Source organism: Chryseobacterium sp. Tr-659 (genome assembly GCF_011752975.1).
Taxonomy (GTDB): domain Bacteria; phylum Bacteroidota; class Bacteroidia; order Flavobacteriales; family Weeksellaceae; genus Chryseobacterium.
Map to the genome: position 1 here is coordinate 57,672 of NZ_VWWP01000008.1, position 115,343 is coordinate 173,014.

The window sequence follows — 115,343 nt, forward strand, 5'->3', positions numbered from 1 at the left end:
AAATCTCCGCCATGCCAGATTTCATCAGCCTGTGCAGCATATTCTAAAATTCTGTCATCAATATAAGAATGAGAATCGGAAAGGAGAAGGATTTTTGTCATTATCTAAGCGTTCTTTCAGAAATTTATTTTTAGACTGCAAATATAAAGAAGCTTTAATTAATCGGAGATCGTTTTTTAATAAGAAATATCTTTCGTTTTGCGTATGGAATCCAGTTTCTTTTCTATATCTGCACTGAATACCTTTCTTAGTTTCAACTCATTTTCTGTAAGCTTTGAAATTACAAAGGTGCCGGTCATATTGGTATTATAAGGAAAAACTATCGTTAATGTAGAATCTGAAGCCTTTTTCCAGTTCCCGATGTACCGGTCAAGCTTTCCATTTTTAGCGTTAGATTCTTCAAGCGCATCATATCTTAATACGGATTTGCTGAGATTTCCTGTTATTTTTCCATTTTTCTGAAATCTGATTCCCTCTCTTCTGGCCTCAAAACCATCCTGCTTTTCATAAGTGTAAATATAAGTATCCAGTTTATTCAAATTCCAGGTCTGTAAAAGTAATGGGTTGGAAGTCCTGTCCTGAGCGTGGCTAAAACTGATGGTAAGAAAAGTAAAAATACTGATACAAATAGTCTTTTTCATGAATAAAACGGGTTTATCGGTAAAATAAATGAAGTTTTGATGACGCTGAAATTAGCATCATTTAATATTTAGTAAATTTGGGAAAATTAAAATAAACAATGAAACAGAAACTTTCTTTTTTCATTTTTCTTTTAACCGTAGGATTGGCCAATGCGCAGGTTGAAGAAAAAAAGCTGGATGAGCTGATCCAGAATACCCTTAAAACCTTTGATGTTCCGGGGATGTCTGTAGGAATTATAAAAGATGGCAAAGTAACCTATTCCAAAGGATTTGGAGTACGCTCTCTTACTACCAAACAGCCCATGGATGACAATACACTGGTGGGAATTGCTTCCAATTCAAAAGGTTTTACCTGTGTGGCATTAGCAATTTTAGCTGATGAAGGAAAGTTGAACTGGGATGATAAAGTTTCGAAATATATTCCTGAGTTTCAAATGTATGATCCATACGTATCTCAGAATGTTACAATCAAAGATCTTATTACACATAGAGCAGGATTAGGGCTTGGGCAGGGAGACTTAATGTTTTTTCCGGAAGGAGGAAGTTTAACCGTTAATGATATCGTTCGCAATGTAAGATATCTGAAACCGGAAAATCCTTTCAGAACAAAATTGGATTATAATAATATCATGTTTATTGTTGCCGGTGAAGTGATCCATAGAATTTCCGGATTAAGCTGGGCAGAATTTATTGAGCAAAGAATCATGAAACCTGTAGGAATGACATCAAGTTTCGGAAGCTACAACAGAGCCAAAGCTACAACAAATAAAATTGATGCTCACGCTCCGGTAGACGGAAAAGCAATTGCTGTTCCTCACGACTGGAATGAAACAGCCAACGCTGCCGGAGGAATAATGAGTAACATCAAAGATATGACTGCCTGGGCAGAATGTCTCTTGAATAATTTCACTACCAAAGATGGTAAAAAATTAGTGTCTGATAAAAATGCACAGCAGCTTTGGAGTTTACAGATTCCGGATCGTGTTGCAGCAAAAAATCCATATGATACAAGTTTTTACGGATACGGACTAGGATGGTTCTTAAGTGATGTAAAAGGACACAAGCAAGTGCAGCATACAGGAGGTTTGATAGGAACCGTTACTCAGTTTACATTAATTCCAGATCTGAAATTAGGAATTGTAGTACTGACAAACCAACAGTCGGGAGCAGCTTTCAATACAATTACCAATACCGTAAAAGATTCTTATCTTGGTGTAGCAGACAGAAACTGGCTGAAGACCTATGGGGAAAGAATGGCCAAAGTAAATGCGGAATATGATAAACAAAAGAAAGATGCATTTGCAAAATCAGAAACATTTAAAAAAGATAAACCACTTCAGCCAAAAGCAGAACAATTCATAGGTGCATACAATGATGTATGGTTCGGAGATGTTGACATTGCGCAGCAGGGAAATGCTTACAGAATTTCATGCAAAAACTCTCCAAGGCTAAAAGGCGAGCTGCTTCCGTATTCCAATAATTCTTTTATTATCAAATGGGATGACAGAAGCTATGATGCAGATGCTTATATTATTTTCAATTATGATGAAAACGGAAAGGCTGAATCTGCAAGATTGAAACCTATTTCAGACGTTACGGATTTCAGTTTTGATTTTGATGATCTGGATCTGAAGAGAAAGTAGGTCAATAATGAATTGAAAAACTTTAAAATATTGAATGAAGGAGACTGTCTTAAAATTTATTGCCTCTAGGGTTCTTATGTGATAAATTTGTTATTTAGGAGATTTTCAGATTCATATTTTACCTTTTAAAACAGCTTCTTTTATATTATTTATTTTTAATGAGCGTGAGCCAAGCCAAAAAAGAGCCCCAATATTTATTGGAGCTCTTCTCTTTATAGATAATATGATCTTATTGGGAAGTTGATGCTGAAAGAGAAAATTGTTGAAAATAATTATAAGAAGTCATAGGTTCAATGGTAACTTCAAACCTCCCTTTTCAAGCTCCCGGTCTTTTAATCTTTAATGAATTTTTTAATAACGTCCCCGATTTGAATAATATAAGCTCCCTTAACGAGGTTACTTACATCAATAGAATCACGTTCCATTTTTCCTGAAAGAACAAGATTTCCAACCATACCAAAGATTTTATAATCCTTTGAAGGAGCGTTTAATACGGTTAATTTTTCCTTAGTCGGATTGGGGTGAATAGATGTTTTATTATTGCGGATTTTCTCGTCAGAAACAGATAGGGTTGTCAGATCTGCCTTCAGCACAGTACCTGCAAAAAAATCGGTTACATAAATGATATTTTCTCTTACAGCCAATCCGGAAGGATAATCAAATCCATTGGAAACAAGCCCTGTAGATACAACTGGATTAGTTTGAGTAATGTTAAGTTTGGAAACTTTAGAAGCTCCTGCCTCACAAATAAATAAATCTTTTCCATGAGAAACAAGTCCCGATGGATAGCTTAATCCCTGTGCTATTACAGTCGGTGAACTTGAGCTGGTCAGATCGAATTTTGATAGTCTTCCTTGAAACCGTTCTGTAAAATAAAGGTCATTACCAATGATCTCGATTTCAAATGGAGACTCTGCAGATGTTACATCAATCAACTGAGGTACAGCCTGGCTTACATCTATTTTGGCAATTTTATTATCTCCTTCAAGGGCCATATAGAGTTCATTTCCTACAAATTCAAGACCAAGCGGACTGTTTATTCCGGTTAGTATAACTTGTGGAGTCGGATTAGGAGAATTTAGATCAACTTTTGAAAGTTTGTCTCCTCCAAATTCAGAAACGTATAAAATATTATCCTTTAAAGCAAGACCATAAGGACGGTTCACACCTGTCACGACATCTACAGGAGGAGTATTTGGGTTATTAATGTCTACTTTGATAACTTTATCAAGGGAATAGACACCGATATACATGGTATTGCCGTCTATAACCATAGGATTAGGAGTTTGTAGGTTGTCAATCAGTACATTGGCTGTAGCTTGTGAGTTTAATTTGTTTCCAGCCAAAATCAGAATTAAAACTAAGAAGTAAAATTGTTTTTTCATTTTATTTTTATTTAGAATAATTAAATTTAAACAAAAATACTTTATTAAGAATAAAAAATCCATACTTCTGACAAATATCATGAACAAAATAATATGGGACTGTTTGTAGAGTAATTTGGAAAGATGGATGAAACATAAGCCAATTATCATGTTGCAAAAAGCAGATGATTCTTGAATGTTTTTTTAACGATTATATAGAATGCTTACTTAGTTGAGTAACACGTTATGTGAAAAAGGGGAATCTGTTTATGACATAGTTGTTCCTCTTCTTTTTATGAAAGGAAAAAAGAAGAACAATGCTGTGCAAAATAAAAAAGGAGCGTGCTGAATTTATATTTTCCCGGGCTCATAAAAGAATAGAAGCTTCTTTTTAGCGCCATCGAATTCGGACCAGGATTCACAGTCTACCTCAAAACCGGCAACTCCGCAGGTCGGGAAATGGAAAATATCTTCAGAAATAGAATTCGCAAAATTGGAAATTCCGTTGTTATGAGAGAAAAAAGCAACCGAGTTCAGGTTGTCATCCAGATCATATATTACAGATTCAAAACTTCTTTCCGAAGGATTGTACAATTTTTCATCAGTAGAACAGTTCAGCTGATAAGTCTGATTAAAAATCTTACATGTATTCAGGGCACGCACTGCCGGGCTGGATACAAAGTGATCAATGGAAATATTATTGTTTTTAAGGAACCTGGACATGTTCATAGCATCCTGCAAACCTTTGTCTGCCAAAGGTCTGTCAAAGTCCTCTGTTTCTTCAGGCCAGTCGCTTTTTGCATGTCTTACGAGGATGAGTTTCTTCATATATCTGTTTTTTGGAAGATTAAAATTATAAAAAAAATAATGGAATAAAACATGATTTATATAAAAAAACTGCGTTATGAATAAAATCATTAAATTTTACTAAATTTGCAAACTTATGGGACAAATCCTTGCAATAGACTATGGAAAGGCGCGTTGTGGCATTGCTGTAACGGATGATATGCAGATTATAGCCAGTGGGCTGGAGACTGTGGAGAACCGTTCTTTAATGGATTTTCTGAAAAAATATTTCGGAGAAAACAAGGTAGATGAAGTAGTGATTGGGCTTCCCATAGATTTGAAAGGAAACGTTTCAGAAGTGGAAACCGATATTTTAAAGTTCATTGAAGAATTTAAAAAAGAATTTTCGGATATTGCGGTTCACCGTTTGGACGAAAGATTTACATCCAAAATGGCTTCATTTTTTATTTCTCAAAGTGGAAAAAATAAAAAAAAGAGGCAGGAAAAAGGATTAATAGATAAAGTAAGTGCAACCATCATATTGCAGAATTTTTTAGAACAAAGATTAAGATGATTTTACCGATAAGAGCTTTTGGGGATCCTGTTTTGAGAAAAGTGGGAAAAGATATAGACAAAGACTATCCCGAATTACAGGAATTGATAGATAACATGTTCGAAACGATGTACAGTGCAAACGGCATAGGCCTTGCGGCACCTCAGATCGGACTGGATATCCGCTTGTTTGTAATAGATGTGACGCCTCTTGCTGAAGATGAAGATTATGAGGATATCAAAGATGAGTTGGCAGAGTTCAAAAAAGTATTCATCAATGCCAGAATTCTTGAAGAATCCGGTGAAGAATGGAAGTTCAACGAAGGCTGTCTTTCTATTCCGGATGTAAGAGAAGATGTAAAAAGAAAAGGAACTATCGTTATTGAATATTATGACGAAAATTTTGTAAAACATACAGAAACTTTTTCCGATATTAGAGCCCGCGTAATTCAGCATGAATATGACCACATTGAAGGGATTCTGTTTACCGACCACCTGAGCGCTCTGAAGAAGAAACTGGTAAAAGGAAAACTGACAAAGATCTCCCAGGGTGACGTAAGCATCGGTTACAAAATGAGATTCCCAAAATAATTTAAACAAGGATTAAAAGAAATAATATATAGCAAAAAGCTTAGCGCTGATTGCAGAATTTACTAAAAATAAAATTATGCTGTTAGAAAAAATAATTTCAATTTCTGGAAAACCAGGACTTTACAAACTAGTTTCTCAATTAAGAAATGGATTCATCATTGAAGATGTTACCAACAAGAAAAAAGTAAGCATTGGAAACTCAAGCCAGGTAAGTTTATTAGATAATATTGCAATGTTTACATTTGAAAAAGAAGTTCCTTTGTTCGAAGTTTTTGAAAATATTGCTAAAAACAACGACTATAAAGAAACTATTTCTCACAAATCTTCTGATGCAGATTTGAAAGACTTTATGTTGACATCTCTTCCGAACTATGATACGGAAAGAGTATATTCTTCTGATATCAAGAAACTGGCTCAGTGGTATAACATCCTTCAAAAAGCAGGATACATCACTCCGGAAAGCTTCGTAAAAGCAGAACCTGAAACTTTAGAAGGAGAACCTGCGGAAGAAGTAAGCATCGAAAAAGAAGCTAAAAAAGCGGCTCCAAAAGCAGAAAAGCCGGCTGCACCAAAAGTAAAAGCAACTTCAGCTGCAAAATCAGCTCCGAAAAGCACACACAGAAAACAAGGATAATTCATTTTTGAATTAAAAATATCAAAGCCTTGTCAGGAAATACCCTGACAAGGTTTTTGTTTTTAGGTCGCAAATAATCAGAGGATTTTCTGATCACTTCAAACTTCGTCTTTATCTTTAAACCATAAACCATAAACCATAAACCATAAACCATAAACCTTGAATTTTGAACCCCATCTCGCTCTTCGAACCCTTAACCCTGAATTTTCATTCCCAGCGTTTGTCATAGAACCAAAATCCCTTACATTTGTATAAGATTGAATTTCCCATTACTTATGAATACGAAACAGGAGAAACTAGAGGCTTTCGGAAGATTACTTGATATTATGGATGATCTGCGAGAAAAATGCCCGTGGGATCAGAAACAGACTTTAGAATCGTTACGTCATCTTACACTTGAAGAGACTTATGAGCTTTCCGATGCTATTTTGCAGGAAGATTTACAGGAAATAAAAAAAGAGCTGGGAGATGTTTTGCTTCATCTGGTCTTTTATGCCAAGATCGGTTCCGAGAAAGAAAGTTTTGATATTGCAGATGTCATTAATTCCCTTAATGAAAAACTGATCTTCCGTCATCCGCATATCTATGGAGATACAAAAGTGAAAGATGAAGAAGAAGTTAAACAGAACTGGGAAAAGCTGAAATTAAAAGAAGGTAACAAGTCCATTTTGGGAGGAGTTCCGAAAAGCTTACCGAGTCTGGTAAAAGCTTATAGAATTCAGGATAAGGTAAAAGGAATCGGGTTTGAATTTCATGATGCAGAAGATGCCTGGAAGAAAGTAGATGAGGAAATTCAGGAATTCCATGAAGAAACTGATCCGCATAAAAAAGAGCAGGAGCTGGGTGATGTATTTTTCTCACTCATCAATTATGCAAGAATTTCCGGGATTAATCCTGATTCAGCGTTGGAAAGAACCAATCTTAAATTTATTTCAAGATTTCAAAAGATGGAAGGAATTGCTGAAGAAAAAGGACTAAAGCTTGCGGACATGTCTCTGGAAGAAATGGATGTACTTTGGGAAAAAGCAAAACAATTGTCATAAATCCTGTTGAAGGCAAGTAACACTTCTTATATTCAGTTTAAAAAATAAAAATACATTATGCTACGTTTTCTTATTTTGCCTGCTTTATTTTTACTAAGCTGCAATCCAAAAGCTCAGAATTCACCGGCTAAAGACGATGAATTGAAAGTCCAGTTTTCTTTACCTAAAAAGTTAAAGGAAGTTTCAGGGATTACGTTGTCACAGGATAAGAAGACCATCTGGGTAATAGAAGACAGAGGGAATAAAAATGCAGTGTATAGCCTTAATGATAAAGGTGAAATGATAGGGAAGGTGCCGGTAGAAAATGCTGAAAACACGGATTGGGAAGATATTATATCAGATCCGCAGGGAAATATTTATATCGGTGATTTTGGGAACAATGATAATGACAGACGAGATCTTGCGATTTTAAAAACAGATCTTAAAAACAGTACCCAAGCAAGCACAAAGGTTATTCAGACTACAAAGTTTCATTATCAGGGGCAGACCGAATTTCCTCCAAAAAAATCAAACTTTTTATATGATTGTGAAGCTTTTGTAGAGATGAATGGTAATTTTTATCTTTTCACGAAGAACAGAAGCAAAGGTTTTGACGGAACTTTCCTTGTATTTAAAGTACCTAACAAAGAAGGAGATTTTGAAGCTAAATTAATAGGAACTCTGAAGCTTCAGGGTGGATATAACGATGCTGCAATCACTTCGGCAACTATCAACAGTGCAAAAGATAAGATTGTATTGCTGACCCATAAGAATATCCATGTTCTGACCGGTTTTACAGCCGATAATTTCAGTACTGCTAAAATTCAGAAGATCCCTTTAAATCATAATTCCCAGAAGGAAGCGATTGTTTTTCTTGATAATAAAACACTAATGATTGCTGATGAAAAAGGAAAGAATGAAGGCGGAAATGTGTATACATTCTCCTTTTAACTAATAGACGATTATAAATCAAAATCCACAGAGAATATCTGTGGATTTCTTGAATAATATAGTTAAAGTGATTGAGTTGATGTCTGTTATGGAGTAAGGTAAGAGATATGTATATTACCGCTGGACAATCTGAAATCCTGGGTGTATCGGCATCGTACCCTGAACGTTTCTCCTGCATTAAAGAAGTTGATAGAAGAAAGATTATGATTCAATCCTGTGGTACGTTCACCATGTCCTGTGGATATTCCGGCAAGTGTAATCTGCGTTGGGGATACCCTTTGAATATAAGAATTGGCAGTACCAGCGGTTTGCCCGTTCGGATTTAAATTCAGATCATAAGTAATATACGGAACAATATTATAAAAACCAGGTTTTACCACGGTGAATAATCCCGAGGTAGAATTGTATGTTAAATAAGCCGTGTCAATTTTATTGCTCACATTATAAATATAGGTTTGTGAGTAGTTTTCATGAGTGCTCACCGGTGTACTATGTGTACCGGTAAAACTTCCGCTGCTTGGATTAATATCTGTTTTGTTTCCTACGAAAACAACTTTTAAAAAGTTTTCAGATTCTATGGTTTTCCATACCGGTGTATTTCCGGCTCCGTTTGACATTAAAAACTCTCCCTTGTTACCTGAGTTTCCTTTCGTTCTGTCATCGCCGCCTACATTCAGATCCTTTACTACCTGAAGGGTACCGTTAACGTGTAATGTACTTTGAGGAGTTGGTGTTCTAATCCCTACTTGTGCTTTTAGGCTTATAAACATCACAAATAATGCCATGTATAATAGTTTTTTTTTCATCCAGATGTTGGTTTTTTTGTTTGTGATGACAAATATAAAATGTTTTTTAAATGTCTGTTTTTTAAGGAATTGACAAACATATTTCGCTATTTGTATATTTGGTATACGGAGCTGAAAATATGACCTTTATTTAAAAGTCATATTTATTTTATTGATGAAAAATATATGCTGAAAAGTAGAATTATTAAATTTAAATTAAATTAAGTTTTTTTTGGTTACTTATGTTTTTTAATCTTAAAATATTGTTTAATAACGATTTATATTTTGTTTTTGAAATGTAATTCAGAACTGAAAAAATGAGTTAACCTATCTTTTGCAGATAAGATTAATTAAAAATTCATCCCGATTCCGGCAGAAATTCTTCCGCCATCAGAGCCATAGAAATAGTTCAGTCTTGCAGACATCATTTCCACAATGCTCAGCCATACACCGGCGCCTACAGACTGATGCCACTTTCTTGAATATTCATTATCATTCCATACACGGCCAATATCATAACCTACCAGAATTCCCATGTTGGCAGGAACAATATTGTTTCTTATTCTTCCGAAATCCCATCTTACCTCAGAATTGTTGGTAAAATAAGACCTTCCGGAGAACCTCTCATTTCTGAAAGCCCTCATTCCATTGTTGCCGCCGATGGCTGCCGCCTGGTAGAATTCAAAATTATTGTTGTTCATCCACATCACGTTGCTTGCGTTGGCAAATACAAAGATCCCTTTTTTGTCAATTCTGTGATCAATAGCTAGTCTTCCTTTCAGTGTAAGGAAGTTTTTATTAAAATCTGAGATCGTGGATTTCCAGTCGGCATTCAGCATAAACTCCAGCCCGAGAGTAGGAAAAGCCATATTATCAGCGTTTTTATATCCGAAAGTATAATTGGCACCCACAAATTGCTGGCTGTTGAATACATCCGGTCTCACATCCGGAGACTGGTTGATGAAACGGTCGTCTTTTCTTTGTACTTTATTATCTTCAAAAGTAAGCTGAAACTGATGGCTCAGGTTCATCCAGCTTTTCTTGTAAATGGATGGTGAAAAATTAAATTTTGAAATCCTTGCCCTGTTGTATTCTCTTTCCGTATTTTCCTTGTCATATTCACTATCGTTGGAAAGACCGAAGAAGTTTTGTGAGAATCTTGGTGTAGTATAAAATGCATCCAGGTTGATATCCCATCCTGCGATTGCTTTTTTGAAAACACCTTTATAAGTAAGACTGAAACCTGCCGTAGCCGTATAAAAATTGGCTTTTAAGCTATGTCTTTGAGTGAAAGGATCACGGATAAAATTATTAACTGTATAATTTGCAAGGAAACCTACGATAACACCATCATCCGGGTTATAATCCAGATTTGGGTATCCTGCAACAGAGTTGTATTTCGGGTGCTTGTAATTATAGCTGTTGATATCATAATCATCCGTAATATTCTTTGTTGCACTTCCGGCATTGTAAGTATTCTTTTGAGATTTAAAATCATAAATCTTTACCTTTCTGCCATCTGCTATATTATAAGTATCGTGATTGTATCCCCCAATCAGTCTGATGGTCATTTTGGGTTTTCCGGCTCCAACCACCTCATAAATATCATCATCTTCCAGCCCGTAGATCCAGAGCTCCTTTGTTTTTGAATCATTGTAAGTTTTCTCAAAAACCAGCTCATTTTTATCCTTATTTTTCCCCAGCTTATATTGTTGTACCGTTACAGAGTGCCCGTTTTTGGTGATAATAAATTTATCAGGATTTATAGTTCCTGCTAAAGAAACTTTTTTCTGTAGTACATCATAATATTGAGCTGCATAGCTTTGCAGTTTGGTTTTTCTTATCTTCAGCTTTCTCTGAATATCTGCGATGGTATCATCCTGAACCTCCTTTGGAAGGTTATGGAAAGCATCATCAATATCGGCATCCGTCAGATGTTCCTGAATATATTTTGCCTGTGTTTCCCATTCCTGTTCATCGGCACCTTTTAAGAAAACAAGATCCATAGGGTAAGGTTCCATATTCACCCATTTTACACTACTGATATCTTCTGTAAATGTTTTCATATGACGGATGGCAGGAACATTCATAATAATTTTAAATGCTGCTCCGTCATATTTACTGAAAGCCTGATCTCTGTCTCTGGGAATAGGTTTATAAGTGACTTTATCCCCGTCTTCATATTCTGCCCACTTCCATTGGTCAGAATGTCTGTCCCAGTCGCCGATGAGCATATCAAATAACCTGGCTCTGATGTAAGATTCTCTATCTACGGAGTATTTATTGCTTTTAGCAAGGTTTTTTAATACGTCATCTGTAGAAATAATATCTTTGGCATTGTCCAGAGAAGCCAGAGTTTTCGGATCGGAAGAGAAACGTTCTTCAATCATATACATTTCATCACCGTAGTTTTCATTATATCTCCCTAAAGCCTGCTGTTTTGGAATAAAATACAGCTTCGGATTACTGTGGAAGATATTCAGCTTATCGGCCATATTTCCTACACTAAAAGGTGTGAAAGGATGGTTGGTGGTATAAAAATCAAGTAAGAATTTTTCAGGAAAAGTATCTGCAAGCTCTTCTCCCAATGTACTTTTCTGGAAAGCCATATTATTCAGGAAGCGGACTGCACTTTTTTTCACGCCGCGCATTACGAATTCCTGTCCGTTTGCAGCTTTTAATCTTAAACTGTTGGACTGGTTTCCTCCGCCTTCTCTGAAAGGGATGTAGCCTCCGTTCAGTTCTGAAAGATTGGCAGTGGGCGCTTCAATAGGAATTCCGTAATATTTTCTGTAATGTTCACCCCAAAGCCATCGGTAGAACTTTCTTTTTTGGGTAAGCTGTACCGGATAAATGGTTGAAGAGAATGTTGCCGGGAAAGTATTAGGAAAATTATTCACAAATACATCCGGTTTTGAGATCACTGAAATGTGGGTAAGCTTTTCAAGTTGGGTATTTTTTGTGGAGAAATACTCAACATCAGTGCTCTGATCTTTTCTGATATTCAAAACAGCAAAACCGCTGCCTCCATAAGAAAAATCCGTTTTTTCTGCGATGGTGGAAGGATCTGTTTTTGAGCCGGCACCACTTATGATTTGTCTTAGATTTCCGTCTTCGTGATATTGTAAGTTGTGATCATGACCAGAGACGAAAATAATGTTTTCCTTATCCTGAACAATACTTTTGAGTCTGTTAGCCAGATCAGCATAATGCTGATTATTGATATCTGCAGGACTTGCTCCGGAAGAGCTTCTTAAAATATTAAGAAAGCTTGCAACAACCGGAACCGGAACTTTACTGTTGAATGGGAAAAGATGTGATTTTGCAGAAGTGAATCCGGCATGAGTTCCGCTGCTCATAATAGGATGGTGTAAAGCAACAATGATCCTTTTTCCCTGATTTTTAATGATGAGATCTTTAAATTCAGTAAAGAAATCTTCACGGGTTTTAATATTGCAGTTCTTGTTGATGCCCGGATAATTATCCCAGTTTGTAATCACCCATTCCGAATCAATGGCGATTAGTTTAATGTCCTTAGATATGTTGATATCATCAATAGGACAGCCATTTTTAGGAAGGAATGCTTTTTTATCGTCAAGATATTTTTTTACCAGAGATTCCTGGTTATTCAATCCTTCGAGCCCACTATACCAATCATGATTTCCCGGGATTACCAATGTTTTTCCCTTAAAGTTTTTGGTGATAGCAAGCTGATTCTCTAATTTTTGCTTAGCGATTGCATAATCTTTATCCGATTTCTCAGGCATTCCGTTAGGGTAGATATTATCACCCAGAAAAATCAGCATAGAGTTGCTGTTTGCTGAATCCAGTTTGTTTTTCAGTAAATCCAGTGTTTTTTGTGCCTGAGGTTCATCTGAATTTCCGGCATCTCCAATCAGGAAAAGTTTAAAATCATTTTCAGATTTAATGTCGGAATCTTTTACTTCGAATAAGTTTTTGCCCTTTTGTACGTTATATGTTGCACAGGAATAAAGGACTCCTGCAGACATTACTGTTCTAAGAGCAATAGAAGTATTTTTTAGATGAGTTTTAAAGGATAAATTCATAAATTTACATTAACAAAAATTCAGGAATGAGCATTCTAGACAAAGCTAAAAATTATGTTGAAATCTTATTCAAAGATAAGTTATCTCCGGTATATTTTTATCATAATTTTATTCATACTGCCTACACAGTCAATAAGGCTGAGGAAATCATGAAAAATACTCCTGTTTCTGAAGAGGATCAGGAGAAAGTACTTGTAGCATTATGGTTTCATGATACAGGATATATAGAATGTGCCATGAACCATGAGGAGAGAGGCGTAGAAATTATGAAGACGTTTCTTCATCAGGAAAATTATCCTGAAAACTATATTGCAGATGTTGAAAAACTCATCCTGGCTACAAAGATCCATTACGAACCGCAGAATTTACTGGAAAAAATTGTAAAAGATGCTGATTTCAGTCATTTTGCAGGCCATGATTACAGTGATATTTCCGATGCTTTAAGAAAAGAATGGGAGCTTACCAATGTAAGATGTTTTTCTAATGAAGAATGGAACGCCGGAAACCTGGATATGCTGAAGAATAAGCATACTTTTTATACAGATTATGCTAAGGATAACTGGGAGCCTCTGAAAAAGAAGAATATTAAGAAGATCGAAAAGAAGCTGGAAAAAGAGGACGATAAAAAAGAGAGCAAAAAAGAGAACTCAGAAGTTAAAAAGGAAAAAGAGAAATCAGACAGAAGTGTAGATACTTTATTCAGGGTTACCCTTAACAATCACACAAGGCTGAGTGATATTGCCGACAGTAAGGCCAATATTCTTTTATCTGTAAATGCAATAATTATTTCGGTTTGCCTTTCCGTATTGGTTCCGAAGCTCGATGCTCCTAAAAATTCACATTTGATTCTTCCGAGTTTCATATTGCTGCTGTCTAGTGTACTCACCATCATATTTGCAATCCTGTCTACAAAACCCAATGTAACAAAAACCACATTTACAGCCCAGGATATTACAAACAGAAAAGTAAATTTGTTGTTCTTCGGAAATTTTCAGCAGATGTTGTTTGATGATTATCACAATGCCATGAAAGATCTGATTAAAGACAGGGATTATATTTATGATTCTATGGTAAAAGATCTGTATTATCTGGGAAAAGTTCTGGACAGAAAGTACAAGCTTTTATCAATTACCTATAAGATATTTATGGCAGGAATCATTATTTCCGTGCTGTCTTTTGGGGTTGCATTTCTTAGTCTTTAATTAAAACAATACACAATGATTGTCAGACAGCGTACGAATTGGCTGAAAATGTTATTTATATGGAGAGGATCTGTATTGAAGAAAATCATCATTCAGCTTACCATCATCACGTTGTTTTCATTGGCCATCTATTATTTCAAAGGAAAGGTCTTTGATTATAAAGTACACCTTAATCCGACTATTTTTACACTGATTGGTCTGGCACTGGCCATTTTTATGGGATTCTGTAATTCGGCGAGCTATGATCGTTTTTGGGAAGGCAGAAAGCTTTGGGGGCTTCTTGTGATTGAAACCAGATCTTTAACGAGGCAGATCTTATCACTTGTGAATGATCCTTCTTCTGAAGCTAAAGAAGAAAAACAAAAGATCATTAAGCTGATCTCTGCCTTTTCATGGTCTCTGAATTTCCAGCTGAGAGATAAATCGGGGACAGAACATCTTGAAAGGCTGCTTTCTCCTGAACAGCAGGAACAGGTAAAAGGGAAGAAATTTATCCCAAGTATTATCCTTGGTTTTATAGCAGACTGGCTGAATGAGCAGAATAAAAAAGGAAATATAGATACGATTGTCATGACTTCCATGGATCATCAGCTGAGCCAGTTCTCTAATATTTCCGGGGGTTGTGAAAGGATTTATAATACACCGTTACCATTTGCTTACAGTGTTTTGCTGCATCGTACCGTATATCTTTATTGCTTCTGGCTTCCTTTCGGATTGGTTGATACGCTGGGATGGATGATGCCTTTGATCGTTTTGTTGATAAGCTATACTTTTATTGCTCTTGATGCAATCATTCAGGAGATTGGAGAGCCTTTCGGGGAAGAAGAAAATGATCTTGCCCTGAATAGTATCTGCCGTACAATTGAATTCTCAATTTTTGAACAGGCCGGAATTCCACAGGGAGAATTGAAAAAGCCGGATACTTATTTTGTGGATTAATTTTTAGGAATTTCTCAATTATAGCTTAAAATATTCTGTTGAGATATCATATCCATAACGTATAATCATGATGGATACTACGATAAGAAAAATTTTTCTTACAAAGCCATTTCCTTTTTTCAATGCCATACGGCTGCCGGCAATATTTCCAATGATATTAAAGAAGGCGAGCAGTAATCCAACGCCCAAAAGATAATACCCCTGCTTGATAAATATGATGAGGGCAGATATACCGGTACAGCAATTTATAACTTTAGCATAAGCGGAAGCTTTTAAGAATTCAAATCCCATAAAAAATACAAAGCTTAGTATGAAGAAACTACCAGTCCCTGGTCCAAATAAACCATCATAAAACCCAACTACAATACCTATTAATGATCCTGTTATCATTTGTTTTCTGAAAGACAATACTTTCGTTTGTGTTGTTCCCAGTTCTTTTTTCTGATATACATACACTGCCATTACAATAAGAATAACAAGAATGGCTGGTTTTAATACTTCTGTTCGGATTATACTTACTGTTTGAGCTCCCAGTAAAGAGGCAATAAAAGCAAACACACAGATAGTGAATAACAAAAGATAATCAAACCTGATCTTTTTTGTATATCTGTAAGTAGCAAATAATGTTCCTGATAAAGCCGCAATTTTATTAGTTCCGAAAATGGTAGGTACAGGAAGATTTGAGAATGCTATAAGTAAAGCAGGAACTTGTATTAAACCGCCGCCGCCAACAACTGCATCAATAAAACCGGCAGCAAAAGCAAGAAAACATAGGAAGACCAATAGGTATACAGGATACTCCAGGGTAAGAAATAATTCGTTCATAAGATTTGTGTTTTTGATAAAAAAGAAGAGTATTCAGCCCTATTTTTAGGTACAAAATAAATGATTTTTTCGATTAAAAACATTTCTGCATTGCACAAATTACGTTACTTTTCGTTAGAAATAAAGTTAATATGTATTATATTAATTCATTTTGTTGTAAAGAAACCCTTAGTGCTAATAATCCGGTAATTCCTTGTAAATCTTCCACTCTTAAAAATTCCACATCATGTTGTAAAATACCTTTCTTCTGCAGTTTGGAAATATAGTCCAGATATTCTTTCTGGTTTTCCATTCCGAAGTAGACAATGGTGATCTTTCCGGGAGCGGTGATGCGTTCTGAAGAATCTTTTACATGAGCTTTATCCAAACGTTTTTTGATGATTTCATAATAGGAATTGTAAGCTCCGTCTACATCAAAGCGCTTTTCATCCATTCTGAAGCGGATATCTATTTTTTCATTATAAACAAAGATTAATGAGGCAATATCCAGCTGTACAGGTAGGTCTTTTTTGAAAGACTGGAACTCAAGTTCCATTTTGCAGATGGTCTTTAGCTGCCAGTATCTCAGTTTATGGACTACTTTTGCAGTATAATGAAGTTCAGGAGCGATTGTTGGACCAATATACAGGTTATGCTCCACGCCGTCCGATTTGAATCTTTCATAATAATGCGGGAAAATTTCCTGTGCTTTTACCTGGCTTTCATCCAGCATATCTGCCAGCTTTCTGTTGACAAGGGTAATAGAATCATCCAGATTTTTTCTGTGATTGTAAAAAAGATTTGTAGGACCAAAGATTTGTGAAAAATAATTTTTAATCTTTGTTTTTATTTCTCCTGATGTTTTTACTTCCAATTTACCCTGCAGGAAAGGATGAATTTCTTCTCTTAATACTCTTTGAAAACGCTGCTCCGTATCTGCTTTGATCTCATTATTTAACTCATTCTCAAAAATATCAAGAGCCAGTAAGAATTTTTCCGAATCGGAATTGGTGAGTGTTAAAATTTCATTCAATGATTCAATCTGCTGGTTGAGGTCTTCAAGCATCAGGTTAAAACGTTTTTCTGAAGAAGAACGGATGTCTGAAACTCCGAACAGAGGGGTAAGATTTTTAAATGAAATCTGTTTTAAAGTATATATTTTTTTCCCTAGCGACGCTGTGAAATATTTCTCAGCTTCATTTCTGAACTTCCATACCACACTGTCGTGGATGGTGGTGTATTCACGCTGAATGATGGCTTCTATCTGGTAATTTTTCTCAAAATAAAATCTGCTCAGTGAGAAGAGAATCATATCGGTAAAAAACTCCATTTTTTTGAGCTTTAAACCGTTAAAACTGCCGGCTATCGGAGAAGTGAATTCCATAATAGCAAGAAGCTCCTTATCTTTCATGATCGGGATTACCATGAAGCTGTTGACGTTATTATCCTTTAAAATACTGAATGATGGGAGTTGTTTGACATTTTCATCCAGATTATTAACATTGGAAACCACAACCGGTTTTGAATTGTGATTTAAATTATCAAAAGTATTTTTACGGGTTTCTTCATCAAAAGTATTGATCCAGAAATCAAGGATATGATTGGTCAGAAAACTTTCATAAATCGGAAGTTTATCAAGCTTCTGTTCCTTTTTATTGAAGGTCATCAGCCCGAAGCTGAGTTCCGGAACATCAAAATAGGATTTGAAGATTTCGGTTAGGTTTTGATTAGGATTCATGTTTTCCGGATCTATTTCTATCATACTTGATTTCAGATCCGATAAAGCAACCTCAGAGGTGCAGTCTACCAGTGAAATGATGGTAAACCCTTTCAATATCCATGATTGTGAAGGGAAATATTTTTTCCACAATTTAAAATCATCCAGGTTTTCCAAAAGCATATCCAGCACATCATCAGATGGAATTTTGGCATCTTCTGTAGGAGTAACTTCTGTAAAATCTGAATTGACCGTTATCTTATAATGTTTCATGATTCCCTGTTTATTCGGGATATCATAATAAAACGGAATCGTACTTTTGATATCTTTATTGAAATAAGCCTGAAGAATCAAGCAGCAGCAGAAGACATAAAACTCATTATCCGTAATATTTCTAAGTTCTATTTCAAAATCTGTTCCCGCATCTTTAAGGATATCTTTAAATCTTTCTGTATAATTGAAAGTGATGTTGGAAAGAGGAATACTTGCCGCTTTTATTTCATTTTTGGTAAGACCGGTAGGGAAGAGGTCTGCAAGGAGCATTCTGATGAGGTCTTCATTTTTCTCCAGAAGTGCTGTATCCTGAAAACCATCTCGCAGTTCTTTGAAATTTCTTGTGCTCTCAATCAGCGATTCCGCATAATTGACCCGGTATTCCAGGCGGTCATTGTAACGGATATGCTCCAACACATCCAAATATTTTTTGAATGAAATATAAACCTGAAAAGGGGAGTCTTTTTTGTAAAGATTAGCCAAGAGCTGAAATTTAAAGTAAAGTTATGAAAAAAGCGGAATATTGATATTCTGTAAATTTTATTTTATTCTATATAATTTACGGATGTTTAGAGAAAAATTTCAGCATATTTTATAATTTATTAAGGTTTCTGAAGAATAAAGATGACTGTTTTACTGATTAATAAATTCTACCGCCTTTTGAATCAGCAGATCTTCGCCTTTACGTATTGACTGAAGTGTCGGTTTAGCCTGAATATCAATAGAAATACCGGTTCTCTGGGTATCTTTTCCATCAGGATAATAGATTCCTAAACCACTCATTGAAGTACTGATTCTGCCGGGAAGGTCTATATAAGAGACATTTCCATCTGTACCTGCGGTCTGGGAACCTATCACAGCTGATCTTGGTGCGGTACGTAAAGCCATAGCTATAAATTCAGAGGCACTTTGCGTATTTTGATCAACTAAAATAGCGATCTTACCTTTATAATAGTTCTTGTTTCTTTTACCGATTTTTGCAATCCCCTTCATTTCAAATTTTCCCGGATGCTGAAGCGATGTTATTTTGAACAAAGCAAATTCTTTCTCTTCAGGATACAGATATCCGGAAAGCAGCTCTGCTGTAAATTGTTTAGGATAACCTCGAAGATCGATAATGATACCTTTTTTATTCATGAACTTTTCCATAGCCGTATGAACTTCCTGCTCCTTTATAATGGTGGAATTGATATATCCTGTAGCAGGATCCAATTCCTTGTATGCAGATGTATTTGCTTTCGCCGCCATATCCTGAGCTGGAATTGTTTTTGAACTGATATCCAAAATTTCACCATTATCTTTTTTAATCTTTAATACAATATCATCTTCATTGGTCTTAAGTATGATTTTACTAATCTCTCTTAGTAGAGAAGCTTTGTTGGAAGCCGGGATATATTTTGCTTTTTCGTTCAGAAGGTCACTTACTTTTTGATGATCAATTTCTGTAATGATATCTCCAACACTAAATCCTGAAACCGAGTTGTGTTTACTGATATCTGTAATAACCAATTGCTCATCAACAAATCTTGTTTTCAAAGGAGCTTCTCTGATACCGTAAAATTCATCAATAATATTTCCGAAATCGTAAATGCCGGCATGAGTGTCATGGATTTCAGTAGTAAGTTCCAGTATGGTCAGTTTATAACTGAGTTCGTCATGGGTATGAATGATTTTTGGAATGTAATCTTTCAAAATTTGATCCCAGTTTTTTCCTATAATATCTTTGTATGGGAAAAAATAGTTAATACTGTTCCAGTATCGGAATAAAGCCAGAATTTTCATTCCGGTATCATCCCATTTTATTCTTTGATAGGGTTCTTCATTTTTAAATACCGGATTTTGATCCGGAGAAACAATATCAACATAATAATTTTCTTTGATCTCAGTTTTGATTCCGGCACCGAAAGTTCTGCTCCAGTTAAATAGTAAAGCATCAAAATTTTTAGAATTGATATGGGGTAGAAAACGGAACAGTTCATAATCCCAGTTCATATTTCCTTTCGAGACTTCCGGGCTGTGGTATTTAAGATATCCCCAGGTTTTGCCGAGTTGATAAAGGTTACTGATTTGGGTTTCGTTGAGGCTGTCAATTTTGAACTGGGAATCCAGTAAGAATTCATCAGCAGACTGGTAATGTCCTTCGGAAGCTATTGTTTCAATATTGGTTCCATCTACATAAACTTTGAAACTATCAAACCAGACTTTTCCTTTTCCTTTGAGGAAACCACCGATTTGAAGAGTGCCCTGATTTTCGGTAATTGGTAACGTAATGGTATATTTTTTCCAATCTGTGGTTCCATGAACATTTTCTGTTTTGATCTCGTTTGATCCGAGAGGCTGCTGATCTCCTCTAGCCAGAGAAATGAATAATCCTGCGGAGTTTTCTACTTTTTCTGTTTTAACATATCCTTCTAACCTAAGCTCTTTTCCCTGGAAAATATTGAAAAGTGTATAAGAGATACCTCCTTCGGAAGCTTGAGTGGGAGATTGGATGATAACAGATTTTTTTCCCGCTTGAAATAGTGCAGATTCATTCTTTGCAATGATGTTTCCCCAGTGATACCATCCTTCAGGTAATGAATTGTTCCTGGTTTTTGTTTCGAATCCGAAATTGTAATCTTTATTGTTTTGAGAGTTACAGCTGATTGACAATAAGGCAAGGAAGATAATGAGGAAAAGGTTTTTCATATTTAAAAAAGAGGATAGCACATCACTATAACAAAATCAGAAGTTAGAGTATGCGGAGTTTTTGGCTTTTGTTTTTTCAAATATAAGCTTTTGTTTTTATTCAGGTTTGACTATTGGCCATAAAAAAAGCACAACTAAAAGTTGTGCTTTTGATATTTTTGAATTCAGATTTTACAATCCGAACATTCTTGCAAAGATATCCGGGAAGATTCCCAGGATGATAATCAAAGCAATTACAATCACTGCAATGATGTTGTAAGTAAGCGTTACTTTTTCTGATGATTTGAATGTTGATTCTTTGAAGAAGAACATCGCAATAATCAGTCTTAAATAGTAAGCAATAGACAGGGCAGAACCTAAAACAGCTACCAATACTAAGAAAGCGGCACCATTCATAGCCTGGGAGAATAGGGCAAATTTCCCCATAAACCCTGCAGTTAAAGGAACTCCAGCCATTGAAAGCATAGAGATTGCTGCTGCTGTAGCTAATAAGGGTTCTGTTTTTGCCAATCCTTTGAAGGCTCCGAAAGAAGTTTCTCTCTTTAATTTCTCTACCCAGATCAGACACATGAAAACTCCTACTGTAGATAAAGAGTAAGCGAATAAATAGAACGCTAAGTTATATGTAGAAAGGCTTGTCATTCCGAAGAATACCAATCCAATGTATCCTGCGTGAGAAACTGAAGAGTATGCCAGCATTCTTTTTGCATTTGTCTGAGCAAGTCCCATCACGTTTGCTAAAAGTAAAGTAATGATTAAGAACACTCCTAAAACATTGATCCATTCGTGAGTAACCCCCGCAAAACCAAGAGTCATTAATCTGAACAGCGCAAAGAATCCGGAAATTTTTACTACACTCGCCATGAAAGCTGTGATCAATGAAGGGGAACCTGCATATACATCAGGACTCCACATGTGGAAAGGTGCTAATGCTACTTTGAACGCCAGTGCACAAAGGATTAATAATACTCCTAGGATGAACATTACATTACCAGAATTAGCTACTCCAAAATCATGGATTTTATATAAATCAAAACTTCCTGCGCTTCCGTAGATAAACGCAATACCGAACAGTAAGAAACCTGTTGCAAATGCACCCATAAGGAAATACTTGATTGAAGCTTCGTTGGATCTCAGATCAGTTTTGTTAGCTCCAGCCATTACATATAATGGAATGGAAAGAATTTCAACTCCTAAGAACATCGTTACCAGGTTCTGGTATCCGAAAAGGATGATTCCTCCACATAATGCAAATAGCATCAATGCATATAATTCCGACTGGTGGCTTCTGTGGTTGCTGAAAGCAAAACCTCCCAGGAAGAATAACAATAATGTTGTTACAATTGATATTTTAGTAAATAATGCAGTATTGCCACTGTACTCATACATATGCTTGTAATGATCGAAAAACGAACATTCCGGCATAAAACTTACGTACAATGCGATGATTAATCCCAAAATCCCAATGTATCTTGCGAATTTTCCTTGTTCAAAAACTCCCGAAAATAACGCAATAACTGCCGTTAGGAAAACAATAATTAAAACACTCATAATATAGATTTGAGATGTGAGATTTGAAGTTTAAAGTTTAAGGTTTAGAGTTAAAAGCTTCTGTCTTTTATCTCTTCATCTTTTATCTTTATTCTCTCTAATCTCTTATTTTTTTAATTTTTAAATCTTTTAATTTTTTAGTTAGCCATCGCTGTGTAGATAAACTTCACCGAACTACTCACCATTTCGATTACCGGTTGTGGGAAAATACCTAGTAAGATCACGAAAACCGCTAAACTTGCCAATACAGAAAATTCTACACCTGATAAATCTTTTGCTGTACTTAAAACTGCTTCATCTCCTTCTCCGAACATTGCTTTTCCGTAGAATCTCAATAAATATACAGCACAAAGAATTACCGTAAGACCAGCAATTACTGCTGCTGTTCCGTTAAAATCATATACAGATTTCAACAAAATAAATTCTCCGATGAATCCATTGGTTAATGGAACTCCCATTGAACCTAATATAATGATCAGGAACAATACAGCAAACTTAGGCGCTACTTTCGCTAAACCGCCCATTTGTCTGATATCTCTTGATTTAAATCTCTTGTATAAAATATCACAACAGTAGAATAATCCTACTACATTGATACCGTGAGCAAAAGTTTGTACCAATGCTCCTTCAGCTCCTTCCACATTGAAAGTTCCTCTTAAAGTAACTACTGCAGAAGCAAAGATCCCTGCTACCATCAATCCTACGTGAGAGAAAGATGAATACGCAATGATTCTCTTCATATCCGTCTGGATGATCGCAATTAATGCTCCGTGAACAATTCCTACAATGGCCAGAATGATTACAATTTGTCCTGAAATTCCGGCAATCGGAAGCGGAGTGATTGGAAGTAAATAACGCATTACCCCATAAACCGCCATTTTAAGCATAATACCAGATAACAACATCGATCCTTGAGTAGGAGAGTAGGTATAGGTATCAGGCTGCCAGGTATGGAAAGGGAATACCGGTAATTTCACTGCAAAAGCAAAGAAGATGAACCAGAATACCACAGTCTGTTGTGTTTCGTTCAGTTGGGCATTATATAAATCTGTTAAAGCGAATGATGCAGAGTGGTTGTACACATAGATCAATCCGGCTAACATAAATAATGATCCAACGAATGTATATACGAAGAATTTCGTAGTGAACTCGAACCTTTTATTTTCCTGTCCCCAAAGTCCGGCAATGAACCAAATTGGAATCAAAGTTACTTCCCAGAAAATGTAGAATAATAATCCGTCCAAAGAAGTGAATACTCCTACAAGACCGAATTGCATTAACAGAATCAATCCGTAGAATGTATTTCTGTAGTTTACATTTTCGTTGAAAGAAGATAAAATAATGATTGGAGCCAGAATATTGGTCAATAATAAAAGAAGCATGCTCATTCCGTCTACTCCGAAATGAAGAGTACTTTTAATAAATTGTGACCAAGGATAGGTGATTTCGTACTGAAGCTTACTATCTACTGTCGGTCCAAAGTTGAAATCCGAAAGCATATAGAATGTAAGAAGCATCTGTACCAGTGCAATTCCAAGCGCCAAATATTTGCTGGAACTATTCTTCCAGGCAAAAACTAATCCCGAACCTACTAGAGGTAATAGTAATAATGTTAATAATAAACAAGACATTATTATTGTAATAAAAAGTTAACAATTAATATAATTCCCACAGCTAAAGACATGATAAGGATATATGTCTCTACATTTCCGTTCTGTACACGCTTCATAGCTTTTCCGCTGTCTTCAGCACCATCACCTACAAAGTTTACAAAACGGTCTAAGATACCCTTATCAAACATTTTTCCTCCGCGTCCTAATCCTTCAACAGTTTTTACAATCAATGCGTTGTAAAGTTCGTCAACGTATAATTTCTTAGCAGAAAGCTTTTCCCATCCGGTATAGTTTTCTTCTGCAACAGCCATTTTTTTCTTTTTCACGTAAGTGTTTCTAACGATGAACCATACAGAGAAGAACATCAGGATTGTTGCTGCTAATAAGATCATTTCAGTATTGAAAGGTACTCCTGAAAGAGTAGCTTCCATCTGGCTGTAGCTTTGTTCGGTAAGAACAGGCTTTAACCATTCCATCAGTTTAGCATAGTGGCCATGACCAATAAAGTGTGGCAGATTAATGAAACCTCCGATTACAGAAAGAATAGCCAACACGATCAATGGTAATGTCATATTAGACGGGCTTTCATGTAAGTGGTGTTTTTGTTCTTCAGTACCTCTGAATTCTCCGTGGAATGTCAAATAATACAGTCTGAACATATACGTTGCAGTCATTGCGGCTAATACAAATAAGATAACCCAATAAACAGGGTTTTTAGCGAATGCTGCTACTAAAATTTCGTCTTTAGAGATCATCCCTGATAATAAAGGGAAACCTGAAATTGCTAATGTCCCGATAAGGAATGTAGCGTGGGTAAGAGGAATATATTTTTTAAGACCTCCCATGAAACGCATATCCTGTTCGTTGCTCATCGCATGGATTACAGAACCTGCTCCTAAGAATAACAATGCCTTAAAGAATGCATGTGTCATTACGTGGAACATAGCTGTTGTATAGGCTCCAAGACCTAAAGCGATGAACATAAATCCAAGCTGTGAAACAGTAGAGTATGCCAATACTTTTTTAATGTCATTCTGACGAAGTGCATAGAATCCTGCTAATGCTGCCGTTAAGAATCCGATGAATAAAATTCCTCCTTGTACCGTTGGTGCTAAAGTAAATAAGAAGTTGGATCTTACTACCAAATAGATACCTGCAGTTACCATCGTTGCCGCGTGAATTAACGCAGATACAGGAGTTGGCCCAGCCATCGCGTCTGGTAACCAAGTATATAATGGAACCTGAGCAGATTTACCGGTAGCACCGATGAATAAACTCGCTGTGATAAAGATGATCACTGTTCCGTCTAATTCAAATTTTGAAGCGTTTTCTGCTACAGAAAGATAATCTACAGCATTGGTTTGAGAAGCAATCATAAAGATCCCAATCAATAACGCAAGGTCACCAATTCTGTTCATGATGAAAGCTTTTCTTGCTGCTTTACCGTATTCTTCGTTGGTATACCAGAATCCGATCAACAGGTAAGAACAAAGACCTACACCTTCCCATCCGATGAACAGGATAAGGTAGTTGCTTCCCATTACTAAAAGTAACATGGAGAAAATGAAAAGGTTCAGATAAGTAAAGAACTTATAAAATCCTTTGTCATGACTCATATATCCGATAGAGTATAAGTGGATCAGTGAACCGATACCCGTGATGATCATTACCATCATTAAAGAAAGCTGATCAATCTGGAATCCAAAATTGATTTGAACTCCATTTACTCTAAACCATTCAAAAGCTTTTACGATTACAGGCTGGCTTTCAGAATTGAAATTCATGAAAAGACTTACAGCGATACAGAATGATCCGAAAACCATTGCTGTTGCCAAAGATCCAACCAATATTTTTGGAAGATTTTTTCCGAATAAACCGTTAATAAGAAACCCTAAAAGTGGTAAAAGTACTATTGCATATACTAGATTCTCCATTCTTATCCTCTTAATTTATTAAATATACTTACATCCACAGAACGGGTGTTTCTATATAGCATGGCAATAATTGCCAGACCTACCGCTACTTCAGCAGCAGCTACCACCATAATGAAGAAAACTAAAAGCTGTCCGTCGCCGTTGCCTTTATACGCTGAAAAAGCTGCCAATAAAAGGTTTACAGAATTCAGCATAAGCTCTACACAGCCCAGAATCACAATAGCATTTTTTCTAAGCAATACTCCCATTACTCCCAAACAGAATAGTACTGATGAAAGAATGATGAAGTAGTCCAAAGGGATGCTTTGTATAAATGTATTTACTTCTCCCATAATTTTATAAATCTTTTTTACCGATTAATACCGCGCCTACAATACCTGCCAGAATTAGGATGGAAGCAAGCTCAAACGGTAAAACATATTCATTAAACAAAAGTCTACCCAGATTTTTCGTAAGACCTACCCCTCTGTCTACATTATCAAGAACAATGTGGTTTTCTCTCACTCCTCTGAAAACGCCTAATACTCCTACTAAAAGAATACCTGCAGTAAAAACTCCAACAAATTTTAAAGTATTGCTCTTCTTACTTTCGTCTTCTTTATTAAGGTTAAGCATCATTAAGATGTAAAGGAAAAGTACCATAATGGCACCTGCGTACACTATAATCTGGATGATTGCCAGGAACTGTGCATTCAAAAGGATGTACATTCCTGCAATTGAAAACATCGTAACAATTAATGACAAAATAGCATATAGAGGATTCTTTGCAAATACAAAATAAACTGCACTTGCCACTGCTAAAAACGCCACCAAGAAAAATAAAAACTGATCCATTATTTTACCGCATTTTTTTGTTTCTCGGATTGTCTTGTCGTGATATCAATCCTTTCATTTATTTTTTCAACTAATTTATCTTTTCCATAGATGAAAGAACCTCTGTTGGTTTCTACGTCCACCAGTCTGTCGGTAAGGTAGATTGCAGATTTAGGACAAGCTTCTTCACACATTCCGCAGAAAATACATCTCAGCATATTGATTTCATATACTGAAGCATACTTTTCTTCTCTGTAAAGGCCTTTTTCCTCTTTAGTTCTTTCAGCAGCAGTCATCGTAATGGCTTCTGCAGGACAAGCTACCGCACAAAGTCCGCAAGCTGTGCATCTTTCTCTGCCTTCTTCGTCTCTTTTCAAAACGTGCTGGCCTCTCCAGATGGTAGTTCTTGGCTTCTGTACTTCCGGATACGAATATACTGCGGGAGCACCCTTTATCACGGTTCTTACAGCATGCTTAAATGTAATCCCCATCCCTGTAAAGATTGCAGGCAGGTAGATTTTTTCAGCAAGGGTCATTTCTTTATTGGAAACAACTTTTGATCTGTTAGTTAATTTCATTTAATTATAGATATTAGATGTTAGACACCAGATTTTAGACTAATCTTGTCTGCTATCTTAATTATTTAATATTGATGATTGAATATGATAGGCTAAAGATAAAACTTTGATTTCATTATCAAATTTTCAAATCAGCTCATTTTCAAATTTTCTTAGTTCGCAAACGCTAAAATTACAGCTCCTGTAATTAATAGGTTTACCAATGCCATCGGGATTAATGTTTTCCATCCTAAGTGCATTAACTGATCATATCTGAATCTTGGAAGTGTCCATCTGATCCACATAAAGATCAAAATTCCGATTACGGTTTTCGTTAAGAATGCTACGATACTTAAGATTCCTGCAGTGTTTTCTCCCCAGTTCTGAGTTACCCACTCAATTCCAGGATAGTTGTAACCTCCGAAGAAAAGAACTACCATGAAAGCGTTGGAAATAAACATGTTCACGTATTCACCGAACATATATAAACCTAACTTCATGGAAGAGTATTCTGTAGAGTATCCTGTTACCAATTCAGATTCACACTCAGGTAAATCGAACGGGTGTCTGTTGGTTTCTGCTAAAGCGGCTACAAAGAATACAAGGAAAGCAACCGGCTGATAGAAAATATTCCAGTTCATCCCGGAAACCCAAGGAATAACGCCCCATAATTTCCCAGTAGTTTGGCTTTCAGTGATTACTTTTAAGTCTAAACTTCCGGACATCATAATGATAGAAAGAAGTGCTAATCCCATTGCCAATTCATAAGAAATCATCTGAGAAGAAGCACGGATAGCACCTAGTAATGAATATTTGTTGTTCGAAGCCCAACCTCCGATCATGATTCCGTAAACCCCGATGGAAGCCATTCCGATGATGAAAAGTACACCAACGTCAATATTAGCAACCTGAAGATCAAAAGAAGTACCTGCAATATTTAAACTTTTACCCCAAGGAATAACGGCTCCTGTGATCAATGAAATAAACATTACTAAAGCCGGTCCCAATACGAAAAGGAATTTTTCAGCATTGGCAGGTGTAAAGTCTTCCTTGAAGAAGAATTTTCCACCGTCAGCAAGAGGTTGCAGTAATCCGAAAGGCCCGGCTCTGTTCGGACCAATTCTATCCTGCATGATAGAGGCAACTTTTCTTTCTGCCCAGGTAGAGTAGGCTGCAATCGTAAGTGATAGCAGGAAAAGTGCTAATACAAGTATAAGTTTAAATGTAAGTAAATCCATTTTTGTTTTAAAGATTTTTAGATGTGAGATGTCAGATACTAGATATGAGATTAAGTCTGATGTCCTGTGTCTGAAATCTAATTGTCTTTATTAAAATTATTTTTCGTCTTTTTCACTGATTTCCTTAGCGTCAGGATTATCAATCATGATCAATTCGTCTTTTGGCTTCTGGTAATGATTCAATGAAATTACAGAATGTCTGTCGATATGTCTAGGACCTTCGATATTCCAGTCTGATAAAGCTTTCCTTTCGAAACGACATGTATCGCAGATAAATTCTTCAACTTCTCCCCACTGATCTTTTCTTGCAGTAACTCTTACAATTTCGTCACCTTTCATCCAAACTACAGCTTTTCCTGAGCATTTATCACATTTACAAGAAGCATTCATCGGTTTTGTAAACCATACTCTGCTTGCAAAACGTGAAGTTCTGTCCGTTAATGCTCCTACAGGACAAACGTCGATCACGTTTCCGATGAAGTCATTATCTAAAGCTTTATTTAAATACGTTGAAATTTCAGCGTGATCTCCTCTGAAAAGGATACCGTGTTCTCTTGTTTCTGTAAGCTGGTTTGCTGTTAATACACATCTTGCACAAAGAATACAACGGTTCATGTTCAGTTTGATGTTCGGTCCAAGATCATCCGCTTCGTAAGTATTTCTTTCGAATTCTGTTCTTGTTTCAAGGTTTCCGTGCTCGTAGCCAAGATCCTGAAGATGACATTCACCAGCCTGGTCACAAACAGGACAGTCCAGCGGGTGGTTTACCAATAAGAATTCAGTAACCGCTTTTCTTCCTTCCTGAGCTTTCTCAGAAGTAAGGTTTTTTACTTCCATCCCGTCCATTACATTAGTTCTGCAGCTTGCTACTAATTTGGGCATAGGACGCGGATCTGCTTCAGATCCCTTAGAAACTTCCACAAGACATGTTCTACATCTTCCTCCACTGGTTTCTAATTTGCTGTAGTAACACATTGCAGGAGGTACAGATTTACCGCCGATTTGTCTTGCTGCTTCCAGAATAGAAGTACCAGGCAAAACTTCAGTAGTCTGTCCGTCTATAGTTATTTTGAATTTTTTAACTTCTTCGCTCATATCGTATGCTTTAAGCTTTATGCGTTAAGCAATAGGCTTTGTTATTTATATTTTTTCGTATTAAAAGTATACCCGATTCCTGCAAGGACTTGTCCGAAAACAAAATCCTGTTGTGCCTTGTCAGGTTTATTATTTAATGTGGTTTTAATATCCCACATGTTGATATAACCGGCTTTTCCTTCCAATCTTACCATCACGTGATCCCATAAAACAAGGTTAAGTGTGGCTCTTACGTCAGTACCAAGACCTGCTACATGAAAACGGTCACTTCTTTCATTACCAAAAAGCTTTACATTACTTTTCGGGAACATGAATCCGATTCCGGCTCCATAAGACCAAACCAAGTCAACATTTTTTTTGTTGATAATGCTTTGGTATCTTTCAAGACCTAAGTTTTCATAATTAAGTCCGTCTGTATGTTCAAAAGTAAGGAACTTCTCATCTGCCAGATTTACCTGTCCGTTCTGCACCATGGCGGCATATTCAGGATCTGAAATATGACCTTTGAAATCAACCGTCTGGTTTTGATTCATCACATATTTCATGTGGTCTATTCCCAAAACAAGCGCTAAATTATCTTTAATAAAGTAACCTGCTCTGAAGTTGTACTGAACCACTGTAAACCATGCCGGATTGATATAAACAATACCAAATTTCGTAGGTCTGTCCTGTGCAGATACATTATTCAGCTGAAAATCATAACCGTTTCCTGTGAAACGAATATCTGAATTACTGAACGCTGCTCTGTTCCATCCAAAGAAAACGAACATTTGGCCTTTTTTGCTTAAAGGTTCAGGTTTCTTTCTTGAAACCAATGCTCCTTTATCTGAACTTCTATCTATTAAAGTATCCTTTTCTTTATTTTGTCCGAAAACAAAACTCGACATCATTAAGCCGACAACCAACAATTTTTTCATTTCACCTATGCGTTCTTTTCAACAGCCGGGATAGGATCTGCATAATGTGCCAATCCATAATTTTGTGTCTGAGACAATTCTGGGTTTTTCACGTGCCACTCAAATTCATCTCTGAAGTGACGGATTGCTGCTGCAACCGGCCAAGCTGCTGCATCACCCAACGGACAAATCGTGTTTCCTTCGATTTTTCTCTGGATATCCCAAAGTAGATCGATATCTTCCATTTTTCCTTCTCCTTTCTCGATTTTTTTCAAAATCTTGTACATCCATCCCGTTCCTTCACGGCAAGGAGTACATTGTCCGCAACTTTCGTGATTGTAGAATCTTGCCAACGTCATCGTGTGGTCTACAATACACTGATCTTCATCCAAAACGATGAAACCTCCTGAACCCATCATTGTTCCGGTAGCAAAACCACCATCTGCCAATGATTCATAATTCATATATCTTGGCTCTCCGTTCACGGTTCTTAACAATAAATTTGCCGGAACAATCGGAACAGAACTTCCTCCAGGAATACAAGCCTTTAATTTTTTACCATCTTTAATACCTCCGCAATATTCATCAGAATAAATGAATTCTTCTACGGTGATTGTCATATCGATTTCGTATACACCTGGTTTATTGATATTTCCACAAGCAGAAATCAATTTTGTACCTGTAGATCTTCCAACTCCGATTTTAGCGTATTCAGCACCTGTAATATCAATGATCGGAACTATTGCAGCAATAGATTCAACGTTATTTACCACCGTTGGTCTCTCCCAAAGACCTTTTACAGCCGGGAATGGCGGTTTTAATCTTGGGTTACCTCTTTTTCCTTCAAGGGATTCAAGCAATGCTGTTTCTTCACCGCAGATATATGCTCCACCACCTCGTTGAACATAAATTTCACAATCGAAACCTGTTCCCAGGATATTTTTACCTAAAAATCCTGCTGCTTTGGCTTCTTCAATAGCTTCTTCCAGAATATCAGGAATCCATGAATATTCTCCACGGATGTAGATATAAGAAGTATTGGAACCTAAACAGTAAGATGAAATTAGCATTCCTTCAATCAATAAGTGAGGAAGGAACTCCATCAGATATCTGTCCTTGAATGTTCCAGGCTCAGATTCATCCGCATTCACAACAAGGTGTCTTGGCACTCCTTCAGGCTTTGCCAGAAAGCTCCATTTCATTCCTGTTGGGAATCCGGCTCCACCACGACCTCTTAATCCTGAAGCTTTTACTTCTTCAAGAATTTCGTCAGGAGTCATCTTCAAGGCTTTTTCAGCTGCTGTGTAACCTCCCTGTTTACGGTAGGTTTCAAAGTAGCGAATACCTTCTACATGTGCGTCTTTAAGTAAAAGTTTTTTACTCATTGTTTATTATGCTTTTCGCTATCGGCTTTTGGCTTTTAGCTTTTTATAATTATTAAAAAAATTAACCGAGTTTAAATCCGACAATCAAGATTACGGATTCAAAATCTTTATTAGTCTAAAGCCACTTGTCCCTGTCTGCAAAGCTCAAGGATTTCGTCCACTTTTTCTATTGTTAAATTTTCGTGAAAGAATTTTCCTAACTGCATCATAGGTGCGTATCCGCAAGCTCCAAGGCATTCAGCCGGCTTTAGAGTAAACATACCGTCTTCCGTAGTTTGTCCGTCTTTAATGTTCAGTTTGGTTCTGATATGATCAAGGATTTTCTCGCTGCCACAAACCATACAAGGCCCTGTTCTGCAAACTTCCAAAACATATTTACCCACCGGTTTCATATTGAACATGGTATAGAAAGTAGCCACTTCATATACTTCAATCGGTTGGATACTTAATAGTCCGGCAACGTAATCCATCACAGGAACATCTAACCATCCTCCGAATTCTTTCTGTGCCAGGTGAAGTACAGGAAGAAGGGCAGATTTCTGTCTTCCTTCAGGATATCTTGCGATAATTTTGTGTACCTGTGCTAAACTTTCCGGTTTAAAAGCTATTGTTTCGCTCATTTTTTATCTAAGATTTCAGATGCCATATTTCAGACATCAGATTTTAAATTTATATGTAAAGCTAAGTGTCTAACATCTGAAATCTGATGTCTGACATCTTATTTTTTATGCGTCTAATTCTCCCGCAATAATATTCATACTACACATCGTTACAATGGCATCTGAAATTACGGAACCTGTAATCATTTCAGGATATGCCTGATAGTAGATGAAACATGGTCTTCTGAAGTGAAGTCTGTAAGGACTTCTTCCTCCATCACTCACAAGATAGAAACCTAACTCTCCGTTTCCTCCTTCTACCGCGTGATAAACTTCTCCTTTTGGTACATCAGTTTCACCCATTACGATTTTGAAGTGGTAGATCAATGCTTCCATTTTCTGATAGACATCTGCCTTTTCAGGAAGATAGAAATCAGGAACATCCGCATGGAATGGTCCTTCCGGAAGATTTTCGTATGCTTGTTTGATAATTTTGATTGATTCCCAGATTTCCTGTTGACGAACCATGAAACGGTCGTAAGTATCTCCTGAAGTTCCTACAGGAATAATAAAGTCGAAATCCTGGTATGAAGAATAAGGCTGTGCAACTCTCACATCGTAATCTACACCTGCTGCACGTAAGTTTGGACCTGTGAAACCGTAGCTTAATGCTCTTTCTGCAGAAATAGCTCCTGTACCGATGGTTCTGTCCATGAAAATTCTGTTTCTTTCTAATAGCGTACAGAATTCTTTGAATCTTGGCGGGAATGTTTTTAAGAAGTCTTTTAATAACTCGTGAAACTTAGGGGTGAAATCTCTTTCAAATCCTCCGATTCTTCCCATATTGGTTGTCATTCTGGCTCCGCAGATCTGCTCATACATATCATAAATACGTTCTCTTTCAATGAACATGTAAGTAAGACCTGTAATCGCTCCTGAGTCCATCCCGGTTACCCCGTTACAGATCAGGTGGTCACCAATTCTGGCAAGTTCCATCAGAATAACACGCATATAGTCTACACGTTTTGGAACTTCAACGCCGATCAGTTTTTCTACTGTCATGTGCCAACCTAAGTTATTGATCGGGGCAGAACAGTAATTCATACGGTCAGTAAGGGTGGTGATCTGAGAGTAGTTTCTTCTTTCGGAGATTTTCTCAAATGCTCTGTGGATATATCCAACTGTTTGCTCAGCGTGAAGAATTCTTTCCCCGTCCATCGTTAAGATATTCTGGAAAATTCCGTGAGTAGCAGGGTGGGTAGGTCCTAGATTTAGGGTGTATAATTGTCCGTCAATCTGTTCCTTACTTTCGTACTGGTTTAGTATATTAGATAATGAGTTATCTTTCATAATTTAAATGCTTTAGGCTATAGGCTTTAGGCTTTAAGCTTATTGCTTGCTGCTTACTGCTTATTGCATTATTTTTTATCTTCCGAACATGCTATCGTTCTTGTCGGTTCTTGTGCCGTCTTCAAGTCGATATTCCTTCAACATTGGGTGGTATCCAAGATCTTCCATATTCAAAATAGGTCTAAGATCAGGGTGTCCTTTAAATTTAATCCCATAGAAATCATACGTTTCTCTTTCCATCCAGTTAGCACCTGCAAATAGTTCTACAAGGGAATCTACTTCGATGTTTTCTCTGGACATGAAAATTTTCAGACGTAATCTGAAATTGGCCATCATATTATGCAAATGGTATACAACACCAATTTCCTTTTCAGGGAATTCAGGATAATGAATACCACAGATATCCGTAAGGAAATTAAATTCCAGTGATGAATCTTTAAGATAGTGAATGATCTTCTTGATATCTTCTTTCTTTACTTCAACAGTCAGCATTCCGTAAGGTTCCGAGCTTGAAATAACAGATTCCGGAAATTCTCTTGTGATTGCTTCTAATACAAATTCGTTTGTCATTTCCGTTTAGTTGCTTATGTTGTAAGAATCTAATAATTTCTGATATTCAGGCATATCTCTTCTTCTGATGCTTTCGCTTTCAGCAAGAGCTTGTACCTGCATTACTCCCTCAATAATCTGTTCAGGTCTTGGAGGACATCCGGGAACGTAAACGTCTACCGGAATAATTTTATCAATTCCCTGAAGTACTGAATATGTATCAAAAATACCACCGCTGGAAGCACAAGCTCCAACTGCTACCACCCATTTTGGCTCAGCCATCTGAGTGTACACTTCTTTCAGGACAGGTCCCAATTTCTTTGATATAGTTCCACAAACCATCAGCATATCTGCTTGTCTTGGAGAGAAAGAGTTTCTTTCCATACCAAATCTTGAGGCATCATACGTTGGGTTCAGGGTAGCCATAAACTCGATACCACAACAAGAGGTAGCAAATGGTAACGGCCAAAGTGAAAACTTTCTAGCCATCCCGATTACACTGCTCAGTTTTGTTGCGAAAAACCCTTCTCCTTCATAGCCTTCGGGAGCAGGTGCATCTGTTCTTATTACTGGTTTTTTATCTGACATTTTTAGTAAATATTTAAAGATTAAAATATTTAAAGATTAAAAAAAACAAGACCTTGACAATCTTTAAATTACTTAAAATAAATTCAATCTTTTAATGTTAAAATTTATTTATCCCAATCTAATGCGCCGCGTTTCCAGACATAGAAAAACGCTACGAAGAAGATCGCAACGAATGTAAGTACAGCAAGGAAACCTTCCATGCCGAATTCTCTGAAATTTACCGCATATGGATAAAAGAATACGATTTCAATATCGAATAGTACGAACAATACCGCAGTCAGGAAGTACTTGATAGAAAACGGTGTTCTCGCATTTCCTTCTACAGGAACCCCACATTCCCAGCTTTGGTTTTTTACAGAATTTCCTTTTTTCTGTTGTGGACCTAAGAAATGTGCTCCAAGTAAAGAAACGGCGACAAATCCTACCGCTACACCTGCCTGGATAAGGATTGGAATATAACTTTCAGGTAAATTCATTTTTGCATTATTATCTCAATTTGCAAATTTAGCGAATAAACAAGAAAGCATGAAATTTATGAGCTTAAAAGTCGGATGAAAATAGGGAAAACCTACAATTTAGAATCAATAAAAATAAGAGCTTATTTCTTCATTTTTTTCAAGAGAGAATATGCCATAAATGAAATGTATCCAAAAAGAATACTGGCAAAAACAATATTGATCACAGTATTCGTTCGGTCATCCGGTGACTGAAAAAAGAAGTTGTAAGCTATAAATCCGGCAATTAAAATGGCAAATATGATAAGCTGTGGTTTCATAGACTAAAGATAGAGATTTTTGAGATTTGAATGATGGTAAATAGTGATTAGTAAATCTGTTTCTTTTGTTAATTTTTGGTGTTATTATTGACCATTGATTTTACAAAGTAAAAATTAACTATTGATATTTATTTCATTAAGATAGTTCGTTAATCTGCATAGAATAAGTTCTTCTTCTTTTATGATTTACAGGGTTATAATCCTGCCACAGAAGTTGAATGCTTTTGTTTTCTTCCAGCTCCGGGTTCGTTTCAAGGTATTTAACACCTTTCTTTCTGAATATATCCCAGATTTCTTTGAAAATAATGGAAGTAACTCCTCTTCTCTGATAATCGGGGTGGATTCCTATCAGATAAAAATTAGCTCTGTCATTTTTCTTTCCTGCCTTTAAAAAATGCCACCAGCCGAATGGAAGAAGCTTTCCTCCGGATTTTTGCAAAGCTTTGGAATATGAAGGCATTGTAATGGCAAATGAGATCAGGTTATTGTGCTCATCAACAATACAAACAATAAAGTCTTTATCAATAAGTTTGAAATATTTTTCTTTGTATGTTTTGCGTTGTTCGTCTGAGATAGGTGTATAAGTGGAAAGATGTTTGTAAGTTTCATCAAGAAGATCAAACATAGCGTCAACATATTGTAAAATCTCTTCTTTTGTTTTGAATCTTAAAACTTTGAGCTTATACTTTTCAGAAATAAGCTGATTGAATTTATGAATCTTATCCGGCAATGATTCCGGGAACATGATTTCAAATTCTACCCATTCTTTTTCCTTTGCCAGTCCTAATTTTTCAAGATGTTTCGGATAGTATTCGTTGTTGTAAATACCGATCATGGTGGCCAGCTGGTCAAACCCCTTTACAAGCATTCCTGCTTTGTCTAGGTTGGTGAATCCCATTGGGCCTTCAATTTTGTCAATATTTTTTTCTTTGGCATAATCAATGGCTTTTTGAATTAATGCCTGAGAAACCTCTTCATCATCAATAAAATCAATCCATCCGAAGCGAACCTTTTTAATGCCCAGCTCTTTTTCTTCTTTGTGATTAATTAAAACGGCAATTCGTCCTACAATCTTTTCGTTTTTATAGGCTAAATACTGTCTCGCTTCCGAATACTGAAGTGCGGGATTTTCATCAGCATTCCAAATGTTGATTTCGTCATTAATAAAGGATGGAACGTAGTATGGATTATTTTTATACAGATCCATGGGAAACCTTACGAATTGCTTGAGCTGGCCGGCTGTTTTAACTTCAATTATTGAAACTGTAGACATGTTTTTTAAAGGTAATTTGAGGACAAATATAAATAATAAAATCTTATACTTTGGCACAGTTTTTATATCATTATGGGTAAAAATTAAACACAAAATCTATATAAAATGATGGGTTATTATATCATTATTGGTATTTCGATGCTGGTGAGCTGGTGGGTTTCCTCCAGATTGAAATCTAAATTTGAATATTATTCCAATGTACATCTTAGAAATGGCCTTTCGGGGAAAGAAGTAGCGGAAAAAATGTTGAAAGATAACGGGATTAATGATGTTCAGGTAATATCTGTTCCCGGGCAGCTGACGGACCACTATAATCCGGTAGATAAAACAGTAAACCTTTCTGAAGGGGTTTATATGCAGAGAAATGCAGCAGCTGCAGCAGTAGCGGCTCATGAATGCGGACACGCTGTACAACACGCGGTAGGATATTCAATGCTGAATTTACGTTCAAAACTGGTTCCTATTGTTAATATAAGTTCCAATCTGATGCAGTTTGTTCTTATTGCAGGTATTGCAGTAATGGCAGCTTCAAGAACGATTGAGAATCCTAATGGTAATACGACAGTTCTGGCAATAGGTGTGGCCATGTTTGCGGTAACAACACTTTTTGCTTTTGTTACATTACCTGTAGAATATGACGCCAGCAACAGAGCAATGAAATGGCTTAAAGATACAGGAACGGTAACTGCGGAAGAATTTGTAGGTGTACAAGACAGTTTGAAATGGGCGGCAAGAACCTATGTTGTTGCAGCTTTAGGTTCACTGGCACAGCTTCTCTACTGGGGATCTTTACTTCTCGGCGGAAGAAGGGATTAATCATTAAATTCAAATGAAACATATTGCATCTCGGATAATTTTTCCGAGATGCTTTCTTTTTGTGCCAGTTTCAAAGAGGCGGTAAGAATACAGTTCTCATTGGCATCAAAATTCACAACTTTGGCATCGAATTTAGAAAGCAAAGTAAATATGGTATTCTGCTGATTGAAATTAAACTGAATCTCAACTTCCGTTTCCAGTTCTCTGGTAATGATATTCGATTCTTCTAAAGTGATTTTAGCAGATTCTTTATATGTTTTTACCAGCCCTGAGACACCAAGTTTAGTTCCTCCGTAGTAACGTACCACAATAACGAGAACGTTGGTGATTTCATTCGCTAATAATTGATTATAAATGGGTAAGCCTGCACTTCCTGAAGGCTCTCCATCATCATTGGCACGATAATTTTCTCCATTTAATCCCATTCTGAAAGCATAGCAATGGTGGGTGGCTTTTGGGTGTTCCTCCCGGATTTTTTCCAATGCAGCCTTTAATTCTTTTTCATTGTTTACAGGAAATGCAAATCCGATGAATTTGCTTCCTTTTTCTTTTAAAAGAATGTTTTCTATAGGTTTTTCTATGGTCTTGTATTCAAACGTCATGGGAATTCCTGCTTTGTCTATGCAAAAATATTAAATGCTTTAGTATTCTGCATCATGATCATAAAATAAGCCGCCAAAATTTGACGACTTTATATGTTTTATACCTTATGTAAGGTTCTTAAATACCGTCTCCGCAAAGGTCCATCGGGATCAGACACATGTAGCTTGTCGGTCCACAGAAATCAGTCGGGCAGAAGTCTCTGCATCTGGTAGGTTGTCCATTGGGTAATGTACATGTAACAAAACCGCCGCCTTGAATAGTTCTAAGCTCAGGTCTTGATATTTTTTTCAAATTTTTCATGATAATATTTTTTATGGGTTAATTTAATAATATTAGCATGGAAATGTTCCGTCTGCCCATGGTGGTGGGCAACTCATACTTGAAGGGGTTGCACAGCAATGCTGTAATGATGGTGGATAAAAAGAGCAGCATTCGGGAGCAATTCCACCTTTTACTTTTTTTAAACTCTGTCTAGAAACTTTCTTTAAATTTTTCATAATAATATTTTTGATATGACTAATGTAAAGAAATTATTTCATATTAGGGTGATTAAAATGGGTTATTTTAACTTGAAAAAAGAAATAATGTTATCTCTATATCGTTGATTTTTAGTTGTTTTTTGATTGAATTCCGGAGCTTTTGTTCCGTTTTTCAGTTGCAGGTTTTCATTTTTGATGACAATGGCTTCATCCCAAAGATTGGCATCTATAAACTGTTGGAGTGTAAAACTTCCTCCTTCAATAATTACAGATTGTATCTGTTCTTTGTATAGCGCTGTCATTAATTCCGTCAGGAAATTCTCCTTGCTGACCTTTATGAATTGAATATTCTCCTCAGAACCTTCTTTAAGGGTATTTAATACCAATGTTCGGGCTTCGTTATTATAGATCTTAAAATGCTGTGGAACTTTTAAGTCAAAATCAATCAGAATTCTGACAGGATTTATTCCTTCTGTGTTTCTTACAGTAAGGCTTGGGTTATCATGTAAAGCAGTCTGGGTTCCCACTAAGATGGCGTGCTCATCTGCTCTTAACTGATGTACAAACTGATTAACTAAAGAATTTGAAACAGCGGTGGGTTTAAAATCTTTATCTAAAAAACCATCTCCCGATTCTGCCCATTTTAAAATGATATAAGGTCTTTTCTTTTCGTGGTATGTGAAAAATCTTTTATTGAGCTCTATGCATTCATTTTCAAGGATTCCTGAAACAGCTTCAATTCCTGCATCCTGAATAATTTTTTTTCCTTTGCCATTGACTTTATCATGGGAGTCCATTGCACCAATCACTACTTTTTTAAACCCCAGTTCTTTAATTTTTAAAGCGCAGGGAGGTGTTTTCCCATAATGGGCACAAGGTTCCAGAGAAACATAGATGGTTGATTCCGGAATGAGGCTCTTATTTTCAACAGAATTAATAGCATTGATCTCAGCGTGAGGTTCTCCCGCTTTATGATGATAACCTTCGCCAATGATCTCTCCGTTGTGTACAATTACACTTCCTACAAGAGGGTTGGGATAAGTTCTGCCTAAAGCTTTTCCTGCCAGTTCAATGCATCTTTTGATATATAATTCGTCGTTATTCATATCCTGTAAAAAGAAAAAGCGAAGACAAATTACTTTGCTCCGCCTTTATTTATTTTGTTATGTATTATTCTCCGCTGATAATGCTGTGGAGATTTTGTTTTAATGTTTCCAGGTGAGCTTTCTTCTCATCAATGGTATTGTAAGTGTCTCTTAAAAGAGGGTTTTCTCTTGACGGTTTGTTGAAGAAAGAAAGATTGTTTTCCAGTTTCACAATTTCAGCTTCAAGGTCAGAAATTTGGTTTTTGATCTTTCTCGCTTTATCCGTAAGTTGGTTTTCAGACAGGCCTTCTTCTTTCAGTTCAAGCTCATTGATCTTGTTGATCTTCAGTTTTTCTCTTAAGGTTTTGTTGAATTCCGTATTGATTGAAATTTTATCTCTTGGAACTTTTCCAATATTATTCCATGAGGTTTTGATCTGCTCAATTCTTTCAATGCTTCCTTCTTCGTTGGAAACCATTTTCAGTTCGTCAAGAAGTACTTTTTTATTTTTATAGTTCTCTTTCCAGTTGTCAGTAGAAGTATTGCTTTTTTCTCTGTAATTGTTGAAGAAACCATTACATGCGTCACGAAACTCATCCCATATTTTATTGGTCATACTCTTTGGAACATGACCGATCTTTTTCCAGTCTTCCTGAAGCTTTTTGAATAACGGAACAGAAATATCCCATTCTTCATTGTTCATATTATCCTGAGCAGTCTGGATCAGCTTTAATTTTTCTTCCAGATTCGCCTGCTGAGAACCTTTTAAAGACTTATAATAATTGTTTTTTGTGGTGTTGAAACCTCTAAGTGTGGTTTTGAAATCATTCCAGTTCTGGTTGGATAGTTTTCTAGGTACACTTCCGGTTTTTAAAAACTCTGAACGAAGATCTTCCACTCTTTTAATGGCATTTTGCCAATAATTGTGGTTGGGTGTTTCAGCGGGTTCAGAAAGCTTCTTGATTTCAGCAATGATTTGCTCTTTTTTCTCAAGATTCACACTTTGCTCTTTTTCAATAGAGGCAGAAAGTTCAGATTTTCTTTCGTGAATTTTATTGGAGATTTCTTTAAATTCTTCCCATGTTTTTTCACGGAATTCTTCTGCAACAGGTTCTGCTTCTTCTTTCCAAAGCTTATGAAGATACTGAAGCTCATTTAAAGCTTTTTGAATCACAGGCTCATTCTCCAGCTCTTTGGCCCGGGCAATGATGTGTTCTCTTTTTTCCAGGTTGTGGCTGTATTCCTGCTCCAGAAATTCTTTGTTAAGATCCAGCATCTGATAGAATTGGTTCAAATGATGAAAATAATTGTTATTCAGTATTTTGAATTCCGATTTAGCCACCTGCCCTGCTTTTGCCCATTCTTCTTTTATCTCACGAATGGATTTGAAAAGATTGATTCCCGGTTCAGAATTGGTGTATAGATTTTTAAGTCTTTCAATAATACTTTGGCGGTGGTCAAGATTTTTCTTCTGTTCCTCTTCCTGTCCTTTCTGGAAGTGGTCATGTTTTTCCTTGAAGATATTTACCAAAGCAGAATATTTAGCCTGAGAAGGGTGTTCGTAACTGAAATTTTCAGGTGCGTTTCCAGCTTCTATATATTCATGTTTTTTATCCTCCACTTCATCATGGATGTAATGACTTGCTTTCTCCTTAAGCTGGTTGAATCTTTTGAAATTCTCACCGGCATTGGGGGTGTTGATGATTTTTTCCATTTCCTTTAAAGCATCAGCCAGAGAGATTTCTACCTCTTCATGTTCTTCCACGTGCTCTGCATCTTCTTCATGCGGGTTTACATCATGAGATACTGTGTTTTCTGATGCCTCCTGAGATACTTCGTTAGGATTTTTCTTTTCTTCGTTTTCAGAAAGATTGTTTTCTGTAATCATAGCAAATCTTTTATGTGAGTGGCGTTAATATCCTTTAAATATAGCTGTAAGGCCAATTAAAGCACTAATTTATGTTATTTTTTTTGAAAATTCCAAATTTCCCAAGCTTTTTCTGCTTGCTGTTCAAGCATATAATAACCGTTAACTGTTTTTGCTCCTTTTTCAGAAGCATTAATGATGAATTGGGTGTAATTTGGGTTGTAAATTAAATCGATAACCAGGTGTTCTTCGGAAAGTCCGTCGAAAGGAAAATTCAGACAGTCTTTTACATTAGGAAATGTTCCTACCGGTGTACACTGAATGATAATTTTATACTCCTGAACGGTTTCTTTATCCAGGTTTTCATAATTGATTTCCGTATTTCTGGAGATGGTTACTGAAGGAATATTATGCTTATCCAGCACATATTTTACTGCTTTGGCAGCTCCTCCGTTTCCAAGGATCAGCGCTTTGTCCTGTGAAGACTTTTTATGGAGAAGAAGGGTTTTCTCAAATCCGAAAGCATCCGTATTGTATCCTGTTTTTTTTCCATTCTGAATAAGAACGCAGTTGACTGCTCCTATTTTTTCCGCTTCATCACTTAATTCATCAAGATAATCCATGATCTTTTCCTTGTAGGGGATCGTTACATTGAATCCTAACAGTTCCGGAGAAGAAAAAAGATTTTCTACTTCATTGATTTCTTTCAGATCAAAAATATCATAGGAAAAGTCCTTCAGCATTAGCTTTTGGAACTTATTTTCGAAGAATTTTTTAGAAAAAGAGTAGGAAATATTTCTTCCTATCAATCCTAATTTTTTATTGGAATCCATATAATCAAAAGTAAAAAAAAGACCGGAGAAATCCGGCCTTTCATTTGAAATATTTTTTAATAATTAATCTACAATAAATTTAGTAGAGAAATTATCCGTTTTCAGGATATAAGTTCCTTTTACTAAACCTTTAAGATTTATCTTGTTTGAATGTTTGAAAGGATTAGCAATTGTTTCAATAAGTTTACCTGAAAAATCATAGATATCCGCTTTTGAAATTTTGCCTAAGTTTTCTCCTTTTACAAATAATTCATTGTTTCTTACCGGATTAGGGTAAATGGTGAAAGCTGATTTATCTTTTTGACTTTCAATAGTTCCTAATGTATTGAAACACGTCCAGGTTAAATCATCCATGGCAACTCTGTCACCACTGTTTGGATTTACGATTTTAATAACTACGTCTCCTCCTACGCCTACAGTAATTGGGGTTGTTGTTACCGTAGTACTGTATGGAATAGTTCCTACTAAAACATCATTTACATATACGTTTAAGTTACCATTATTTCCACTGTATTTTCTTTGAGTTGTTAGTGTTAAAGTCTGAACACCTCCGGAAATAAGAGAACTTGTTAAAGTACCTTTGTTAGTACAAACTGCTTTACCATTGATGGTTTCGTCTGTTCTTGCTAACGTTGCTGTCCATGTTATATTGTTGTTCGTCCATGTTCTTGTAGCATATGAAGATGGGCTGGATGAACCGTCTAGCATAGTGCTGAAGTCTTCAGTTCCACAGCTTCCGCTTCCTGCAGGTCCGTCAAGAGTAGTTTGTGTAGCAGTAGCACTTTGTGGAGAAGAGTTTCCGGCAGCATCCTTAGCAATTACATAGAATGTGTACTGAGTAAGTGGAGATAATCCTGTAACTGTTGTAGATGTTCCGGATACGGTGGTTTTAAGTACACCGTTTGCATAAACCTCATAAGCAACTACACCGATATTGTCCGTTGAAGCGGTCCAGCTTACTGCAACAGAACTTGATGTAGGATTGTTAGCTACCAGGTTGGTAGGAATTGTAGGTGCTTCTGTATCAATAACAGGATTCCCCCAGATCTGACTTGCAAATTCCGGGTGATCAATGAATGGGTTTCTGTTACCCTGTACAGTATAACTTGCATTATTTCTGGCAATCTCAGTAGGAGATACCGGATCTTGTAAATGCCAGGCAAGCAACTGATCTCTTTCCCATGTCTGAAGTCCCGGATATGCCGTGTTTCCTAGCATTCCGCCAGATGAAAACGTCGAAAGCTGAGATTCATATCTTGTTACAAAATAAAAAATCATTCTTGCAACATCTCCTTTGAACTCATCAATTGGTTCAAATACCGTAGAAGTATATCCGGGTGAAGCACTCGCTCCAAGTTTTGAGCCGTTTAATGATGTATAAGACGGTGTGCTTACCTTCCCGAAAGGATAGTTGGATCTCATCCCATTTACCTTACTGTCAGTAGGTCGGATAAAGTGAATATCAGAATACATTGGATTCTGAGAACCGAATAAACTTTGAGGAACGATATGTTCTCTGTTGTAGCAGGTTCCTTCAGGTCCGTTTTGCCCGCATTGGTTGGTTCCCATTGTAAAGTTGTATGGGTCTGGACCCGTTGGGTTTTCAGAGTAAATATCAAGTACTGTATTATCTCCTTCATAATAAAGATCTCTGTCTGTAGTGTAGTAAGCATTCCACAGACCACCGTACCCGATGTAATTTGTAATATAAATGATTTGGCTTAATTTGGTTTTAAGAGCAGCCCCTGTTAATCCGGCAGTGCCGTTGTAATAGTTGGCTGGAGCTTGTGCAAATGCTGTAAGAAATGCAAAACTCAGTGCTAAAAAAGATAGAATTCGTTTCATTTTTTTAAATTGGGGCGTAAAGGTACAAAAAAATGAAAATGAAGTATATTAATTTGATGTAATATATAAACTTAATACATTAGTTTTTAGTAATATATTCTTTGCTGATTTTGGAGAAGAACCACGAGATGGCAAATCCAAAGATGGAAGCGGTAAGTGCTACGATAAGATAATTTTTCCCTACGATCTTTACGGGAAATGGAAGTACCTCGTTAGCTCTGAAGAACTCCGTATAAAGCTGGAAGTAACAAAGTGCTGTTCCAAGAATTAATCCGGTGATAACTCCCGATACTACAATAAGAATTCCTGTGTAGAAATAAGTCATTCTTAAATGGCTTAAAGGAAAGCCTAAAGATATAAGAGATTTTGCCTGCTCCTTTTTATCAAGCTGAAGAATAATAATAGCACCGGCAAGATTAAAGGTTGTAATGAAGATCACCAGGGCAAAGATCAGATAAATAAAAAGTTTTTCTGTATTAATCATTTTCCAGAAAGCCGCATTTTCCTCTTCCTTGGTTTTGATCTCAATATTTTTTCCTAAAGAAGTAAGCAGACTTTGCTTTACTGCATCTGCATTTTCCGGGTTTTTTAGTTTAATAACAATCTGATATGCTGATTTTTTTGGAAGGCTTAGTAATTCTTCCGTAAGCTCAATAGGAGAAATAATGTAATTGTCCAGCTGGTCTTTTCCAGGGAAGACACCGGTTACCAAAATATCTCTTTTATTATAGATGTCTTCTTCTTTATTAATAATTCCGGTTCCCGGTTTAGGCATGAAAACCGTTGCATAATGATTGGAAGAATCCACCGGAATTGAAAGTCTGTTATCCAGACTGTTTTCCATTAATACCTCATTAGAATACTTGAAACCTGGATATGTCCCGTAAAATACTTCTTTATTAATCGGATTAACTTTGATATAAGCAGAATCAACACCTCTTAAGTAAGCAATGTCACCCTTTCCGTTGAAACTGATGTATACTTTTTCTTCAATAACGCGAGAAAAACTACTGATCTCCTTGTTGTTTCGTAAAACCGTATTAACTGTCTCCAGGTTTTTAATGGTTTTTCCGGAAGCACTTTTTAAAGTAAGATCAGCATGAAGGTTGGAAATAAGGTCTTTGTTCAGATCTTCAAGACCTGAAAAGACAGAAATAATGACGAACATTGCAGCCACAGCAACCGTCATGGCACCCACAGCCAGCCACGTGATAAACGTAACAGCAGTACTGCCTTTCTTAGCCAAAAGGTATCTGGATGCTATGTAAAATGCAATATTCTTCAAGATCTATAAAACAGGATTGTCGCCTTCTCCTCTTAATTCTCTTTCAAGTTTTTCAACATCATCAAGAGCAGTATCAAGGTAAAAATTAAGCTGTGGAATAATACGAACCTGTTTAGCCATTTTCTGACCAATGAAATTTCTGTACTGAGGCTTGTTTTCTTCAATCTCTTTCATGACAGCAGTACGGAATTCCTGTGGAAATATGCTTAAATAGATTTTGGCAATACCCAAATCTGCAGTTACCTTTACATCAGAAACTGAGACTAAAATACTTTGTTTACTGTCAGCAGCCTGTTTGCGGAAAAGCTCTGCGAAGTCTTCCTGAATAATCTGTGCTACTTTTCTTTGTCTGTTACTTTCCATAATTTCTGCAAATTTAGTACTTTTGTTTGAATTGATACTTTGAAATTAAGGTGCAGTATCAAATTTACGATTTAATTATAATTATTAGTATTCTATGAAACTAGAACATATCGGTATTGCCGTAAAATCTTTAGGCGTTTCTGATGAGCTTTTTACTAAACTATTAGGGAAGGAATCTTACAAGAAAGAAACTGTGGAAAGGGAAGGAGTGGTAACTTCTTTTTATGAAACCGGTGAAAGTAAGATTGAATTATTGGAGGCCAGTAATCCTGAAAGTCCGATATCAAAATTTATTGATAAAAAGGGTGAAGGTATCCATCATCTGGCATTTGGAGTGGAAAATATCCTTGAGGAAGTGAAAAGATTGAAAAAAGAAGGATTTCAATTTATCTCCGAAGAACCGAAAGAAGGTGCTGATAACAAATTAGTTGTATTCCTGCATCCCAAGTCTACAAATGGTGTGCTGGTAGAACTTTGCCAAGAAAAGCAATAAAAAATTTTGTAGTGAAAGAAATTTTACTATTTTTGCAAACACAAAATTTAACCAAGTTTTGAGGTCCTATAGCTCAGTTGGTTAGAGCACCTGACTCATAATCAGGTGGTCCCTGGTTCGAGCCCAGGTGGGACCACTACAAAAACTCGACAAGCCCCTATTTATGGGGCTTTTTTATTTCTAAAAATTACAACGCTGAAATATACGCTTAAACTTCCTCGGAAAAGCCTTGCTGGATTGACTTCGCAAGGATGTAGTTCTATTTTAAAATAAAAATTAAAATGATTTTGTGATTATAAAACTACAGAAGTTATTTTCCTATTTTATATCTGTATTGCCTTTACCTAAAGAGATTGAGAAAATTTCCATTTTCGTCAATCTTCCAAAATCTTTATATATCCTCGAATATTTTTATATTAGTTCCTTCTAAAAGTCTTGTTTATATGTCTAAACATCAGTTATCTCAAATATCTATTAAATCAGTTATCAAAATTTTTACATTTTTAGATTACTTTTTGGAGGAGGAAAGCCTAAATCCTCAATACTTTAAAGATAACATGGAGAAATTTACTTTTCAAGAGAGATATTTTTTATACTTGTATGCATCTGAGTATTTTTCGGATAATAATGATAGCTTCTTAAATCAATGGATTAATAACATTGCCTCTAACAATGGGATTGATGTTACCGTTGACTATTTAACACTGATAGATAACAATGCCAAATCTCTCAGAAAGATTACTAACGACCAGAAGTTAAAGATAGTTGAAAAAGAATTTTTAAATTTAAAACAAACAATAGATGATGAGAATAAGTATATTATTGAAAAAACAATTCCGATTTTCGAAGAAGATAACGGAGACTTTAGAACATATCAGAAAATACCGTTGTATGTAAGTCACGAACATCGAGAGAATTTTAAAAATTTTTTCTTTAAAACATTAAAAGATTCTTTAGATTCAGGCTCCATAGAAAAACTGTACTTTAATACTTTCGAATTTACTGGAAATATTACTGAATTAAAATTACTGTATCTAAGAGTAGATCAGAAATCTTTATTAGAACAAGCTTTCAAAATTATTACTAATCAATATAAAAAGGATATTCTAGAACGTATGAAGGCAAAGTATATTGATAAAATTAATTCCAAAATTGAAGAGAGATTAGCCAATGCAACAGCTGTACGAAAGAGATTTATTCCTAAAAAATTACGGTATACTAAAGTTACTCGAATACATTTTATGAAAGCATTATACAACGCTTTCCCTCATATTAGAAACGCTTATGGCAAATCTCTTATCACAAATCCTTCTTTATCACTAGACCATTTTCTTACAACACGAATTAAAAATCTCAAAAAAGCGTAAAATTTAAATCTATCCATATAAGAATTTACGCGTTCTTAAATTCCCTTATTGTTCCTTATAATTTTGCTTTGTCAAGTTGAGACAAAGCATGGATAACAACGCACTAACATACCATTTGATAAAAGTCTTTTCGGAACTGGAGATTCGGATAGCAGGGAGAGTACTATCTCTGCTGACGGAGCAAGGCATAGCTGCAGGAGTGCCAACAGGTTCAGAGAAATTTTTAACAGATAAACAGTTGTGCGAACATCTTCAGATCTCAATTTCACACTTCCACAACTTTAAGAAAGCTAATTCCAATTTCCCTTCTTATGCGATCGGTAAGAATGTTCGGTATAAGCTTTCTGAGGTGGAGGAATTTTTAAAGTCTAACCCCAAAAAGTAAAGAAATAAAATGGGAAACAAAGGAAAAATAGAAATTCCGTTTGAGGTTACTGATAAAGGTAAGGTGAGGTTTGATACTTACGGATATATAGGTTATGCCGAAGATTTGGGATTCAGAAGAACTAAAATCTTTGAAGTTGAGCATCTTGTCAGAATACAGAATAATATTGTAGGGATCGTCAGTAAATCGGACATCATACAGACAGCACTCGAATATCTTGACGAGAATTTTGATCAGGAATCAGAACTCGAGTACGGAGTAACCAAATATGAAATCAAAAATGCTTGGATCAATAAAGCACGGCCGATTTCAGAAGATGCAACATTATCGTTTTTGCGATATGAAGAGCTTAAACCACTAAGGGATACACAGGAAATAAGCTATTTCTGCTACCAAAATACAGTGGTAAAAGTACAGGCAAAAACTCTCGAAACTGTAGATTATGAGGATTTAGAACATCATGTTTTTTACGATCAGATCATTCAGAGGGGTTTTAGTTATAATGAGCCTTGTTTGGAAGAGTTTATTCCATTTAGAGCGTTTATACACAACGTTGCGGGAAATATAGAAGAGAGAATTCTTTCATTCGAGGTAATGATTGGCTATATGCTTCATACATTCCAAAATCCTGCACTGGCAAAGGCGGTGATACTGCTTGATAGTATTGTTAATGAGATCGGACTGATAGAGGGAGGAACAGGAAAATCCTTGTTGGTAAGAGGCTTAAGCTATATGAGGTTTCTGTGCAATATTTCAGGAAAAGATTTTTCCAGCAGTTCCGGTTTTGCATTCCAAAGGGTAACGCCTTTCACCAGTATTGTAGCCATTAATGATATTAAAAAAAATCAAAATTTTGAGGGATTCTTTGGCAGAATAACAGACGGGTTTACCATAAGCAGGAAGTACAAGCATGATATTTTTATCGCATTTGCGTATGGTCCGAAAATGATTATCACAAGCAACTACTATGTAAAATCTCCGTCAGGAAACAGTACAGAAAGGAGGAAACATGAAATTGAACTGTCAACTCACTACGGAAAAGATTTAACAGTTTACGATGACTTCGGACATCACTTCTTTGATGAGTGGAACGAGAATCAATGGTTAGGGTTTGACCACTATATGCTACACTGCGTTAAGCTGTACCTTGAAAAAGGTTTGATAAAAGCGCCTCCTATCAACTTAGAGTTAAGAAAACTTATTAGCGAGGTTGGACTGGAACTGATGGAATTTTTAGATCAGATATTACTGACCAAAACCAAGCTTCATAAAAAAGAATTATTTGCTGAATTCAGGAAAGAATCAATAGGATCACGGTATCAGCTGAGTTTGAGAGGATTTACCATAAGGCTTAAAAAATATCTGGAATATAAAGGTATAGGCTATGTAGAAACTCCGAGTAATACTAAGGTATTTGTTGAAATCATTACCGCAAAGCCTGATGAACAGTTGCTTTTAACGATCAATGATGTTAAGACTGACTACAAAACCGTTGATACTCCTAATAAAATGACACGATTAGTCAATCATTTACAGAAATTTTTCAGTACTGATAATAGCACCAAAAATTAACAATTAAAATTTAAACAATGGCAAAAGTAATAATAAAACAAAAGATCCTTGTCATAGACTTGGAGACTACAGGATTAGACCCATTTACACACCATATAGTGAGTGTTGCTATATCTGGTGAAAAAGGAAAGGGATTTAACATTGTTCTCCCTTTTTATAAAAATAAAGCCAAAGCTAAAGAATTCTTACAACCAATTTTACCGATACTCGAAGATGAAACGATTACAAAAGTCTTTCATAACGCGAAGTTTGATTTAAAATTTTTTCATCAGTACGGGATTGAAATTAAAGGTGAAATCAGGGATACGATGATTTTAGATTATTTCTTGGATCCCAATCGTAAAACCCACGGATTAAAGGAAATTTCAGAGTTCCGCCTCCATTATCATCAGATTTTCTTTGAAGAAATGAGGAAAGGCAGGGATATTACTGAGGTTCCGAAAGAAGAGCTGACGAAATATGCCTGTGAAGATGCAGACCTAACCCTGCAATTGTATCATTATTTAAATCAACAATTAAATCACAACTAAAATGGATATAGCAATCAATACATTAGAACATCAATTAATTAATGTTCTCGTTAAAATCGAACTCAATGGTGTAAAAATAGACATCAAAAAATTAAACGGTGTAGAACATCAGCTATTGAACCGACTACATACGACCACCGAAAAAATAATGGAGGTTGCAGGAACGGAAATCAACCTTAATAGCAATGAACAGCTGAGTACTCTCCTTTTTGAAACGTTGGAACTTCAACCGAAAGTTACTTCCAAAGGTAAATCAGGATTGATTTCTGTTGATAAATCGCACTTGGCAAAACTTAAAGACGACCACGAAATAATATCCCTCATCTTGGATTACAGGAAAATCAACACTTTGTTAAGTTTCTGTAATCAATTGAAAGAAGCTCACCCAAAAACAAAGAGGCTTCATTGTAACTTAAATCAGATAGGAACGGCAACAGGACGATTTAGCTGTAGTAATCCGAATTTACAGAATATTCCTAATGTAAAATTAAAGGACAAAGACAACGAAATTGATGAACTTAAAATTATCGCTTCCAAGTTCAGAGAGGTTTTTATTGCTGAAAAAGGATGTGTGCTGATTGGTGCGGATTACTCACAGATCGAGCTGAGGGTAATGGCAGAAATGAGTCAAGATGAATATTTATTGAAAGCCTATAATAATGATATAGATATTCACAGATTGACCGCTTCTAAAGTGTTCAATTGCAGTAAAATTTCAGAAGTAACGGAGGAACAAAGGAAAATTGCCAAAACAATCAACTTTGGACTAATCTACGGAATGTCAGCGGTAGGTTTAGCGGAATCTCTTACAGCAATTACAAAGAAACATCATTCTAAGGAAGATGCTGAAAAAATGATGTCAGATTATTTTGCTCAGTTTAAAGGGGTAAAATCCTGCTTGGAAGGATTAGTAGATTATGCAGATCATCATGGTTATTCCAGAACTCTATTCGGAAGAACCAGACCAATTCCTCAGCTCGCTTCTAACGATATGGCAATTCGTGAAAAAGGGAAACGCCTTGCAATGAACTCTTCTGTACAGGGAAGTGCAGCCGATATTATTAAAATGGCAATGGTGAACTGTGATAAAGCCATTGCAGAGAAAGGTTTGAAGTCTAAAATGATCCTTCAAATTCATGATGAGTTGCTGTTCGAAGTTCCCGAAAATGAAGTGGAAATCGTAGAAAAACTTATAAAATATGAGATGGAGAATGTCGTAAAACTTTCTATACCTCTTACAATAGAGCTTGGTAAAGGGGCTAATTGGGCAGTTGCCCATTAATAATATTAACAATTAAATAAAATATCATGAACCACAATAATTTATACAAAACGCAGGTAGACTTTATATCTATAAAGGTAGATGGACAAGAAGCATTAAATTTGAACTGGGATAATCTTATTGATCATCCTACTTTACGTAACCAGTATACATTAATTGAGAAAGTTAATCCAAATTACAAAAACTTCTCTCTTTATGTTAAGAGCTCTGGAGAGGTTCTGATTAACCTCAGCATTCCATATTTTTTATTCGGACATAATTACCATACAGTAGAAAATGAAGAATTGCAGGATTTTAATGTTATCATTAAAAAGATTCTCGGGATAGATATTAGAAAATCAGAAGTCATTGAACTTGAGTACGGAGGGTACTGTAACTCAGAAATAAGTACTGAAGAATTTCTGAAGAAAATTTTGAGGATGCATAATCATGATCTTATTTATTCAAAATCCTATATGAAGATGTTTGAAGATAAAAAACAAGGTATTTGCTTCAAAATATATGATGCTGTTGAAAATGCGAAGCAAAAAAGAACTTACACTGCTGAACGTTTTATTAACGAACATATTATCAAATATGAAATAAAAGTGAAAAAACCTGAGATAATTTTCAAAAGTAAATTGCTGTTCGAAACTCTACTTGTAGAACCAGCTCAAAATTCAGCTTTAGTTCAACTTAAGAGAATGCTTACTAAATTAAAAAATCAATTGGTTCTACCTTACGAGAAAAAAGTAGAACCCGTAAAGTATGATTTGATAAATATTATTTATACAGCATTGAAAAATATTGAGAATCATCATCCTGAAAATATATCAATATTTAAGCAACTAATGGATGTAATTGATGAGAGCCCTTTGTCTTCTTCCCAAAAAAGCAAGAGAAGAAAAGCAATTCAGAACTTGGAAGAGGAATATGACTTTTTACCATTCTAATAATAATTTTAGCCCTAACCGTTGTAGCATATTAAGATTTAGGGCTAAAGTTACTACAACAAAACTATGTCGCAAGATTCACAGTTCGCAATCTAAAAAATTAAAATAATGGCAACATTTAAATTTATCCTGAGTAAGCTTGATTATCAGAAGAAAAAGAAAAGTCCTGAATCCCTTCTGATGCTGAGGTATACTCATAAAAAGAAAACAACTCATTTTTCAACTCATAAGAATATTGATGAAAAATATTGGGATGAAAGAACACAAATGGTAAAGAGAAGTTATCCTGGTTCTGATAGGTTTAATATTTACATTAAGGGGATTCTTCAGAAAGTAGAAGATATTGTTAATGAAATGCTGATAAAAGGAGATGATCCGACCACAGATTACGTGAAATCTATCTACAATTCTAATAAGAATGGAACGGAGAAAAAGAAGCAGTATACTTTCTTTGAATATGCTGAAAAATACTTAGAAAATGGTAAAAATCGCCTTACGACAAGTACAATAAAAAGCTATCGTACTGCCTTGAACAAGCTTGAAGATTACCAAGAGTATAGTAGAAATAAGCTAGACTGGATGAGCTTTGATATTGATTTCTATTATGACTTCATGGATTTTTATACAGGAATTGAAGGCTTGACAAATAACGGCTTCGGGAAAATCATCAAAAACCTTAAAGCAATAATAAACTCGGCAACTGAGGACGGCTATAATACTTTTACAGGCTATCAACACAAAAATTTTAAGACCGTAAGAGAAGATGTTAACAATATTTACCTCAGTGAAGATGAGATTTCAAAACTTTTAAAATTAGATTTAAGTAATGATAAAACAATGGAAAGAACAAGAGACTTATTTGTATTTGGCTGTTATACAGGGTTGAGGTTTAGTGATTTCAGCCAAGTGAAGCAAGAGCATATTGTTGGTGATATTCTCAGGATCAAAACAATCAAGACGAGTGAATGGGTGAATATTCCGATTCTTCCAGCAGTGAGGGAGATCATGGATAAGTACAAAGATAATCCGAATAATCTTCCGAAGTCCGTATCTAATCAGACAATGAATAGGAATCTGAAAGATTTAGGGGAAATGGCAAAAATAAATGATAAGATTCTAAAAATTAGAAATAAAGGTAAAGAAAGGATCGAAGACAATCTCTTAAAATATCAGATGATTTGCACTCATACTGCTAGGAGATCATTTGCCACCAATATGTTTAAAAGGGGTGTTCCTACTCGGGTAATTATGAATATAACAGGACATAGGACTGAAAAAGCATTTAACAGCTATATAAAAATATCGCAGGATGAAAACGCTGAACTGCTGAAAGAATATTTTGATAAATCGGCATAGTTTAATTTACTAGATATGATTTGAAACCTGCTTTTTAGCAGGTTTTTAATTGTTAAATAGTTATTTTTGATAAATGTAAAATTTCATATAATTATGCAAGAGTATTACTATTATATTTTCGTTAATGGTGTTGATAGTGAATCTTTGAAAAAAAGCGAACTACCACAAATTCGTAAGCTGAGGAAAGATTTTGAAATGATTCCCCAATTTACAGACAGTGATGAAGGAGAAGGACCATTTGATTCAATAATAGATTTGAAGAAAAGATCTATTATTTTTTCCAAAATAAAATTACAAAAGCATAAAGAGCGTGTATTGGCAAATAAAAATATTAAGGAGATTGCAAACTTTGTTAAGATTCCTTTTGAAAAATCCTATGAATTGACTTTTATTAAGGCATTCCATCATATAAATGTTGGAAAGATATATAAGAAGGAAGTTAAAGGAGTACATTTTTTTAATCCTGATAGAATAAGAATATTAGAGGTTTTAGACAAGAATGAGGTAACCGGAGTTTATTGTGCTAGAATAAGTAAATATGATAGTAACATTGATGAATGGATTGAAAAGAGTGAGCCAACCCATTTTTTTCCTGATGATTGGACTCTAGAAAAGCTATTTTCGGAACTAAATTATGCTTATGAGAATAAGATTCATCAAGATGGAAATATATATTTATCAGAAACTAGAGATCATATTAAAGTTAAATTGATTATAAAAGAATCCGAGATCATAACTATTTATCCATTATTAGATTAATGAAAGTTGTTGAATATAGTTTCTTTCAGTGTCTTTTTATTACAGAGGAAGGCACTCAAAGAAACGTGGGTTTATTTGTTTATCATTAATTAATGTAAACATTACACTTAGAAAGAAATACGACATAACCTCTTGTTAAATATCGTTTGCAAACATTTTAGCATTTAACATGGCGAAGTCCCTCAATAATTTTTGATGATACAACAGGAATTAGCAGTAATCCTATGTGTTTAAAAATCGAAGCAATAAATCATGAAATTTTCTTTGTAGTAAATGTTTTCGGAGATGTTCTACTTGATTAATGACTTAAGTTGATATAGATTCCCAATTGAAAATTTCCAATTGGAGAACATTCCTTAAAATCGTTCATAATATTTTTATTTTTTAAATTTTTCATTGATTTATAATGAATCAAGAAGAATTACTATTTCAACTTCAAAGGATTATTAAATGATGATTGATGAGCGTTCTTTTGAAAAAGAAAGCGAAGCGGTTTACCGCTTCAGGTTATCTCTTTAATTAAAGTTCTTAATTAAAGTCTTTAATTATATACTTAAATATAAGTGCAAGATTGGTGATTTTGAAATGCATTTTTGGTAATAATGAAATGTAAATTTGATGATATTGAAATGCAAAAATGGTTAAATTAAAATGCAATATTAGGTGGATTGAAATGCAAAATTGGTGATAAAGCCGTACTGTTACTCCCTGAAAATATAGTCTTGGTAGTCATTTTATCTTGGAGGAGCTAATGATCCCCCGTGATTCCAACAGAGAAACCGAGTAGTACAAAATAAAAAGAGAACATAAAGTAGTTGACTACTTTTCGTAGCCCGTAGTAGGATGTAAAAGAGATGAAATACGAGGAGAAAAACTAAGGAGCAGTCCTAAAAATAGTAGTAGTAAAATTAGAGAGCAGTGCAATGAAAAAATATATCAGGAAAGATAATGAGTTAATAGATCCTTTTATTGAGGATAAGATGAATAAATTAACGGTAGAAGTTCCTTTTGAGATTCTATCGAATTCGGAGTTATCACTTAATGAAAAACTTTTGTTGGGATTAGATTTCTCTTTCAAAAGTAAACTTGGATTTAACCAATTAACAAATAAAAATGTAGCAGAACTGTTCAGCATACACCCCAATATTGTTGGAAATTGCAGAAAAAAGCTTGTTGAAATGAACTATTTAATAAGACAGGGAAGAAAATATTTCCTGACGGACCACTATAAAAGTGCTGAAAAATCAGAAGAAAATCACGGAAATATTGAGAATAGGTACCGAAGAAATATCAAAATTCCTTTTGAAATTTACTCTAACACAGCTTTAAAAACAGGAGAAAAGCTTCTGTGGGGAGAGTATAATTCAATTAGTAAAGGAGAAAAAGAGTATTTTGCTTCAAGAGAGTATACGGCAAACCGCCTCAGTGTAAGTGTTGAAAGTGTATCGAATTGGACGAAATCTCTATATGAAAAGGATTTATTTGAGGACTATGTGATTATAAGTGGATATTGTTCTCATCAAAGAAGAATCATTACCTATCGCTTTGATGATAAGTAAAATTGAAGTGCGAAACTGGTGCTTTGAAGTATATTTTATATAACACAATTTTTATCTAAATAGATCATCTTAAAATTACTTTTGGCATCAAATATCCAAACTGAAATAATAAGTGATTTTTGAATAGAGAATATAGCTAGATTATTTTTGTCCGGCTTTATTTTCAAAATATTGTTCAGGAAGAAAATCTTTTGGTGAACATTCAAATATTTCTGCAAGCCTGTTAATATGAGAAAGATTATACTTTGCTCTTGATTTATAGCTTTCCACATCTCCAATAAATCCTATGGATAAATCCAAAGAATAAGCAAGTTCTTTCTGAGAAATCTTTTTTTTTAATCTCATTTTTCTAACTACATCAATAACATATTGTTCAATAGGCTCTAAAAGCGAATTCTCTTCCATTCTATACATTTAGAGCAAAGAGAACAATTGCTGTAAAAATATTCACACGTATATATACGAGTGTTTGTGTTTTTTTATAGATATTTGTAGCAAATTAAATATTACAAACAATTATGAGAAAAACAACTACACAATCTTTTGTTCTGCTGATTGTATTAAATCTTCTTTCCTGTAATTCCAAAGGAAACAATTCACAGCCTATCCAAACCAGTCCGTTTAAAATTACCAAGACTATCAAAAGTAGTTTTGAAAGACACGGAGATTCTTACCAGTACAATTTCATAGGAGAAGCTCAAAATAATTCTACCAATATTTATGATGATGTTTACTCCACTTTAGAGGTTCAACTTGAGCTGGAAAATGGAAGTATTATTACTGAAAGAGATTACTATAGTGGCATGTTTACTGGTTTTGGAGATACTGAAAAAGTATGGAAACCTAACCAGATGAGGAAATTAGATGACCGCGGAGGCTTAGAATCTGACTTTATTCCCGCACATTATAAAGAATATAAAATCAAAAAAGTAGTAGCAATCTTTGATTTTAAAGCAGAGGACATTATTAATCACACCAAAGATACTTTTACTGATACCATTGATATTACAAAAAAATGGAACGCCCTACAATAATATTACTAACAACAAATAAATTATGAATCTTAAAATTTACACTATGAAAACAAAAACTATGAAAGCTATCATCTTGGGATTATGTGCACTTTAACCAGTTGTTCAAAAATTACTGATGAAGAAATCAATGAATCGCAAACGTCGATCACAGAAAAAATATTTGCATTCAAATATGTAGATAACGGAACAAAAAGTGTTGTTTAGCTTAATCCTAGTAATGGTAGTGAGATCAAAACAATAGCTAATCTAGGAAATCAATATTTAAGAATTGCGAAATATTACAGTATTACTGATGAAATATTGGGTGAAGTAAACGAAGATAACACTAAAAAGTTTTACAGAATAAAAGTTTCTGATGGAACAATTTCTAAGTATAACTACAATGGATATGATGATTTTATTATAGGAGGAAATAAGCTATATGCGTTTAAATACAATAATAACAATAATAGTATCGTAGAATTGGATCCAACCACTGGTACAGAAATCACTATCTTAAAATCTGTTGGAATCAATTATCTTAAGAACTTTGTTTTCTCACAAAACACAAATACCATTATCTGTGAAAACAATACAACAAAATCCCTTTATAAAATCAACATTACGAATGGGAATACGGAATCTTTTAACTATTATGGGTATGACAATTTAGCTATTTCAAAAAACGGACAATTATATGGATTTAAATACACTACCAATAATAACCAAATCGTAGAATTGCATACTTCGAATGGTAATGAAATAAAAATGATTAAATCAATTGGAAGTAAGTATTTAAAGAGTATGCTCTATTTAAATTCTACTAATGAGATTGTCGGAGATTTAATAACTGATTCATCTACATGTAATTACTTTAAATGCAAAGTTTCTGACGGTATTTCAAATGAAAACACTTTTGGAAAATATGATTACTTTATTTTTTAAAAATTTAAGTATCTTAAATCATTTAAAGAAATTAATTCTTTGTCTATATATGATAAGCCCTCTTTAAAAGGGCTTTTTTGATTAATATAGTAACAGTCATTGTGATTCCAATTTTGAAGATATGTTATTTGTGTAACATGATTGTTATATTTGATGATGGATAAATACTTATATTTATATGGATATAACAGAATTAAAATTGAAATTTGAAATACAGTTAGCAACAAATGTATCTGAAATGGAAAAGATTCGTTCATTCAGACAGTTGAGGCTTCTATTAGATAAATATGGTTATTTTGAGGGAGCGAAGAGATTAATAAATGGTAAGGAAACGTTAGGACTAAGGGATTTAATTTTGGCTGATAGAGTAGATTTGTCAATAGAATATTTGGCTTTATTAGAAGAATTTCATCCTTTATTTAGTGAAGATGAATTAAAAAAATGTAAAAGAAAATTAGACATTTGATTATATAATTAAGCATTTTTATAAAAATGTAAGATAATAAAATATAATGCGACAAGTTTTGTCGTTGAAGAATAATACCTTGCAGTATAGAAGCATTAATATTGAAGTTTTATAAACAAAATTGAGTTTTAAATATTTATTTGATTTTTAGATAATTGTAATCTATTTTCAAAACAAAAGCTTTTTTATTAAATTTGTTAAAAGATGGTTTCTTACTGTGGAGTATAAAAAGTAAATAATCAAAAACTAATCAAATGAGTGAGAAGAAATATAATATATTTATTAGTCATTATGTAAAAGATGATAAACACGTTCAAACCTTAAAATCTAAATTAAAAGATAAAGGATTTGGAGTTAGAAACTTTTCGGTTGACAGTACAAAACATCATACAGGAAGACGACCTTCAGATGCAAGAATAAGAAGACTTTTAAGTATAAGAATAAAAGCTGCTAGTACTTTTATATGTTTGATTGGCAATGATACTCATAAAAGAAAATGGGTGGATTTCGAAATTAAGAAAGCGCAATCAGAAGGGAAAAAAATTATAGGCATATACACACATGGGAATAAAGACAGTGTAAAAATACCTGAAGCATTGCAGAAATACGGTAATTCAATTTTGGGATGGAATTCAATTGATAAATTGGGAGAGGTTATTACAGGCAAAGAGACAATTTTTGAGAATTCAGATGGTTCATCTTATTCTAACGTATTCGAAATAAATAGGGTGAAATGTGGATAAATGTATTATGAAGATTTACTCATATGTAGTTGACCATGATTTAGGATTAGCGCCAAATCCTTTTGGTAATTATTGCACATTAGCTGTATGTAAACCGAATATTAGGAAAAGTAAAAAACTAAATATTGGAGATTGGATTGTGGGCACAGGTTCAAAAGCTTTAGAAAATATAGCAAAGCGACCTTATATCAGCTATTTGATATACGCAATGAAAATTACGGAGATTATTCCATTTGAAAGCTATTGGGAAGATCCTCGTTTTCAATATAAAAAGCCAACTGTTAATGGATCTTTGGTAACGATGTATGGAGATAATTTTTATCATAAAGTAGGAGATAAATGGATTCAGGAAAATTCAGCACATTCTAATTCAAATGGAAGTGTAAACGATAAACATTTGAAAACAGATATAGAGGGTAAAAATGTGTTGATTAGTGATAGTTTTTATTATTTTGGGAATAATGCTCTAAAAATTCCAAATGAATTTTTAGAAGCCTGTCATACAGGAATTGGGCAAAAGATAGTTCCGGAGAGTATAACAGATAAATTTATTGAATGGTTAATCAATCATAAAAAAGGTATTAATGGGGATCCAATTAACTGGAAACAACACAGTAACTTAAAAATATTAATTTAATATGGCATTTTTAGGATCAGAGAGTTTAAAAAACTTATTATCCGGATCATCAATAATTCTGGATGATAAAGGTGATAGTTGTTATGATGAAAGTAGAGTAGAGCAAGCATGTTATGCATTGTCACTAGGTGTTGAGGCATATAGAACTGATAATAAAGATCGAAAAATTGAGAATTTAACAGAAATAAATAGAACTGTTGAGATTAATCCGGGACAGTTTGCATTACTGATGACTAAAGAATTTGTAAATGTCCCTCAGGATATGTTAGCATTTATATCTATTAAAGCTAAAAATAAACTAAAAGGATTAGTTAATGTTTCAGGTTTTCATGTTGATCCAGGTTTCAGGGGAAGACTTCTTTTTTCAGTATATAATGCTGGTCCATCTACAATAACCTTACAAACAGGGGATCCTTACTTTTTAATTTGGTTTACCGAATTGGATAAGTCTACTGAAGTGAAAGATCAATATAATGAAAAAGAAAATCATCACCAAGGACAATCTACAATAAAATTAGAGTATATAGACGCTTTAAAAAGAGGTGAACTAGCGTCTCCTAATGCCCTATTGGAGAAGATAAATAAAAGTGAGGATTTGCTTAAACTGGCTTTAGAACAACATTCCTCTACAATAACTCAAAAAATTTCTAAAACTGAAGATTCATTACAAAGAATAATTTGGATTGGAAGTATAGTGATTGGCGCAGCTATTGCTATAGGGCTGAAAGTATTATGGGATAATGAGCAATATAAAAAGGGATATATGAAACGAGTGGAAGATGAAAAGGTAGCAAAAGAAATTACTAAAAAGGTTAGTGATTTTACGAAGGATACTATATATTTGCATAAGATAGATAGTTTGATTTCTAGTAGGTTACAAGAACAAAAACAGAAAGATGTCAATAAAAAATAAATTTCATTATACAGACGAAGGGATTCCATTCTTAGGTATTGAAACAATACCTAACGAATTTGTTGTTGATTTTGTGGAGATTAATGAAAAAGAATATCCTCAAGTGAAAGTATCAGTCTCTAATTTACAAGCAGGAGACATTATTAATGATAATTCTTATATAGACGACGGTTACAGATATCACGATGTTTTTCATTATACATTTGCTACATTATTGGGTTGGTCACCATGTACACGAGCGATGCTTAAAAGAAAAAGAAAAAGTGATAAATTAATTGATAGAGTTGAGGATGGTGCTAGAGCAATTATAACAGAAGAAGCAATATCTCTTATGTTATTTAATAGTGCAAAAAAAAATGATTTTTATTCTGGAATGAATAAAGTAGATCCTGCAATATTGGAGTTGATTAAATTAATGACCAATCCCTTTGAAGTAAAAAACAAAACTATTGATGAATGGGAAAATGCCATATTAAAAGGTTATTCATTATTTTGTAACTTAATTAAAAATAAAGGAGGTAGAATTAAGTTTAATACTTTAAATAAAACAATTGATTATCAAGTTATATAATATACTGATAATTACAATTTTAATATTGCTGGTGTAACCAGCATTTTTAATTTATGAATATTTATACTAAACGCAAACGACCAACAGCTTCGAAAATTTTTGATACTTACTGGAGGTTTGCATACGAGCGTCAAAATATATTTTTTAACAGAATTAATAAAATAGCTCCATTAACGAATGATGATATTTTAAATAAATATAAATTTACAAATGCTTATAGAGCATCGGACAGGGTAAGTCAATATCTTATAAATGAGGTGATATATAAAGAAAATAATTTTTCAGAAAAAGATTTATTGCTGAGAATATTGTTATTCAAAATTTTCAATAAAATTGAAACTTGGGAAATAATACAATCTCATTTAAGTAAAATAGATCTATCAAGTTTTTCTTTTAAAAATATAAGTCAATTGCTAGAAGAACAAATGTTCATGAAGAACTCAATTTATTCAGCAGCTTATATCATGGCATCGGGAAAAAGTTTTTACGGATTTGACAGAAAACATGACAACCACTTAAAACTATTAGAGAAAGAATTAATTAAAGGGAATTTATTCGAAAAAATTAAGGATTCTAAGTCTATTGAAGAAGTCTATTTAATTCTAAAAACATTGCCAACATTTGGAGAGTTTTTAGCTTTTCAGTTAACGATTGATATTAATTATAGCAATATCATCGATTTCAGCGAAATGGATTTTATTGTTGCTGGTCCTGGAGCAAAAGACGGAATCCATAAGTGTTTTTCAGATTTTGGAGATTATAATTATTCTGACATAATTAAGTACGTAGCTGAAATACAAGAAAAGGAATTCGAAAGATTGGGATTAGAATTTAAAAACTTAGGAAATAGAAAATTACAGCTGATAGATTGTCAAAATTTGTTTTGTGAGACAGATAAATATTCAAGAGTAAAGCACCCCGAATTTATAGGGAAATCAAAAAGAATTAGGATTAAGCAAACTTATAAACCAAAAGAAATTGCTATTAAATATAATTATCCCCCGAAATGGGGGATAATTATATAACTTAGCGGATAAACTATTTTTTTGCTAACCATTCTTTTAAAGGAGTAAGGGTATGTCTGCCATTGGATAAGGGTGTTTTAACATAATAACCCTTAGAAATATAACTTCCATTTACATATTTATTATCTCCATTTTCATAATCTATGTAAGGGTAAATTGATAGATATTCAGACCCTCTAAATGATTTGTTTGTTCTATTAATAGGGATTAAAGCTATATGTTGAATATATTTAGCAGCATCACCTAAGCCAAGTTCCCAATTACACCATTTGGAATTAATCGCATTTTCAGTTGCAACTAGAATAAATTTATCTGCAATTTTTATTTTTTGTTTTAACTTATGTGCGGTTTCTGCATTAGTATAAGCAGGCATATTAGGATCCATCCAATCAACATATACATTTATTCCTTCATTCTCAAGGAAGCCCACTACATCTTGCAAGATCGTATATTCGTCGTGTTTGTGAGATAAGAAAATCATTGGTTTAGTCTTATCTCTAGATTGGCTCTCGTTAAGATAAGTTATATTATCAGCAGAAAAAGTTTTTGTTCTCGATCGATACTGTGAAAGTTCAGATTCTGAAATAAAGCTCATTATTAGTCAAGGTTTATGTGGATGTTATACAATTCTTTATTATTTTTAATTTCTATAGCTTTATCTATATATGTATTATATTCGGATAAAAACATGAAATCATCCCATTTAACCACTTTAAAGAAAGAGGATTCATTGCTTACATTAATTTTTAAACCATTACATTCTCTATATTCAGGTTCTTTTATATTAAATGTATTATCCTTCAATATTTTAAATAGTCTGTTCGTATGGTGTGTTGTACAATTGCATTCAGGCTTAGAAGTGTAATACCAAGTGTAAGTTCCAAGCTCATCGGGGAGTACGATACCTAATATAGCATTCATCTGCTTAGTATGGCTTCCTGAAGGGATTGTTCTTAATGAGTATGAAACTTCCCAAGGTATCCATTGATCTTTTTCATTTTCACTGATTTTCATTCCTTTTGAAATTAAAACGATAGTAACAGATGATTGCCTAATTTTAGATTTTAAGGATGTTTCTATTGTTGAGTCTGAGAAGTCTGCTAGGCTTTCGCCATCTTTTTCTCCTAAATTTATATGCTCATTACCAATCTTATTTTGTAAAAGATCAACATAATCACGAACTCTCGTTTTTCGAGAAATATAGCTAAACGTATTAAGGTCTAGCTTTTTTTTATTTAAATCTTTTACTAACTCATCTGCATATTTATATGAAACAAATATTTTTCTGCCCATTATCTTGCGATTTTTTTTATGATAAGAATGATTTCGTTTACTGATACCTCTAGATTATTTTTGTCGATAGATAGTCTTGATATATCCCTATAGATTTCTTCGGTTAAATTGTACTTTGTCCAGTCTCCAGATATTTCATCGAAAATTTCTTTTGCCATAAAGCCTGTATAAGATAGAGGAATTGGTATCAAACCTTTTTCAACTGCAATATCAAACTCTCTTTTTACACCACCCGCATTTATGATATCATCACCATCATGTTTATTACCAAAAACAATCAATGATATACCAGCTCTTGATATCATATTTTGTCTATATTCTTCCCATAGTTCTCCTAAATTTTTACCACCTGAAGGAAATTGAGGAAATGGTTTCAATATTAATTGGCTTTCTGAGAATTTTTTAGGATTTGAATATATAGCGTCTAAAGCTCCATTTATTACGGCACTTCCTATACCTAAGCCAAAGCCATTCACAATATTTAAATTATTTTTAATAATTTCTTTCGATAATAAATGAATAAAACTTTGAGCTTCTTGTTGTGTGAAATCACCGTAATTGATAGCGCTACCGGAAATAAAAACTGAATGCGAGTTGTATCTCTTTTCGATTTCTTTTAATAATAGCGTTAAATCTGCATAGTTTTCAATTAGAATAGTTTGAACTCTATATCTGCTTAGCTCTTTAATAAATAGCTCTTGTTTTATTTTTTCGTATTCGAATTTTTCTGTGTTATTATCCCAGTCACTTAGCGCAGTCTTTTTCATAATGCAATAGTGATCTTTGCTTTTATCACTATACCTATGTGTAAGACGCCCAAATATATAGTTAATGTTAGGATCGGTAAAACTAAAGCCAACAAATAAAAAAGATTTTGTTATAAGCTCTGAATTTAAGATAGAGATAAATGGTTCATGTGTGTAATAGTATTTTTCGTAGTCTTCTTTTAATAGAATAGCTTTACTTGGCTTATCTTTATCACCATGCATTTTATAAAGAATACATGATCTATTACCTTTGTTTATGAATAAATCATCAACCTCGCTTTTTACATCTATTTTTTTATGTATTTTTTCATGGGCATCTTCAATTAAATCATCATAGTTTGTTGTCCAAATTGTTGAAAAAGGAAGCCTAGCTATAATGCGATGATTTTCAGTTTCAACATCAGAATCAGTAAACTCATCTACTATTTTTTCATCTATTTTGTTTCTATTATTATTTTTATTTTTATGAAATTGAGCAACAGAAATTAAATCTGCTTCTTCATCAATTCTTAAACCAAGATCTCCTGCAATATCTCGCAGAAGCCCTTTCCAATCAACGAACCCAGCAGCTTTTGACATGCCCGCTCCCAAAAAAATTGTTGCGGTACCTTGTCTTAATTTAGAAACATAATCATTAATAAATGCATTAATTTCGGGTTTATTAAAATCCATAATTTATAGTATTAGTTTTTATTTTCAATATAATAGTTGAACCTATTGTATATATAATAGTTCAAAAGTATAAAAAGTGTATTAAGATATAATACGGATTTCCGTAATTTCAAAAGATTAATTACATATCTCCATATGATTACCCATTAGATTATTATAAAGTATAATCTCATTACATAGGTACCATAAAATACATATGATAAAATAATATTTAAAACTATTTTACAAGATCTTGAATATTCTTAGGTGTAAGCTTAAAGTGAGGTATAAGTAAGTTAAACTGTTTTTTATCTCATTATAACAGTGTTACTCTTTGAAATTCACTTTTATTAAAATTATTCGAAGTAACTTATTGATTTCTACACTATGTTTAAAATAATTGACCTGTCAAGTATATTATATAGCTTTTTAAGGATAGAGTATTTATTCAACTAAAATTTTATTTCTGAATTCATTAATTACAAATTTCCAATTGCCTTGTCTCTCTATTTCTGTAATTTCTTTTACTTTTCCTTCAATATATAGATCATTGTCAATTGAAATGATTCTTCCTCTTAAGGAGGCATGAAATTCACTTACAATACTAGATTCCCAATCACATGGTTTGATTATTATAGGAATTATTTTTTTTCCTAATGTTTTTGCTTTTTTTACCTCAAACTCTCTTATATATTTTGTATTAAGAAATTTTCTACTTATCAAAGCTATCATATAATCACATTCTTCGAGCTTTTTTTGGATTACTTCTTCTGAATTATCTCCTAATTCAATTTGATTACAATTGAAATCATCAATTTTACCTTCATCTCGTAAGGTTATTAAATGATCAACCAATTCTTCTTTATAGTCTTCATCGAACTTTGAATAAGATATGAAAATTTTTTTCATAGCGTAATTTTTTTTATTGGTTAAAAATATCTTGAAATCTGATTTTCTATAAATCTGATTTTCATAAGTAATAAAATTTGTTTTATGATTATTTTCCGTTTTACTATTATGATTAATAATTTCAAATGGTATATAATTTCCGTTTGGTGTAATTACCATTTTATGAAAATCATAGCTTTGAATACAACTTTCAATAAATTTGCAGACATCTAAAATGAAATCATCAGTAACAGAGTTATTATACTTGCTTACTTTAATAGTAGGCTTATTTTCATCGATAGCAAAACAAATATATATAAGCTTTTCAGAATTTTCTTCCTCGTAAAAAATCAATTTATTTTTCCATAAAACGTATTTCCATACATTTTCGTTGCTTTCGAGACATAACTTGTCAAAATATTTATTGATTATTTCAGATAAAATCGAGGTATGAAAATATTCATGAAATATATATATAATCAATGGTTTTTGAAAAGAATTTAAAAATAGTTTTTCTGTTTGTGATGGCTCTTCTTTAAGATGGTTAGGAGCAAAGAACCATTCATGATTTGTCATCTTGAAAATTAATTTATGTTCAAGCATAAATGCTAGTAGATAATCTATTTTTGATTTTGAAAAATCATCATCAAGCCAATCTATTGCTTGTGCTCGTGAAAAATATCCTTCTGAATTTTTAAAAGTTAATTCCTTGTTTTCTTTATTCTGACTATTATATGTTTTTTCTTTCTGATTTAAAATCGTGTAAATCCATTCTGTAAATTTTTCAATATCAATAATTACTATATTTTTTATAGAATGATTTCCCAGTTTATTTTTTAAATCTTGGGTAACTTTAAAATAGTAACAAGCCAGAATGCTATGTAAACCATTAAGTAGTGAATTTAGCTTTTCGTCACTATATGATTTTATTTCATTTTGTAATAATTTGACTTCCTGAGTTTCTAAAATTACTCTTTTCTTTTCATTTTCAAAAATTTTAGCTAAATCATTGTCAATTTTTAAAATCTTAGTTTCTTTAACAAAATCATATGAGATACTATTTATAAAAGTACTTAGCTCGTTTTTATTTTTAAAGAAATTGTAGTTTTCAAATCCTTTAATAAATTTGTAATTTTGAACTAACATTAAATTGTTTAACCATTCTTTTTGATTTCCGTTCTTAATATTTTGAACTATATATGTTTGGAATGAAAAATCGTCAATAAGACTCCCAAATTTAGATTTATAGTTTTCCTCCTTAAGATTTTTTTTTAAGTATTTGAAATTGATACTGGACTTTTTAATAAAATTATCTACATATTCTTCAACTGAGTAATTAAGCCTTTCTACTAATAATTCAAATTTTTCCTTTAACTCTTTATCAGTTGCAAATTGTTCACTTTTAAAATTTATAAGATAAAAAAAATCTTTTATTCCTGATAAATCTATAGAATTTAACTTTGATAGGTTTTGTATTTGTGAAAAGATTTGAATAAGATTGTGTTTATAAGCGTATTTGTTTAGACTGCCAAGCCAGTAATTTAAAGGAAATAAAATTTCGTTATGATTATTAAAATTTAAAATGTCCTTTTGCCCATTCCCCCAAATTAAAATATATAATGATTTCTCATCAAAAAAAGAATGATGTGTATTATGATAATAATCTTGTCCACCGAAATCATAACCTTTAATTTCAATATCTTTAATCTTAAAATTAAAGAAATTAATACCATGTGTTGAATCACCGTTTGCTTTAGCTGTCCCTGATAAAATATCTGCTAGAGTTGTCTTTCCAACTTGTGTGTTACCTAAAAGTATTAACTTAATTCTTTTAACCGTAACCGTATCTCCTTTAAAATATCGATCGAAATAATTGGCAATTTCTCTTGATTTTTCTCCTTGATCTTTAATTCTTATTATATTAATTAGGATTTCATCTAAAGGATTATCATTTATATTTATTGTATTAATATCCCATTTGCTATCGTTGATCCCTATTTTTTTTATAATATTAATTATTGGACTTAAATCTTTTATTTTATTTGCATGTAAATCAATTGATTTTATTTTTTTTAAATCTTTTATAAAATCTACGCTTGTTAGTTTATTATTACTCAAATAAATTTCTTCGAGGTTTTCAATTTTTGATAAACTTTTTATATTAGTAATTTTATTGTTATTGGCATGAAGGGTTTTTAGTTTAGTAAGATTATCTAAATTTGTGATACTTTTAATTTCGTTATTGCTAATATTCAAAACTTCTAAATTATTTAGTTTATAAATATTAGAAATACTTTTAATTCTCCATCTATTCCAATGACTACCTTTTTTCCAATCTCCCCCAATTATTAAAATTTTCAAATTCTTTAGTTTTTTTATTAAAAAAGGGATGTTTGATATATTATTAGGATAACGACCACTATTTTCAATTTTATTCCATTGTCTTTCACTGTGATCATATTTTGCATATTGATTACTTAAAATCAGTTCTTCCACCATTTCATTCTCAAATAATTCAGGTAAAAGAGATAAATCGGTTAAACCATGATTTCCTAAATCCAATATTTTTTTATCACTTATCCTAATTGTTTCCTTTGCCAAATCTAGATTATACTGAAACCATCTATAGATAGAATTTTTGCCATTAATTGCTGCTGACATAGGAGGATATTGTAATGGATTTTCTAATATGTCTAAAACTCCTATCTTATCATTTTTTAGTGAAAAATATAGAGGTGTAAGGTCGAAGATCTTATTATCTCTTAGAAGTAAATCTGAGCTTACTGTGACTTTATTTAAGGCTGAAATGTCATCAATTTGATTACTTGAAATATTTAAATTTTCCCAACTTTTTATTTTTGATAAGCTTGAAATATCAGTAACTTTATTGAAGCTTAGATCTAAAGTTTTTAAATTTTTAAATTTTGATAAAATGGATATATCAATTATGTTATTTCCACTTAAATGTAAAAGTTCAAGATTCTCAAATAATTCTATGTTTGAGATATTTTCTAAATTGTTTGAATACAGCCAAAGCTGCTTTAGGTTGATTAGATTTAGTTTAGGAATCTCTGTTAGAGAGTTATTTTCTAGATATAAGCTCTCTAAATTTTCTAAATCATCGAGTGGTGTTATATCAAAAATTTTGTTATTACTAAGATCTAGGGACTTTAATTTTTTAAAATTTTTTAAAATTTTAAAATCTTGAATTTGTGTTGACTCTAAAATCAAATGTGTAATAGAGTTTGCAATTTTCTTTAATCCATTCAAGGTTATTAGAGAATTACCTTTTAAATTTAGCTTTGTAACTTCATTTTTTGAATTTACACAAAAGGTGTTTTCATTTTTATAAAATTCATAATAATTGTTGTGCTCGTCCTCACTAATTTCACTAATTTTAATTTTATAATATTTCTCTATTTCTCTAATAATTTGATTTTCCACGTTAGTTTTTACTTTATTGTAAAACTATTATTTTTTTATTAAATTAACTTAATTCTTGACTAGGATAATATTTAAAATCGGATTATTATTTCACATGAAGATTTTAACACGCTTAAACCCATCTACATCCACAGCACTCCACATAGCTCCAATATTTTTATAAATAGCTGATATAAAGTAAATATAACACTGTCTAATGCCACATAAATACACGGAGGACATTACAGGTGGGACCAAAGAAAATCAACCGCTTACATAATGTGAGCGGTTTTTTTATTATAATGTCTCGTCCTGAAAAAGGTTGATTAAAAAATCACTAAAACAGTTATATTTTTTTAATGAAAAAAATTATTGACTATGTAGAGAAAATGATATTTTTTTATATCAATTCTACAATTTCTTAGTGATTGTATCAGACATTCGGGGGATGAATTTCAGAAAGTTATTTTAGAAAAACAAAGGGTATTCGAATTTTTCGAATACCCTTTGTTGATTATTTTCCAAAGCTAATGGAGTTATTTACCGATCATATTCAAAGCTGAAAGATGCGCCTTTACCGGCCACTGCCATTCCTCCATGGGTTGGCCCGGGGTCGGTTACACTTGGTGTAAGAACAATATTTCCATTAGTATTAATTGTGACCCTCCACAACGTTTTTGAACCAAATTCCAGAACATTTTCGATGACTCTGGTGGAATTGGGTCTGCAGGTAGAAGGAATATTTGCCATACTATTGCTGTACCAGTTGAGATTATTAGGGGCAATCATACTTATATTCGCTTTAAAATGCCCGGAGCTTGGCTGGGTTACAAAAGCACTGGCCCCAAGTGTGATTCCATTTAAAGAGGCTATATCACAACCGTTAAATACACACGGATTGCTATTGGCCGCAATTTGACCATTGGCATTAATATCATCAATAGCCTTTTGATCAGCATCTGCCTGGCTGATATCTGAAGAATACTTTTTGGCTTCTACTACATACGTATAGGTATTTGATACAGCATCCGGAGGACAATTTTTGATAAAGGTCTTACTTTTTTCAGCGCTGTAAAAACACGGTATAGCATTCGCTTTAGTTTGCCCGTTAGTATTAATTTCATCCAAAGCTTTTTGATCGGCGTCTGCCTGGCTGATATCTGAAGAATATTTTTGGGCAGGTACTATATAGGTATAGCTTGCTAACCCTCCCGGAGGACAAGTTTTAGTAAAAGTCTGGCTTTTTTCTGTATTAAAATAAAGACAGACTGAGTTGGTATTAGCTGAATTTTGTCCATTCATATTAATATCATTGAGCGCCTTATTGTTGGCATCTGAAACAGAAATTTCTGATGTATATGTATTAGCAGGAACTACATACGTATACATTGTTGCTGTGGTTCCCGATGGACAATTATTTCGGATGAAACCTTGTTTTTGTTCTGTACTATAATAAAATAAATCGTAAATAAAAGTGAAATTGACAATTGAAGACGGGCTATTCGCAGCATTTTCATAGAGAAACTTCAGGAATATGTCTCCATTAGGTTCAACAGATACATTCCATACCCTATTTCTACTGGTAATCTGCCCGTATCGTTGCGTAGCAGGTACACAGCCTCCTGTTATTTTTCCAACCTTTACTCCTTGAGATAAGATGGTTTTTACGACAAGATCATCAGCGATAAATATCCCATCAAAAGTTAATTGTACTTTTGAAGAAGAAATTTTAGAAATCCCTACAGACCAATAAGGAATAGCATCTGAGGAACTGAAAGTACAAGTGGCAGGTATACAATTACCAGATAAGTTTGCCTGGGACTGACCATTATTTTTTAGATCAGCTAACGCTTGAAAATAGGCATCATCTTTACTAATAGTAGAACTGTATTTCTTTTCAGGGACAACATATAAATATCTGTCTCCCACCAGACCATTAGGACAGTTATTTTTGATAAAATAACCGGACACTTCATCATTATAGAACAGTCCACTTGCAGGTTGCTGAAATTTATACTGATATTCTCTTAAAAGCTCATTCTCTTTTGAAACAACTTTTTCAAGTTTATTAGTACTTGCATTATATTTATATACCTCTCTGATTCCGCTGGAAGGGGTTATGCTGCTAACACCTATCAGAGGATTGTGGGTATATGTTGTTGTCTGATAATTAGCCAGTGACGGGTTTTTTCTGAAATTATCAAGAGCAGTACTCAACGCCTGTTCTGTGATATCATCTATATCTGCAACAGATTTAGTCTGAAGGTCAGTAATAATGTTAGCCATACCGGGTAATGCCAATAAAGAGAGATAGTCTATACCTTCTATTTTGGCGATCGGCAGAGTTTGGTTGTAACCCCATACAACACTTACATTGATTCCGGATTTTGTATGATATTGCAACAGATTTCCCTTAATATCATATTGATCATAAACCATTTCATTTTCTGATGTTTCAGAAGAGCTGTTAATGGTGTTCAGTAAAATAGATTGAACCTGCTTTGGTAAAAGTGTAGTATGGCCGCTCCAGTTGCTGGAATAACTCATTTTTGTTTTAGAAACAGGAATATCGTTTTTATAAGTTGTGGTCTCTAAAGGAATACTTAGTAAATTTTTCTGAATAAGATCTGTTGAACCAGGAATGTCATTGGCATATTTATAAATAGTTTTTAATTTTGCCTGATCCGTAGAAGTTGATTCTTTAGATAGAAGATTATTCGTTAGGTTCGTATCATAAGAATAATCAGTTTTTGTTTTTATTATATTACCATTCAGAAAATCCGTTGTTGTTGTGGAAGTAAGACGTTGCTGATTAAGATTGATCTTATAATAACGATTGTACATAAGATGTTCGAATGAACCCCATGTTACAAACTGATCTTTATTCTGGAGTTTAATCGTATTGTATTGGCTTTCAACTGTTTTTACGGGAATTCCCTGTTCTCCCATATAGTTGATCTTAAGCAATTTCCCTCTATAATACCCATAGTCCACATAGGGCAGGGTTAAATTTCTATAAATCTCAAAATCCGGAATAGTGCTGGAAATATATTCTTTTTTTATGACCTTGTCCGGCAAAGCATCCGGAATACCCTCTATATCTGAAAAATAAGACTTTTTATAAAGCTTATTGTTCACCCATTCGTTTACCTGTGAATAATTGACAGGATTGCTGGTGTAGGTATTGGGATTTAAACTATTGATGTATTCAGTTGGCCTTACAATATTAAGGACAGGGTTAAGAATCATATCCAGCTGGGGATAATCCAGATAAACATACGAAAAAAATGAGTTGTTGATACCACTGCTTTTTCCTGAAATAGATCCGTCATCCGCATCTTTATCATAATTGAAATCACGGATGTTTTGATTTTTTCCGTCGAAGTCAATAATTTTCTTTATCCTCGCACCTCCGGTAGTTCCTGCCTGGTTTTTAAGATATTGTAAAAAATGAGAATTAATATCTCTCCAGATTGTTTTTGAATATGCATGAGGCTCATAATAAAAAGAAGAATATCCGCCGGTAGGATAATCTATTTTTCTTAAGAGAGCAACATCATATAATTCGGGATTAGGATTTCTTTGGTCTCCGACAATATCCGAGGTAAGTGATGAATTATTGAAGACATAACTTGGGGTAAGATAATTGTTTTCCGGCTTACCGTTCCAATATCCCCAAAAATCAATACCATGGGTGGTATGCTCCGGAAGATTGGAAGTTTTGTAATAATCAAAAGAATATTTTTGATCTCCATCCACTACAGAAGACAGAAAGAAATAATCTTTCACTCTGTTGTAGCTGAAGTTAACTGCTTTTACTTCTTTATTTTGATTATTATATACCGATACTTTATTTAATTTAAGAGATTTGTATCCGTATGCAAAAGGAGAACCATAATGATCAACATAAGATGTATAGGCTGGGAACTCCGTATAATTAAATAATATGGTGGCGACATTGTCAATAGTGATTTTTTCAGGAAATACCTTTTTTACTACATTCATACTTGTACCCCCTTTAAACTCATTCTCGGGGCCGGCGTAATAGTTAGTCATGGTTTTAGCAGGCTTTATTTCACGTTTGCCGGATACATAAAAATTTAAATCAAAAAAAGCTTGTTTTAATCCGTTAGGATTTTCACTAAGGTCTCTAGGAGGGAAATAATTGCCATGACAGAAGGTGGTCCAGTCAGAACCATATTTTTTATTCTCGATAACAATCTTTCGCCCATTCATATATTCAACCTTAGTTAGATACCATGACATGATCTTCACATTGTAAAAAGGCGTATACATCGGGGTTTCGCCTAAAAGTCCTAAATCATATGATATTTCCAGATTATCAGTGTCTCCTCCAAAATAATATTTATTACCTTTTCCATCAGTAATCACAATCTGGGAAGGGTCAGGCTTACAGATGCCGTTAGGATCAGCTTGGATGGAAAGTCCCGTTATATCTATTTTTAGATTAGGATCATTAGATACCGCCACAGGTTTTAGATCTATACCAATATAGAAATAACCAGATACCCCCATAAAATTGAAATTAAATTTATCCGGTTCTAGTTCATAAAACCTGGCGATTTTTTGTTCCGGACTTAAATATGGAAAATAAGTATAAGGAGGAGTAGTATGTAAAAGAGTTCGTGGATATTGTATATCAAAGATGTCCTGATTGGTCAATCCTAACCCTGCAACAGCCCTGGCTCCCGCAAGATATCCCCCTCCGGTATTATCCCCTTCCGTAAACTGGCTGTGTTTTACATCATCCGGAAAATTTCTGATCGTGCGGGTAATAGCTCCTCCATAGTTGAGGAACCAGTCCAGACCTACATAATTAGATTGTTTGGCAGGAATAAATCCTGAAGAATTATAAGCTAAATTGATGTTGAAGTTTTCGCCGGTTCCCGGTATTTCAGTAGAGTATACCGGAACACTTACGTCAACACTTCCGGAATAAAGATTAACCGGAGTATTTCCGAATCTTTCCATTTCATAACTCTGCGGAGATTTGATGTCAATAGTCTTGGTTTGGAAGTCCGAAGTTTGCCCATGTACATTATAAATCAGTAAAGAGGCACTTAAAAGTAGTATTCTTTTCCAGTTTTTATTTACGCTGCTATTGTTGATTTTTGCTCTAAATGGAGCGGTTGGTTGTATTTTAGGTTTCACTAAAATTTTGTTTATCATGGTATTAGCTTGTTTAAAACTTACTTAAACTTAATTGATTGCGGAAAAATGAACTTAATTTTCATCATTCCCTGTAAGCAATGCAAAAATAAAGCTTTTTACTTCAATTCCTTTATTTTAGTAAGTCTCTGATCTAAAAAATAATGTGCTGAAAAAAGTAAACATTTAGAGTAAACAAAAATGGGATTATTGGTCCAATGTGATGGCTTAAATTTCCTATGCATAACATTAAACATCTGTTTAAAAAACCATAAGATATATTTAAAACTCAGTTAACAGGCTTCTTGCTGAGATACTGTTGCTTTGCAGAAAAAGTAATGATGGAAAACAATAACCAATTTAACAGAAGAAGATTTCTTAAAAACTCATTGTTGGCAGCCGGAGGAATTTTTCTGGCTCCTTTAATTGAAAGCTGCAGCGACGATTTTACCGAAAACACGAATGCTCCCAATGATCTTAAAAACTCAGGTTTTGAATCCGGTGTGGCAAGTTTTGATCCCTCTGCAACCGGAATGATTATCTGGACAAGATATTCTGCCGGAGCCGATGCAGAAATCACATGGGAAATCAGTAAAAACAGCAGTTTTGATGGAATTGTCAGAAGAGGACAGGCGAATGCAACAGCAATAAATGACTTCACCATAGCCGTAGATATTCAGAATATTCAGGGGAACACAAAATATTATTATCGATTCTATAACCTTAAAACAAAAGAAGCAAGTGTTGTAGGTGAAACCCTTACATTGCCTTCAAAAACAGACTCTGTGAATGAAGTGAGAATGGCCGTGGTATCATGTTCCAATTTTCCTGCCGGACTTTTTAACGTATATGGAGCCATTGCCAACTCTGAAGCAGATGTAGTGGTACACCTTGGAGATTATATTTACGAATATGCTCCGGGACAATACGGAACCAATCCTTATACCAATCAATTAGGAAGAACCCACAAACCAGCCAAAGAAATTCTCAGCCTTAGTGATTACAGAGAACGATACAGGCAATACAGAAGTGATAAAAATCTTCAGCTGCTTCATCAGAAGAAGCCCTTCATATGTGTTTGGGATGATCATGAATTTGCTAATGATACCTATAAATCCGGAGCTGAAAATCATCAGCCCGATGAAGGCGATTTCCAGGCCAGAAAAATGGCAGCTTTCCAAGCGTACAGTGAATATATTCCTCTTAAAACAGGAAAAGATCTGAGAATTTACAGAAGTTTCAATTTCGGAAATCTGGTTTCCCTTTATATGATGGATACCAGAGTAATTGCAAGAGATAAGCAAATGGATTATTCAGATTATCTTGACAATGCAGGAAACTTTAATCAGGTACAGTTTAAAACAGATTTTTTAAGTACAAACAGAAAGCTGATTGGAACAGAGCAGATGTCATGGCTTGGTTCTCAGATCAATGCAGATCCCGCAAAATGGAAAGTATTGGGACAGCAGATTTTAATGACCAAAATGATGGTGCCTGCAGAACTTCTAATGCTATTAAATCAGATTCTTGCTGAAATAAAAAAATTCGGAAGCGCACAGCCGGCAACAATGCAGGCACTTCAGAATACCATTACCCAGCTGATTGTTCTTAAAACAAGATACAAACAACAAGATCCTACATTAACCCCTCAGGAAATTGCGAGAATTACAAACACATTGCCTTATAATCTAGATGCATGGGACGGCTATTTTATGGAAAGAGAGCAATTGTATTCTATTCTTGCCGGAAAAAATGTGGTAGTATTAGCGGGAGATACTCATAATGCATGGTTAGGGAAGCTAACCGATGCCCAAGGAAAATTTATCGGGACAGAGTTGGCTTGTAGTTCTGTTTCTTCTCCTGGGCTCGAAGGCTATCTTGGAATTACATCTGATCCTACAAAAGCAATAGAACTGGCCCAGGCATTTTCATTGCTGATTGATGATCTGGATTACGCCAATCTGTATAAAAGAGGATATCTTCATGTGAAATTTACTTTCGGAAATTCTCAGGCAGAATGGAGGTTTGTAGATAATGTGATCTCAGAAACCTATAACGTCACTACAGAAAGAACACATACCATTTCATAGTTTCAATCATCATATCTAGTTTCAATTTTGTGACAAAAGAGCTGCAGTAACTGTCTGTAGCTCTTTTTTATTCCCATATTTTTTTGTATCTTGAACATATGCAGGAAGATCAGAGAAAAGAATTTTTACCATTAATATCAAAACCATCGTGGTGGATGACGGGCTTGACCAGAGTTTCAGGGTTGCTTCTATTATTGGTGGCTTTGCTTGTTATATTGGGATTACCTCTTGTACTTTCCAAAAGTATTACCATACTTGTTGTAGTTTCGATATTGTATTATCCGCTTCTTGCATTGGGATTATATCGTTTTTTTCTTCATCAGAAAGCAATAAGAAAGAGGATGATAAGAAATATCATTGTTGATGATCAGGGAATTCATTATGAGAGAGCTGATGGAACTATACATGAAATTCTTTATCATAATTTGGAAACATGTTGTTTTTCAGATAAATATGATGTGAGCTATACTACGATCAACAAAACATATGTACTGAAAGTAAATGACAAAGGCTCCATAACAGAGGTTGATTTTGATGGGATGGATGCCGGCTATATTTACTACATTAGTAACCTGAGAGTTTTGCGGAGAAGATTTATCCAAGGAATAGTCCGCTTCAGGCCGGATCTGAATATCAATCCGTTTGTTTATACAGTGTTTTATATTAACCCTTTAGATTTTACATGGGACAGAAAAGAATTTTGGACGGACCTATTAAAGACGGGCGGAGTAATGATTCTCGTTGTTGGCATAGTAGCTTCTTTTATATTGTTAGCCCTCTAAACTGATCTTTAAAAAACAGTAAAATGTATCCGTTTTTCCTGAATTTGTATCCTGATACCGCCAGTTAAAATTTCTAATTTTACAAAATTATTGAACACCTGTATAATGACAACCAAAATATTAAGCATCCCGGAATTTAGCCGCTATCTGAACATAGGGGATGAACTGAAAAGTGATGATCTCCATATATTTGATTTTCATGGAAAAGAAGATATAAGGCTGAAGTCTGAGCCCGTTACGATTGATTTTTATCTCCTGGCAATCAAACCGCCGATGGATCATAAACTGGTTCCCTATCAGCTGCTGGAAGATCAATCTGATTCATCTTATATGTATGCGGATTGTCCCCAAAATACGCTGGAATGGGAAATTGCCCCGCCATTATCAGGGATCACGATTATGGTAAGCGCCCGCTATCTTGAAAAATACGCCAAAGATTACAGCTTTGTCCACTATAACAATCATGAAGCGCTGTTCCTCACTAAGGATGAAGAAACCATACTATGGGATCTTTTCAGAAAAGCTGATCACGAATTTCAGAAAGAAAATTATTCAAGAACGGTCATTATTTCCTATGTTAATTTAATTCTTACTTACGTTAAAGATTTTTATGACAGACAGTTTGATACCAGAAGCAATATCTATCATAAAGTAATTACTGCGTTTTATCAGAATGTGGAACGCTATTTCAGAGAAAATGAAAATATTGCAGGGCTCCCTTCAGTGGCTTATTTTGCACAAAAAAGTAATCTTTCTCCCAATTATTTTGGAGATCTTATCAAGCACTTTACAGGTAAATCTCCACTGGATCATATCCATGATCATGTCATCAGACTGGCGAAAGACAAACTTAAGAATACAGCATTATCTGTAAGCGAAATATCATACAGTTTAGGATTTGATTACCCCAATTATTTTGCAAGATTCTTCCGTAAAAAAACAGGATTATCGCCCAAAGTATTCAGGAACCAATAAATAAAAACACCATATATATTATTAAGAAGAGACGACTCGGTGAGTTGTCTTTTCTTTTTTAATATGTTGATAATGAATGATGTCCTTTGCGCAAAGAAACCGTAAAATGTATCTGTTTTCGAGTAATATGTATCCGTTTCCAGGCAGTCTTTCTCTATACCTTTGGTCTATCAAAACGAAGTAATAAAATGATTGGAAAAGATAATAGTAAGCTAATCTAAAAATGAAAAAATTAGCCATTGCAGGATTGTATTTCCAACACAAAAGAATAACACAAAACGTAAAGTCATGTCACAAGAAAAAATCAGTATTAAAAACGGAAATGGGCAGGGAATAATCTTATCAGCAGTAATCAACTTCCCGGAAGGGTTCAGCCAAAACAAAAAATACCCGGCAGTAGTAGTCTCTCATCCCGGTGGCGGAGTCAAGGAGCAGACAGCAGGACTATATGCCAAAAAATTATCTGAAAATGGGTTGGTCACTATCGCTTATGATGCCTCTTATCAGGGAGAAAGTACAGGAGAGCTTCGCCAGCTGGAAAATCCTTACATAAGAACAGAAGATATAAGTGCAGTCATTGATTACCTTACAACACTGCCTTATATAGATACGGATAAAATAGGTGCAATGGGGATCTGCGCAGGGGCAGGATATACAGCCAATGCAGCTATCAACGATCACAGGATTAAAGCGGTAGGAATGATAAGCGCTGTAAACATCGGCTCTATGTTCCGAAACGGATGGGAAAACACCATAAAAGATGAAGATGCATTACCTTACTTGTTGGAAGGAACCAACGCAAGAACAGCAGACGCTGGAAATACGGAAGTGCAGACTATTCCATTGGCACCCCTTAAAGAAGAAGATGCTCCTAATGAAGAATTGAGAGAGGCCTGGGAATATTATCATACAGACCGTTGCCAATATCCTACAGCACCCGGCTTTGTAACCACAAGAAGCCTTTCACAACTTATTTCTTACGATGCCTATAACAAAGCAGAAGCATTCTTTACACAGCCCTTATTAGCAATAGTAGGAAGCGTTGCAGGCAGTGCATGGATGAGTGACGACCTGCTTGAACGTGCTGCCTCTTCAGATAAGAAAAAATACCTTGTTGAAGGTGCCAATCACATGTCCTTATATGATAGGGAAAACTATGTAAATGAAGCAACAGGACAATTAGTATCATTCTTTCACGAAAAATTAAACTAATCAATAATAAAAAGAAAGCTGAGGCGGGAAAAAGGAATAATAAACGCTTGAAATAATTTCCTTCCAACTCTTCTCTTCCGGCTTTCATTCTAAAAACATGTATCAAAATGAATACACAGAAAATAACATTCAGAAATATCGCGTGGGACAACGCAGGAATTTTGCTCTTCCCGGAAAACTTTGATGAAAATAAAAAATATGAAACCATTATCTCTATGCACCCGATAGGAAGCTGTAAAGAACAGACTGCCGGAAATGTATACGGAAAAGCATTAGCAGAAGCAGGATTTATAGTGCTGGCTTTTGATGCTTCTTTTCAGGGAGAAAGTGGCGGAGCACCAAGATATATTGAAAACCCTCATTTGCGTACCGAAGATGTACGATATGCCATCGATTATCTGGAGACGCTTCCTTATGTAAATGCTGATAAAATAGGAATTCTTGGGATTTGTGGCGGTGGAGGCTACTCCTTAAATATTGCCATGACGGAAAGAAGAATCAAAGCAGTGGTTTCCATTACCGGTGTAAACTTCGGACGTTTGCTGAGAGACGGATTTGCAGGAGGTAACCCGATGGAAGTTCTTGATAATGTAACCAAACAGCGTTCAGCCGAGGCCGCAGGAGCTGATTTATTAACCATCAATATGCTGCCAGATTCCGTAGAAGCGGGAAAAGAAGCAGGAATTAAAGATATTGATGTGCTGGAAGCTACCGATTATTATAAAACATCAAGAGGTCATGCTGAAGGTGGAGCAACAAGTGCTGTATACTCTCATATGGCTGCAGGAATGGGCTGGGATGCTTTTTATCTGAGTGAAACTCTCCTTACACAGCCTATTTTGGTAATAATTGGAGATAAACCCGGTGGATTTGGAGCTTACAGAGATGGCTTTGAGATCGTAAGAAGAGCCGCTTCCCAAAAGAAAGAACTTCTCATCGTGGAAGGATACTCACATTATGATCTTTATGATCAGCCTGAGCCGGTAAAACAAGCGTTGGAAAAAGTGATTCCTTTCTTCAGAGAAAATCTTTAATCATAACATGCTGCTGTACAATCTTTGTATAGCAGCATTTTTTTTAAATCGAAATCATGATAAAATACATGATACCTGAAAACAATTAATGCATCATATTCTGATTGTTAAAAACAATACTATTTTCAAAAGGAATGCTTATATTTATTTTTCTATTAAAGTTTGTTGCCGGATAGTATACAGAAGAGTACAATTCGGTTTAAAAATTAATTGGAAAAAACAATGGTGGAAAATTTTATTTATTACTTAGGACTGGTCCTGGTAATCATTGGTGCCATTATGCTGGCCAATCGTTTAAAAGTAGCATATCCTATTATACTGGTTATTGCCGGGCTTCTCATAAGTTTTATTCCGGGTTTGCCCGTTTTGAAAATTGATCCCGAACTTATTTTTATCATTTTCCTGCCTCCGCTTTTATATGAAGCAGCCTTTGCCGTATCATGGAAAGAGATCTGGAAACTAAGGAGAATCATTACAAGCTTTGCTTTTATCGTCGTCTTTCTTACAGCAATATCCGTAGCATTTATCGCAAATTCATTTATTCCCGGTTTCTCCTTGGCGCTGGGTTTTGTGTTAGGAGGAATTGTCTCGCCGCCGGATGCTGTAAGTGCCGGAGCCATTTTAAAATTTGTAAAAGTTCCTAAAAATGTATCTACCGTTCTGGAAGGGGAAAGCTTATTCAACGATGCTTCCTCACTTATCATCTTTAGATTTGCAATGGTTGCTGTAGCTACCGGGCAGTTTATCTGGCAGGATGCCGCGTTAAGTTTTGGATGGATGGTGTTTGGAGGACTGGGAATAGGAGTAGTATTGGCGTTTATCTTTCTTAAAATTGAAAAAATATTTCCTACCGATGTCAATATGGATGCCATATTAAGCTTGGTTGCACCCTATGTGATGTATATTGCTGCCGAAGAGGTCCATTCATCAGGAGTTCTGGCCGTAGTAAGCGGAGGGTTGTTCCTTTCCGTAAGAAGGCACGAAATTTTCAGGACCTCAGAATCGAGATTGAGAGGCTCCAATGTATGGGAAAGCTTTGTATTCCTGATCAACGGAATTGTATTTTTACTGATCGGATTAGATCTTCCTGAAATTTTGGTAGGCTTGAATAAAGAAGGTATAAGCTTATCCGATGCCGTAGGTTACGGATTATTGATCACAGCTGTATTAATCATTGTTCGCTTTTTATCGTCTTTTGGAGCCGTGTTTATTACCCTCATCATGAGGAATTTTATCAATGTAGCAGATCGTGACCCAGGAATGAAAGCCCCGATATTGATGAGCTGGACCGGAATGCGCGGAGTAGTTTCCCTCGCTGCAGCCCTGTCCATTCCTGTAGTGATGGAAAACGGACAGCCTTTTCCGCACCGGGATCTTATTCTATTCATTACTTTTATTGTGATTTTGGCAACACTGATTATTCAGGGGCTCACTTTACCGGGATTGATCAAAAAACTCCATCTGTCAGATACCGGAGGCGGATATTTGTCTGAAGAAGAATCAGAACATTTTTTAAGAAGAGAAATACGCAGGGTTGCTTTCAAATATCTTGATGACAATTATAAGGAAAGAAGAAGCGAAAACGAGTATTTTAGCAAGCTGATGGACCGCTGGGAACAGGAAGACAAAGAAGATTCCATTCACAAAATGTCCGACGAAGCTAAAGAGATCTATTTTGAAACCCTGGAACAACAGAGAATCTGGCTTCGGGCAGAAAACAGACGAAATCCGAATATCGACGAAGAATATATAAGACATTATTTAACAAGACTGGATCTTGAAGAAGAAAGGCTCAGAATGTAAAAAAATTATGGGATGAAAAATTTAAAAAAGCAATTCGGGCAGTTTCCCGATGAAAAAAGAAAAGAATATTTCAGTACACTTCCTAATTATCTTAATGGAAGATTTCAGAATATATTGACAACACCCGCTTTACTAGAAGGAGAAAGTATGACCAAAGTACTGTTTCACACGTTATGTAAAGTGGAAAATACCTCACCAAAAACACCACTACCGTTTGTAATAACCGATTTAAAAAACCTTCAGCCGGAAGAAAATGTTTTGGTATGGTTCGGGCATAGTTCCTATTTCATACAGGTGGAGGGTAAGAAATTTTTGATAGATCCTGTTTTCAGTGGAAATGCTTCTCCAATGCCGGGCTCCATTAAAGCCTTTCAGGGAGCTGATTATTACAAACCGGAGCATATGCCGGATATAGATTTTCTGCTTATTTCCCATGACCATTGGGACCACCTGGATTACAAAACGGTTCAGGAATTAAAAGATAAAGTAGGAACTGTCATTTGCGGTTTGGGAACAGGCCAGCATTTTGAATACTGGGGCTGGGACTTTAACAAAGTCATCGAAAAGAATTGGTGGGAAAGTATTGATATCACAGATGGCTTTAGAATTACACTCACTCCCGCAAGACATTTTTCAGGGCGATTACTGAACCGGAATATCTCACTCTGGACTTCTTTTGTCTTAAAAACACCCACAAAAAAATTGTTTCTGGGAGGGGACAGCGGTTACGGAAATCATTTTACAGAAATTGGGGAAAAATACGGGCCGTTTGATCTAGCCATTATGGAAAATGGACAGTATAACGAAAAATGGCCTTATATTCATACCTTACCAGATCAGCTGATGGCAGAAATACAAGAATTGAAAGCCAAAAATTTCATTCCTGTACACAATTCCAAATTCAAGCTGGCACAACATGCATGGTATGAACCTCTGGACCTGGCTTCAAAACATGCAGAAGAAAGTAACATACCAATTACCCTTCCAATGATTGGTGAAAAAGTAAACCTGGATCAGTTAGGAACTATAAATTGGAAAAAGTGGTGGGAAGATTATATTTAAAAACAAGAACCTGTTCATTGTTGAACAGGTTCTTCCTTATTATCAAAAAAATAATCACTACTGAGGTTCATTATGAATCACCTTAGTATGGATGATATCGTAGAATACAGAAGGGTTGGCAGTATCAGGGGTAATTCTATAAGTGAATGTAGTTTCGTTCAGAACCAAAATGTCTACAACACGCGTGAAAGTAGGAGTTACAAGAGTTCTTTTCTTTCCGTCAGGAGAAATAGACCATGTTCCTTCAGATCTCAATACATCATTGAGTCCAAATATTCTGAAAGTTCCGTTAGCTTTAAAATAAGAATATCCTACATAGCCGGCTACACTATTGTCAGATAAAGCTACATTATTCCCGTTTTTATCTTTAGCTCCTGTAGTTTCCCATGGAGTTGAAGCCAATGTAAGCTGGCCATTGGTGGGCTCGGCGTGAGAAGTTCTGGTATGGATAATGTCATAATAAATGGAAGGATCACCTGCATTAGGACGAATTCTGTATGTGAATTCATTTCTGTTTAACACAAGAATTTCAACATCGCGGGTAAAAATAACAGAGTCATCCGGATTTAATACTGTAATTGTTCTGGTTTTCCCCTGTGGATCTACCACCCATTTTCCCCTTGATCTCAATACATCATTCAATCCGTAAATAGCAAACTTCCCGTCTGCTTTGAAGTACGCAAAGCCTACATATCCAGCCACGCTGGCATCAGTTAAAGCTACATTATTTCCGTTTTTGTCCTTTGCACCAGTCGTTTCCCATGGAGTAGAAGACAGCGTTTGTGAGGGAGTAAGCTGTTCTGTAACAATTTCGTTGTCATCGCTGGAACACGATAGGAAAGATGCTGATAAAAACATTACAGCAGACAGATAACATAATTTTTTCAGTGTATTCATAGGATATTTTTAAGTCTTTGCAAACTTATTTCTAATAAATATTAATATGTTGTATGAAATATCTCTTTTGTTGTAGAAAACATAACAAATGGAAAATCAGAGTAAATGATGTTGAATTTTAATATTTTTAAACAGAATACAGGTATTTGCCCGTAAGAATTCATTAAAAATTTTATTTTTGAGTATGAATAACAGAAACCGCGGAAAAAATACAGGAGATGATACCCTGTTCGGTTTAGAAAAACAGATCGGTAAACTGAAGCTGGCTGTAGAAGATATGCAGTATCTGCTGACAAGAGAATACCCGGAAAAAGCAGCTTCAGAACTGGTAGGAAACAGATATCGTTTAAAAACAAGACAAATACAGGCTTTACGGGGAGCTTCAGCTTCCCTTAACCAGCTCAGAAATAGAAAATCAAAACAGCTGGAAGTTTCAGACTTAAAGGGAAAAACAATTTATCTGGATGGTTTTAATGTGTTGATTCTGTTGGAAAGTCTGCTTTCAGGAGCGTATGTTTTTGAAGGTCTAGACGGTTGTATCCGCGATCTTTCCGGAGTTCATGGCACCTATAAAAGAGTAAATCAGACATTGAGAGCAGTGGAACTGGTGGCAGCTTTTTTCCAGAAAAACGAAATTCAGAAATTAATCTGGATTTTCGATCAGCCCGTTTCCAACAGTGGAAGAATTAAACAGATCATTCTTGATTTTGCCGCAGAACATCAACTCAATTGGGAAGCAGATTTACAATTCAATCCGGATAAATTTCTGGCAGAAAGTTCAGCAATCATCATTTCATCTGATGCCTGGATTTTGGATCATTGTAAAGAATGGTTTAATTTGATCGGATATTTGATTGAGACAGAGAAATTTTCAGTAAACCTGATCAAAGTATTGTAAAGTTATGTTTGAAAAATATATTCCTCTGATCTCAAATTCATGGAAAGATCAATATCAGGCTGTTCTGGAAGAAGAACATTTGAAAAGTCTGGCAGATAACATTCGAAAGTTTAAAGAAAATAGTCTGGAATGGGATTTCCCTTATTTTAATGAAGAAATAAAAATCAACAGACAGGAAAGCTTTGAAAAATTCATTGCAGTTTTTGAAAGTAACGATTCAGATAAGGTAAAAGCAGAACATCTTGAAGCAGTCCCTTTTGAGCATTGGCTGGATATTATGGGGCAGAGACTTACCTCTGCAAGCATTCGTGATGAGCAGGCAATTCCTCCTCCGAAATCTATGCTGATCAAAGCCTGTGAGCAGCCCTTTAACAGTGAAATTACCATTGCACAAAGAGCTTGGGAAAAGCATATTGGAAGGATGGATGATCATTTCTGGGGGACAATCAAAGGAAATAACCAGCAGAAACAGGAGAAAGTAATGGAAAAGATCCACAGTATTCTGGAAAATAAAACCTGGTGGAATGTATTTTTTCACTATAAACACGAGCTTGTTTTCGAGGTCAGAGAAAAAGGAGGACACGGAATCCGCTGGAGCCATGGCGGAACAAAACTGATCGGTTTTCTGGAAAAATTTATCAACGAATAAATCAATCATATCTGTATCACTTGCCTGATTTATGTGAAAATAAATTCTCGTAAGTTAGGCGGATTAAACAGATCCTTTCAAGCATACAGCTATATTTCTTTGGCTTTTCACTTTGTACTGCATTGTATGGATTAGCAATTTCATCCATTTGTCTTTTGTCTTTTTTTCATTCTTTTTTACTGCGTAAAAACATTGCGCATCATGTTTATAATTTTGCAGACATAAAACAGAAGTTATGAATCAGTCAGACCAGAAATTTTCAGCCAAAGAATGGGAAACATGTATCAAGGTTTTGAATGCTTTGAAAGAAGATCCTTTCATGAATCCTGATAATAGAACATTCTCAGGTCTGATCACGAAAATTCATAAGAATGCTAAAAGACAGAATCGTCATGAAAGTTATTCGGAAATGAAATCTCATGATCTTGCTGTGAATTCAGGTTCTGTATTGATGCAGAAAGCATTGGCCGGAGTTTCCGCTTTTTATGATGATGAAAAAAGAGACGTAAAGCTCACCAAACTTCAAATCCCTAAAAACTGCTACTGCTGTAACCAGAGTTATCAGTATGCTCATTCTTTTTATTCAAGATTATGTCCTGTGTGTGCCGGAGAAAACTATGAAAAGCGTTTTGAAACAACGGATCTTACAGGCCGTAATGTAATCCTTACGGGAGGAAGAGTGAAAGTAGGTTTTGCGGCAGCATTGAAACTATTGAGAAACGGGGCCAATTTGGTTTTGACAACCCGTTTTCCGGCATTAGCGATGGAATTGATGCAGCAGGAAGCAGATTATAAAAACTGGAAAGAAAGACTCTGGATCTATGGTTTGGATCTTAGAAATCTGAAGGCAATTCAGGATTTTATCAACTTTTATAAATTCAATTTTGATACGCTGGATATTCTGATCAATAACGCAGCCCAAACCATTAAATATCCCGATGCATATTATCTTCCTATTATAAAACGTGAAAAAGAAAAACTGGTAGATTTTAAAGAGAATCATCATTTGATTCCCAACCGGACGGAAATCTCAAATGAAACTGCAAAACTGGAATATGCACAAAACGAAGTAACTCAGGTAGAGCTTACCCGTTTCGGACAGCCGGTAGATAACCGTGAGAAAACGAGCTGGAATTCTACACTGGAGGAAGTTTCAATGTATGAACTGGTAGAAGTAAATCTCATCAATCATATAGCCCCTTATTTTCTGATCAAAGAACTGAAACCGTTAATGAAAAACTCAGGACATAAAGAAAAATTTATTGTCAACGTTACCTCATCAGAAGGGATGTTCAGTTATGAAAATAAAACAGTGTATCATCCACATACCAATATGACAAAAGCTGCTCTGAATATGATGACACTGACTTCAGCAAAAGAGTTTGAAAAAGATCAGATTTATATGAGTGCAGTAGATGTAGGATGGATTTCTACGGGAGCTAAAGAAAGCCTCAGAAAGAAACAGTTTGAGGAGGGGTATATTCCGCCGTTGGATTCTGTAGATGGAGCCGCAAGAATTCTGCACCCTTTAATAGAAGGAATTAAAGGGAATTATTTCAGCGGTGTTTTATTGAAAAATTATAAAATACATACCTGGTAAAAACCAGACGGAGATAATAGTAATAATGGAAAAACGCATTTTGCTAAGATGAGTTGCAGGTTCAATTCCTGCTTATCTCCCTATAAAACAACAGAAACGTTAGTTCAATGGAAGAATCCTGACCTTCCAAGTCAGAGGTTACGGGTTCGAATCCCGTACGTTTCTAAACGGAGATGGTAGTTTAATGGAAAAATAATTCCTGCACAGAATGGATGCGGGTTCAAATCCCGCCCATCTCCCAAAATCAAAAAGCGAGAGTTTAGTTTAATCAGGAAAAATATATTCCGGATGGAATAGGTTGCAGGTTCAATCCCGGCCTGTTTCCATTTTATATTGAAAATAATGTGTAATACAATTAAAAAAACAAAATGAATACTTATATAGATATTGGTATTAATCTCACCAATAGACAGTTCTATGATGAACATGATGAAATTATCAACCGTGCTTTGTACCATGGAGTAGAACATATGATTCTAACAGGAACAAGTGTACGAGGAAGTAAAGAATCATCAGAAATAGCAGAAAATTATCCTGAAATTTTATTTTCCACAGCGGGAATTCATCCTCACGATGCCAAATCATTTAATCAGGAAAGCATCAAGGAACTAAGGAAATTATTGGAACTCGATCATGTGATCTCAGTAGGTGAGTGCGGCCTGGATTTTGACCGTGATTTTTCTCCCAGACCTGTACAGGAAAAATGTTATCAGGAACAGCTGGAACTTGCAATAGAAGTGAATAAACCTCTGTTTCTTCACGAAAGAGCAGCCTTTAAAAGGTTTAATGATATCACAGATGAATATCTTTCCAGACTGCCGGAAGCCGTTGTTCATTGCTTTACCGGAACACTGGAAGAAGCTAAGATCTACCTGGACAAAGGATTTTACCTAGGTTTTACAGGAGCAATCAGCGATGAGAAAAGATTTAAACATCTGGAGGATGTGATAAAATATGTACCGCTTGACCGGATGATGATTGAAACAGATGCCCCTTTTATGCTGCCGAAAAATATGCCCAGAACCCAGAACAGAAGGAATGAACCCTCATTTTTACTTTATGTGGCACAAACAATTGCCAGGCTGAAGAGAATAAGCATCTCTGAAGTAGCGGATGAAACCACAGAGATCGCCCGGAATTTTTTCAGGCTATAAAAAAGAGCTCTACTGATAAAGTAAAGCTCTTTTTTTATTGCAAAATTGCAAAAGGCTAATATAGTATTTAAAGCAAATTCGCTTTTTCACTATTTTGCTTTTTCGCCCCTTACAAACTCTTAATCGCCGATTCCAAAGCAAGTTCCATCATTGGATTTAATGCTTTTTCTCTTTCATCAGCAGAAATTTTTTCATGTGTTGGGATAATGTCAGTTACCGTAAGAATGGTAGCTGCATTTTTTCCTAAATGCTGAGCATTCGCAAATAACCCGAAAGCTTCCATTTCTACTGCTGGACAGTTATATTTTGTTGCAATAGCAGGAGTTTCAGGATCTTTTCTATAGAAGATATCACTGCTGTGGATATTGATGGCCTTAGCGTTTAATGATAAATCTTTAGACGTTTCGTTAATAGTGTTAAAGATATTCCCTTGGTGAGAAAGAATTTCATCCTCAATTCCCCATGCATATTTTGCATACGTACTTTCGCTGGCTGCCTTTTCAATATTTAAAATATCAAAAAGCTTAAGATCAGTATTGTAAGCACCACAAGTCCCGATTCTGATGATAGTATCTACCTCATATTCCGTAAATAATTCAAAAGAATAAATACCGATGCTCGGAAAGCCCATTCCGCTTGCTCCTACAGTGATTTCTTTCCCTTTGTAAAGACCTGTGTAATAAAATATTCCTCTGGTTTTGCTTACCAGCTTTGCATTTTCTAAATAATTTTCAGCAATATACTGTGCACGAAGCGGATCCCCCGGCTGCAATACTACTTTAGCAATTTCTCCTTTTTTTGCACTGATGTGAATACTCATAATGTTATTTTGAATGGGGCAAAGATAATAACTTTTAGGTTCTTAGGAATGAAACATTCATGCAGTTTCAGGCTGGGTTTGTATGTAGTGTTTTGTTAATCAATGTTTTAAGTTATTTTTTTAATTGAGTTTTATTTTTTCAAAGCAAAAAATAGGATAATGTAAATACAGGACAAAAATAAAGTAACGGGGAGCGGATATTGCATGGTTGAGACTATTAGTTTTGCAGTATTCAACATGATTAAAATAAAAAAATGAAAATTGAACATATCGCCATCTGGGTGAAAGATCTCGAAAGATCCAAAACATTTTATCAGACTTATTTCGGAGCCGTTTCCAATGAAAAATACCATAATCCCGTTAAAAAATTTGAGTCTTACTTTTTAAGTTTTGATAATGGCTGCCGTCTTGAAATTATGACAAAGCCTGATCTTAAAGAAAGTAAACAATCCTATGAATTTCAGCAATTCGGAATAATCCATCTTGCATTTTCCGTAGAAAATAGAGATAAAGTGAATGAGCTTACAGAAATCTTAAGAAAAGACGGCTATACTATTGCCGGAGAACCGCGCATCACAGGGGATGGATATTATGAAAGTGTAATTCTTGATCCTGAAAATAATATCATTGAAATTGTAGCTTAAACCATCATTGTGAGGTAGCATAAACCATGAAACGATTTCATAAACACTCTCGCAGATTTCTTATAATATCTGCATAACCTGCAAAATCTGCATGAGAACATCTTTATTAGTTTCCAGTAAATATTCTCTGAAAACAAATATAATTTAACATCAATCCCTGTCTTAAAAATTTTATTCTCAACGAAATAATTTTATTTTTGTTAGATGATGGAAACAGGATCACCATTTTTAGATACAATCTTTCTGCTCCGAAAAGAAGAATGCATTACGCTTTTCTCAGATTTACAGGAAATATCCACCAAAGAAGAGATAGAAGCAGGAGACTATTTTGAAACAGAGTTTGAAAAAGAAAGACTTGAATTTTTATCCGATCAGCTGTCTTGTCATAAAGAAACAGCAGTTTGGGCAGGAAAAGTTCTGTATCATAGTGCACAATTGTACCTGATCAGGGAGAATACAGAAAAGAATATAGAAAAACTGATTCCAAAATTTAAAGGAACAAGAAATATTTCTTCTATTTTATCTGCTGATCTGTCCTTGAGGTTTTTACCCCAGGTGATTGCTGCATTGAATGCCGTTGATCCTGTAGATACTCTGATTCCGGTGCTTGAAGATATTCTGACAATATTTCATTATTCGGGAGTAGGATACGATCTTGATCTTAAAAATGTAGACTGGAAAGAAGAATTGAAAGACAATACTTACAGAAAACTCTATCTGGAAAGGATTGTTGAAAAAAAAGATTATAAACTGGCGGAAATTCCGTTAATTAATAAACTGCTTGTGGCAGAATTCGGAATGCATAAAGACGCATTCTGGAGAGAATTAAAAATAATAACTGAAGAAAACCAATGACTCAGAATATCAATAAACTAAATACAGTCCTTAACTACGTAAAAGACACTTTCGTTGGTAAAAATGATGTGGTAGATCTGCTTGGAATCTGCCTTCTGGCCAGGGAAAACGCTTTTTTGTACGGACCTCCGGGCACTGCAAAATCGGCCATTGTAAGAACACTTGCCAAAACAGTAAAAGATGGAAAGAATTTTGAATATTTGTTAACCCGTTTCACAGAACCGAATGAGATATTCGGTCCTTTTGATATCAGAAAATTAAAAGAGGGAGAACTTCTTACCAATACGGAAGGAATGATGCCTGAAGCATCAATGGTCTTTCTGGATGAGATCTTCAATGCAAATTCAGCCATTTTGAATTCACTCCTGATGGCATTGAATGAAAAAATATTTAAAAGAGGAAAAGAAACCAAGCATTTACCTGCATTGATGTTTGTGGGTGCCAGTAATGTTCTTCCTGAAGATGAAGCTTTGAATGCATTATTTGACCGTTTTCTGGTAAGAATCAATGTAGATTATGTAAATCCTGACCTTTTGCAACAGGTACTTTTAGCCGGAAGAAAACTGGAAAATGAAGTGGATACGGAAATTCCGGAAATCCATGCCGATGAGATCAGGCAGCTTCAGGACCTGTGTAAAACAGTGGATCTTAAACCGATCTATGAAGTGTATCTGAATACCATTATGAGTCTTCGAAACACGGGAATTGCTATTTCAGACCGTAGAGCGGTGAAGCTGCAGAACCTTATTGCTGCGAGTGCTTTAATCTGCGGAAGAAATGAAGCTGTTCTTTCAGACCTTTGGATATTGAAACATATCTGGGATACAGAAGAGCAGATTGAAATTCTGGAAGGAATTATCAACAGAACGATTGAAAAAGATAATCATCCCGATTCTCATCCACAGGCAATGCAAAACAAAACACCCAATCCGGAGGAAGTGATGAAAGATGTAAAAATCCTTGTGGATAAATGGAATGACGGAATGCTTAGCTTCGAAGAACAGAATGTGATTAAAGACAAGCTGAGATATCTGCAGACCCGTTGCGACTGGATCAGAAATCCGGAACAAAAACAGTATATCCAGCAAGAAATTGAAAGCTTATGGCAGAAGATCCTTCAAAGCATATAAAAGAATTCTGGGCAGAACTTCCCCGTGCCGATGAAGATTTTCTGGGCTCCATAAGAGATTGGAAAAACATTCAGATTGCAGTGGAGGAAGAGACAATTTGGCTGAAAGGTTTCACGGATGAGCAGTCTGTATCCTCAGAAATTCACCAGCTTCCGGATTTTATTCTGTACGAACTACGTGATGGTCTTTTATTCAGGAGAGAAGCTTTGGTTCCTAGCAAAAAGAAGAGAACAGCGTTACTTTGGACCTCCATAGATAAAGCGTTGCGCCTCAGTTTTCCGGCTTCGAACCAGAATTATTTCGGGGTTAGCGGGAATGTTCATATTCAATTAAAAGAAAGCAATGAAGAACAACCCGTAATTGCTTTGCTGAGTACCATATCTGAAATCAAAGAAAGTATTGCAGCACTGCCCAAATTTAAACTTGAAAAAATAAAATGGATCATTATAGGTGATAAAGCCCTGTTTCTGGGAACTCCATTATTGAGCCTTCCCGGGAAAACATACTGGTCTAAAGACGGCCATTTACTGCCTGCAGGTCTGGATTTTGAGTTTAAAAATGTAAGTAAACTGTTACAACAGAAGTATAATAGCGAGTCGGAAGGGTGGCTTTTATGGGATGAAAAAGGAAACTGCCTTTCAGTAAAAAGTGCAGATTTCCGTCCGTTATCCGTAAGCTCGTTCCGTCTTACAGAAAAATCAAAAGAATGGAATTAAAGGTCTATTTCCAATCCTATGAAAATTATTTCTGGGAGTGGAAAACCGATGAAGATGTTCCCGGCGATATCGGTTATCATGATTATAATCTCCTCTCGGTTCCGGGAGTGGGAGCAATTGCGTACAGACCTTATATAATGGAGATTCTGAGAGAACTTCAGCCCCAGGGATGGCCTCCGTTCGGGGCTTTGCTTATGGTTTTATATGCGATGCAGGACGGATATATTGATTTTGCAGGACCTTTGAAACGGACCGCAGATTTTTACAGCATGGGGAATTTTGAATTCAATGCAGAAAAACCAATTGAATTTCTCGAAAAAATAAAATCACTTCCCAAAATATATAAACAGAAGCAGAATAAGATGATATTGCTTCAGACATTGTTCAGGAACGGGCACAACAGTGTGTCTTCTCTTGTTGCCGATGCAAATTTAAGAACCTATTATAAAAGACCATATGAACTAGCTGCCAGCGCTGAAAAACAACATTCCGGACCTTCTGCCCTAAACCGGGATTTGAGTGCTTTGGATCTGAATGAAAAGTTTCCTACCGTTCAATCTATCATCGATGCAATGAAAGGATTTATCAATGAACCTGAGCTGGATGATGAAGTAATACAGGAAGAAGCCACGGCAGATACCGATAAAGATTTTATCAAAGAATTAATTGAAGAACCAAAGACATTCCAGGTAGGAAGCCTTATCAAAAGAATCTGGAGCGGCCTTAAAATTCCGATGCGCCATCTTTCTCCCGGAGAACAGCCTATTGGGGGAATTTCCGATATGACCAATAAAGGAGACTTTAACAGAATGCTTCTTTCCGAATTTGCGAATGAAGATGAGGTTTTCATGAATCGGGTAGCGAATAATGAAGCTCTCTATATTCAAAGAGAGATTCCGCCTGAAGAAAATATTTTTGAGAGAATCATCCTGATTGATACTTCCCTGAGAAACTGGGGAGCCCCGAAGGTACTGGCTTTTGCATCCGCAATTGCTGTTATCAAGCATCCGAAAGCCCACTCTGAATGTAAAGTATTTGCTTTGGGGCAGACAGCTGTTCCCATTTCTCTTAATAAAGTGGAAGAAGTTGTGGAAAATCTTAATCAGGTGAGTCCGGTTCTGGAAGTTTCAGAAGCGCTGGAAAAGTTTTTCAATGAACAGCATACAGAAAAAGATATTGAAGTTTTCTTTATTACTCATCAGGAAAATTTGAATGATGCAAAAGTTCTGAAAGTAGTTCATGAGAACAGAGATCAGCTAAAATTTCTTGTGACTACTGCTTCAGATGGAGAAATTAATTTTTATAAACATCATAAAGGAGCAAGAAAACATATTCAGAAAATAAAACTTCCGCTGCAGGAGTTGTGGGCAAATCCGCCACAGCAAAAGAAAACGGTTACTCAAATTAACGGAAAGAAAACAGATCTTCCGCAAAATTACCCGATTTTATTTCCGACACCGGTTAATAAGATTGCACAGTTTTTATACGAAGGAGAATTCTTCATCCTGAGTTCAAAAAAGCAGCTGTTGAAAACTTACCTTTCGGATAATTATTACGACAGACATTCTTACGATTATTATAAAACATATCATGGCTGTGAGGTTTTATTTGAGAATATCTCCATAAAACCCCGAGGTCAGTTTGCTCTGGCAAAGAATAGGCAGCAGCATTTTGTACTGTGCCAGTATCAGCCGGATAAAAAGCTGATTTCAAAAATAAACCTTAATACAAAAGAATATTCCGAACTGAATCTTACGGGGATGAGTATTCCATCTTTCTATGAATTGATCTACTTTGGAAAAAACTTTTATCTGCATCAACCTGAACATCCGACTCATTATAAAATCAATATTGATGGAAATATTTCGCTGGAACCTATTTCCGGCAAAGACAAAGAGATTGAAAAAAATAATACCAAGGCAGAAGCAGAAGTTGCCAAACTGAAAGGAAGCGGTCTGAGAGTCATCAATAATTTTAATAAGATCGGGATTAATCAGTATGGAAATCTTGTCATTTCCGGAAACGAATTGTACAGTTCATCAGAAAACCAGCTGGATTTTTCTAAAAATGAATATGATGTTAAAATCTTTTCCGAACAGAATAAAAATAAATTTACATTCCCGGACGGAAGCGAAATTATCACAGATTCTCGTGGAATGCTAACTTTCAGGAGCAGTAACAAAAGTATTGAAGAATTTTTTATCCCTTCCACATTAGGAGGATATCTTTCTCTGGCAACTTATACGGAATTCGGAGGATCAGAATATTATCTTCCGGAACATGCTCTTTTGAAAGTAAAAACGATGGATGATATGTATGACCGGTTTTTAAAAGCATTTATAGAACAGATCTTAGATTATGGAGCTTAGAATTAAACCTTTCCCCAAAAATAACTATCCTAAAAAAGGACTTTTGATCAAAAGTTCCTCACCTGTGGCATGGCTTCAGGAAATGGAAACACTGGGAATCGATCTGAGTGAGGTAAGAGCTTATGCCATTCCGGAAAATGCTCCTAATGTGCTGTACGGATGTCTTCTTGTTTTTAAAGATCATGCTCCACAGGATATAGGTAAGAATGCATACTTTCAATGTGTGGATGACAGGCTTTTCATTCCTGAAAATACTACGTTTTATCCTAAGATCAATCCTGAAGACTGGCAGCAGCTTGATTCCCATTTCATGATTATGCATCCCGAATTCGGATTGGTGAAATTGGCTGAAGAAATAGACTGGCTCTCATTGATTCAGAAACCCGGAACCATTGATGAAATCATCAGAAAACCATCGAATGGCGTTTCTATTCCTTATAAAATAGAAAGCTATACGGTTGAAATGGATGATGAAAAGGTAATGGAAGCATTACAGCACAAACAAACCGAAGAAGAATGGATCAACAATCTGCCTTTTGACCTTAAAAAGGTGATGGCCGGTAATAAAAAAGAAATTGAAAAATACTTAAAATACATTGAAAAATATCCTGAAAGAGCCATAGATCTTGGGGTTTCTTTAGATGTAATGGGTACATCGAGAGGTGATGGTTTTGGGAAATTTAGCTGGCTGGAAGCACTGTTTGGGGCAAACTCCAATGATAAGCCTGAAAGTAGAGGAACTAAAAATTTCCGCAGGGTATTCTGGGCGGTTATTATTATTGCAATAGTTTTAAAAATTGCATTGCCATCAGATAAAAATGTATCAGAACAGGAAGAAACAGGAACTTCCTCAGGAACCATTGTGACTGATGCAGAAAAAGCACCTGCCGATATGCTTGCTTTCCAATCCGGGACTTCTGAGATTGATCTGAAAATTGATTCAATGTATCACCAGCAAAGAAAAGGACTGTCTAAAGAACTGATCAACGCCGGAATTATAGAATCCAAAACCAAAGAAGCTAAAGAAAATTATAAAAAAGCGGGAGGAAGAGATGTTGGAGAAATAGGAAAAGACGTTGAAAAACTTGTCAACAAAGAAAAACAGAGTAGGGATTCGCTTAAAACAATTTATACAAAGAGAATTAAAAAACAGGTTGAACAGAAAACCGAAAAGCTGAGACGTAAAATTTCGGATTCCCTGAAACAATATACCAAAGGAAAACCTGTAAACGGAGATGTTGTCAAATATCTTTTAAAGAAAAGACAGGTACTGATGGAAGACTCGCTGGGAAAACTGTATGGTACCATAGATATTGTAGATCCTTCAACATCTATTAACAGAGCCAAAGTAAAGGGCATTGGTACAGAGGGAACCCCTCTGGAGAAAAAAGCTCCGGTTTCAGATATTCTGTATATGGTAATACTTATGATTGCCGGGGTAGGGCTTTATTCCTTCCTCTTTAAAAATAAATCATTGAATCTTGGCGGGGACAATGTTCCGTCATGGGTAAAGATCCTTTTAATAGGAATACTCGTGGTGATGCTGGTGTATCTGTTCTATCCGCTGGTGAAAATGTTTGGCTATAACTGGTTTGTATGGGTTCTCGTGATCTGTGTTATGCTGCTGCTATACCGTCTGTTCAGGGATGATAAAACCATTTTAAACTCAGATGATGATGAATAAACAGAAATTTATAGACAAGTTTATGGCCGCTTTTGTGTTGCTGGTCATGTTTAAGATCATCGGAATCGTTGCTCAGCTGTTCCATGAAAGCTTCTGGAGCGTGATGGGAACACTGGCTATATTTTTAGTGGTGGCTTTTATCATTCTTCTCGTCATCACCTCTTTAAAAGATAAAGAACAAAATAACAGAAATGCAGGAGGAAAAAGAGGTGCAGGTTCCGGAAATTTCTATCTGGAAACTTCACTTTTTGACAAAATTCGAAATAAATATGAAGAACTTGCCGACCAGTACATTGCCAAAAAAGAATATAAAAAGGCTGCCAAAGTATATATGAATTTGCTTCAGGATAATTACAGAGGAGCAAAAACACTGGAAGAAGGAGGGTTTTATAATGAAGCAGCCGTGGTTTACCTAAAAAAATTAAAGAACAAATCTGATGCAGCAATTTGTTATGAAAAAGCTAAACAATATAAAAAGGCTATTGATCTTTACAAAGAGATGGAGCAGAAGGAGAAAGTAGGAGACCTTTACAAAGAAATCAATGATCTTAAAAATGCCCATACTTATTACCAGATAGTGGCAGACGATTATGTTACCAATAATCAGATGGTAAAAGCTTCATTGGTTTATCGTAAAAAAATGGAGAAAACCGATGCCGCCCAGGAAGTTTTATTGAAAGGCTGGAAAGAAGATAAAGATGCATTCAACTGTTTGAATAATTACTTTGCTAATATTTTTGATGTTAAAAAACTGGAAACCGAGATTCAGAATTTATATCACAATGTTCCGGACCATAAGAAGATCACCTATCTGGAAGCTCTTAAGCATGAATTTAAAAAAGATCCGAAACTTCAGAATACAACCAGAAGCATAGCTTATGAAATCATTGCCGAAAAAGTAGGAACCCGTTCAGAAATTGTAAATGAACTGAAACACTTCAATCCCAATGATGAGGTAATTCTGAAAGATATTTCAAGATTTAAGACGGGAAGGAATAAGATGTTCAGAAATTAAAGGATAGAAAATAAAATGGACAATACAGCCAAATACCTTCATTTTAAATATGACAATAAAAATCCCTTTGAAATTGTACAGGAAATGATATCAAAAGGAAAGTTACCGTTATATGCAATAAAAGATATTAAAGAAAAATTTCCGGCATTTTCATTAATGGAAGCAAAAGAAGTTGTTGCCATAGCAACTTCAGAATATAAAAGCCTTTATGATTATCAGGGAGACTTGTTCAAACAACTTGAAAAATTTGATGGAGAAACAGAATAAAAACTTTGCATTTAAAATACATACAAACTCCTATTTTTATTACCCTGGATTGCTAGAATTATAAAATAATAACAAAAAAGATTTATCTTTGCCCCAGAAAATTATGACAATACAAAGAGCACATATCAATGCAGAACTATGCGAAAGCCCTTCAATAAAGGGGTTATTCGGGTATGATGAGGTGATATGGAATGAGGCGAAATGTGCTGACTTTGGAAATTATTTACTATAAACTTGTAAAAAATTAATCAAAATACAACAGAAACGTCTCGAAAAATCGAGGCGTTTTTTGTTTTTTAGGTCAGAAATTATTTAGAATGAAAAAAAATAACCATAAACATGAAAATTTTTTAATGAACAATGAAACTTTAATACGATAAAATAGAGTGATAAGCAACCCGGTGAGAGACAGTCATTTAGGTATTTAAGATATCCGCAAAATATTGCGGACAGTAATTCTCTATTCTGAAGTAAAGGCATAACTTATTGATTTTCAATAATTTAATTTTAAAATTTATTTGCGGGTTTCAAAAATTCATATTTACTTTGCAACCGAAAATTGAAAGCAACAGATTTCAGGATTCAACAAAAAATAATTTAAAAACAAACAAAAAATAAAATGAAACAATTTCATAACATATTCAATCAATATTCAAGACTATTCGGACAGGAGCCGACAGGAGTATGGTGTGTTCTTGAAAGTGGAATTGTGGATAAAAGGTGCTTATATACGTGGGTCAGCTAATGATCTCTTACGTTAAAATATATGAAGCGCCTCCCGAAAAGAGGCGCTTTTTTTATGGTTTCTTTAGCTTATTTGGTAAAGCGCCGGTCTGTGGAACCGGAGAACAGGGTTCGATTCCCGGAGATACCCAAAATATAAAATCTCATAGCTCAATTGGTTAGAGCACCGGTCTTTTAAACCGGGGGTTGAAAGTTCAAATCTTTCTGGGGTTACAAAATCGGTTCCGTAGCTCAATTGGATAGAGCATGGGTTTTCTAAACCCAGGGTTAGAGGTTCGAGCCCTCTCGGAATCACAAAAGGTTCATGGAAATTTTCAGATCCGGCTGTCTCCCGGAAAAGAAACAGAAGTGAACCCCAAAGCTGGAAAGATAACGGTGGTTGTTTACCCGTCTTGGACGCGGGAGGTCGCAAGTTCGAATCTTGCTTTCCAGACAGAAAAATGAATAAGTTAATGGTGAATCTTGCTTCGCAGGTGAATTTGAAAATTAACAGAAAAGCAGATTGCCATTTACTATTCATCAGTTAAAATGATTTCGTAGCTCAAGTGGTTAGAGTGTCGGTCTGATACACCGAAGGTTGAAGGTTCGAGTCCTTCCGGAATTACAATGATTTTGTAGCTCAACGGTAGAGCACCGGTCTGTTAAACCGGAAGTTGAAAGTTCGAATCTTTCCAGAATCGCAGATAACTAAATGTTAATTGTTTCAGGAGAAAAAGTAAAAGTTTGTCAAGAGCAGAAGATCTTTAGACCAAACACGAAAAATACAGACAGACTTTTTCTGATCTCTCCAAAAAGCAGTTAAAATTAAAAAATATCATTTATAAATCTGATGGTTCGCCGAAGCGGAAGAGTCGGGGCGGTCTGCAAAACCGTTGTGTAAACTGAGTGGGTTTGAATCCCATAGCCATCTCAATAAAAGAGATCAGATATTAGGAAAGAAATAATATCAATCTTATAAAATATCCTTTATTAAGAAAAGAAAAGTCTGTTGAGCGCAGAAGATCTTAGTCAATATAAAATATAGACAGGCTTTTTCTTTTTTAAAGAAGTAAATGAGAAATCGGATGAATCACTGATCACTCATGAAATCTGGAAGTACGCCGAAGTTGGAGAGTCGGGGCAGACTGTAAATCTGTTGCTTATCGCTGAGTAGGTTCGAATCCTACTACTTCCACCCAACCACTGATAATGTAATGGCAGCATGCAGGAACTGTACTCTTGTTGTTTAGGTTCGATTCCTAGTCAGTGGATTAAATGCTCTATTCGTCTAATGGTGAGGACGTCTGCCTTTCGAGCAGAGAATAAGGGTTCGATTCCCTTATAGAGTACTGGATGTGAAGGACTGGTCAATATAGAATTGATAATAATACCATGAAAGTTCAGGTTTTTAAAAAAAATTGGCCAGTTATCATTCCCACAAAAAAAGAAGAAAAGAGAAAAGGCCTGTCAAGAGCAGAAGATCTTTAGCCAAATGAAATATAGACAGCCTTTTTCTTTCTGGAAAAAATAGAAATAAACAATGAGTGCAGTATGATGACTTATTGATCAGTTAAAATTAGGAAACGAGAAAGGTTTGTCAAGCGCAGAAGATCTTTACAAACACTAGCAGGCATAGTTTATAAATAGACAGAGCTTTCTCAAACCTGATAAATAATAAGCAGTGTGTAATTACTGACTACGAATTATTCATTACTTATCAAAAAGCCTGCGGGAATGGTGGAATGGTAGACACACTTGATTTAGGATCAAGCAGCTGGGGGTTCGAATCCCTCTTCCCGTACCAAAATATAAATGATAATTAATAAGCAATGAGTAATCACTGTAAAGGAGGAATGGTCATATTATTCATTACCAGTTACTCATTTATAAAACAAGGAAGAGTGGTGTACAGGGTGTTGCACGCTAGTCTGAAAAACTAGAGGTACAGGTTCAATTCCTGTCTGTTCCGCAAAAAAACATGAATGATAAGTAATATAATGGGGCATTTTTAATACCTGACACGTTTTTAATATTACCCATTACTTATTACTCATTATCAATAATTCATAGTGTAATTGGCAGCACCCAAGATTTTGATTCTTGTAGTTTAGGTTCGAGTCCTAATGAATTAACAGCATTTACTCTGATAGTGTAATGGCAGCATCTCAGTCTCCAAAACTGATGGTATAGGTTCGAGTCCTGTTCAGAGTGCAAAAGATGAATACTCAATAGTGAATTTTACTTTTCAGATGAATTTTAAAAATTGACAGTAAAACGGATTGACGATTCATGAGCAGATTAATTTAAAACAAAATTTAAATATGTAGAAAAAATGGAAACGCAACAACAAACATGGCAGAATATGAATGGAAAAATCTTCCAACATTCTATCACACAGCTGGTAGAAGAAGCCATCATCCGCGAACAGGCAAACGGACACCGTCTGAAAGTATGTGTGGGATCAGACTCCCATGTATACGGAGATGCCATTAATTATGCTACGGCAGTAGTTTTTATTCGTGAGGGAAAAGGAGCGTTTACCTTTATTAGAAAAGAAAGAGAGATACAGAGCATCAGTATCAAAGAGCGAATGCTGAACGAGGTGAACAAATCCGTAGAAATTGCATACGCAATCTGCTCTGTGTTGGATACCTATGGGGTGGAAATGGAGGTACACGCAGACATTAATACCGATCCCGATTTCAAATCCAATGTCGCATTAAAAGATGCAATGGGATACATTCTGGGAATGGGATATGTGTTTAAAGCAAAACCTTTTGCATTCGCAAGTTCCAACTGTGCTGATATGATGGTGTAACCTTATTAAATTAATTATAGAATATAATTTTTAGAAATAGCAATAAATGCTTTAAACCATGGAAATGACAAAAAGACTATTGTTTCTGGATGATATAAGATACCCTGTTGAAGCGTATCATTATACCAAACAAGACGTTTTTCTCAGAAGCAGCTGGCATATCGTTCGGAATTACGAACAGTTTGTTAACTGGATATTGGAAAAAGGGCTTCCGGAAATGATCTCTTTTGACCATGACCTTGCTGATGAGCATTATCTCAAACAAAATTCTCAGGAATTTGTTGAAAAAACAGGATATGATTGTGCGAAATGGCTGATAGAATATTGTATGGACAACCATTTGGACTTGCCAAAATTCTACTGCCATTCCATGAATCCTGTAGGAAAAGAAAATATTCTAACTCTTTTAGAAAATTTTGAAAAATTGTAATGGACATTTTTAGATACATTCAGGATATAAAGACTCACCTGAAACTCACATTTGATCATGTGGATGGGTGGTTCGAAAAAGATAAGAGCATATTGAATTATCAGCCTTCAAATGGAGGGTGGACAATTCAGCAGATTTTAGAGCATATTTATCTTACCAACTTTTACTTGCTGATCCTCATTGAAAAAGGCTGCGTAAAAGCAATGAAGAATTCTTTACATCTTGAGCTGGAATCTGAAATAAAAAATTACAATTTCAATAAAGAAAAATTTGATAAAGTAGGAGAATATGGCGCTTTTGAATGGATAAGACCAGAACATATGGAACCGAAAGGAGAATTGAGCCCGGATAATATCAGACGTTTAATTACTCAACAATCTCTTACATGTTTAGATTATCTGGAAATAATGAAAAATGGGGAAGGTCTTTTGTATAAAACTACAATGACGGTTAATGAGCTGGGGAAAATTAATGTATATGAATATATTTATTTTCTTTCACTCCATGCCCAAAGACATCTTACCCAGATGATGAAAAATGAATCAGAAACTATTAAAAACTAAAACGAAATGATTTTCAAAACATATAATTCAATAGAAAATGCTTACCAGGCCCGCGTGATCGAACAGATCAGAATGCAGGGCTTTGGGGATGAGGTTTTCATTGTGCAGGAGAAGGTTCACGGGGCTAATTTCTCTTTCTTTACCGATGGAAAGGAGATTAAGATCGCGAAAAGAACTGCTTTCATCGGAAGTGATGAAAAATTTTTCAATGCTCATCAGATTTTGGAACGCTACAGAAAAAATGTAATTGATGTGTTCCGAAAAGTGAAAACCATTTACCCGGATGTTGAAACGGTAGTCATCTACGGCGAATTGTTCGGTGGCGGTTACAGTCATAAAGATGTAGAACCGGTAAAAGGAGCGGTAAGAGTGCAGAAAGGTATTGATTATGCCCCTTACAACGAATTTTATGGTTTCGATATTAAGTTGAACGGAATTACTTACCTGGATACAGAAGTAGTCAATCAGATTTTTGAGACGACTGGATTTTTCTATGCAAGAATCCTGTTTCAGGGAACTTTAGAAGAAACCTTGAGATTTCCTAATGTTTTCAACTCAAAGATTCCGGCCTGGCTGGGACTTCCCGAAATGAATAATATGTGTGAAGGTACTATTATTAAAACCCTGAAGACCAGATATTTTGGAAATGGGGCAAGAGTCATTCTGAAAAATAAGAATGAAAAGTGGATCGAAAAATCCAAAATGGTTAAAAAGCAGACTAAAACTACCCAGAAACCCGTTATTTTCAGCGAAACAGCTCAGAATATATGGGAAGAAATCCAGACATACATTACTGTAAACCGTCTGAATAATGTGGTGAGCAAAATTGGTGAATTCGAACCCAGAATGATAGGGAAAGTTATTGGCCTTTTTGCACAGGATATTTTAGAGGATTTTGAGAAAGATTTCCCGGCAGCTTTTGCAGGTATTGAAAAAGAAGAGCAAAAAAGGATCAACAAAAAGTTGAATTCTTTAGTAATTGATTTTATAAAAGAAGAGTTGATGACTCTTAAAGTGTAGTTTCGGTATTTTTTACCGAAACTTTTTTATGTATTAAAGATTTTGTAGTTCAGTCTGCTTAAACAGCTTTGTTAAAAAATAAACAATTAAAAAAATGAAACCCAATATATTTTTCACCGCAGACCATCATTTTGGTCATGAGAATATTATAAAATTTTCCGAAAGACCTTTTGAATCATTAGATCAAATGAATGAAGAACTGATTAAAAGATGGAATGAAAAAGTCCAGCCCGGAGATACAGTTTACCATTTAGGAGATTTTAGCTTAGGAAAACCGGATTTTACAAAAGAAACTTTAAACCAGCTCAACGGTAATATCCATCTGATCAAAGGAAACCATGAAGGTGCGGCATTAACTTATCCCAAGCGGTTTGCTTCCATCAGAGATTATCATGAACTGAGAATCGATGAACCGGACAGTAATAACGGGAAACAGAAAATCATTCTTTTCCACTACGCTATGCGTACCTGGAATGGTTCGCACCGTGGTGTATGGCAATTATACGGGCACTCTCACGGAACGTTATCGGATGATGAAATGGCACTAAGCTTTGATGTAGGAGTAGATTGCCACAACTTTTATCCCGTCTCTTACGAAGAGGTCAAAGAAATTATGAAAAGGAAAAAATGGACACCGCCGTTTAGCCCGAGATCATAATTGAGAAGATAGAAGAACAGAAGAAAGATAGTGAAAACGAAGATCTTCTTTAATTTTCAATAACAAAAATCATGAAAACAACTAATGAAATAATTATCATCGATTTAGAAGCTACATGTTGGGAAAACGATAGAATTCCCATCGGGCAGAAAGTCGATATTATAGAAATAGGGATTTGCAAATTAAACCTTATATCCAAAGCAATTTCCCAGAAACAAAGCATTTATGTCATTCCTGAAAGATCAGAAATCAACAGATTTTGTACAAAGCTTACAGGAATAACGCCGCAGCTGATAGAAGAAAAAGGGATCTATTTTGAAGAAGCCTGTGAAATGATCAGAGATGAATACCATTCAGAACCGCTTACCTGGGCCGGATACGGAAATTTTGACGGCGAGCAGGTCATTGAACAATGTGACTGGCTGGGAATAAGAAATCCATTTTCAGAAAATTATATGAATGTGATGTATGAATTCAAAAGACATTTCAGACTGCATAAGTCAATAGGACTCAAAAGAGCGCTTGATCATCTCAAGTTAGATTTTGAAGGAACTCATCACAGCGGGGCAGATGATGCCTACAATACAGCGAGGATCTTAAGTAAGATTCTGTAAATAGTAATCAGGCTGGAAGACCGAAGCTGGGACTGGAGGTAAATTAGACACAATGAAAACTTCCATCTTCCCACATCCATCTTCCATCCTTTAACAATTAAATTTTAAACAAGTGAAAACAACAGAAAATATATTAATAGTAGACCTTGAAGCAACATGCTGGGACAATCGGCCGCCAAGAGGCCAGGAAAGTGAGATTATTGAGATCGGAGTTTGCATCATGAATGCAAAAACCGGTAAGATCTCTAAAAATGAAGGAATTTTAGTTAAACCCCAATATTCAAAAGTAAGCCCGTTCTGTACGGAACTTACAACGCTTACACAGAATATGCTGGATAGCGAAGGAATCATGCTGGATGATGCATTTGATATCCTTAGAGCAGAATATGATTCCGAAGAATTGACCTGGGCAAGTTATGGCAATTACGATCTGAACATGCTCCAAAACCAGGCTCGAAGATTCTACACAGATTATCCGATGAGTGATGATCACATCAATGTAAAGACCTTATTTGGAGAAATTCATCCAACCATCAGAAAAAGTGTGGGGATGAACAGAGCTTTAGGTGAATTGGGATTCACGCTGGAAGGTACACACCACAGAGGAGTGGATGATGCCAAAAATATTGCAAAGATTCTGCATTGGTGCATTCAGAATTATTAAACCTCTTGAAAAAGGATAAATAAATCAGAAAAGAAGACCGTCTCAAAGCTTGAGACGGTCTTTATTTTGTTAAATGACTGATCTTTCTACTTATAAAATCAAAAAGTTCCGGTGGAATAGAATGTCCCATTCCATCAATTAAAATCAATTCTGAGCCGGGAATGGTATCTGCAATATCTCTTCCGCAGTCCGGATGAAAAATGAGATCATCTGTTCCATGAATAACTAAAGTTGGAGCTGTTATTTTTTTTAGGATTTCCGGATCATATTGAAAAGAACCCATAGCCAGGAGCTGTCTGATAATACCGCCTTTAGTTTTTGAACGTTTAAGCTCCTGTTCAATAAAAGAAATTTCCAATTGTGGATCAAATAAGTATCCGGTTCCTGAAATTTTTTCTGCAAACACTAATCTTTCCGCGAAATATCCTTCTCGGTTATGTGCAGGATCAACCGGCGGTTTAGTCATCATTGTCATAATTTCAGGATTAGGCTGGGGAAGGGCAGGATTTAATGATGTTGACATAATGATCGCCAGCGTAATCACTCTTTCCGGATAATAACAGCCCAGCAGCTGAGCAATTATTCCACCCATGGAACGGCCGGCAAAATGAGCCTTTTCAATTTGTAAATGATTCAATAAGCCGATAACATCATTCGCCATATCCATTAATGAATATGGAATATCTTCTTTCGTGATTGCAGCAAATGTTTCTTCAATATTTTTACCAGCCGGGATCTCCTTTTGAGAATAAAAAACAGAACTGCCGGAATCTCTGTTATCAAATCGGATAACCCTGAACCCATTTTTTACCAATAACTGACAGAATGAAAGATCCCAGCGGATCATCTGACTTCCCAATCCGGAAATCAACACAATATCTTTGTAGTTTTCTTCACCTAATATTTCATAGCATAAATCTGCATTGCCAACTTTAATTGTTTTCATCTCAATTTTTTATACTAAATAAATACTTCCTCCAGAGGAAGAAGCCTTGAATCTTCTATTGCAGCAATTCTATGACCTGTAATCTTCATATAAGCATCATTTTGTTCAAAGCTGAAAAAATCATTCACGCTTTTTTGTCTGATCAAAAGGCAGAGATCCCAATATTCATTTTCAGGACCTATCAGAAAACGGTCTCCTTTTCCTATGAACAGAATTTCTCCGCCGCTTGCCTGTAAAAACGGTTCCGCTTCCCTGATGTAAGTAAAATAAGCATCACGGCCACTGATTTTCTCAGAAGGTTCCAGATCAGGATGTTCGGAATAATCTGCCTCTTGTCTGAATCTGATCAGATTCATGTTAATGATGGATCCCTGAATATTTTTCATGAAAAGATGCTTCCCGGCTTCAAAATCTGGAGATAAATAGGATTTTGTTTTCATTTTAATACAATTCAGACTTAATTTTCGAGATTACAATTTCCTCTGCTTTTGAGATTTCCTGCCTGTAATTTATATATTGATTTTCCTGAAGAGGGATAATGACAGCGAATTCAAAAATAAATGCTTCACTGCCATATTCCTTCCATTCTTTTTGTAACTGAGACTGAGTGAACATACCGCCGTTTAACAAAAATTTCATCTTATTGGTCAATGCTTCAAGATTCAGAGAACCCTGGATATATTCTTTACCGTTTACTTTATTTTTTACGGAAAGTACTCCCATCGTTATCGGATGATCTTTTGCTTTTTCCCGAAGCTGTTTCTTTAATGTATTCTTCATAATATTACTGTATATTTCCTCCCAGTTCAAATAACAATTCACTTACAGCCCGTAAGGATTTGTTCTTTTTAGGAGAAAGAATTTCTTTTGTGATATTTTCAGCACTTAGCTGAGCTTCTTCAAATATTTTCTTACCACTGGAAGTAATGACAACGTAACTTACACGGGCATCTCTTTCATTCGTTTCCCTTGTCACCAGCCCGATTTTTTCCAACGGATTCAATAGCCTTGTGACTCCGGAAGCTGTAAGCCCGATCTTTTCGGCAAGATCAATTCTCCGCATTTTATTTTCAGCAGAGCTGCTGAGAATATAGAGTATAACAAAATCATTGAATCCAAGGCCATGTGCGCTCAAAGAATCAAACTTCCGTGCAATTACAGATTGCAGTTTATTAATGTTGATTAAAAATAATAATTCAGTGCTAATCATTGAAAAGTATTTGAGTTGTCAAGTATTTTTATTGTGCAAATATATAAAATTTAATGAATTACAATTCCTGTTTTATTATTTTAATTAAAATTAACTTATTCACATGAAGAAAAAAAAGTATTTTTAGTCATAGTCCAGCCAAAAAATAATCATTAGAAATAGGGCGAAATGCTAAAATACCGTATTTACAGCTACTTTTTTAATATATATCTTTAAACAGGGAATTGTTTTAGCGTTGTTAAGTAACGTGATAGTGGTTGTTTCATTAACTTAATATTTGTTAAAAAATTCACATTTTGGGGATAATTTACTGTCTGTCAGTCATTTTTTTTTATTTTAGCGATAAGAATGAATTTATGCTTATTGATGAAGGGTTTAATACCATATATTTAAACTATGCAACCAGGGAAACTATTCCTTTTCTTAAAAAGCTTACACCAAGAGATAAAAAAGAAGTCGTTGTTCTTTTGAAAAAGCGTATCAATAAAAAATGGAGACGCAATACCATCTTTGTGTTGGCTGCTTCAGCCTGCTGTAAAACACAGAATGAATATGAAAGAATGAGCCCGGGATATTACTATGTACGAGCTGACTCTGCCGACAGACTGTTTGCATCCTATATTTTCGAATCGATTGGAAAATTTTATTCTTTTTTTAATTATTTATTGAATTTTTATCATAGTGTTTATATTAATAATCTGATCCGGATTTTATCCACAGCTCCCAGTTTTTCGGGATTTGCTTTGACAGAAAAATATAATAAAATATTGTTACGTTTTGTATTTCAGTGTGATATGATCAATAAGGTTACGTTCCTTTATGCATGGATAAAGTTAGGATTGTCATTTCAATCGGTGCGGTATTTATTCATGTCTCGGAGACTGTTTAATAAAAATAAAACATTCTATGGTATAACTTTTGAAGTCCTAATAAACAAGGCAGTTTCGGAGGATTTTGAAGATGGAAAACAAGGAATGATAATTGGTAAAAAAAACAGTTTTGGCTGGGCACCAGTCCAGCGATTTATAACCGGGATATCATTTCGTATTAATGTGATTACCCATTATAATATTGCTTATAGAAAGCTGCTGATCCCCATTCTTTCAGCGGTTGAGAAACGGTTTTTTAACCTCAAAAAGCTATTAGAGCTTTATGATGAACTGTTAAACCTGAACAGAGCCTTGCCGGGCAAAACTGTCCTGGGATTGTTAAAAGAATGGAAAAAAGAGAATAACCTGAAAAAAATTATACATCAAATTAAAAGCACATGAAAGAAAGACTTTATGAGATCCTTAATGAGGAGAAAGTACATGAGATTATTCCTTTTCTGAAACAACTTACTGTAGAAGAAAGAAAAACATTGGTGCCATCCATTAAAAAAATGGATCGTGAGATCAGTAAAATAGTAATGACTAAAAATTCCTACCATACGGCAGGATCTGTAAGCCAGCATTCGATTATTGATATTGCATCGTTTGTCTGTATGGACAAAAAGAATTTTGGTAAAAATTATTGGAGCATTTTCCGGAACCAGGAACAGACAGAACAGATCCTGGAATGGGGATGTCCCGATTGGTTCTCAGATTTTATCAATGAATCCATAGAAGCTGAATTTACAGCTTTTAATTATCAGGATATTTTGGGATGGACTGAAAAAGGGTATGTAAAACCTAAACCTGAATTACTTGGATATCATCTGAGTAATCACCCTGCTGATCTGGATCATCATCCTGAAACTCTAAATACTCATTTCTGGTATTTGTGTGAATATCCTTCCAAATCATTACCCTTCCGCAAAGAATGGTTCCCCTTAGTGCAAAAGCTGATCGCAGAGCAAAAAATTGAAAGAAAAAGATTTCTGAGAGAATGTCTTCTGGCCTCCAACAGAAACTTCAATAAAAATGTAACAGGTTGGTTTATGGATGCATTTACTTTATTAAAACCAACAGAAGATGAACTTATAGCCCTTCAGGACCAACTCCTGGCCGGATTAGATTCCAGCCAATCGAAGGCGGTTAATACCATTCTATCACATCTGAAAAAGATAGTAGGAAATCCGGCGTTTAAAAATGATGAGTTTTCACATTACCTCCCGAACCTTTTGAGCTCGGAAGTAAAAACAGTGGTGGTTTCAAGTTTAGTCCTGACAGAAAAGATATTCCAGAAAAAAAGACTTGATCCTGAAATGCTGGGCATGGCTTTAAGTTCGGCATTTGTAAGTAAAGATGACAGTATCCAGTCTAAAGCAGCGAAGATCATTCTTAAATATATCCCGGCTTCTGAAAATATCATAGAAGCACTTTCTCATTATTCAGATAACATTCTGACTAATGTACGTCCTCTTTTGTCAAAATATATAGTAGAAAAACAGCAGGAGCTGGAAAATATATCTTCCGAAAAATTATTTTTGACCACGGAAGAAAATGAAGTTCAGGTGCTCAACAGCTTCGAAGATCTCATGTTCTTCCTGCCTTTAGCAATAGAAGATCCATACAGTTATCATTGTGATATTGCCCTGACAGGATTTATCCGTTTTGCCAATACAGTAGATGGAGAATCTGTAAAACTGATTGAGCCTGTATTCCAGAAAGCCTGTAAGACCATTGCTAAATGGGAAGTACCTTATCTGAATGTTTTGCTATGTAATCTGATTATTAATTACGGATTGAACCTGATGGAAAAATATCCGGTTCAGCTTAGAAATCTGGAAAAGATATATAAAAGGACCTGTGAAGATGAAGCAACAAGGGAAGCTTATTCAAACTATAAGAAAAAGCTGGGACCAATGGATGAGGTGGGGACAGATTGTGCGGCACAGCTGGCCTTTAAAGAAATTGCGATCTATATTGATCAGAAAATAAGGAAGAATGATGATATTCCATTGTTGTTTACGATCACTCATTCACCTTGCTGGATTTCTCCTGTCACTTTAGTTGAAAGATTGGAGATCTATCAGAATAAAAACATAGAACCTCATCATCTGGATGTTCAACTGGCACTGCAGCGTTGTGCTTTAGACCATACATCAGAAGCCTTGAAGCTGGCCGAAGAAAGACTAAAAGGGGAGTATAAGGAACTTTTACTTTTCTTTTTTGGTAAAAATATAAGACCGGAAGGAAAATTTGAGCATCCTTCATGGTGGATAACGGCAGGAATTACGCGTTCTCCGGAAACTATTTTTGAAGAATTCAGCGGATTGGGGTACAACAATATCCCATCAGAATTTTTTACAGGAAATTATAAGTGGAAAACTATAGACAGTAAGAAAAGCTCCTATTACCCGGTTGAGCTGAATATTACTATTCCAAAATATCATCTTGAAAAAAGAAAAGAACCTTTGTTTCTGGAGTACTTTGTTGCCGAGCAGAAAGATCTTTCTGAAATACCTGCTTTGATGTTGTGTTTCCCAAATACTCCAGCGAATGCACTGGCAAAAGTGATCAGATATTGCCTGTTTTACTCCGGTCTTGCTGAAGTTTACGAGCGAAACCTGGTTTTGAAGACCTCGCAGGCACTCTATCAGATCAAAAAGCCTCTTGACGAAATCGGATATCTGTTTTTAGGTACTCTCTTTTTGGATGGAGATAAAACAATTCGTGGTACTGCTGCTGAAATGTGGCTGGAGCATGTTTCTTATCAAATTATGGATAATGCGCGGCTAGGAAGAGTAATCGGACTTCACGAAAAGCTGGAATGGGCGCCTGTTAAAAGATTAACAGACCTTATGCAGCACCATATGCTCAATATCAGCAAAAATCATAATACAGCATTGGAAGAATTGATCTACAATATTGTACTTCAAATGGATAAACCGGTTACCAATCTGAAAAAGATTCTGGAAATCTATCATGAAGTACTGGCTTTAAACCAGTCTGAAGCCAATAAAGAAGTTTTAGAAAAACTCAACAACTGGAAAGAAAACTCGAGCCTGAAAAAAATCTGCAATCTTCTTCTAAAAAAATAAATTTATGGAAGATACGCTTATTTACAACTACTCAAAGTCGTCCTCTTTGGTTAAGAAGGATACTCTTGAAGAACTGTTTCTTGCTAAATATAGTGAGATACATAAAAATACCGATGCTCCCTGCTTTTTCTGGGGAAATGTGGGACAGCCTTTTATTTTGGCAAGATGCCTGATTACACTTTCCAATATTGTGAAGTCCAGTTTTAATCTTTCTCCTTTTCAGATGGCACTACTTAAAGATCCGATTGTAACTGCAGGAAATGGAATGCTGCGATTTGAAGGATTTTCTCACTGTGCAGGCGTATATGCGAGGATTGACGTTCTGCCGGATGCTCTCGAAGGAGAATTCCTGGAAAACGGGACCACAAATGTAGACTTTAACCAGCCTATGATAACGGCACTGGGAAGCATTCGTCCAAGTGAGAAAATTATGTTGTCTGTAGGCGAAAAAGAAGTTGGATTATACAGAGAAGATCATAAACTGATAGAGAGAAAAGTCCCATTACCGTTAAAATGGATTAAAGGTCTTGGAACCGTTCAGATCTACTTATCCGAGTCTGAAAAGCAGCATTGCTTTAATAAGATTCAGACACAACAATTGTTTCGGGGGATGCCAAAAGGTGTAATAAAATCAGATTACTATCTGATTGTAAGAGGAAACAAACCCGTGTTTTCCCCAGTGAAATCAACAGATGCGGTTTGTATAGGAGGGCTACACAGACTTCGCCTGCTGGAACCATTGCTTCCTTATATAGATTCTATGAAGGTTTTTTCACATATCAATAAGCAATCTACAACATGGCAGCTTTATATGGGAAATATCAGATTCAGTTTTTCTTTATCAAGAGAAAGCTGGAGAGGATTTTCGGGAGAAGGTGCGGTGCTTGAGAGTTTAACGTCTGAAGTTTCTGATGAATGGATTGATGCTCTTGATAAATATGCTTACGCAAATCAATCCTTCAATTCAACAATGCTGGCAGTGGAAGAAAATATAAGTCTGACTAAAGCGAATAATCTTACAGGAAGACTCGCCGCAATAGGATTATTAGGCTATGACCTTGATGAGAACCAATTTTTCTACCGAAGGCTTCCATTTAAGCTGAACCGTATTCTGGAGCTGAATCCCAGAATGAGAAATGCTGAGAAATTGTTAGAAGCCGGAAAGGTTGAGATACTAAACAGCAGTAAAGAAAGAACCGAAGCCAGAGTGGAAGGAACCGGAGTACATCATACGGTAATTATTGAAGAAGATAAAGAACGTTGTACCTGCGAATGGTTCTGTAAATATCAGGGAGAAAGAGGACCATGTAAACATCTGCTGGCAGTAAAGAAACTTATCAATAATTAATAGAATTGTTATAAAGGAAAAGACTCCGGGTGTTTTCTCACAGATCAGACAGATTAAGCAGATCTTGATAACAATCTGCTTAATCTGGAAAATCAGTGTGAACTCATACATCACATTTTATTTCTAAGAAACTTTCATTTGCATACTTTTCGGTATCTTACTTTCTGTTGATCCATTCTTCATAAGAAAGCACCCCAAGTTCCGGTTGGCCATCTCCCTCCAGTATTGAAATAAATTCCAGCTGATTTCCGTCCGGATCATTAAAATAAATAGCCAGCGCAGGCATCCACGCGAAAACCATGGGCTGAACACTGCCGTCTTTCAAAAAATTGTATGGTTTTAAATTTTTCTTCTCTAAAAATTCGACAGAATAATTTAAGATATCTTCTTTATTGCTGGAAAAAGCAAAATGTCGGGTTTGAAGATTCTCTTTCTGCTCCCATAAACCTAACATAAACTCTTTACCTTCACCAATCCATAAAAATACGATAGGTCTGGTTTCGTCTCTGTGAGCTAGCTTTAATCCTAATACTTCCGTGTAAAACTTTAGTGAGTTTTCCAGATCACTTACCTGAATATGGGTTTCATATAATCCTTTAATCATAGCTTAATTTTTAGTCCAGACAAATCTAGGAAAGGAATATGTAAAACCCCGGAATTGCTGATTTCTTTATTAAAAATGAATGATAGAAGGATTTTATAATTAAGAACTAAAAGGTCTTTAAAAATTAAAACTATTTTTCAGCTTGATTGAATTCTGCTGAGTGGGGCTTTAGCCCGCCCTATAAAATCCCTTTTCTCTGGCTTTAGCCAAAACTTATATTAAATGTATTTTCAAAGTCACATGAAACTTTTCGAATAAAAAATCAAAGAAAAATATTCTACGCAAAAAGATTGCGCAATACTGTTTTTACTTTGCATCAGAAATCAGAGAGGAAGTATCAATCCTTCCAATGTTTAACATAAAAAACAGTAACCATGAAATTTAATTTTTTAAGAAAAGAGAATAAAGTAGTAATCAACTACGAAGGTGAAAAAGCTTATATGCTTACCCCTGCAGAAGAATTATATAGTGCTGTTGTTACAACAGGACTGTCAGATACCACCTATGAAAAAGGAAATGACAGACTGGAAAGAATCCAGGCTCTGATCAAAAAAAATGATCCGGAATTCGTAGCAAAACTTGCTGTGTATGCCAGAAAAGATATGTATTTACGTTCTATCCCGTTGGTATTAACTACAGAACTGGCAAAACAGGTTTCCGGAACTGATCTGGTGAGCAGAACAGTGGATGGTGTTATTCAGAGAGCTGACGAAATTACAGAACTGCTGGCCTGCTATCAAATGGCCAACGAAAGAACTGAAACTAAAAAGCTGAACAGATTGTCAAAACAAGTTCAGAAAGGTTTAATGAAATCCTTTAATAAATTTGATGAATATCAGTTCGCAAAATACAACAGAAAGGCAGAAGTAACACTAAAAGATGCTTTATTTCTGGTTCATCCTAAAGCAAAAGATGAAAATCAGCAGGCAGTTTTCAACAAAATTGCTAATGATACACTAGAAACTCCTTATACATGGGAAGTAGAGCTTTCCGTTCTGGGACAGACACCGTTTGCTGATGAGAATGAAAGAAAACTTGCCTTCAAAAATAAATGGGAAGAACTGATTTTCAGTAATAAACTAGGGTATATGGCAACATTACGAAACCTTAGAAATATTATTGAAGCAGGAGTTTCATCCGATGCCATGAATAAAGTATGCAGATATCTTTCTGATGAAAGAGCAGTAGCTAATTCAAAACAACTTCCATTCAGGTTTTTGGCAGCTTATAGAGAATTAAAAACCATAGATTCTCCTTATTTGTCTTCTATTCTGGAAGCTCTGGAAGAGGCAATTGTGGCGAGTGCTAAAAATGTCAAAGGCTTTGATTTTGATA

106 protein-coding genes and 15 tRNA genes (2 of these 121 cut by a window edge) are annotated in these 115,343 nt (G+C 35.1%); 73 read left to right on the plus strand and 48 right to left on the minus strand.

Features of this window, described 5'->3' with window-relative positions:
- Both F3J23_RS16690 and F3J23_RS16695 read right to left on the minus strand, forming a co-directional pair.
- Positions 1 to 101 carry the start of a metallophosphoesterase family protein gene (locus F3J23_RS16690; protein WP_167031592.1) on the minus strand. Its footprint begins 397 nt before the window's first position, so the window shows 101 of its 498 coding nt (coding positions 1-101); it begins with the start codon at positions 99 to 101; its stop codon lies off the left edge, out of view.
- Between the two features lie 75 nt (positions 102 to 176).
- Positions 177 to 641 carry a hypothetical protein gene (locus tag F3J23_RS16695; RefSeq protein ID WP_167031595.1) on the minus strand — a complete coding sequence of 155 codons (465 nt, stop codon included), beginning with the start codon at positions 639 to 641 and terminating at the stop codon, positions 177 to 179.
- 98 nt (positions 642 to 739) lie between these two features.
- Between F3J23_RS16695 and F3J23_RS16700 the strand changes: the two genes are divergently transcribed.
- Positions 740 to 2,284, plus strand: a complete 1,545-nt coding sequence (locus F3J23_RS16700; protein WP_167031597.1) for a serine hydrolase — start codon at positions 740 to 742, stop codon at positions 2,282 to 2,284.
- A 332-nt stretch (positions 2,285 to 2,616) separates the two neighbouring features.
- Here F3J23_RS16700 and F3J23_RS16705 read toward each other — a convergent pair whose 3' ends face one another.
- Together F3J23_RS16705 and F3J23_RS16710 are read right to left on the minus strand one after the other, a co-directional pair.
- Entirely contained in the window at positions 2,617 to 3,669 is a 1,053-nt protein-coding gene (locus F3J23_RS16705; protein WP_167031600.1) for a T9SS type A sorting domain-containing protein, read from the minus strand.
- 330 nt (positions 3,670 to 3,999) lie between these two features.
- Positions 4,000 to 4,476 carry a SixA phosphatase family protein gene (locus F3J23_RS16710; RefSeq protein WP_167031603.1) on the minus strand — a complete coding sequence of 159 codons (477 nt, stop codon included), beginning with the start codon at positions 4,474 to 4,476 and terminating at the stop codon, positions 4,000 to 4,002.
- A gap of 115 nt (positions 4,477 to 4,591) precedes the next feature.
- On the opposite strand from F3J23_RS16710, the gene ruvX reads away from it, so the two are divergent.
- The 5 genes from ruvX (at position 4,592) to F3J23_RS16735 (ending at position 8,184) form a co-directional block, all read left to right on the plus strand.
- The gene (ruvX, locus tag F3J23_RS16715; RefSeq protein WP_167031606.1) at positions 4,592 to 5,008 is read left to right on the plus strand and encodes a Holliday junction resolvase RuvX; all 417 of its coding nucleotides are present in this window, start codon (positions 4,592 to 4,594) and stop codon (positions 5,006 to 5,008) included.
- On the plus strand, positions 5,005 to 5,577 hold the full coding sequence (def, locus tag F3J23_RS16720) for a peptide deformylase (protein WP_167031608.1): 573 nt from the start codon (positions 5,005 to 5,007) through the stop codon (positions 5,575 to 5,577). The genes ruvX and def overlap by 4 nt, the downstream gene beginning before the upstream one ends.
- 76 nt (positions 5,578 to 5,653) lie before the next feature.
- Positions 5,654 to 6,211: a DUF5606 domain-containing protein gene (locus F3J23_RS16725; RefSeq protein WP_167031611.1), complete on the plus strand. Its 558-nt coding sequence runs from the start codon at positions 5,654 to 5,656 to the stop codon at positions 6,209 to 6,211.
- Positions 6,212 to 6,486: 275 nt separating this feature from the next.
- Positions 6,487 to 7,254, plus strand: a complete 768-nt coding sequence (mazG, locus tag F3J23_RS16730; protein WP_167031614.1) for a nucleoside triphosphate pyrophosphohydrolase — start codon at positions 6,487 to 6,489, stop codon at positions 7,252 to 7,254.
- Between the two features lie 57 nt (positions 7,255 to 7,311).
- Positions 7,312 to 8,184, plus strand: coding sequence for a hypothetical protein (locus tag F3J23_RS16735; protein ID WP_167031617.1), 873 nt, complete (start codon positions 7,312 to 7,314; stop codon positions 8,182 to 8,184).
- Positions 8,185 to 8,270: 86 nt separating this feature from the next.
- On the opposite strand, the gene F3J23_RS16740 is transcribed toward F3J23_RS16735, so the two are convergent.
- Together F3J23_RS16740 and F3J23_RS16745 are read right to left on the minus strand one after the other, a co-directional pair.
- A complete protein-coding gene (locus F3J23_RS16740; protein WP_167031620.1) occupies positions 8,271 to 8,990 on the minus strand; it encodes a hypothetical protein in 720 nt (239 codons plus the stop codon).
- 329 nt (positions 8,991 to 9,319) lie between these two features.
- Positions 9,320 to 13,036: a metallophosphoesterase gene (locus F3J23_RS16745; protein ID WP_167031623.1), complete on the minus strand. Its 3,717-nt coding sequence runs from the start codon at positions 13,034 to 13,036 to the stop codon at positions 9,320 to 9,322.
- Positions 13,037 to 13,062: 26 nt separating this feature from the next.
- Here F3J23_RS16745 and F3J23_RS16750 point away from each other — a divergent pair, with 26 nt between their 5' ends.
- Entirely contained in the window at positions 13,063 to 14,238 is a 1,176-nt protein-coding gene (locus F3J23_RS16750) for a Pycsar system effector family protein (RefSeq protein WP_167031626.1), read from the plus strand.
- A gap of 15 nt (positions 14,239 to 14,253) precedes the next feature.
- Positions 14,254 to 15,177, plus strand: a complete 924-nt coding sequence (locus F3J23_RS16755; RefSeq protein WP_167031629.1) for a bestrophin family protein — start codon at positions 14,254 to 14,256, stop codon at positions 15,175 to 15,177.
- A gap of 18 nt (positions 15,178 to 15,195) precedes the next feature.
- On the opposite strand, the gene F3J23_RS16760 is transcribed toward F3J23_RS16755, so the two are convergent.
- From F3J23_RS16760 to F3J23_RS16855, 20 genes are all read right to left on the minus strand, one after another.
- Positions 15,196 to 16,002: a sulfite exporter TauE/SafE family protein gene (locus F3J23_RS16760; RefSeq protein WP_167031632.1), complete on the minus strand. Its 807-nt coding sequence runs from the start codon at positions 16,000 to 16,002 to the stop codon at positions 15,196 to 15,198.
- 136 nt (positions 16,003 to 16,138) lie between these two features.
- The gene (locus F3J23_RS16765) at positions 16,139 to 18,454 is read right to left on the minus strand and encodes a GAF domain-containing protein (protein ID WP_167031634.1); all 2,316 of its coding nucleotides are present in this window, start codon (positions 18,452 to 18,454) and stop codon (positions 16,139 to 16,141) included.
- Between the two features lie 150 nt (positions 18,455 to 18,604).
- Positions 18,605 to 20,659 (minus strand): S41 family peptidase, encoded by a 2,055-nt coding sequence (locus tag F3J23_RS16770; protein ID WP_167031637.1) that lies wholly within the window; start codon positions 20,657 to 20,659, stop codon positions 18,605 to 18,607.
- Between the two features lie 171 nt (positions 20,660 to 20,830).
- Positions 20,831 to 22,210, minus strand: a complete 1,380-nt coding sequence (locus tag F3J23_RS16775) for an NADH-quinone oxidoreductase subunit N (protein WP_167031640.1) — start codon at positions 22,208 to 22,210, stop codon at positions 20,831 to 20,833.
- A gap of 137 nt (positions 22,211 to 22,347) precedes the next feature.
- Entirely contained in the window at positions 22,348 to 23,841 is a 1,494-nt protein-coding gene (locus tag F3J23_RS16780; RefSeq protein ID WP_167031644.1) for a NuoM family protein, read from the minus strand.
- 2 nt (positions 23,842 to 23,843) lie between these two features.
- On the minus strand, positions 23,844 to 25,757 hold the full coding sequence (nuoL, locus tag F3J23_RS16785; protein WP_167031647.1) for an NADH-quinone oxidoreductase subunit L: 1,914 nt from the start codon (positions 25,755 to 25,757) through the stop codon (positions 23,844 to 23,846).
- A gap of 2 nt (positions 25,758 to 25,759) precedes the next feature.
- Positions 25,760 to 26,089 carry an NADH-quinone oxidoreductase subunit NuoK gene (nuoK, locus tag F3J23_RS16790; RefSeq protein ID WP_002983557.1) on the minus strand — a complete coding sequence of 110 codons (330 nt, stop codon included), beginning with the start codon at positions 26,087 to 26,089 and terminating at the stop codon, positions 25,760 to 25,762.
- 4 nt (positions 26,090 to 26,093) lie between these two features.
- Complete coding sequence (locus F3J23_RS16795) at positions 26,094 to 26,591, minus strand: NADH-quinone oxidoreductase subunit J (RefSeq protein ID WP_167031649.1); 498 nt, start codon at positions 26,589 to 26,591, stop codon at positions 26,094 to 26,096.
- A complete protein-coding gene (locus F3J23_RS16800; RefSeq protein ID WP_040996950.1) occupies positions 26,591 to 27,148 on the minus strand; it encodes a NuoI/complex I 23 kDa subunit family protein in 558 nt (185 codons plus the stop codon). The genes F3J23_RS16795 and F3J23_RS16800 overlap by 1 nt, the downstream gene beginning before the upstream one ends.
- Positions 27,149 to 27,300: 152 nt before the next feature.
- On the minus strand, positions 27,301 to 28,365 hold the full coding sequence (gene nuoH, locus F3J23_RS16805) for an NADH-quinone oxidoreductase subunit NuoH (RefSeq protein WP_167031652.1): 1,065 nt from the start codon (positions 28,363 to 28,365) through the stop codon (positions 27,301 to 27,303).
- 96 nt (positions 28,366 to 28,461) lie between these two features.
- Complete coding sequence (locus F3J23_RS16810) at positions 28,462 to 29,460, minus strand: 2Fe-2S iron-sulfur cluster-binding protein (protein ID WP_167031655.1); 999 nt, start codon at positions 29,458 to 29,460, stop codon at positions 28,462 to 28,464.
- Between the two features lie 41 nt (positions 29,461 to 29,501).
- Positions 29,502 to 30,377 (minus strand): hypothetical protein, encoded by an 876-nt coding sequence (locus tag F3J23_RS16815; RefSeq protein ID WP_167031658.1) that lies wholly within the window; start codon positions 30,375 to 30,377, stop codon positions 29,502 to 29,504.
- A 5-nt stretch (positions 30,378 to 30,382) separates the two neighbouring features.
- Positions 30,383 to 31,741, minus strand: a complete 1,359-nt coding sequence (gene nuoF, locus F3J23_RS16820) for an NADH-quinone oxidoreductase subunit NuoF (protein WP_167031661.1) — start codon at positions 31,739 to 31,741, stop codon at positions 30,383 to 30,385.
- Between the two features lie 110 nt (positions 31,742 to 31,851).
- Positions 31,852 to 32,361, minus strand: coding sequence for a complex I 24 kDa subunit family protein (gene nuoE, locus F3J23_RS16825; RefSeq protein WP_167031663.1), 510 nt, complete (start codon positions 32,359 to 32,361; stop codon positions 31,852 to 31,854).
- A 105-nt stretch (positions 32,362 to 32,466) separates the two neighbouring features.
- Entirely contained in the window at positions 32,467 to 33,690 is a 1,224-nt protein-coding gene (gene nuoD, locus F3J23_RS16830) for an NADH dehydrogenase (quinone) subunit D (RefSeq protein ID WP_089697003.1), read from the minus strand.
- A 75-nt stretch (positions 33,691 to 33,765) separates the two neighbouring features.
- On the minus strand, positions 33,766 to 34,260 hold the full coding sequence (locus tag F3J23_RS16835; RefSeq protein ID WP_167031665.1) for an NADH-quinone oxidoreductase subunit C: 495 nt from the start codon (positions 34,258 to 34,260) through the stop codon (positions 33,766 to 33,768).
- A 6-nt stretch (positions 34,261 to 34,266) separates the two neighbouring features.
- The gene (locus F3J23_RS16840; protein ID WP_002983540.1) at positions 34,267 to 34,827 is read right to left on the minus strand and encodes an NADH-quinone oxidoreductase subunit B; all 561 of its coding nucleotides are present in this window, start codon (positions 34,825 to 34,827) and stop codon (positions 34,267 to 34,269) included.
- Between the two features lie 104 nt (positions 34,828 to 34,931).
- On the minus strand, positions 34,932 to 35,303 hold the full coding sequence (locus F3J23_RS16845) for an NADH-quinone oxidoreductase subunit A (RefSeq protein ID WP_034693436.1): 372 nt from the start codon (positions 35,301 to 35,303) through the stop codon (positions 34,932 to 34,934).
- A gap of 122 nt (positions 35,304 to 35,425) precedes the next feature.
- Complete coding sequence (locus F3J23_RS16850; protein ID WP_167031668.1) at positions 35,426 to 35,602, minus strand: hypothetical protein; 177 nt, start codon at positions 35,600 to 35,602, stop codon at positions 35,426 to 35,428.
- A gap of 136 nt (positions 35,603 to 35,738) precedes the next feature.
- Complete coding sequence (locus F3J23_RS16855; protein WP_167031671.1) at positions 35,739 to 36,875, minus strand: GNAT family N-acetyltransferase; 1,137 nt, start codon at positions 36,873 to 36,875, stop codon at positions 35,739 to 35,741.
- Positions 36,876 to 36,980: 105 nt separating this feature from the next.
- On the opposite strand from F3J23_RS16855, the gene F3J23_RS16860 reads away from it, so the two are divergent.
- Positions 36,981 to 37,691 (plus strand): zinc metallopeptidase, encoded by a 711-nt coding sequence (locus F3J23_RS16860; protein WP_185156472.1) that lies wholly within the window; start codon positions 36,981 to 36,983, stop codon positions 37,689 to 37,691.
- Here F3J23_RS16860 and F3J23_RS16865 read toward each other — a convergent pair.
- From F3J23_RS16865 to rbfA, 9 genes are all read right to left on the minus strand, one after another.
- Positions 37,688 to 38,293, minus strand: a complete 606-nt coding sequence (locus tag F3J23_RS16865; RefSeq protein WP_167031674.1) for an IMPACT family protein — start codon at positions 38,291 to 38,293, stop codon at positions 37,688 to 37,690. The genes F3J23_RS16860 and F3J23_RS16865 overlap by 4 nt on opposite strands.
- Before the next feature lie 118 nt (positions 38,294 to 38,411).
- Positions 38,412 to 38,594, minus strand: a complete 183-nt coding sequence (locus F3J23_RS16870; RefSeq protein WP_167031677.1) for a bacteriocin-like protein — start codon at positions 38,592 to 38,594, stop codon at positions 38,412 to 38,414.
- Positions 38,595 to 38,626: 32 nt separating this feature from the next.
- The gene (locus F3J23_RS16875) at positions 38,627 to 38,791 is read right to left on the minus strand and encodes a bacteriocin-like protein (protein ID WP_167031679.1); all 165 of its coding nucleotides are present in this window, start codon (positions 38,789 to 38,791) and stop codon (positions 38,627 to 38,629) included.
- 62 nt (positions 38,792 to 38,853) lie between these two features.
- The gene (gene ribD, locus F3J23_RS16880; protein ID WP_167031682.1) at positions 38,854 to 39,879 is read right to left on the minus strand and encodes a bifunctional diaminohydroxyphosphoribosylaminopyrimidine deaminase/5-amino-6-(5-phosphoribosylamino)uracil reductase RibD; all 1,026 of its coding nucleotides are present in this window, start codon (positions 39,877 to 39,879) and stop codon (positions 38,854 to 38,856) included.
- Positions 39,880 to 39,943: 64 nt separating this feature from the next.
- On the minus strand, positions 39,944 to 41,746 hold the full coding sequence (locus F3J23_RS16885; RefSeq protein ID WP_185156473.1) for a DUF349 domain-containing protein: 1,803 nt from the start codon (positions 41,744 to 41,746) through the stop codon (positions 39,944 to 39,946).
- A 74-nt stretch (positions 41,747 to 41,820) separates the two neighbouring features.
- Positions 41,821 to 42,558, minus strand: coding sequence for a shikimate dehydrogenase family protein (locus F3J23_RS16890; RefSeq protein ID WP_167031685.1), 738 nt, complete (start codon positions 42,556 to 42,558; stop codon positions 41,821 to 41,823).
- A gap of 63 nt (positions 42,559 to 42,621) precedes the next feature.
- A complete protein-coding gene (locus F3J23_RS16895; RefSeq protein WP_167031688.1) occupies positions 42,622 to 44,403 on the minus strand; it encodes an endonuclease in 1,782 nt (593 codons plus the stop codon).
- Between the two features lie 79 nt (positions 44,404 to 44,482).
- Positions 44,483 to 45,688: an ABC transporter permease gene (locus F3J23_RS16900; protein WP_167031691.1), complete on the minus strand. Its 1,206-nt coding sequence runs from the start codon at positions 45,686 to 45,688 to the stop codon at positions 44,483 to 44,485.
- Positions 45,689 to 45,691: 3 nt separating this feature from the next.
- Positions 45,692 to 46,051, minus strand: a complete 360-nt coding sequence (gene rbfA, locus F3J23_RS16905; RefSeq protein WP_101240817.1) for a 30S ribosome-binding factor RbfA — start codon at positions 46,049 to 46,051, stop codon at positions 45,692 to 45,694.
- A 94-nt stretch (positions 46,052 to 46,145) separates the two neighbouring features.
- On the opposite strand from rbfA, the gene mce reads away from it, so the two are divergent.
- From mce to F3J23_RS16960, 11 genes are all read left to right on the plus strand, one after another.
- Positions 46,146 to 46,544 (plus strand): methylmalonyl-CoA epimerase, encoded by a 399-nt coding sequence (gene mce, locus F3J23_RS16910; protein WP_137905486.1) that lies wholly within the window; start codon positions 46,146 to 46,148, stop codon positions 46,542 to 46,544.
- Between the two features lie 62 nt (positions 46,545 to 46,606).
- A tRNA-Ile gene (locus F3J23_RS16915) sits at positions 46,607 to 46,680 on the plus strand.
- A 307-nt stretch (positions 46,681 to 46,987) separates the two neighbouring features.
- Positions 46,988 to 47,911 (plus strand): hypothetical protein, encoded by a 924-nt coding sequence (locus F3J23_RS16920; protein WP_167031693.1) that lies wholly within the window; start codon positions 46,988 to 46,990, stop codon positions 47,909 to 47,911.
- 88 nt (positions 47,912 to 47,999) lie between these two features.
- Positions 48,000 to 48,296, plus strand: a complete 297-nt coding sequence (locus F3J23_RS16925) for a helix-turn-helix transcriptional regulator (protein WP_167031696.1) — start codon at positions 48,000 to 48,002, stop codon at positions 48,294 to 48,296.
- Positions 48,297 to 48,305: 9 nt separating this feature from the next.
- Complete coding sequence (locus F3J23_RS16930) at positions 48,306 to 49,868, plus strand: primase-helicase family protein (RefSeq protein WP_167031699.1); 1,563 nt, start codon at positions 48,306 to 48,308, stop codon at positions 49,866 to 49,868.
- A 17-nt stretch (positions 49,869 to 49,885) separates the two neighbouring features.
- Positions 49,886 to 50,398 (plus strand): ribonuclease H-like domain-containing protein, encoded by a 513-nt coding sequence (locus F3J23_RS16935; protein WP_167031701.1) that lies wholly within the window; start codon positions 49,886 to 49,888, stop codon positions 50,396 to 50,398.
- Position 50,399: 1 nt separating this feature from the next.
- Positions 50,400 to 51,680 (plus strand): DNA polymerase, encoded by a 1,281-nt coding sequence (locus F3J23_RS16940; RefSeq protein WP_167031703.1) that lies wholly within the window; start codon positions 50,400 to 50,402, stop codon positions 51,678 to 51,680.
- A gap of 26 nt (positions 51,681 to 51,706) precedes the next feature.
- On the plus strand, positions 51,707 to 52,612 hold the full coding sequence (locus F3J23_RS16945) for a hypothetical protein (RefSeq protein WP_167031705.1): 906 nt from the start codon (positions 51,707 to 51,709) through the stop codon (positions 52,610 to 52,612).
- Between the two features lie 108 nt (positions 52,613 to 52,720).
- Positions 52,721 to 53,968, plus strand: a complete 1,248-nt coding sequence (locus F3J23_RS16950) for a site-specific integrase (protein ID WP_167031707.1) — start codon at positions 52,721 to 52,723, stop codon at positions 53,966 to 53,968.
- Between the two features lie 93 nt (positions 53,969 to 54,061).
- Positions 54,062 to 54,727: an EndoU domain-containing protein gene (locus F3J23_RS16955; protein ID WP_167031710.1), complete on the plus strand. Its 666-nt coding sequence runs from the start codon at positions 54,062 to 54,064 to the stop codon at positions 54,725 to 54,727.
- A 923-nt stretch (positions 54,728 to 55,650) separates the two neighbouring features.
- Complete coding sequence (locus F3J23_RS16960; RefSeq protein ID WP_167031711.1) at positions 55,651 to 56,286, plus strand: hypothetical protein; 636 nt, start codon at positions 55,651 to 55,653, stop codon at positions 56,284 to 56,286.
- A gap of 141 nt (positions 56,287 to 56,427) precedes the next feature.
- Here F3J23_RS16960 and F3J23_RS16965 read toward each other — a convergent pair whose 3' ends face one another.
- Positions 56,428 to 56,691 (minus strand): helix-turn-helix domain-containing protein, encoded by a 264-nt coding sequence (locus F3J23_RS16965; RefSeq protein WP_167031714.1) that lies wholly within the window; start codon positions 56,689 to 56,691, stop codon positions 56,428 to 56,430.
- Between the two features lie 113 nt (positions 56,692 to 56,804).
- On the opposite strand from F3J23_RS16965, the gene F3J23_RS16970 reads away from it, so the two are divergent.
- From F3J23_RS16970 to F3J23_RS17005, 8 genes are all read left to right on the plus strand, one after another.
- On the plus strand, positions 56,805 to 57,320 hold the full coding sequence (locus F3J23_RS16970; protein ID WP_167031716.1) for a hypothetical protein: 516 nt from the start codon (positions 56,805 to 56,807) through the stop codon (positions 57,318 to 57,320).
- Between the two features lie 300 nt (positions 57,321 to 57,620).
- Positions 57,621 to 58,244 carry a hypothetical protein gene (locus F3J23_RS16975; protein ID WP_167031718.1) on the plus strand — a complete coding sequence of 208 codons (624 nt, stop codon included), beginning with the start codon at positions 57,621 to 57,623 and terminating at the stop codon, positions 58,242 to 58,244.
- 178 nt (positions 58,245 to 58,422) lie between these two features.
- Complete coding sequence (locus tag F3J23_RS16980) at positions 58,423 to 58,710, plus strand: hypothetical protein (RefSeq protein ID WP_167031721.1); 288 nt, start codon at positions 58,423 to 58,425, stop codon at positions 58,708 to 58,710.
- A 254-nt stretch (positions 58,711 to 58,964) separates the two neighbouring features.
- Complete coding sequence (locus F3J23_RS16985; protein ID WP_167031723.1) at positions 58,965 to 59,453, plus strand: TIR domain-containing protein; 489 nt, start codon at positions 58,965 to 58,967, stop codon at positions 59,451 to 59,453.
- Positions 59,454 to 59,460: 7 nt separating this feature from the next.
- The gene (locus tag F3J23_RS16990; protein ID WP_167031726.1) at positions 59,461 to 60,090 is read left to right on the plus strand and encodes a hypothetical protein; all 630 of its coding nucleotides are present in this window, start codon (positions 59,461 to 59,463) and stop codon (positions 60,088 to 60,090) included.
- A gap of 1 nt (position 60,091) precedes the next feature.
- Positions 60,092 to 61,003: a dCTP deaminase domain-containing protein gene (locus F3J23_RS16995; protein ID WP_167031727.1), complete on the plus strand. Its 912-nt coding sequence runs from the start codon at positions 60,092 to 60,094 to the stop codon at positions 61,001 to 61,003.
- Positions 60,987 to 61,574 carry a nucleotide pyrophosphohydrolase gene (locus tag F3J23_RS17000; protein WP_167031729.1) on the plus strand — a complete coding sequence of 196 codons (588 nt, stop codon included), beginning with the start codon at positions 60,987 to 60,989 and terminating at the stop codon, positions 61,572 to 61,574. Before F3J23_RS16995 ends, F3J23_RS17000 begins: the two co-directional genes overlap by 17 nt.
- 53 nt (positions 61,575 to 61,627) lie before the next feature.
- Complete coding sequence (locus F3J23_RS17005) at positions 61,628 to 62,599, plus strand: nucleotide kinase domain-containing protein (protein WP_167031732.1); 972 nt, start codon at positions 61,628 to 61,630, stop codon at positions 62,597 to 62,599.
- A 13-nt stretch (positions 62,600 to 62,612) separates the two neighbouring features.
- Here the strand turns inward: F3J23_RS17005 and F3J23_RS17010 are convergent, their stop codons facing one another.
- The 5 genes from F3J23_RS17010 to F3J23_RS17030 form a co-directional block, all read right to left on the minus strand.
- Positions 62,613 to 63,194 (minus strand): toll/interleukin-1 receptor domain-containing protein, encoded by a 582-nt coding sequence (locus F3J23_RS17010; RefSeq protein WP_167031734.1) that lies wholly within the window; start codon positions 63,192 to 63,194, stop codon positions 62,613 to 62,615.
- A 2-nt stretch (positions 63,195 to 63,196) separates the two neighbouring features.
- Complete coding sequence (locus F3J23_RS17015) at positions 63,197 to 63,892, minus strand: TIR domain-containing protein (protein ID WP_167031736.1); 696 nt, start codon at positions 63,890 to 63,892, stop codon at positions 63,197 to 63,199.
- Positions 63,892 to 65,331 carry an SIR2 family protein gene (locus tag F3J23_RS17020; RefSeq protein ID WP_167031739.1) on the minus strand — a complete coding sequence of 480 codons (1,440 nt, stop codon included), beginning with the start codon at positions 65,329 to 65,331 and terminating at the stop codon, positions 63,892 to 63,894. Before F3J23_RS17020 ends, F3J23_RS17015 begins: the two co-directional genes overlap by 1 nt.
- 423 nt (positions 65,332 to 65,754) lie before the next feature.
- Entirely contained in the window at positions 65,755 to 69,642 is a 3,888-nt protein-coding gene (locus F3J23_RS17025; RefSeq protein WP_167031741.1) for a leucine-rich repeat domain-containing protein, read from the minus strand.
- A gap of 519 nt (positions 69,643 to 70,161) precedes the next feature.
- The gene (locus F3J23_RS17030; protein WP_167031743.1) at positions 70,162 to 74,811 is read right to left on the minus strand and encodes a DUF5977 domain-containing protein; all 4,650 of its coding nucleotides are present in this window, start codon (positions 74,809 to 74,811) and stop codon (positions 70,162 to 70,164) included.
- A 317-nt stretch (positions 74,812 to 75,128) separates the two neighbouring features.
- Here F3J23_RS17030 and F3J23_RS17035 point away from each other — a divergent pair, with 317 nt between their 5' ends.
- The 7 genes from F3J23_RS17035 (at position 75,129) to F3J23_RS17065 (ending at position 83,748) form a co-directional block, all read left to right on the plus strand.
- Positions 75,129 to 76,880 (plus strand): alkaline phosphatase D family protein, encoded by a 1,752-nt coding sequence (locus tag F3J23_RS17035; RefSeq protein WP_167031746.1) that lies wholly within the window; start codon positions 75,129 to 75,131, stop codon positions 76,878 to 76,880.
- Between the two features lie 98 nt (positions 76,881 to 76,978).
- Positions 76,979 to 77,662 (plus strand): hypothetical protein, encoded by a 684-nt coding sequence (locus F3J23_RS17040; protein WP_167031748.1) that lies wholly within the window; start codon positions 76,979 to 76,981, stop codon positions 77,660 to 77,662.
- Positions 77,663 to 77,767: 105 nt separating this feature from the next.
- On the plus strand, positions 77,768 to 78,637 hold the full coding sequence (locus tag F3J23_RS17045) for a helix-turn-helix domain-containing protein (protein ID WP_167031750.1): 870 nt from the start codon (positions 77,768 to 77,770) through the stop codon (positions 78,635 to 78,637).
- Positions 78,638 to 78,925: 288 nt separating this feature from the next.
- Positions 78,926 to 79,849 (plus strand): alpha/beta hydrolase, encoded by a 924-nt coding sequence (locus F3J23_RS17050; RefSeq protein ID WP_167031751.1) that lies wholly within the window; start codon positions 78,926 to 78,928, stop codon positions 79,847 to 79,849.
- 107 nt (positions 79,850 to 79,956) lie between these two features.
- Positions 79,957 to 80,883 carry an alpha/beta hydrolase gene (locus tag F3J23_RS17055; protein ID WP_167031753.1) on the plus strand — a complete coding sequence of 309 codons (927 nt, stop codon included), beginning with the start codon at positions 79,957 to 79,959 and terminating at the stop codon, positions 80,881 to 80,883.
- Between the two features lie 222 nt (positions 80,884 to 81,105).
- A complete protein-coding gene (locus F3J23_RS17060; protein WP_167031755.1) occupies positions 81,106 to 82,686 on the plus strand; it encodes a Na+/H+ antiporter in 1,581 nt (526 codons plus the stop codon).
- A 12-nt stretch (positions 82,687 to 82,698) separates the two neighbouring features.
- Positions 82,699 to 83,748, plus strand: a complete 1,050-nt coding sequence (locus F3J23_RS17065) for an MBL fold metallo-hydrolase (RefSeq protein ID WP_167031757.1) — start codon at positions 82,699 to 82,701, stop codon at positions 83,746 to 83,748.
- Positions 83,749 to 83,805: 57 nt separating this feature from the next.
- Here the strand turns inward: F3J23_RS17065 and F3J23_RS21670 are convergent, their stop codons facing one another.
- Positions 83,806 to 84,645: a DUF4822 domain-containing protein gene (locus tag F3J23_RS21670; protein ID WP_228455367.1), complete on the minus strand. Its 840-nt coding sequence runs from the start codon at positions 84,643 to 84,645 to the stop codon at positions 83,806 to 83,808.
- Positions 84,646 to 84,829: 184 nt separating this feature from the next.
- On the opposite strand from F3J23_RS21670, the gene F3J23_RS17075 reads away from it, so the two are divergent.
- From F3J23_RS17075 to F3J23_RS17105, 7 genes are all read left to right on the plus strand, one after another.
- Entirely contained in the window at positions 84,830 to 85,543 is a 714-nt protein-coding gene (locus F3J23_RS17075; RefSeq protein ID WP_167031759.1) for a DUF434 domain-containing protein, read from the plus strand.
- A gap of 4 nt (positions 85,544 to 85,547) precedes the next feature.
- Entirely contained in the window at positions 85,548 to 86,192 is a 645-nt protein-coding gene (locus tag F3J23_RS17080) for a hypothetical protein (protein ID WP_167031761.1), read from the plus strand.
- A 235-nt stretch (positions 86,193 to 86,427) separates the two neighbouring features.
- Positions 86,428 to 87,792, plus strand: a complete 1,365-nt coding sequence (locus F3J23_RS17085) for an SDR family oxidoreductase (RefSeq protein ID WP_167031763.1) — start codon at positions 86,428 to 86,430, stop codon at positions 87,790 to 87,792.
- 10 nt (positions 87,793 to 87,802) lie between these two features.
- A tRNA-Ser gene (locus F3J23_RS17090) sits at positions 87,803 to 87,872 on the plus strand.
- Between the two features lie 13 nt (positions 87,873 to 87,885).
- Positions 87,886 to 87,957 (plus strand) — tRNA-Gly (locus F3J23_RS17095).
- 5 nt (positions 87,958 to 87,962) lie between these two features.
- Positions 87,963 to 88,031, plus strand: a tRNA-OTHER gene (locus F3J23_RS17100).
- Positions 88,032 to 88,160: 129 nt separating this feature from the next.
- Complete coding sequence (locus tag F3J23_RS17105) at positions 88,161 to 88,946, plus strand: TatD family hydrolase (RefSeq protein WP_167031765.1); 786 nt, start codon at positions 88,161 to 88,163, stop codon at positions 88,944 to 88,946.
- Positions 88,947 to 89,055: 109 nt separating this feature from the next.
- Here the strand turns inward: F3J23_RS17105 and deoD are convergent, their stop codons facing one another.
- Positions 89,056 to 89,766 carry a purine-nucleoside phosphorylase gene (gene deoD / locus F3J23_RS17110; protein ID WP_167031767.1) on the minus strand — a complete coding sequence of 237 codons (711 nt, stop codon included), beginning with the start codon at positions 89,764 to 89,766 and terminating at the stop codon, positions 89,056 to 89,058.
- 254 nt (positions 89,767 to 90,020) lie between these two features.
- Here deoD and F3J23_RS17115 point away from each other — a divergent pair, with 254 nt between their 5' ends.
- The 27 genes from F3J23_RS17115 (at position 90,021) to F3J23_RS17245 (ending at position 105,936) form a co-directional block, all read left to right on the plus strand.
- A complete protein-coding gene (locus F3J23_RS17115) occupies positions 90,021 to 90,410 on the plus strand; it encodes a VOC family protein (protein ID WP_167031769.1) in 390 nt (129 codons plus the stop codon).
- Positions 90,411 to 90,614: 204 nt separating this feature from the next.
- Entirely contained in the window at positions 90,615 to 91,265 is a 651-nt protein-coding gene (locus tag F3J23_RS17120) for a hypothetical protein (protein WP_228455368.1), read from the plus strand.
- Positions 91,262 to 92,395: an AAA family ATPase gene (locus F3J23_RS17125; RefSeq protein ID WP_167031771.1), complete on the plus strand. Its 1,134-nt coding sequence runs from the start codon at positions 91,262 to 91,264 to the stop codon at positions 92,393 to 92,395. The genes F3J23_RS17120 and F3J23_RS17125 overlap by 4 nt, the downstream gene beginning before the upstream one ends.
- Positions 92,368 to 93,111, plus strand: a complete 744-nt coding sequence (locus F3J23_RS17130) for a hypothetical protein (protein WP_167031774.1) — start codon at positions 92,368 to 92,370, stop codon at positions 93,109 to 93,111. The genes F3J23_RS17125 and F3J23_RS17130 overlap by 28 nt, the downstream gene beginning before the upstream one ends.
- Entirely contained in the window at positions 93,102 to 95,480 is a 2,379-nt protein-coding gene (locus F3J23_RS17135; protein ID WP_167031777.1) for a hypothetical protein, read from the plus strand. The genes F3J23_RS17130 and F3J23_RS17135 overlap by 10 nt, the downstream gene beginning before the upstream one ends.
- Positions 95,470 to 97,164, plus strand: a complete 1,695-nt coding sequence (locus tag F3J23_RS17140) for an APC family permease (RefSeq protein WP_167031780.1) — start codon at positions 95,470 to 95,472, stop codon at positions 97,162 to 97,164. Before F3J23_RS17135 ends, F3J23_RS17140 begins: the two co-directional genes overlap by 11 nt.
- Positions 97,151 to 98,179 (plus strand): soluble NSF attachment family protein, encoded by a 1,029-nt coding sequence (locus tag F3J23_RS17145; RefSeq protein ID WP_228455369.1) that lies wholly within the window; start codon positions 97,151 to 97,153, stop codon positions 98,177 to 98,179. Before F3J23_RS17140 ends, F3J23_RS17145 begins: the two co-directional genes overlap by 14 nt.
- Before the next feature lie 15 nt (positions 98,180 to 98,194).
- Positions 98,195 to 98,446 carry a hypothetical protein gene (locus tag F3J23_RS17150; RefSeq protein ID WP_167031783.1) on the plus strand — a complete coding sequence of 84 codons (252 nt, stop codon included), beginning with the start codon at positions 98,195 to 98,197 and terminating at the stop codon, positions 98,444 to 98,446.
- Positions 98,447 to 98,549: 103 nt separating this feature from the next.
- Entirely contained in the window at positions 98,550 to 98,678 is a 129-nt protein-coding gene (locus F3J23_RS17155) for a penicillin-binding protein (protein ID WP_167031786.1), read from the plus strand.
- A 575-nt stretch (positions 98,679 to 99,253) separates the two neighbouring features.
- Positions 99,254 to 99,321 (plus strand) — tRNA-His (locus tag F3J23_RS17160).
- A gap of 8 nt (positions 99,322 to 99,329) precedes the next feature.
- Positions 99,330 to 99,403 (plus strand) — tRNA-Lys (locus tag F3J23_RS17165).
- Positions 99,404 to 99,410: 7 nt separating this feature from the next.
- Positions 99,411 to 99,484: transfer RNA gene (locus F3J23_RS17170), tRNA-Arg, on the plus strand.
- A 67-nt stretch (positions 99,485 to 99,551) separates the two neighbouring features.
- Positions 99,552 to 99,623: transfer RNA gene (locus tag F3J23_RS17175), tRNA-Pro, on the plus strand.
- A 97-nt stretch (positions 99,624 to 99,720) separates the two neighbouring features.
- Positions 99,721 to 99,794, plus strand: a tRNA-Ile gene (locus tag F3J23_RS17180).
- A 4-nt stretch (positions 99,795 to 99,798) separates the two neighbouring features.
- Positions 99,799 to 99,870: transfer RNA gene (locus tag F3J23_RS17185), tRNA-Asn, on the plus strand.
- Between the two features lie 411 nt (positions 99,871 to 100,281).
- Positions 100,282 to 100,364: transfer RNA gene (locus F3J23_RS17190), tRNA-Tyr, on the plus strand.
- 82 nt (positions 100,365 to 100,446) lie between these two features.
- Positions 100,447 to 100,518 (plus strand) — tRNA-Glu (locus tag F3J23_RS17195).
- A 379-nt stretch (positions 100,519 to 100,897) separates the two neighbouring features.
- Positions 100,898 to 100,973: transfer RNA gene (locus tag F3J23_RS17200), tRNA-Leu, on the plus strand.
- A 91-nt stretch (positions 100,974 to 101,064) separates the two neighbouring features.
- Positions 101,065 to 101,138: transfer RNA gene (locus tag F3J23_RS17205), tRNA-Phe, on the plus strand.
- A 171-nt stretch (positions 101,139 to 101,309) separates the two neighbouring features.
- Positions 101,310 to 101,380: transfer RNA gene (locus F3J23_RS17210), tRNA-Trp, on the plus strand.
- Positions 101,381 to 101,501: 121 nt separating this feature from the next.
- Positions 101,502 to 101,987: a ribonuclease H-like YkuK family protein gene (locus tag F3J23_RS17215; protein ID WP_047428299.1), complete on the plus strand. Its 486-nt coding sequence runs from the start codon at positions 101,502 to 101,504 to the stop codon at positions 101,985 to 101,987.
- A gap of 64 nt (positions 101,988 to 102,051) precedes the next feature.
- Positions 102,052 to 102,417 (plus strand): cyclic-phosphate processing receiver domain-containing protein, encoded by a 366-nt coding sequence (locus tag F3J23_RS17220; RefSeq protein WP_410498059.1) that lies wholly within the window; start codon positions 102,052 to 102,054, stop codon positions 102,415 to 102,417.
- On the plus strand, positions 102,417 to 102,980 hold the full coding sequence (locus F3J23_RS17225) for a DinB family protein (protein WP_167031792.1): 564 nt from the start codon (positions 102,417 to 102,419) through the stop codon (positions 102,978 to 102,980). Before F3J23_RS17220 ends, F3J23_RS17225 begins: the two co-directional genes overlap by 1 nt.
- 6 nt (positions 102,981 to 102,986) lie before the next feature.
- On the plus strand, positions 102,987 to 104,000 hold the full coding sequence (locus F3J23_RS17230) for an RNA ligase, Rnl2 family (RefSeq protein WP_167031794.1): 1,014 nt from the start codon (positions 102,987 to 102,989) through the stop codon (positions 103,998 to 104,000).
- Between the two features lie 94 nt (positions 104,001 to 104,094).
- Entirely contained in the window at positions 104,095 to 104,658 is a 564-nt protein-coding gene (locus F3J23_RS17235) for a metallophosphoesterase (RefSeq protein ID WP_167031797.1), read from the plus strand.
- A 71-nt stretch (positions 104,659 to 104,729) separates the two neighbouring features.
- Positions 104,730 to 105,272, plus strand: a complete 543-nt coding sequence (locus F3J23_RS17240) for a 3'-5' exonuclease (protein ID WP_167031800.1) — start codon at positions 104,730 to 104,732, stop codon at positions 105,270 to 105,272.
- A 112-nt stretch (positions 105,273 to 105,384) separates the two neighbouring features.
- The gene (locus tag F3J23_RS17245) at positions 105,385 to 105,936 is read left to right on the plus strand and encodes an exonuclease domain-containing protein (RefSeq protein ID WP_167031803.1); all 552 of its coding nucleotides are present in this window, start codon (positions 105,385 to 105,387) and stop codon (positions 105,934 to 105,936) included.
- A gap of 61 nt (positions 105,937 to 105,997) precedes the next feature.
- On the opposite strand, the gene F3J23_RS17250 is transcribed toward F3J23_RS17245, so the two are convergent.
- Genes F3J23_RS17250 through F3J23_RS17265 form a run of 4 tightly spaced genes read right to left on the minus strand, consistent with a single transcriptional unit; the run spans position 105,998 to position 108,092 of the window.
- Entirely contained in the window at positions 105,998 to 106,882 is an 885-nt protein-coding gene (locus F3J23_RS17250; protein WP_167031806.1) for an alpha/beta fold hydrolase, read from the minus strand.
- Between the two features lie 14 nt (positions 106,883 to 106,896).
- A complete protein-coding gene (locus F3J23_RS17255) occupies positions 106,897 to 107,322 on the minus strand; it encodes a DUF1330 domain-containing protein (RefSeq protein WP_167031809.1) in 426 nt (141 codons plus the stop codon).
- 1 nt (position 107,323) lies between these two features.
- Positions 107,324 to 107,662: a GIY-YIG nuclease family protein gene (locus F3J23_RS17260; RefSeq protein ID WP_167031812.1), complete on the minus strand. Its 339-nt coding sequence runs from the start codon at positions 107,660 to 107,662 to the stop codon at positions 107,324 to 107,326.
- A 4-nt stretch (positions 107,663 to 107,666) separates the two neighbouring features.
- The gene (locus tag F3J23_RS17265) at positions 107,667 to 108,092 is read right to left on the minus strand and encodes a MarR family winged helix-turn-helix transcriptional regulator (RefSeq protein WP_167031815.1); all 426 of its coding nucleotides are present in this window, start codon (positions 108,090 to 108,092) and stop codon (positions 107,667 to 107,669) included.
- 356 nt (positions 108,093 to 108,448) lie between these two features.
- Between F3J23_RS17265 and F3J23_RS17270 the strand changes: the two genes are divergently transcribed.
- Genes F3J23_RS17270 through F3J23_RS17280 form a run of 3 tightly spaced genes read left to right on the plus strand, consistent with a single transcriptional unit; the run spans position 108,449 to position 113,404 of the window.
- Positions 108,449 to 109,363 carry a DUF6493 family protein gene (locus tag F3J23_RS17270; RefSeq protein ID WP_167031818.1) on the plus strand — a complete coding sequence of 305 codons (915 nt, stop codon included), beginning with the start codon at positions 108,449 to 108,451 and terminating at the stop codon, positions 109,361 to 109,363.
- Positions 109,360 to 112,056 carry a DUF6493 family protein gene (locus F3J23_RS17275; protein ID WP_167031821.1) on the plus strand — a complete coding sequence of 899 codons (2,697 nt, stop codon included), beginning with the start codon at positions 109,360 to 109,362 and terminating at the stop codon, positions 112,054 to 112,056. The genes F3J23_RS17270 and F3J23_RS17275 overlap by 4 nt, the downstream gene beginning before the upstream one ends.
- A gap of 4 nt (positions 112,057 to 112,060) precedes the next feature.
- On the plus strand, positions 112,061 to 113,404 hold the full coding sequence (locus F3J23_RS17280; protein WP_167031824.1) for an SWIM zinc finger family protein: 1,344 nt from the start codon (positions 112,061 to 112,063) through the stop codon (positions 113,402 to 113,404).
- A gap of 157 nt (positions 113,405 to 113,561) precedes the next feature.
- On the opposite strand, the gene F3J23_RS17285 is transcribed toward F3J23_RS17280, so the two are convergent.
- Positions 113,562 to 114,008, minus strand: a complete 447-nt coding sequence (locus F3J23_RS17285) for a VOC family protein (protein ID WP_167031827.1) — start codon at positions 114,006 to 114,008, stop codon at positions 113,562 to 113,564.
- Positions 114,009 to 114,382: 374 nt separating this feature from the next.
- Between F3J23_RS17285 and F3J23_RS17290 the strand changes: the two genes are divergently transcribed.
- On the plus strand, positions 114,383 to 115,343 hold the 5' portion of the coding sequence (locus F3J23_RS17290; protein ID WP_167031830.1) for a TROVE domain-containing protein. 557 nt of this gene lie beyond the right edge of the window; only the first 961 of its 1,518 coding nucleotides appear in the window; it begins with the start codon at positions 114,383 to 114,385; its stop codon lies beyond the right edge, outside the window.

What these genes read in the sequence shown, in the direction of transcription:
- F3J23_RS16695 (WP_167031595.1), bottom strand. Translation starts at nt 641, where the DNA reads ATGAAAAAGACTATTTGTATCAGTATTTTTACTTTTCTTACCATCAGT.
- F3J23_RS16700 (WP_167031597.1), top strand. Translation starts at nt 740, where the DNA reads ATGAAACAGAAACTTTCTTTTTTCATTTTTCTTTTAACCGTAGGATTG.
- F3J23_RS16705 (WP_167031600.1), bottom strand. Translation starts at nt 3,669, where the DNA reads ATGAAAAAACAATTTTACTTCTTAGTTTTAATTCTGATTTTGGCTGGA.
- F3J23_RS16710 (WP_167031603.1), bottom strand. Translation starts at nt 4,476, where the DNA reads ATGAAGAAACTCATCCTCGTAAGACATGCAAAAAGCGACTGGCCTGAA.
- ruvX (WP_167031606.1), top strand. Translation starts at nt 4,592, where the DNA reads ATGGGACAAATCCTTGCAATAGACTATGGAAAGGCGCGTTGTGGCATT.
- def (WP_167031608.1), top strand. Translation starts at nt 5,005, where the DNA reads ATGATTTTACCGATAAGAGCTTTTGGGGATCCTGTTTTGAGAAAAGTG.
- F3J23_RS16725 (WP_167031611.1), top strand. Translation starts at nt 5,654, where the DNA reads ATGCTGTTAGAAAAAATAATTTCAATTTCTGGAAAACCAGGACTTTAC.
- mazG (WP_167031614.1), top strand. Translation starts at nt 6,487, where the DNA reads ATGAATACGAAACAGGAGAAACTAGAGGCTTTCGGAAGATTACTTGAT.
- F3J23_RS16735 (WP_167031617.1), top strand. Translation starts at nt 7,312, where the DNA reads ATGCTACGTTTTCTTATTTTGCCTGCTTTATTTTTACTAAGCTGCAAT.
- F3J23_RS16740 (WP_167031620.1), bottom strand. Translation starts at nt 8,990, where the DNA reads ATGAAAAAAAAACTATTATACATGGCATTATTTGTGATGTTTATAAGC.
- F3J23_RS16745 (WP_167031623.1), bottom strand. Translation starts at nt 13,036, where the DNA reads ATGAATTTATCCTTTAAAACTCATCTAAAAAATACTTCTATTGCTCTT.
- F3J23_RS16750 (WP_167031626.1), top strand. Translation starts at nt 13,063, where the DNA reads ATGAGCATTCTAGACAAAGCTAAAAATTATGTTGAAATCTTATTCAAA.
- F3J23_RS16755 (WP_167031629.1), top strand. Translation starts at nt 14,254, where the DNA reads ATGATTGTCAGACAGCGTACGAATTGGCTGAAAATGTTATTTATATGG.
- F3J23_RS16760 (WP_167031632.1), bottom strand. Translation starts at nt 16,002, where the DNA reads ATGAACGAATTATTTCTTACCCTGGAGTATCCTGTATACCTATTGGTC.
- F3J23_RS16770 (WP_167031637.1), bottom strand. Translation starts at nt 20,659, where the DNA reads ATGAAAAACCTTTTCCTCATTATCTTCCTTGCCTTATTGTCAATCAGC.
- F3J23_RS16775 (WP_167031640.1), bottom strand. Translation starts at nt 22,210, where the DNA reads ATGAGTGTTTTAATTATTGTTTTCCTAACGGCAGTTATTGCGTTATTT.
- F3J23_RS16780 (WP_167031644.1), bottom strand. Translation starts at nt 23,841, where the DNA reads ATGTCTTGTTTATTATTAACATTATTACTATTACCTCTAGTAGGTTCG.
- nuoL (WP_167031647.1), bottom strand. Translation starts at nt 25,757, where the DNA reads ATGGAGAATCTAGTATATGCAATAGTACTTTTACCACTTTTAGGGTTT.
- nuoK (WP_002983557.1), bottom strand. Translation starts at nt 26,089, where the DNA reads ATGGGAGAAGTAAATACATTTATACAAAGCATCCCTTTGGACTACTTC.
- F3J23_RS16795 (WP_167031649.1), bottom strand. Translation starts at nt 26,591, where the DNA reads ATGGATCAGTTTTTATTTTTCTTGGTGGCGTTTTTAGCAGTGGCAAGT.
- F3J23_RS16800 (WP_040996950.1), bottom strand. Translation starts at nt 27,148, where the DNA reads ATGAAATTAACTAACAGATCAAAAGTTGTTTCCAATAAAGAAATGACC.
- nuoH (WP_167031652.1), bottom strand. Translation starts at nt 28,365, where the DNA reads ATGGATTTACTTACATTTAAACTTATACTTGTATTAGCACTTTTCCTG.
- F3J23_RS16810 (WP_167031655.1), bottom strand. Translation starts at nt 29,460, where the DNA reads ATGAGCGAAGAAGTTAAAAAATTCAAAATAACTATAGACGGACAGACT.
- F3J23_RS16815 (WP_167031658.1), bottom strand. Translation starts at nt 30,377, where the DNA reads ATGAAAAAATTGTTGGTTGTCGGCTTAATGATGTCGAGTTTTGTTTTC.
- nuoF (WP_167031661.1), bottom strand. Translation starts at nt 31,741, where the DNA reads ATGAGTAAAAAACTTTTACTTAAAGACGCACATGTAGAAGGTATTCGC.
- nuoE (WP_167031663.1), bottom strand. Translation starts at nt 32,361, where the DNA reads ATGAGCGAAACAATAGCTTTTAAACCGGAAAGTTTAGCACAGGTACAC.
- nuoD (WP_089697003.1), bottom strand. Translation starts at nt 33,690, where the DNA reads ATGAAAGATAACTCATTATCTAATATACTAAACCAGTACGAAAGTAAG.
- F3J23_RS16835 (WP_167031665.1), bottom strand. Translation starts at nt 34,260, where the DNA reads ATGACAAACGAATTTGTATTAGAAGCAATCACAAGAGAATTTCCGGAA.
- F3J23_RS16840 (WP_002983540.1), bottom strand. Translation starts at nt 34,827, where the DNA reads ATGTCAGATAAAAAACCAGTAATAAGAACAGATGCACCTGCTCCCGAA.
- F3J23_RS16845 (WP_034693436.1), bottom strand. Translation starts at nt 35,303, where the DNA reads ATGAATTTACCTGAAAGTTATATTCCAATCCTTATCCAGGCAGGTGTA.
- F3J23_RS16850 (WP_167031668.1), bottom strand. Translation starts at nt 35,602, where the DNA reads ATGAAACCACAGCTTATCATATTTGCCATTTTAATTGCCGGATTTATA.
- F3J23_RS16855 (WP_167031671.1), bottom strand. Translation starts at nt 36,875, where the DNA reads ATGTCTACAGTTTCAATAATTGAAGTTAAAACAGCCGGCCAGCTCAAG.
- F3J23_RS16860 (WP_185156472.1), top strand. Translation starts at nt 36,981, where the DNA reads ATGATGGGTTATTATATCATTATTGGTATTTCGATGCTGGTGAGCTGG.
- F3J23_RS16865 (WP_167031674.1), bottom strand. Translation starts at nt 38,293, where the DNA reads ATGACGTTTGAATACAAGACCATAGAAAAACCTATAGAAAACATTCTT.
- F3J23_RS16870 (WP_167031677.1), bottom strand. Translation starts at nt 38,594, where the DNA reads ATGAAAAATTTGAAAAAAATATCAAGACCTGAGCTTAGAACTATTCAA.
- F3J23_RS16875 (WP_167031679.1), bottom strand. Translation starts at nt 38,791, where the DNA reads ATGAAAAATTTAAAGAAAGTTTCTAGACAGAGTTTAAAAAAAGTAAAA.
- ribD (WP_167031682.1), bottom strand. Translation starts at nt 39,879, where the DNA reads ATGAATAACGACGAATTATATATCAAAAGATGCATTGAACTGGCAGGA.
- F3J23_RS16885 (WP_185156473.1), bottom strand. Translation starts at nt 41,746, where the DNA reads ATGATTACAGAAAACAATCTTTCTGAAAACGAAGAAAAGAAAAATCCT.
- F3J23_RS16890 (WP_167031685.1), bottom strand. Translation starts at nt 42,558, where the DNA reads ATGGATTCCAATAAAAAATTAGGATTGATAGGAAGAAATATTTCCTAC.
- F3J23_RS16895 (WP_167031688.1), bottom strand. Translation starts at nt 44,403, where the DNA reads ATGAAACGAATTCTATCTTTTTTAGCACTGAGTTTTGCATTTCTTACA.
- rbfA (WP_101240817.1), bottom strand. Translation starts at nt 46,051, where the DNA reads ATGGAAAGTAACAGACAAAGAAAAGTAGCACAGATTATTCAGGAAGAC.
- mce (WP_137905486.1), top strand. Translation starts at nt 46,146, where the DNA reads ATGAAACTAGAACATATCGGTATTGCCGTAAAATCTTTAGGCGTTTCT.
- F3J23_RS16920 (WP_167031693.1), top strand. Translation starts at nt 46,988, where the DNA reads ATGTCTAAACATCAGTTATCTCAAATATCTATTAAATCAGTTATCAAA.
- F3J23_RS16925 (WP_167031696.1), top strand. Translation starts at nt 48,000, where the DNA reads ATGGATAACAACGCACTAACATACCATTTGATAAAAGTCTTTTCGGAA.
- F3J23_RS16930 (WP_167031699.1), top strand. Translation starts at nt 48,306, where the DNA reads ATGGGAAACAAAGGAAAAATAGAAATTCCGTTTGAGGTTACTGATAAA.
- F3J23_RS16935 (WP_167031701.1), top strand. Translation starts at nt 49,886, where the DNA reads ATGGCAAAAGTAATAATAAAACAAAAGATCCTTGTCATAGACTTGGAG.
- F3J23_RS16940 (WP_167031703.1), top strand. Translation starts at nt 50,400, where the DNA reads ATGGATATAGCAATCAATACATTAGAACATCAATTAATTAATGTTCTC.
- F3J23_RS16945 (WP_167031705.1), top strand. Translation starts at nt 51,707, where the DNA reads ATGAACCACAATAATTTATACAAAACGCAGGTAGACTTTATATCTATA.
- F3J23_RS16950 (WP_167031707.1), top strand. Translation starts at nt 52,721, where the DNA reads ATGGCAACATTTAAATTTATCCTGAGTAAGCTTGATTATCAGAAGAAA.
- F3J23_RS16955 (WP_167031710.1), top strand. Translation starts at nt 54,062, where the DNA reads ATGCAAGAGTATTACTATTATATTTTCGTTAATGGTGTTGATAGTGAA.
- F3J23_RS16960 (WP_167031711.1), top strand. Translation starts at nt 55,651, where the DNA reads ATGAAAAAATATATCAGGAAAGATAATGAGTTAATAGATCCTTTTATT.
- F3J23_RS16965 (WP_167031714.1), bottom strand. Translation starts at nt 56,691, where the DNA reads ATGGAAGAGAATTCGCTTTTAGAGCCTATTGAACAATATGTTATTGAT.
- F3J23_RS16970 (WP_167031716.1), top strand. Translation starts at nt 56,805, where the DNA reads ATGAGAAAAACAACTACACAATCTTTTGTTCTGCTGATTGTATTAAAT.
- F3J23_RS16980 (WP_167031721.1), top strand. Translation starts at nt 58,423, where the DNA reads ATGGATATAACAGAATTAAAATTGAAATTTGAAATACAGTTAGCAACA.
- F3J23_RS16985 (WP_167031723.1), top strand. Translation starts at nt 58,965, where the DNA reads ATGAGTGAGAAGAAATATAATATATTTATTAGTCATTATGTAAAAGAT.
- F3J23_RS16990 (WP_167031726.1), top strand. Translation starts at nt 59,461, where the DNA reads ATGAAGATTTACTCATATGTAGTTGACCATGATTTAGGATTAGCGCCA.
- F3J23_RS16995 (WP_167031727.1), top strand. Translation starts at nt 60,092, where the DNA reads ATGGCATTTTTAGGATCAGAGAGTTTAAAAAACTTATTATCCGGATCA.
- F3J23_RS17000 (WP_167031729.1), top strand. Translation starts at nt 60,987, where the DNA reads ATGTCAATAAAAAATAAATTTCATTATACAGACGAAGGGATTCCATTC.
- F3J23_RS17005 (WP_167031732.1), top strand. Translation starts at nt 61,628, where the DNA reads ATGAATATTTATACTAAACGCAAACGACCAACAGCTTCGAAAATTTTT.
- F3J23_RS17010 (WP_167031734.1), bottom strand. Translation starts at nt 63,194, where the DNA reads ATGAGCTTTATTTCAGAATCTGAACTTTCACAGTATCGATCGAGAACA.
- F3J23_RS17015 (WP_167031736.1), bottom strand. Translation starts at nt 63,892, where the DNA reads ATGGGCAGAAAAATATTTGTTTCATATAAATATGCAGATGAGTTAGTA.
- F3J23_RS17020 (WP_167031739.1), bottom strand. Translation starts at nt 65,331, where the DNA reads ATGGATTTTAATAAACCCGAAATTAATGCATTTATTAATGATTATGTT.
- F3J23_RS17030 (WP_167031743.1), bottom strand. Translation starts at nt 74,811, where the DNA reads ATGATAAACAAAATTTTAGTGAAACCTAAAATACAACCAACCGCTCCA.
- F3J23_RS17035 (WP_167031746.1), top strand. Translation starts at nt 75,129, where the DNA reads ATGATGGAAAACAATAACCAATTTAACAGAAGAAGATTTCTTAAAAAC.
- F3J23_RS17040 (WP_167031748.1), top strand. Translation starts at nt 76,979, where the DNA reads ATGCAGGAAGATCAGAGAAAAGAATTTTTACCATTAATATCAAAACCA.
- F3J23_RS17045 (WP_167031750.1), top strand. Translation starts at nt 77,768, where the DNA reads ATGACAACCAAAATATTAAGCATCCCGGAATTTAGCCGCTATCTGAAC.
- F3J23_RS17050 (WP_167031751.1), top strand. Translation starts at nt 78,926, where the DNA reads ATGTCACAAGAAAAAATCAGTATTAAAAACGGAAATGGGCAGGGAATA.
- F3J23_RS17055 (WP_167031753.1), top strand. Translation starts at nt 79,957, where the DNA reads ATGAATACACAGAAAATAACATTCAGAAATATCGCGTGGGACAACGCA.
- F3J23_RS17060 (WP_167031755.1), top strand. Translation starts at nt 81,106, where the DNA reads ATGGTGGAAAATTTTATTTATTACTTAGGACTGGTCCTGGTAATCATT.
- F3J23_RS17065 (WP_167031757.1), top strand. Translation starts at nt 82,699, where the DNA reads ATGAAAAATTTAAAAAAGCAATTCGGGCAGTTTCCCGATGAAAAAAGA.
- F3J23_RS21670 (WP_228455367.1), bottom strand. Translation starts at nt 84,645, where the DNA reads ATGAATACACTGAAAAAATTATGTTATCTGTCTGCTGTAATGTTTTTA.
- F3J23_RS17075 (WP_167031759.1), top strand. Translation starts at nt 84,830, where the DNA reads ATGAATAACAGAAACCGCGGAAAAAATACAGGAGATGATACCCTGTTC.
- F3J23_RS17080 (WP_167031761.1), top strand. Translation starts at nt 85,548, where the DNA reads ATGTTTGAAAAATATATTCCTCTGATCTCAAATTCATGGAAAGATCAA.
- F3J23_RS17085 (WP_167031763.1), top strand. Translation starts at nt 86,428, where the DNA reads ATGAATCAGTCAGACCAGAAATTTTCAGCCAAAGAATGGGAAACATGT.
- F3J23_RS17105 (WP_167031765.1), top strand. Translation starts at nt 88,161, where the DNA reads ATGAATACTTATATAGATATTGGTATTAATCTCACCAATAGACAGTTC.
- deoD (WP_167031767.1), bottom strand. Translation starts at nt 89,766, where the DNA reads ATGAGTATTCACATCAGTGCAAAAAAAGGAGAAATTGCTAAAGTAGTA.
- F3J23_RS17115 (WP_167031769.1), top strand. Translation starts at nt 90,021, where the DNA reads ATGAAAATTGAACATATCGCCATCTGGGTGAAAGATCTCGAAAGATCC.
- F3J23_RS17120 (WP_228455368.1), top strand. Translation starts at nt 90,615, where the DNA reads ATGATGGAAACAGGATCACCATTTTTAGATACAATCTTTCTGCTCCGA.
- F3J23_RS17125 (WP_167031771.1), top strand. Translation starts at nt 91,262, where the DNA reads ATGACTCAGAATATCAATAAACTAAATACAGTCCTTAACTACGTAAAA.
- F3J23_RS17130 (WP_167031774.1), top strand. Translation starts at nt 92,368, where the DNA reads ATGGCAGAAGATCCTTCAAAGCATATAAAAGAATTCTGGGCAGAACTT.
- F3J23_RS17135 (WP_167031777.1), top strand. Translation starts at nt 93,102, where the DNA reads ATGGAATTAAAGGTCTATTTCCAATCCTATGAAAATTATTTCTGGGAG.
- F3J23_RS17140 (WP_167031780.1), top strand. Translation starts at nt 95,470, where the DNA reads ATGGAGCTTAGAATTAAACCTTTCCCCAAAAATAACTATCCTAAAAAA.
- F3J23_RS17145 (WP_228455369.1), top strand. Translation starts at nt 97,151, where the DNA reads ATGATGATGAATAAACAGAAATTTATAGACAAGTTTATGGCCGCTTTT.
- F3J23_RS17150 (WP_167031783.1), top strand. Translation starts at nt 98,195, where the DNA reads ATGGACAATACAGCCAAATACCTTCATTTTAAATATGACAATAAAAAT.
- F3J23_RS17155 (WP_167031786.1), top strand. Translation starts at nt 98,550, where the DNA reads ATGACAATACAAAGAGCACATATCAATGCAGAACTATGCGAAAGCCCT.
- F3J23_RS17215 (WP_047428299.1), top strand. Translation starts at nt 101,502, where the DNA reads ATGGAAACGCAACAACAAACATGGCAGAATATGAATGGAAAAATCTTC.
- F3J23_RS17220 (WP_410498059.1), top strand. Translation starts at nt 102,052, where the DNA reads ATGACAAAAAGACTATTGTTTCTGGATGATATAAGATACCCTGTTGAA.
- F3J23_RS17225 (WP_167031792.1), top strand. Translation starts at nt 102,417, where the DNA reads ATGGACATTTTTAGATACATTCAGGATATAAAGACTCACCTGAAACTC.
- F3J23_RS17230 (WP_167031794.1), top strand. Translation starts at nt 102,987, where the DNA reads ATGATTTTCAAAACATATAATTCAATAGAAAATGCTTACCAGGCCCGC.
- F3J23_RS17235 (WP_167031797.1), top strand. Translation starts at nt 104,095, where the DNA reads ATGAAACCCAATATATTTTTCACCGCAGACCATCATTTTGGTCATGAG.
- F3J23_RS17240 (WP_167031800.1), top strand. Translation starts at nt 104,730, where the DNA reads ATGAAAACAACTAATGAAATAATTATCATCGATTTAGAAGCTACATGT.
- F3J23_RS17250 (WP_167031806.1), bottom strand. Translation starts at nt 106,882, where the DNA reads ATGAAAACAATTAAAGTTGGCAATGCAGATTTATGCTATGAAATATTA.
- F3J23_RS17255 (WP_167031809.1), bottom strand. Translation starts at nt 107,322, where the DNA reads ATGAAAACAAAATCCTATTTATCTCCAGATTTTGAAGCCGGGAAGCAT.
- F3J23_RS17260 (WP_167031812.1), bottom strand. Translation starts at nt 107,662, where the DNA reads ATGAAGAATACATTAAAGAAACAGCTTCGGGAAAAAGCAAAAGATCAT.
- F3J23_RS17265 (WP_167031815.1), bottom strand. Translation starts at nt 108,092, where the DNA reads ATGATTAGCACTGAATTATTATTTTTAATCAACATTAATAAACTGCAA.
- F3J23_RS17270 (WP_167031818.1), top strand. Translation starts at nt 108,449, where the DNA reads ATGCTTATTGATGAAGGGTTTAATACCATATATTTAAACTATGCAACC.
- F3J23_RS17275 (WP_167031821.1), top strand. Translation starts at nt 109,360, where the DNA reads ATGAAAGAAAGACTTTATGAGATCCTTAATGAGGAGAAAGTACATGAG.
- F3J23_RS17280 (WP_167031824.1), top strand. Translation starts at nt 112,061, where the DNA reads ATGGAAGATACGCTTATTTACAACTACTCAAAGTCGTCCTCTTTGGTT.
- F3J23_RS17285 (WP_167031827.1), bottom strand. Translation starts at nt 114,008, where the DNA reads ATGATTAAAGGATTATATGAAACCCATATTCAGGTAAGTGATCTGGAA.